93 protein-coding genes, 2 tRNA genes and 3 pseudogenes are annotated in these 103,018 nt (G+C 74.0%); 58 read left to right on the top strand and 40 right to left on the bottom strand.

Annotation, left to right across the window (positions count from 1 at the left end; translation table 11 throughout):
• On the top strand, positions 1 to 1,083 hold a 1,083-nt coding region (locus tag IF73_RS0115580; RefSeq protein ID WP_031008020.1), incomplete at its 5' end, for a glycoside hydrolase family 5 protein.
• Positions 1,084 to 1,128: 45 nt separating this feature from the next.
• Entirely contained in the window at positions 1,129 to 2,871 is a 1,743-nt protein-coding gene (locus IF73_RS0115575; RefSeq protein ID WP_031008018.1) for a glycoside hydrolase family 6 protein, read from the top strand.
• Positions 2,872 to 3,002: 131 nt separating this feature from the next.
• On the opposite strand, the gene IF73_RS0115570 is transcribed toward IF73_RS0115575, so the two are convergent.
• Positions 3,003 to 4,049 (bottom strand): LacI family DNA-binding transcriptional regulator, encoded by a 1,047-nt coding sequence (locus IF73_RS0115570; protein ID WP_051716816.1) that lies wholly within the window; start codon positions 4,047 to 4,049, stop codon positions 3,003 to 3,005.
• Between the two features lie 396 nt (positions 4,050 to 4,445).
• On the opposite strand from IF73_RS0115570, the gene IF73_RS0115565 reads away from it, so the two are divergent.
• The 4 genes from IF73_RS0115565 (at position 4,446) to IF73_RS0115550 (ending at position 9,354) form a co-directional block, all read left to right on the top strand.
• Complete coding sequence (locus tag IF73_RS0115565; RefSeq protein WP_031008014.1) at positions 4,446 to 5,783, top strand: ABC transporter substrate-binding protein; 1,338 nt, start codon at positions 4,446 to 4,448, stop codon at positions 5,781 to 5,783.
• 91 nt (positions 5,784 to 5,874) lie between these two features.
• Positions 5,875 to 6,885 carry a carbohydrate ABC transporter permease gene (locus tag IF73_RS0115560; RefSeq protein ID WP_031008012.1) on the top strand — a complete coding sequence of 337 codons (1,011 nt, stop codon included), beginning with the start codon at positions 5,875 to 5,877 and terminating at the stop codon, positions 6,883 to 6,885.
• Between the two features lie 2 nt (positions 6,886 to 6,887).
• Entirely contained in the window at positions 6,888 to 7,802 is a 915-nt protein-coding gene (locus IF73_RS0115555; protein ID WP_031008010.1) for a carbohydrate ABC transporter permease, read from the top strand.
• A 109-nt stretch (positions 7,803 to 7,911) separates the two neighbouring features.
• Complete coding sequence (locus tag IF73_RS0115550; protein WP_031008008.1) at positions 7,912 to 9,354, top strand: GH1 family beta-glucosidase; 1,443 nt, start codon at positions 7,912 to 7,914, stop codon at positions 9,352 to 9,354.
• 64 nt (positions 9,355 to 9,418) lie between these two features.
• Here IF73_RS0115550 and IF73_RS0115545 read toward each other — a convergent pair whose 3' ends face one another.
• Together IF73_RS0115545 and IF73_RS0115540 are read right to left on the bottom strand one after the other, a co-directional pair.
• The gene (locus IF73_RS0115545) at positions 9,419 to 9,889 is read right to left on the bottom strand and encodes a hypothetical protein (RefSeq protein ID WP_031008006.1); all 471 of its coding nucleotides are present in this window, start codon (positions 9,887 to 9,889) and stop codon (positions 9,419 to 9,421) included.
• A 150-nt stretch (positions 9,890 to 10,039) separates the two neighbouring features.
• A complete protein-coding gene (locus IF73_RS0115540; RefSeq protein WP_051716814.1) occupies positions 10,040 to 10,768 on the bottom strand; it encodes an IclR family transcriptional regulator in 729 nt (242 codons plus the stop codon).
• Between the two features lie 156 nt (positions 10,769 to 10,924).
• On the opposite strand from IF73_RS0115540, the gene IF73_RS0115535 reads away from it, so the two are divergent.
• Positions 10,925 to 11,827, top strand: a complete 903-nt coding sequence (locus tag IF73_RS0115535) for a glycerophosphodiester phosphodiesterase family protein (RefSeq protein ID WP_234338243.1) — start codon at positions 10,925 to 10,927, stop codon at positions 11,825 to 11,827.
• Positions 11,828 to 11,882: 55 nt separating this feature from the next.
• Here IF73_RS0115535 and IF73_RS0115530 read toward each other — a convergent pair whose 3' ends face one another.
• The 3 genes from IF73_RS0115530 to IF73_RS0115520 are packed head-to-tail and all read right to left on the bottom strand — an operon-like array spanning position 11,883 to position 15,489.
• Positions 11,883 to 12,761, bottom strand: a complete 879-nt coding sequence (locus tag IF73_RS0115530; protein WP_031008000.1) for a geranyl diphosphate 2-C-methyltransferase — start codon at positions 12,759 to 12,761, stop codon at positions 11,883 to 11,885.
• Positions 12,762 to 12,790: 29 nt separating this feature from the next.
• Positions 12,791 to 14,023, bottom strand: a complete 1,233-nt coding sequence (locus IF73_RS0115525) for a family 2 encapsulin nanocompartment cargo protein terpene cyclase (protein ID WP_031007998.1) — start codon at positions 14,021 to 14,023, stop codon at positions 12,791 to 12,793.
• Between the two features lie 56 nt (positions 14,024 to 14,079).
• Positions 14,080 to 15,489, bottom strand: coding sequence for a family 2B encapsulin nanocompartment shell protein (locus IF73_RS0115520; protein ID WP_031007995.1), 1,410 nt, complete (start codon positions 15,487 to 15,489; stop codon positions 14,080 to 14,082).
• 525 nt (positions 15,490 to 16,014) lie between these two features.
• Here IF73_RS0115520 and IF73_RS0115515 point away from each other — a divergent pair.
• The 4 genes from IF73_RS0115515 to IF73_RS0115500 all read left to right on the top strand — a co-directional run bounded on the left by IF73_RS0115515 (position 16,015) and on the right by IF73_RS0115500 (position 19,641).
• Positions 16,015 to 17,520, top strand: a complete 1,506-nt coding sequence (locus IF73_RS0115515; RefSeq protein WP_037879272.1) for a cytosine permease — start codon at positions 16,015 to 16,017, stop codon at positions 17,518 to 17,520.
• A 142-nt stretch (positions 17,521 to 17,662) separates the two neighbouring features.
• Positions 17,663 to 18,538 (top strand): acetylxylan esterase, encoded by an 876-nt coding sequence (locus IF73_RS0115510; RefSeq protein ID WP_031007990.1) that lies wholly within the window; start codon positions 17,663 to 17,665, stop codon positions 18,536 to 18,538.
• Positions 18,539 to 18,640: 102 nt separating this feature from the next.
• Positions 18,641 to 19,009 (top strand): BlaI/MecI/CopY family transcriptional regulator, encoded by a 369-nt coding sequence (locus IF73_RS0115505; RefSeq protein WP_031007988.1) that lies wholly within the window; start codon positions 18,641 to 18,643, stop codon positions 19,007 to 19,009.
• 116 nt (positions 19,010 to 19,125) lie between these two features.
• Positions 19,126 to 19,641, top strand: coding sequence for an NUDIX domain-containing protein (locus IF73_RS0115500; RefSeq protein WP_031007985.1), 516 nt, complete (start codon positions 19,126 to 19,128; stop codon positions 19,639 to 19,641).
• Positions 19,642 to 20,013: 372 nt separating this feature from the next.
• Here the strand turns inward: IF73_RS0115500 and IF73_RS0115495 are convergent, their stop codons facing one another.
• Together IF73_RS0115495 and IF73_RS0115490 are read right to left on the bottom strand one after the other, a co-directional pair.
• Positions 20,014 to 21,042, bottom strand: coding sequence for a hypothetical protein (locus IF73_RS0115495; protein ID WP_031007982.1), 1,029 nt, complete (start codon positions 21,040 to 21,042; stop codon positions 20,014 to 20,016).
• A gap of 80 nt (positions 21,043 to 21,122) precedes the next feature.
• Positions 21,123 to 23,363, bottom strand: a complete 2,241-nt coding sequence (locus tag IF73_RS0115490) for a glycoside hydrolase family 9 protein (protein ID WP_031007980.1) — start codon at positions 23,361 to 23,363, stop codon at positions 21,123 to 21,125.
• 470 nt (positions 23,364 to 23,833) lie between these two features.
• Here IF73_RS0115490 and IF73_RS0115485 point away from each other — a divergent pair, with 470 nt between their 5' ends.
• Complete coding sequence (locus IF73_RS0115485; protein ID WP_031007979.1) at positions 23,834 to 27,223, top strand: S8 family peptidase; 3,390 nt, start codon at positions 23,834 to 23,836, stop codon at positions 27,221 to 27,223.
• 59 nt (positions 27,224 to 27,282) lie between these two features.
• On the opposite strand, the gene IF73_RS0115480 is transcribed toward IF73_RS0115485, so the two are convergent.
• Complete coding sequence (locus IF73_RS0115480) at positions 27,283 to 27,963, bottom strand: DNA alkylation repair protein (RefSeq protein WP_031007977.1); 681 nt, start codon at positions 27,961 to 27,963, stop codon at positions 27,283 to 27,285.
• 135 nt (positions 27,964 to 28,098) lie between these two features.
• Between IF73_RS0115480 and IF73_RS40990 the strand changes: the two genes are divergently transcribed.
• From IF73_RS40990 to IF73_RS0115460, 3 genes are all read left to right on the top strand, one after another.
• Entirely contained in the window at positions 28,099 to 28,290 is a 192-nt protein-coding gene (locus tag IF73_RS40990) for a hypothetical protein (protein WP_158822010.1), read from the top strand.
• A gap of 112 nt (positions 28,291 to 28,402) precedes the next feature.
• Positions 28,403 to 28,825 (top strand): hypothetical protein, encoded by a 423-nt coding sequence (locus IF73_RS0115470; protein WP_031007976.1) that lies wholly within the window; start codon positions 28,403 to 28,405, stop codon positions 28,823 to 28,825.
• Positions 28,826 to 28,910: 85 nt separating this feature from the next.
• Positions 28,911 to 29,624: a DUF6766 family protein gene (locus tag IF73_RS0115460; RefSeq protein ID WP_031007975.1), complete on the top strand. Its 714-nt coding sequence runs from the start codon at positions 28,911 to 28,913 to the stop codon at positions 29,622 to 29,624.
• 16 nt (positions 29,625 to 29,640) lie between these two features.
• Here IF73_RS0115460 and IF73_RS0115455 read toward each other — a convergent pair whose 3' ends face one another.
• From IF73_RS0115455 to IF73_RS0115425, 7 genes are all read right to left on the bottom strand, one after another.
• Positions 29,641 to 30,483 carry a metallophosphoesterase family protein gene (locus IF73_RS0115455; RefSeq protein ID WP_051716813.1) on the bottom strand — a complete coding sequence of 281 codons (843 nt, stop codon included), beginning with the start codon at positions 30,481 to 30,483 and terminating at the stop codon, positions 29,641 to 29,643.
• Complete coding sequence (locus tag IF73_RS0115450) at positions 30,480 to 30,770, bottom strand: BON domain-containing protein (protein ID WP_031007972.1); 291 nt, start codon at positions 30,768 to 30,770, stop codon at positions 30,480 to 30,482. Before IF73_RS0115450 ends, IF73_RS0115455 begins: the two co-directional genes overlap by 4 nt.
• A complete protein-coding gene (locus tag IF73_RS37650; protein WP_420706557.1) occupies positions 30,763 to 31,416 on the bottom strand; it encodes a nucleotidyltransferase family protein in 654 nt (217 codons plus the stop codon). The genes IF73_RS0115450 and IF73_RS37650 overlap by 8 nt, the downstream gene beginning before the upstream one ends.
• Positions 31,417 to 31,421: 5 nt before the next feature.
• Positions 31,422 to 32,444, bottom strand: coding sequence for an iron-containing redox enzyme family protein (locus tag IF73_RS38645; RefSeq protein ID WP_031007968.1), 1,023 nt, complete (start codon positions 32,442 to 32,444; stop codon positions 31,422 to 31,424).
• A gap of 45 nt (positions 32,445 to 32,489) precedes the next feature.
• Entirely contained in the window at positions 32,490 to 32,777 is a 288-nt protein-coding gene (locus tag IF73_RS37645) for a CDGSH iron-sulfur domain-containing protein (RefSeq protein WP_037879269.1), read from the bottom strand.
• A gap of 120 nt (positions 32,778 to 32,897) precedes the next feature.
• Positions 32,898 to 33,590: an HAD family hydrolase gene (locus IF73_RS0115430; protein ID WP_051716810.1), complete on the bottom strand. Its 693-nt coding sequence runs from the start codon at positions 33,588 to 33,590 to the stop codon at positions 32,898 to 32,900.
• 25 nt (positions 33,591 to 33,615) lie between these two features.
• Positions 33,616 to 34,338, bottom strand: coding sequence for a HemK2/MTQ2 family protein methyltransferase (locus IF73_RS0115425; protein WP_051716808.1), 723 nt, complete (start codon positions 34,336 to 34,338; stop codon positions 33,616 to 33,618).
• 194 nt (positions 34,339 to 34,532) lie between these two features.
• Between IF73_RS0115425 and IF73_RS0115420 the strand changes: the two genes are divergently transcribed.
• Together IF73_RS0115420 and IF73_RS0115415 are read left to right on the top strand one after the other, a co-directional pair.
• Positions 34,533 to 35,117 carry an SRPBCC family protein gene (locus IF73_RS0115420; protein WP_063833427.1) on the top strand — a complete coding sequence of 195 codons (585 nt, stop codon included), beginning with the start codon at positions 34,533 to 34,535 and terminating at the stop codon, positions 35,115 to 35,117.
• A gap of 2 nt (positions 35,118 to 35,119) precedes the next feature.
• Complete coding sequence (locus IF73_RS0115415; protein WP_051716805.1) at positions 35,120 to 35,545, top strand: hypothetical protein; 426 nt, start codon at positions 35,120 to 35,122, stop codon at positions 35,543 to 35,545.
• Between the two features lie 37 nt (positions 35,546 to 35,582).
• Here IF73_RS0115415 and IF73_RS0115410 read toward each other — a convergent pair whose 3' ends face one another.
• The 3 genes from IF73_RS0115410 to IF73_RS0115400 all read right to left on the bottom strand — a co-directional run bounded on the left by IF73_RS0115410 (position 35,583) and on the right by IF73_RS0115400 (position 37,807).
• Positions 35,583 to 36,791: an MFS transporter gene (locus IF73_RS0115410; protein WP_037879268.1), complete on the bottom strand. Its 1,209-nt coding sequence runs from the start codon at positions 36,789 to 36,791 to the stop codon at positions 35,583 to 35,585.
• A gap of 85 nt (positions 36,792 to 36,876) precedes the next feature.
• Complete coding sequence (locus IF73_RS0115405; RefSeq protein ID WP_031007955.1) at positions 36,877 to 37,452, bottom strand: hypothetical protein; 576 nt, start codon at positions 37,450 to 37,452, stop codon at positions 36,877 to 36,879.
• 70 nt (positions 37,453 to 37,522) lie between these two features.
• Entirely contained in the window at positions 37,523 to 37,807 is a 285-nt protein-coding gene (locus IF73_RS0115400; RefSeq protein WP_031007946.1) for a hypothetical protein, read from the bottom strand.
• A gap of 148 nt (positions 37,808 to 37,955) precedes the next feature.
• Here IF73_RS0115400 and IF73_RS0115395 point away from each other — a divergent pair, with 148 nt between their 5' ends.
• Entirely contained in the window at positions 37,956 to 38,492 is a 537-nt protein-coding gene (locus IF73_RS0115395; RefSeq protein WP_031007944.1) for an isochorismatase family cysteine hydrolase, read from the top strand.
• Positions 38,493 to 38,523: 31 nt separating this feature from the next.
• Here the strand turns inward: IF73_RS0115395 and IF73_RS0115390 are convergent, their stop codons facing one another.
• On the bottom strand, positions 38,524 to 38,742 hold the full coding sequence (locus IF73_RS0115390) for a hypothetical protein (protein WP_031007942.1): 219 nt from the start codon (positions 38,740 to 38,742) through the stop codon (positions 38,524 to 38,526).
• Between the two features lie 162 nt (positions 38,743 to 38,904).
• Complete coding sequence (locus IF73_RS0115385; protein WP_078868069.1) at positions 38,905 to 40,179, bottom strand: MDR family MFS transporter; 1,275 nt, start codon at positions 40,177 to 40,179, stop codon at positions 38,905 to 38,907.
• Between the two features lie 566 nt (positions 40,180 to 40,745).
• Between IF73_RS0115385 and IF73_RS0115380 the strand changes: the two genes are divergently transcribed.
• The 13 genes from IF73_RS0115380 (at position 40,746) to ectB (ending at position 55,533) form a co-directional block, all read left to right on the top strand.
• Positions 40,746 to 41,222, top strand: a complete 477-nt coding sequence (locus IF73_RS0115380) for a hypothetical protein (RefSeq protein WP_031007938.1) — start codon at positions 40,746 to 40,748, stop codon at positions 41,220 to 41,222.
• 2 nt (positions 41,223 to 41,224) lie between these two features.
• Positions 41,225 to 41,704 carry a GNAT family N-acetyltransferase gene (locus tag IF73_RS0115375; RefSeq protein WP_234338242.1) on the top strand — a complete coding sequence of 160 codons (480 nt, stop codon included), beginning with the start codon at positions 41,225 to 41,227 and terminating at the stop codon, positions 41,702 to 41,704.
• Positions 41,701 to 43,353, top strand: a complete 1,653-nt coding sequence (locus IF73_RS0115370; protein WP_031007933.1) for an amino acid adenylation domain-containing protein — start codon at positions 41,701 to 41,703, stop codon at positions 43,351 to 43,353. Before IF73_RS0115375 ends, IF73_RS0115370 begins: the two co-directional genes overlap by 4 nt.
• Positions 43,346 to 44,269: an alpha/beta hydrolase fold domain-containing protein gene (locus IF73_RS0115365; RefSeq protein ID WP_031007931.1), complete on the top strand. Its 924-nt coding sequence runs from the start codon at positions 43,346 to 43,348 to the stop codon at positions 44,267 to 44,269. Before IF73_RS0115370 ends, IF73_RS0115365 begins: the two co-directional genes overlap by 8 nt.
• Positions 44,266 to 45,858, top strand: a complete 1,593-nt coding sequence (locus IF73_RS0115360) for an AMP-binding protein (RefSeq protein ID WP_051716804.1) — start codon at positions 44,266 to 44,268, stop codon at positions 45,856 to 45,858. The genes IF73_RS0115365 and IF73_RS0115360 overlap by 4 nt, the downstream gene beginning before the upstream one ends.
• Entirely contained in the window at positions 45,855 to 46,559 is a 705-nt protein-coding gene (locus tag IF73_RS41435; RefSeq protein ID WP_199806654.1) for a rhodanese-like domain-containing protein, read from the top strand. Before IF73_RS0115360 ends, IF73_RS41435 begins: the two co-directional genes overlap by 4 nt.
• 97 nt (positions 46,560 to 46,656) lie before the next feature.
• The gene (locus IF73_RS0115345) at positions 46,657 to 47,919 is read left to right on the top strand and encodes an NAD(P)/FAD-dependent oxidoreductase (protein WP_031007925.1); all 1,263 of its coding nucleotides are present in this window, start codon (positions 46,657 to 46,659) and stop codon (positions 47,917 to 47,919) included.
• A 91-nt stretch (positions 47,920 to 48,010) separates the two neighbouring features.
• Complete coding sequence (locus IF73_RS0115340) at positions 48,011 to 48,559, top strand: DUF3291 domain-containing protein (protein WP_031007922.1); 549 nt, start codon at positions 48,011 to 48,013, stop codon at positions 48,557 to 48,559.
• A gap of 42 nt (positions 48,560 to 48,601) precedes the next feature.
• Complete coding sequence (locus IF73_RS0115335; RefSeq protein ID WP_031007920.1) at positions 48,602 to 50,557, top strand: class I tRNA ligase family protein; 1,956 nt, start codon at positions 48,602 to 48,604, stop codon at positions 50,555 to 50,557.
• Positions 50,554 to 51,663 (top strand): NAD(P)/FAD-dependent oxidoreductase, encoded by a 1,110-nt coding sequence (locus tag IF73_RS0115330; protein WP_063833428.1) that lies wholly within the window; start codon positions 50,554 to 50,556, stop codon positions 51,661 to 51,663. Before IF73_RS0115335 ends, IF73_RS0115330 begins: the two co-directional genes overlap by 4 nt.
• A gap of 100 nt (positions 51,664 to 51,763) precedes the next feature.
• Positions 51,764 to 53,047 carry a lysine N(6)-hydroxylase/L-ornithine N(5)-oxygenase family protein gene (locus IF73_RS0115325; RefSeq protein ID WP_031007916.1) on the top strand — a complete coding sequence of 428 codons (1,284 nt, stop codon included), beginning with the start codon at positions 51,764 to 51,766 and terminating at the stop codon, positions 53,045 to 53,047.
• Positions 53,044 to 54,228 (top strand): amino acid:polyamine antiporter, encoded by a 1,185-nt coding sequence (locus tag IF73_RS0115320; protein WP_234338241.1) that lies wholly within the window; start codon positions 53,044 to 53,046, stop codon positions 54,226 to 54,228. Before IF73_RS0115325 ends, IF73_RS0115320 begins: the two co-directional genes overlap by 4 nt.
• 54 nt (positions 54,229 to 54,282) lie before the next feature.
• The gene (ectB, locus tag IF73_RS0115315) at positions 54,283 to 55,533 is read left to right on the top strand and encodes a diaminobutyrate--2-oxoglutarate transaminase (RefSeq protein ID WP_031007912.1); all 1,251 of its coding nucleotides are present in this window, start codon (positions 54,283 to 54,285) and stop codon (positions 55,531 to 55,533) included.
• Positions 55,534 to 55,725: 192 nt separating this feature from the next.
• Here ectB and IF73_RS0115310 read toward each other — a convergent pair.
• Positions 55,726 to 56,079, bottom strand: a pseudogene (locus IF73_RS0115310) (winged helix-turn-helix transcriptional regulator); the annotation flags it as partial.
• A 107-nt stretch (positions 56,080 to 56,186) separates the two neighbouring features.
• Between IF73_RS0115310 and IF73_RS0115305 the strand changes: the two are divergent.
• The 4 genes from IF73_RS0115305 (at position 56,187) to IF73_RS0115285 (ending at position 61,858) form a co-directional block, all read left to right on the top strand.
• A complete protein-coding gene (locus IF73_RS0115305; protein WP_031007908.1) occupies positions 56,187 to 57,398 on the top strand; it encodes a pyridoxal phosphate-dependent aminotransferase in 1,212 nt (403 codons plus the stop codon).
• A gap of 146 nt (positions 57,399 to 57,544) precedes the next feature.
• Complete coding sequence (locus IF73_RS0115300; protein ID WP_031007905.1) at positions 57,545 to 58,843, top strand: ATP-grasp domain-containing protein; 1,299 nt, start codon at positions 57,545 to 57,547, stop codon at positions 58,841 to 58,843.
• 786 nt (positions 58,844 to 59,629) lie between these two features.
• On the top strand, positions 59,630 to 60,475 hold the full coding sequence (locus tag IF73_RS0115290) for a hypothetical protein (protein WP_031007902.1): 846 nt from the start codon (positions 59,630 to 59,632) through the stop codon (positions 60,473 to 60,475).
• A 117-nt stretch (positions 60,476 to 60,592) separates the two neighbouring features.
• Entirely contained in the window at positions 60,593 to 61,858 is a 1,266-nt protein-coding gene (locus tag IF73_RS0115285; RefSeq protein ID WP_031007900.1) for an MFS transporter, read from the top strand.
• A gap of 23 nt (positions 61,859 to 61,881) precedes the next feature.
• On the opposite strand, the gene IF73_RS0115280 is transcribed toward IF73_RS0115285, so the two are convergent.
• Positions 61,882 to 62,853 (bottom strand): aldo/keto reductase, encoded by a 972-nt coding sequence (locus IF73_RS0115280; RefSeq protein ID WP_031007887.1) that lies wholly within the window; start codon positions 62,851 to 62,853, stop codon positions 61,882 to 61,884.
• Positions 62,854 to 62,979: 126 nt separating this feature from the next.
• Between IF73_RS0115280 and IF73_RS0115275 the strand changes: the two genes are divergently transcribed.
• Positions 62,980 to 63,360, top strand: a complete 381-nt coding sequence (locus IF73_RS0115275) for a MerR family transcriptional regulator (RefSeq protein WP_031007884.1) — start codon at positions 62,980 to 62,982, stop codon at positions 63,358 to 63,360.
• A gap of 173 nt (positions 63,361 to 63,533) precedes the next feature.
• Here the strand turns inward: IF73_RS0115275 and IF73_RS0115270 are convergent, their stop codons facing one another.
• From IF73_RS0115270 to IF73_RS0115245, 6 genes are read right to left on the bottom strand one after another with little or no spacing between them, the layout of a single operon-like run.
• Entirely contained in the window at positions 63,534 to 64,871 is a 1,338-nt protein-coding gene (locus IF73_RS0115270; protein WP_031007882.1) for an LLM class flavin-dependent oxidoreductase, read from the bottom strand.
• Positions 64,868 to 65,845 (bottom strand): ABC transporter permease, encoded by a 978-nt coding sequence (locus tag IF73_RS0115265; RefSeq protein WP_031007880.1) that lies wholly within the window; start codon positions 65,843 to 65,845, stop codon positions 64,868 to 64,870. The genes IF73_RS0115270 and IF73_RS0115265 overlap by 4 nt, the downstream gene beginning before the upstream one ends.
• Complete coding sequence (locus IF73_RS0115260) at positions 65,842 to 66,636, bottom strand: ABC transporter ATP-binding protein (protein WP_031007878.1); 795 nt, start codon at positions 66,634 to 66,636, stop codon at positions 65,842 to 65,844. Before IF73_RS0115260 ends, IF73_RS0115265 begins: the two co-directional genes overlap by 4 nt.
• Before the next feature lie 8 nt (positions 66,637 to 66,644).
• A complete protein-coding gene (locus IF73_RS0115255; RefSeq protein WP_031007876.1) occupies positions 66,645 to 67,685 on the bottom strand; it encodes an ABC transporter substrate-binding protein in 1,041 nt (346 codons plus the stop codon).
• 39 nt (positions 67,686 to 67,724) lie between these two features.
• Positions 67,725 to 68,297 carry an NADPH-dependent FMN reductase gene (gene ssuE / locus IF73_RS0115250; protein ID WP_037879263.1) on the bottom strand — a complete coding sequence of 191 codons (573 nt, stop codon included), beginning with the start codon at positions 68,295 to 68,297 and terminating at the stop codon, positions 67,725 to 67,727.
• A 36-nt stretch (positions 68,298 to 68,333) separates the two neighbouring features.
• Positions 68,334 to 69,326 (bottom strand): TauD/TfdA dioxygenase family protein, encoded by a 993-nt coding sequence (locus IF73_RS0115245; RefSeq protein WP_031007871.1) that lies wholly within the window; start codon positions 69,324 to 69,326, stop codon positions 68,334 to 68,336.
• Between the two features lie 959 nt (positions 69,327 to 70,285).
• Between IF73_RS0115245 and IF73_RS0115235 the strand changes: the two genes are divergently transcribed.
• The 6 genes from IF73_RS0115235 (at position 70,286) to IF73_RS0115210 (ending at position 77,111) form a co-directional block, all read left to right on the top strand.
• Positions 70,286 to 71,053 carry a GntR family transcriptional regulator gene (locus IF73_RS0115235; protein WP_031007869.1) on the top strand — a complete coding sequence of 256 codons (768 nt, stop codon included), beginning with the start codon at positions 70,286 to 70,288 and terminating at the stop codon, positions 71,051 to 71,053.
• A gap of 65 nt (positions 71,054 to 71,118) precedes the next feature.
• Positions 71,119 to 71,346, top strand: coding sequence for a 4Fe-4S dicluster domain-containing protein (locus IF73_RS0115230; RefSeq protein WP_031007867.1), 228 nt, complete (start codon positions 71,119 to 71,121; stop codon positions 71,344 to 71,346).
• 14 nt (positions 71,347 to 71,360) lie between these two features.
• A complete protein-coding gene (locus tag IF73_RS0115225; RefSeq protein WP_031007864.1) occupies positions 71,361 to 72,713 on the top strand; it encodes an ABC transporter substrate-binding protein in 1,353 nt (450 codons plus the stop codon).
• Entirely contained in the window at positions 72,710 to 73,612 is a 903-nt protein-coding gene (locus tag IF73_RS37640) for an ABC transporter permease (RefSeq protein ID WP_051716800.1), read from the top strand. The genes IF73_RS0115225 and IF73_RS37640 overlap by 4 nt, the downstream gene beginning before the upstream one ends.
• A complete protein-coding gene (locus IF73_RS0115215) occupies positions 73,609 to 74,364 on the top strand; it encodes an ABC transporter ATP-binding protein (protein WP_031007861.1) in 756 nt (251 codons plus the stop codon). The genes IF73_RS37640 and IF73_RS0115215 overlap by 4 nt, the downstream gene beginning before the upstream one ends.
• 35 nt (positions 74,365 to 74,399) lie before the next feature.
• Positions 74,400 to 77,111: a fumarate reductase/succinate dehydrogenase flavoprotein subunit gene (locus IF73_RS0115210; protein WP_031007860.1), complete on the top strand. Its 2,712-nt coding sequence runs from the start codon at positions 74,400 to 74,402 to the stop codon at positions 77,109 to 77,111.
• A 160-nt stretch (positions 77,112 to 77,271) separates the two neighbouring features.
• On the opposite strand, the gene IF73_RS0115200 is transcribed toward IF73_RS0115210, so the two are convergent.
• A tRNA-Pro gene (locus IF73_RS0115200) sits at positions 77,272 to 77,348 on the bottom strand.
• Between the two features lie 104 nt (positions 77,349 to 77,452).
• On the opposite strand from IF73_RS0115200, the gene IF73_RS0115195 reads away from it, so the two are divergent.
• Positions 77,453 to 78,004, top strand: coding sequence for a DUF309 domain-containing protein (locus IF73_RS0115195; protein ID WP_031007859.1), 552 nt, complete (start codon positions 77,453 to 77,455; stop codon positions 78,002 to 78,004).
• Here the strand turns inward: IF73_RS0115195 and IF73_RS0115190 are convergent.
• Positions 78,001 to 78,369 (bottom strand): DUF488 domain-containing protein, encoded by a 369-nt coding sequence (locus tag IF73_RS0115190; RefSeq protein ID WP_031007858.1) that lies wholly within the window; start codon positions 78,367 to 78,369, stop codon positions 78,001 to 78,003. The genes IF73_RS0115195 and IF73_RS0115190 overlap by 4 nt on opposite strands.
• 29 nt (positions 78,370 to 78,398) lie before the next feature.
• On the bottom strand, positions 78,399 to 79,001 hold the full coding sequence (locus tag IF73_RS0115185) for a TetR/AcrR family transcriptional regulator (RefSeq protein ID WP_031007857.1): 603 nt from the start codon (positions 78,999 to 79,001) through the stop codon (positions 78,399 to 78,401).
• A gap of 233 nt (positions 79,002 to 79,234) precedes the next feature.
• On the opposite strand from IF73_RS0115185, the gene IF73_RS0115180 reads away from it, so the two are divergent.
• The 7 genes from IF73_RS0115180 (at position 79,235) to IF73_RS0115150 (ending at position 89,763) form a co-directional block, all read left to right on the top strand.
• Complete coding sequence (locus IF73_RS0115180) at positions 79,235 to 80,110, top strand: phosphatase PAP2 family protein (protein WP_078868068.1); 876 nt, start codon at positions 79,235 to 79,237, stop codon at positions 80,108 to 80,110.
• A complete protein-coding gene (locus IF73_RS0115175; RefSeq protein WP_078868067.1) occupies positions 80,107 to 81,111 on the top strand; it encodes a DMT family transporter in 1,005 nt (334 codons plus the stop codon). Before IF73_RS0115180 ends, IF73_RS0115175 begins: the two co-directional genes overlap by 4 nt.
• An 87-nt stretch (positions 81,112 to 81,198) precedes the next feature.
• Positions 81,199 to 82,215 (top strand): SPFH domain-containing protein, encoded by a 1,017-nt coding sequence (locus tag IF73_RS0115170; RefSeq protein WP_031007851.1) that lies wholly within the window; start codon positions 81,199 to 81,201, stop codon positions 82,213 to 82,215.
• Positions 82,212 to 83,123 carry an inorganic polyphosphate kinase gene (locus IF73_RS0115165; protein ID WP_031007849.1) on the top strand — a complete coding sequence of 304 codons (912 nt, stop codon included), beginning with the start codon at positions 82,212 to 82,214 and terminating at the stop codon, positions 83,121 to 83,123. The genes IF73_RS0115170 and IF73_RS0115165 overlap by 4 nt, the downstream gene beginning before the upstream one ends.
• Before the next feature lie 237 nt (positions 83,124 to 83,360).
• Positions 83,361 to 84,227 carry a GNAT family N-acetyltransferase gene (locus IF73_RS0115160; RefSeq protein WP_031007847.1) on the top strand — a complete coding sequence of 289 codons (867 nt, stop codon included), beginning with the start codon at positions 83,361 to 83,363 and terminating at the stop codon, positions 84,225 to 84,227.
• A 628-nt stretch (positions 84,228 to 84,855) separates the two neighbouring features.
• A complete protein-coding gene (locus tag IF73_RS0115155) occupies positions 84,856 to 86,553 on the top strand; it encodes a S8 family peptidase (RefSeq protein WP_037879279.1) in 1,698 nt (565 codons plus the stop codon).
• A 222-nt stretch (positions 86,554 to 86,775) separates the two neighbouring features.
• Positions 86,776 to 89,763, top strand: coding sequence for a helix-turn-helix transcriptional regulator (locus IF73_RS0115150; protein ID WP_420706555.1), 2,988 nt, complete (start codon positions 86,776 to 86,778; stop codon positions 89,761 to 89,763).
• A gap of 24 nt (positions 89,764 to 89,787) precedes the next feature.
• On the opposite strand, the gene IF73_RS0115145 is transcribed toward IF73_RS0115150, so the two are convergent.
• On the bottom strand, positions 89,788 to 90,453 hold the full coding sequence (locus IF73_RS0115145; protein ID WP_031007841.1) for a maltokinase N-terminal cap-like domain-containing protein: 666 nt from the start codon (positions 90,451 to 90,453) through the stop codon (positions 89,788 to 89,790).
• A gap of 140 nt (positions 90,454 to 90,593) precedes the next feature.
• Between IF73_RS0115145 and IF73_RS0115140 the strand changes: the two genes are divergently transcribed.
• The 7 genes from IF73_RS0115140 to IF73_RS0115105 all read left to right on the top strand — a co-directional run bounded on the left by IF73_RS0115140 (position 90,594) and on the right by IF73_RS0115105 (position 98,469).
• Positions 90,594 to 91,913 carry a hypothetical protein gene (locus IF73_RS0115140; RefSeq protein WP_031007840.1) on the top strand — a complete coding sequence of 440 codons (1,320 nt, stop codon included), beginning with the start codon at positions 90,594 to 90,596 and terminating at the stop codon, positions 91,911 to 91,913.
• 51 nt (positions 91,914 to 91,964) lie between these two features.
• A complete protein-coding gene (locus tag IF73_RS0115135) occupies positions 91,965 to 92,447 on the top strand; it encodes a hypothetical protein (RefSeq protein ID WP_031007838.1) in 483 nt (160 codons plus the stop codon).
• Positions 92,448 to 92,868: 421 nt separating this feature from the next.
• Positions 92,869 to 93,483 carry a TetR/AcrR family transcriptional regulator gene (locus IF73_RS0115130; protein WP_031007834.1) on the top strand — a complete coding sequence of 205 codons (615 nt, stop codon included), beginning with the start codon at positions 92,869 to 92,871 and terminating at the stop codon, positions 93,481 to 93,483.
• A 55-nt stretch (positions 93,484 to 93,538) separates the two neighbouring features.
• Entirely contained in the window at positions 93,539 to 95,200 is a 1,662-nt protein-coding gene (locus IF73_RS0115125; protein WP_031007833.1) for an acyl-CoA dehydrogenase family protein, read from the top strand.
• Between the two features lie 269 nt (positions 95,201 to 95,469).
• Positions 95,470 to 96,132 (top strand): RNA polymerase sigma factor, encoded by a 663-nt coding sequence (locus IF73_RS37635; protein WP_078868066.1) that lies wholly within the window; start codon positions 95,470 to 95,472, stop codon positions 96,130 to 96,132.
• Positions 96,129 to 96,452 (top strand): hypothetical protein, encoded by a 324-nt coding sequence (locus IF73_RS0115110; protein WP_037879260.1) that lies wholly within the window; start codon positions 96,129 to 96,131, stop codon positions 96,450 to 96,452. The genes IF73_RS37635 and IF73_RS0115110 overlap by 4 nt, the downstream gene beginning before the upstream one ends.
• Before the next feature lie 382 nt (positions 96,453 to 96,834).
• Positions 96,835 to 98,469: an ABC-F family ATP-binding cassette domain-containing protein gene (locus IF73_RS0115105; RefSeq protein WP_031007830.1), complete on the top strand. Its 1,635-nt coding sequence runs from the start codon at positions 96,835 to 96,837 to the stop codon at positions 98,467 to 98,469.
• 60 nt (positions 98,470 to 98,529) lie between these two features.
• On the opposite strand, the pseudogene IF73_RS39515 reads toward IF73_RS0115105, so the two are convergent.
• Both IF73_RS39515 and IF73_RS0115100 read right to left on the bottom strand, forming a co-directional pair.
• A pseudogene (locus IF73_RS39515) lies at positions 98,530 to 98,772 on the bottom strand (PEP-utilizing enzyme); the annotation flags it as partial.
• 241 nt (positions 98,773 to 99,013) lie between these two features.
• A tRNA-Pro gene (locus IF73_RS0115100) sits at positions 99,014 to 99,087 on the bottom strand.
• A gap of 372 nt (positions 99,088 to 99,459) precedes the next feature.
• Here IF73_RS0115100 and IF73_RS0115095 point away from each other — a divergent pair.
• The gene (locus IF73_RS0115095) at positions 99,460 to 100,668 is read left to right on the top strand and encodes an acyl-CoA dehydrogenase family protein (protein ID WP_031007829.1); all 1,209 of its coding nucleotides are present in this window, start codon (positions 99,460 to 99,462) and stop codon (positions 100,666 to 100,668) included.
• Between the two features lie 73 nt (positions 100,669 to 100,741).
• On the opposite strand, the gene IF73_RS0115090 is transcribed toward IF73_RS0115095, so the two are convergent.
• The 5 genes and pseudogenes from IF73_RS0115090 to IF73_RS0115070 all read right to left on the bottom strand — a co-directional run.
• Complete coding sequence (locus IF73_RS0115090) at positions 100,742 to 101,308, bottom strand: GAF domain-containing protein (RefSeq protein ID WP_031007827.1); 567 nt, start codon at positions 101,306 to 101,308, stop codon at positions 100,742 to 100,744.
• Positions 101,305 to 101,928, bottom strand: a complete 624-nt coding sequence (locus tag IF73_RS0115085) for a GTP-binding protein (protein WP_031007825.1) — start codon at positions 101,926 to 101,928, stop codon at positions 101,305 to 101,307. The genes IF73_RS0115090 and IF73_RS0115085 overlap by 4 nt, the downstream gene beginning before the upstream one ends.
• On the bottom strand, positions 101,906 to 102,277 hold the full coding sequence (locus IF73_RS0115080) for a DUF742 domain-containing protein (RefSeq protein ID WP_107049256.1): 372 nt from the start codon (positions 102,275 to 102,277) through the stop codon (positions 101,906 to 101,908). Before IF73_RS0115080 ends, IF73_RS0115085 begins: the two co-directional genes overlap by 23 nt.
• Before the next feature lie 2 nt (positions 102,278 to 102,279).
• Positions 102,280 to 102,714 (bottom strand): roadblock/LC7 domain-containing protein, encoded by a 435-nt coding sequence (locus tag IF73_RS0115075; RefSeq protein ID WP_030497240.1) that lies wholly within the window; start codon positions 102,712 to 102,714, stop codon positions 102,280 to 102,282.
• A gap of 7 nt (positions 102,715 to 102,721) precedes the next feature.
• Positions 102,722 to 103,018: pseudogene (locus IF73_RS0115070) on the bottom strand (ATP-binding protein); the annotation flags it as partial.

Below are 103,018 nucleotides of genomic sequence, written 5' to 3'. Positions count from 1 at the left end.
CCCCCGACCACTCCCCCGACCACTCCCCCGACCACCCCGCCCACCTCCCCGCCGCCGACGCCCGTCTCCGGCGCGCCCGAACTCTCCGTCACCGGCAACAAGTTCACCGACCAGAACGGCGCGGTCCGCCGGCTGCTCGGCGTCAACCGCTCCGGCGGCGAGTTCATGTGCGTCCAGGGCTACGGCATCTGGGACGGCCCGGCCGACGACGCCTCCGTGAAGGCGATCGCCGACTGGAAGGCCAACACGGTCCGCATTCCCCTCAACGAGGAGTGCTGGCTCGGCCTGGACAACATCAAGCCCGAGTACCGGGGCGCCAACTACGTGAACGCCGTCAAGGACCTGGTGGCCAGGGTGCTGGCCCACGGCATGACGCCGGTGGTCGAACTGCACTGGAGCCACGGCCAGTACACCGGCAACTCCTCCGGCTGCGCCGACGTGCACGCCTCCTGCCAGAAGCCGATGCCGAACGCCCAGTACACCCCGGCGTTCTGGACCTCGGTGGCCGACACCTTCAAGAACGACAAGCGGGTCGTCTTCGACCTCTTCAACGAGCCCTACCCGGACCGGGCGACCTCCACCGCGACCCAGGCGTGGACCTGCTGGCGCGACGGCGGCTCCTGCCCCGGCATCGGGTACGAGGTCGCCGGCATGCAGGACCTGGTGGACGCGGTCCGCGCCACGGGGGCGAAGAACCTGATCCTCGTCCCGGGCCTCGCGTACTCCAACGACCTCAGCCAGTGGCTGACGTACCGCCCCACGGATCCGGCGGCGAATCTGGCCGCCGCCTGGCACGTCTACAACTTCAACACCTGCTCCACCGAGACGTGCTGGAACGACACCCTCGCCCCCGTCGCCGCGCAGGTCCCCCTGCTGGCGGGCGAGATCGGCGAGAACACCTGCGGACACGCGTTCATCGACCGCGTCATGAAGTGGTTCGACGACCGCGGGCTCTCGTACCTGGGCTGGACCTGGAACACCTGGAACTGCAGCTCCGGTCCCGCGCTGATCAGTTCGTACGACGGCACACCCACCGCGTTCGGCATCGGGCTGCGCGACCACCTGCGCGCGCTCAACCCGTGACCTCCCGTTGAAAACCGCCATCACCCGAAAGGAACCCCCACCCCCATGAGCCGCACCAGCCGTACCGCCCTCCTGGCGGCCCTCGGCCTCATCACCGCGACCGGAGCCACCGCCACGGTCTTCGGCGCCACCGCCGGCGCCGCCACCCCCGGCTGCAAGGTCGACTACACCATCACCAACCAGTGGAACACCGGCTTCGGCGCCAACGTCGCGGTCACCAACACCGGCGACCCGGTGACCTCCTGGACGCTGGAGTGGAGCTACGGCGGCAACCAGCAGGTCACCCAGGGCTGGAACGCCACCATCACCCAGTCCGGCGCGGCCGTCACCGCCAAGAGCCTGTCGTACAACGGCACGCTGGCGACCGGCGGTTCGACCTCCTTCGGCTTCAACGGCTCCTACAGCGGGACCAACGCCGTGCCGGCCACCTTCAAGCTGAACGGCGTCACCTGCAACACCACGACGCAGCCGACGGACCCGCCGACGACGCCGCCCACCACCCCGCCCACGACGCCGCCGACCACCCCGCCGGCCGGCTCGAAGGCGGACAACCCGTACGCCGGGGCCAAGGTGTACGTGAACCCCGACTGGCGCGCCAAGGCCGAGGCCGAGCCGGGCGGCAGCAGGATCTCCAACCAGCCCACCGGCGTCTGGCTGGACCGCATCGCCGCCATCAACGGCACGCCCGGCGCCCGGGGCCTGCGCGCCCACCTCGACGAGGCGCTGGTGCAGAAGGGCTCCGGCGAGCTGGTCGTCCAGCTGGTCATCTACAACCTGCCGGGCCGTGACTGTGCCGCGCTCGCCTCCAACGGCGAGCTGGGCCCGACGGAGATCGACAAGTACAAGACGCAGTACATCGACCCGATCGCGGCGATCCTCGCGGACCCGAAGTACGCGGGCCTGCGCATCGTCACGACGGTCGAGATCGACTCCCTCCCCAACCTCGTGACGAACGTGGCCGGCCGTCCGACCGAGACCGCCAACTGCAACGTCATGAAGGAGAACGGCAACTACATCAAGGGCGTCGGCTACGCGCTCAACAAGCTCGGCGCGATCCCGAACGTCTACAACTACGTCGACGCCGGACACCACGGCTGGCTCGGCTGGGACTCCAACTTCGGCCCCTCCGCGGAGCTGTTCAAGCAGGCCGCGACCGCCGAGGGCTCGACCGTCGCCAACGTCCACGGCTTCATCGTGAACACCGCCAACTACAGCGCGCTGAAGGAGGACCACTTCAAGATCACCGACAGCGTCAACGGCACCTCCGTGCGCACGTCGAAGTGGATCGACTGGAACCAGTACACCGACGAGCTGTCCTACGCCCAGGCGATGCGCGACAAGCTGGTCTCGCTCGGCTTCGACAGCAAGCTCGGCATGCTGATCGACACCTCCCGCAACGGCTGGGGCGGCACCGCCCGGCCCACCGGCCCGGGCGCCCTGACCAGCGTCGACACCTACGTCAACGGCGGCCGGTACGACCGCCGCATCCACCTCGGCAACTGGTGCAACCAGTCCGGGGCGGGTCTCGGCGAGCGTCCCCAGGCGGCCCCGGCCGCCGGCATCGACGCGTACGTCTGGATGAAGCCCCCGGGCGAGTCCGACGGCGCGTCGAAGGAGATCCCGAACACCGAGGGCAAGGGCTTCGACCGCATGTGCGACCCGACCTACACGGGCAACGCCCGTAACGGCAACAGCATGTCCGGCGCGCTCCCCGACGCGCCGCTGTCGGGCCAGTGGTTCTCGGCCCAGTTCCAGGAGCTCATGAAGAACGCGCACCCGGCGCTGTAACCCTTCCACCCCGCGCCCGGACCCGGCGGACCGGGCGCGGGACCCGGAGTCCACGGAGACGGCCGGACGAGACCCCCAGGGTCCCGTCCGGCCGTTCCGTCGTCGCCGGGGTCCAGCCGCCCGGCAGGGGCTCAGCAGGACCCCCGGACCACCAGCTCCGTCGGGAAGACGCGGCGCGGGTCCTCCGGGGTGCCCGCGACGGCGTGGAGGAGCATCCGGGCCATCGTGCGGCCCATGCGTTCCGTGGGCTGGCGGACGCTCGTCAGGGGCGGGTCCATCAGACGGGCCACCGGGGAGTCGTCGACGCCGACGAGGGCCACGTCCTCGGGGATGCGGCGGCCCGCCTCGCGCAGGGCGCCGCGGGCGCCGGCGGCCATCACGTCGGAGGCGACGAAGACCGCGTCCAGGTCGGGGCGGCGGGCGAGGAGTTCGCGCATGGCCGCGCGGCCGCCCGCCTCGGTGAAGTCGCCGGGCGCGACCAGGCCCTCGTCGGGGGCGTGGCCCGCCTCGGCGAGGCCGGCGCGGTAGCCGCCGAGACGGGCCCGGGCGACGTACATGTCCAGCGGGCCGGTGACGGTGGCGATGCGCTGCCTGCCGCGGCCCACCAGGTGGGCGACGGCGGCGCGGCCCGCGCCGATGTTGTCGGAGTCGACGTACGGGACGGGCTCGGCCTCCGAGCGGCGGCCGTTCATGACGACCGGGATGCCGAGCTCGCGGATGCGGTCGGGCAGCGGGTCGTCGCCGTGGACGGAGGCCAGGAGCACGCCGTCGACGCGCTGGGCGGCGAGGTACTGCTCGAAGCGCTGGCGCTCCTGCTCGCTGCGCACCAGGGTCAGCAGCAGCTGCTTGTCGGCCTCGGCCAGTTCGGCGCTGACGCCGCGGATGAGGTCGAGGAAGTAGGGCTCGGCGAAGAGCCGCGCCTCGGCCTCGGGGATGACGAGGGCGACGGCGTCCGTGCGGCTGCCGGCGAGCGCGCGGGCGGCCTGGTTGGGTACGTAGCCGAGTTCGGCGACGGCCCGCGCCACGGCCGCGCGGGTCTGCTCGCTCACCCGCGGGGAGCCGTTGATGACCCGCGAGACGGTGCCCCGGCCGACCCCGGCGCGGGCCGCGACCTGTTCCAGGGTGGGTCTGCTGTTCTGCCGTCCGTTCACCGTCGCCGTACTCCCCTCGTCGGACATCGCGCCGCTCACCAGGGCCTCGGCGGGGCGGACCCCTCCGGCGGGCGGAGCGGCCGTGCCGGTGGAAACGGGGCCCGTGGGGGCCGCACCGGGATGGGAGCGCTCCCACCCTAGAGCACGGCGCTCCCGCCGCGCCACGCGCGCGTTCAGGAGATGACGTGAAGACCCGCGTCCTGGCGGCGCGAAACCCGCCGAACACCTTCCGGTAACGAATCCGCGTTCATGTCTTGACACCCCCACCCCCCCGGCGGCAACCTTCCGGCAACGACGTGGGAGCGCTCCCATCAGGGGAGCCGGCACAGCCTGCATCAGGTCCCGTCAGGGCCCGCCGAGCCGCGAGCAGCCGACCGGACCTCTTGGCGCACAACGAGCACCACCTTGGACGAGGAGAGTGGAATGCGCACTTCCAGCAGCAGACGCGGACGCCGCACGGCCGCCGCGGCGGTCGCCGCAGTGGTGACCGGCACGGTCCTGCTCACCGGTTGCGGAAGCGACACGGACGACGAGGGCGGGAAGGACGGCGGCAAGATCACGCTGCGGGTCGGCACCTTCGGCTCGTTCGGCTACGACAACAAGACCGGCGCGAAGCTCTACGCCGAGTACGAGCGGCTCCACCCGAACATCAAGATCGAGGAGTCGAACGTCTCCGACGGTCAGAAGTACTGGGACACCCTGAAGCTGCGCCTCTCCCAGAACAGCGGCGTCGCCGACATCCAGGCGATCGAGGTCGGCTACATCGCCGAGGCCACCGGCGAGAGCATGGCCTCCAAGTGGGTCGACCTGGGCAAGGAGGGCGGCGCCGACACCTCCAAGTACCTCGACTGGAAGGTCAAGCAGGCCACCACCGGCGACGGCAAGGTCATCGCCCTCGGCACCGACATCGGTCCGATGGCCGTCTGCTACAACAAGGAGCTCTTCGGCAAGGCCAAGCTGCCCACCGACCGCGAAGAGGTCGGCAAGCTGTGGAGCGGCGACTGGTCGAAGTTCCTCACCGTCGGCGAGACGTACAAGAAGAACGCACCCGCCGGCACCGCCTTCCACGACTCCGCGAGCGGTCTCTTCAACGCGGTGCTCTCCAGCGACCCGGTCCAGTACGCCGACTCCAGCGGCAAGCTCGACTGGGAGAACAGCCCCGGCGTGAAGAAGGCGTGGGAGCTCGGCGTGAAGGCGGCCGAGGGCGGACTCACCGCCAAGCTGCGCCAGTTCGACGAGAAGGGCACCTGGAACGCGGCCTTCAAGAACTCCAAGTTCGCCACCGTCGCCTGCCCGTCCTGGATGACCGGCATCATCAAGGACCAGGCCGGCCCCGCCAACCAGGGCAAGTGGGACATCGCCGCGCCGCCGGTCGCAGGCAACTGGGGCGGCTCCTTCCTCGCCGTGCCCAAGGCGAGCAAGCACGCCAAGGAGGCCGCCGAGCTGGCCGCCTGGCTGACCGCCCCCGAGCAGCACGCCAAGGTCTTCGCGGTGAACGGCAACATCCCGTCCACCAAGGACACGCTCCTCTCGTCCACGGTGCAGAACGCCAAGCTGCCGTACTTCGGCGACACCCCGGTCGGCAAGATCTTCTCCTCGGCGGCGGCCGGCATCCAGCCCGCCGCGATCAGCCGCTGGGACGGCCAGGTGAAGACCTTCCTCACCGACAACGGCATCCTCGACATCGAGCAGCGGGGCACCGACCCGGCCAAGGCGTGGGACAACGTCAAGAAGCTGGTCGAGGACAAGATCGACCAGTAGCGGGGACCGTGTGCCGGCCCGCCGCCACCGACGGGCGGCGGGCCGGCACCGTCCGCACCACCGCACGCATCGACCTGGAAGGACGCCACCCGTGGCCACCTCCGTACGGGCGGAGCAGGGCGGCACCCCGCCGTCCGCCGCACCGCCCTCCCCGCCCGCCCCCCGCGGCCGGCGCCGCCGCTCCGGCCCCGGAGGCTGGCGCAGCACCCTCTACCGCTGGGACGTCAAGGCGATCCCGTACGTCTTCATCGCCCCCTTCTTCCTCACCTTCGCCGCCTTCGGCCTCTTCCCGCTGATCTACACCGGCTACCTCTCGCTCAACCGGGTCGAGCTCGGCGGCACCGCCGAGTGGAAGGGCCTGGAGAACTACACCGACCTCGCCACCAGCGAGTTCTTCTGGAACGCGCTGTTCAACACCTTCACCATCGGTGTCATCTCCACCGTCCCGCAGCTGCTGATGGCCCTCGGCCTCGCCCACCTGCTGAACTACAAGCTCCGCGGCCGCGGCTTCTTCCGGGTCGCCATCCTCGCCCCGTACGCCACCTCGATCGCGGCGGCGACGCTGGTCTTCGCCCAGCTGTTCAACACCGACTACGGGATGATCAACAGCATCCTCGACTGGGTCGGGATCGGGCCGATCGACTGGAACAACTCCAAGTGGCCGGCGCAGATCGCGATCTCCGTGATCGTCACCTGGCGCTGGACCGGCTACAACGCGCTGATCTACCTCGCCGCCATGCAGGCCGTGCCGCAGGACCTCTACGAGGCCGCCTCGCTCGACGGCGCCTCCCGCTGGCGCCAGTTCATCAGCGTCACCATCCCCTCCATCCGGCCGACGATCTTCTTCACGATCATCGTCTCCACCATCGGCGCCACCCAGCTCTTCGGCGAGCCGATGCTCTTCGGCGGCAGCGTCGGCATCAGCGGCGGCAGCGGCCACCAGTTCCAGACGCTGAGCCTCCTGATGTACGAAAAGGGATGGATCACCGGCGCGCTGGGCTCCGCCTCGGCGATCGCCTGGGTCATGCTGGCGCTCCTGCTGCTCATCGGAGGCATCCAGGCGCTCGTCTCCCGCCGCAACCGCAAGAAGCTGGGGGACTGACCATGGCCCGCACCCTCGACACCACCCCGACCGTCGAGCCGAAGACGCCCGGCGAGCGCCCGGCGCGCCGCCGCTTCCGCCAGACGGCGGGCCGGCAGCACCACGCGGGACCGCTCACCTACGTCCTGCTGGTCGTCGCCACGGTCGTCTCGCTGTTCCCGCTGTACTGGAACGTGGTCGCCGCCTCGCACACCGGCGAGCGGGTCGTCCAGGCGCCGGCGCCGCTGCTGCCCGGCTCCCGTCTCCTCGACAACCTCAGCTTCGCCTGGGACCAGGTCGACATGGGCGAGGCGCTGATCAACACCACCGTCGTGGCGAGCCTGGTGGCCGCGTCCACCGTCCTCTTCTCCACCCTCGCCGGCTTCGCCTTCGCCAAGCTGCCCTTCAAGGGCCGCGGCATGCTGCTCTCGCTGGTGGTCGCCACGATGACGATCCCGCCGCAGCTCAGCGTCATCCCGCTGTACCAGATCATCACCGACCTCGGCTGGTTCGACCAGCTCCAGTCCGTGGTGCTGCCCTCGCTCGTCGCGGCCTTCGGCGTCTTCTTCATGCGCCAGTTCCTGGTCGAGGCGCTGCCCGTCGAACTGGTCGAGGCGGCCCGGATGGACGGGGCGCACAGCCTCCGGATCATCTGGCACGTGGTCTTCCCGGTGGCCAGGCCGGCCATGGCCGTGCTCGGCATGCTCGTCTTCGTGCAGGCGTGGAACGACTTCTTCTGGCCGTTCATCGCGCTCACCCCGGACGGCAACCCGACCCTCCAGGTCGCGCTCGCCGGACTCGGCGCGGGCAACCACACCGTGGACCACGCGATCGTGCTGACCGGCGCGCTGATATCGACCGTGCCGCTGCTGCTGGTCTTCGCCTTCCTGGGCAAGCACATCGTGGGCGGCATCACCGCCGGCGCGGTCAAGAGCTGACCGGCCCGCCCCCTCCTCCGTACCGCAATCCCCTCGGCTCCGTTCGGGTCCGCCGCAGTCGCCGGACCCGAACGGACCGTCCCTCACCCCCCGTTGGGAGCGCTCTCCTATGACCGCGTCCGAAACCCGGCCGCTCACCGCCGTCCGCCAGTTCCCCTCCGACTTCCTCTGGGGCGCGGCCACCGCCGCCTACCAGATCGAGGGGGCGGCCCGCGAGGACGGTCGTACGCCCTCCATCTGGGACACCTTCTCGCACACCCCCGGCAAGGTCTTCGAGGGCCACACCGGCGACGTGGCCGTCGACCACTACCACCGGTTCCGCGACGACGTCGCCCTCATGGCCGAACTGGGCCTGAACGCCTACCGGTTCTCCGTCTCCTGGTCGCGGGTCCAGCCCACCGGCCGGGGCCCCGCCGTCCAGAAGGGCCTGGACTTCTACCGGGCGCTGGTGGACGAGCTGCTCGCCGCCGGCATCGAGCCCGCCCTCACCCTCTACCACTGGGACCTGCCGCAGGAGCTGGAGGACGCGGGCGGCTGGCCCGAGCGCGCCACGGCCGAGCGGTTCGCCGAGTACGCCGGGATCGTCGCGGACGCCGTCGGCGACCGGGTGAAGCGGTGGACGACCCTCAACGAGCCCTGGTGCACCGCCTTCCTCGGCTACGGCTCCGGCGTGCACGCCCCGGGCCGCACCGACCCGGTCGCCGCGCTGCGCGCCGCCCACCACCTCAACCTCGGCCACGGCCTCGCCGTCCAGGCGCTGCGCGCCTCGCTGCCGGCGGACCGTCAGATCGCGGTCTCGCTCAACCTGCACGAGGTGCGGGCGCGGAGCACCTCCACGGAGGACCTGGAGGCGGCCCGCCGGATCGACGCCGTCGGCAACCGGGTCTGGCTGGGCCCGATGCTGGAGGGCGCCTACCCGGAGGACCTGATCGCCGACACCCGGCACCTCACCGACTGGTCCTTCGTCCAGCCCGGCGACACGGCGACGGCGAACCAGCCGCTGGACTTCCTCGCCATCAACTACTACGCGCCCACCCTGGTGGCGCACGTCGCCGAGGGCGAGGAGAAGCCGCAGGACGACGGGCACGGCGACAGCGCCCACTCGCCGTGGCCGGGCGCCGACTCGGTCGCCTTCCACCGCGCGCCCGGCGAGCGGACGGCGATGGGCTGGCCGGTGGACCCGACCGGCCTGTACGACCTGCTGCGCCGGACCTCGGAGGCGTACCCGGACCTGCCGCTGGTGATCAGCGAGAACGGCGCCGCGTACGAGGACGTGGTCGGCGAGGACGGCGGGGTGCACGACCCCGAGCGCACCGCCTACGTGCACGCGCACCTGGCGGAGGTGCACCGGGCGATCGCCGACGGCATCGACGTGCGCGGCTACTACCTGTGGTCGCTGCTGGACAACTTCGAGTGGGCGTACGGCTACGCGAAGCGGTTCGGCATGGTCCACGTCGACTACGACACCCTGCGGCGCACCCCGAAGACCAGTGCCCGCTGGTACTCGGGCGTGGTCCGCTCGGGCGAGCTGCACGCGCCCGACGCGGTCTGAGCCGGACGCGAGGAAGGGCCGTGCCGGGTCACCGGCACGGCCCTCAGGCGTTCGTGAGGCTCCGTCAGATGTCGACGACCCGGTAGCCGATGACGTAGACGCCGCCGGAGCCCTCGACGGTCCGCCACTGGGTCTCGGCGCCGACCTCGCTGCCGGTGACGAGGGTGGAGCCGAGCTTGTCGTCGCCGCCGAAGGTGTCCTTGTCCCACAGGGTCAGGGTGCGGGCCTGCTCCTTGCCGAGGATCAGCGCGGCGTTGCCGTTGCCGTCCGCCATGGAGCGGACGTAGCCGGCGCCCATCGTCTGGTAGCTGATGCCGTTGCCCGGCCAGACCTTGACGGCGTTGCCGTTGGCGTCGGTGATCCTGAGGTACGCCTCGTCGTGGTCGCCCTCGCTGTGCTGCTGGCAGTGGAGCTCGTACAGCTCGATCCGCACGTAGTCGATCGGCTCGGCCTGGGCGGTGCCGGCGAAGGCGGCGATGCTGCCGAGCCCGAGGAGGGCGGTGGCGGCGGCGCGTGCGACGCGGTTCCTGCGCATGGTGTGTCTCCCCCGAAGGTGTGCGTTCTTCGTGTCTCTTCCGTGCCGTTCCCCCGGCACGCCCCTTACTGTGCCGCTCCTCCCCCGCCCGGATCTACGCGCGTTCCGCTCAACGGAACGGCCTCCGGGGAGGGTTGGCGGCGGACCGGTTCAGGGGGCGAGCGCGGCGGGCGGGACCGCGCGGCGCGGCACGCCGCGGGACAGGGCGCGGCCGAGGGCGGCCCCGGCGCCGGCGACGGCCTCGCCGAGGGCGTCGAGGCGTCGCCCGGCCGGCACCATCGCGGCGAGCGCGGCGACGGTCCGCCCGTCCCGGCCCCGGACGGGGAAGGCGGCGCAGCACACCCCGTCCATCACGTCCTCCCGGTCGAGGACCGGCCCGCCCCCGAGCGGTCCGCGCAGCGCGTGGCCGGCGGCGGTGTCGAGCCGGAACGCGGTGCCGTTCCGCACCGGCACCAGCGGCTCGACCTCGCCCGGGGCGGAGGCGACGACGAGGGCCTGGTCCTCGCGGAGCACGGCGAGGACGACGCTGGCGCCGGTCGTGGCGCGCAGCCGCTGTACCGGCAGCCGGGCGGCGAGCCGGAGCCCCGGGTGCGGCTCCCACGCCTGCCCGAGGCGGTAGAGCTGCGGTCCGACGCGGTAGCGGGAGCCGCGCCGTTCCACCGCGCCGACGGCGACGAGCTGGTCGAGCAGCCGGTGCGCGCTGCCCTTGGGCACCCCGCAGGCGAGGGCGAGCTCCGTGACGCCGGCCTCGTCGCCGCACCGGCGCAGCGCGTCGAGGAGGGCGAAGGCCCCTTCGAGCACCCCCCGGCCGCGCCCCGGCCGGTCGGCCGTCCCGTTCCGCTCCACGTCGACGGATCTCGGACGTGTCCCGTGGTCCATGGGTGGCGTTCCCCCTGTCTCTCGGCCCGGCCGGTGTCCCCCATGGCACGGCTCCGGGCGCCCACCCACGATGCCGCAGACCCGGACGAATCACCGAAGGGTTCCGCGCCGGTGCGTCGCGCCGCGACGGACGGGCCCGGGTTAGGATCACCGGCCGTGACTCCCGTACGCCTCCGCCGCCGCGCCGCGCTCGCCGCCGCCGCGCTCGCCGCGCTGCTCGTGGCCGCCCCCGCGCCCGCCGCGGCACCCCCCGGCGCGCCCGCCCCCGAGCCCGCCGCCGCGCCCGCACCCGTCGCGGCACCCACAGCGGCGCCCGCCGCCACCCTGACGGTGATCGCCCACCGGGGCGCGTCCTCGGCGGCGCCCGAGAACACGCTGGCCGCGGGCGAGGTGGCGCGCCGGGCGGGCGTGGAGTGGATCGAGAACGACGTCCGGCCGAGCCGGGACGGGGTGCCGTACGTGATCCACGACGCGACCGTGGACCGGACGACGGACGGGACGGGGTCGGTGCGCGCGCTGACCTCGGAGCGGCTCGACGCGCTGGACGCGGGTTCCTGGTTCGCCCCGTCGTTCGCGGGCGCCCGGGTGCCGACGCTCGCCGCGCAGCTGGCGGATCTGCGGGAGCGCGGCGGCCGGCTGCTGCTGGAGATCAAGGGGCCGCACTCGGAGGCGGAGGTGGCGCGGATCGTCCGGGACGTGCGCGGGCAGCGGATGGCGGACCGGGTGCTGGTGCAGAGCTTCGACGCGGTGTCGCTGCGGTACGTCGCGCAGCTGGCGCCGGAGCTGCCGCGGGCGCTGCTGCGCGACCGGCTCGACGCGGATCCGGTCGCGGTCGCCCGTGACCTGGGCCTGGCCTCGTACCACGTGTCGGACAAGGGGCTCGCCGCCCGGCCGGGCGCGGTGGCGGAGCTGCACGCGGCCGGGGTGGCGGTGAACGTGTGGACGGTGAACGCCCCGGCGCGGTGGCGGGCGCTGGCGGAGCTGGGCGTGGACGGGGTGATCACCGACCGGCCCGCGGAGCTGGCCGGCTGGAACGCGGCGCGGTCGGCGGACGGCTGAGGGCCGGGCCCGTCGTGGAGGACGGGCCCGGCCCGGTGACCGGCCGCGCAGGGGATCAGACGCGGTCGGCGGCGATCAGCACGTACTGGAAGGAGCCGTCCTTGTACGACTCGATGAACGCCTCCTCGATGCCGGTGACCAGCGACGAGGTGGCGCGCAGCTCCCAGTAGGGCAGCGTGTCGGGGGTCAGGTCGATCACGGCCTGCGGCACCAGGCGGTTGTCGGCCATCGCCTTCAGGTACTCGCGGCGCGAGTGGATGTTGCACTCGAAGTGGGCGTTGATCTGGGAGACCCACTTGGAGGGCTGGCCGTACTTGGGGTTCCAGCAGCCGGTGATGGTGACGTAGCGGCCGCCGACCCTGAGGAAGCGGGAGTGCTCGGCCATCAGGTCGTCGAGGTCGACGTACATGCTGGACTCGTTGTTCCAGGAGGCGGCGATGGAGCCCTTCTCGAACGGGGTGTCGAGCATGTTGCAGACCTGGGCGCGGACGTGGCCGTCGATGCCCAGCTCGCGGGCGCGCTTGTTGCCGAACTCGGCCTGGGTGGAGGAGAGGGTGACGCCCTCGACCCGGCAGCCGAAGCGCTGGTGGGCCATGACGCTCGATCCGCCGCGGCCGCAGCCGGCGTCGACGAGGGTGTCGGCGGCGGTGATCGGCCCGAGGTGGTCGAGGAGGACCTCGGTCTGGGCGGACTCCAGCCGGTGCAGCTCGTTGATCAGCTTCTTCTCGTACTCGCTGTCCTCGGGGGTGCCGAGGGAGGCGTGGTCGACGGCGCCGATGCCGTAGTGGTGGTGGTAGAGGCCGTCCACGTCACCGAGGCGCAGGTTCACGGGCCGGGCCTCGGCGTTCCAGTAGCGGGCGATGTCGCCCTGGTAGGGCGTCGCCGGGCCGGGGATGGTCGGGGAGGCGTCGGTGGTGGTGAGCTCGGTGGTCACAGGGAAATCCATTTCTCGCCGGTAGTCGATTACCAGAAGTCGGGCAGGCTGTAGCGGAACGTGTTGGTCTGGTGCCAGTAGTGGTTGCCGTCGACCCAGGTGGCGACGCCCTTGAGGAAGCGCAGCACGGTCGGGACGGCGAAGGTGGCGGCCACCTCGGCGGCGGCGGCCTCGAAGGCGTGCATGAGGTCGTTGTGGACCTCGATCGCCTTGAGGTACGCGTCGCGTTCGGAGAGCTTCTCGCGCTGGGCGAGCACCACCGGAAGGTTGAGGTGGACGCCGGGGCTGGAGAGTTCCTTGGTGTAGGAGTACAGGTCGTTGACGATCGTCGTCGCGTTGCCCGCGAGGGCGATGACCCGCTGCATCTCCGGCCTGGCGTGCAGGTCCGCCGGCAGCTCGTAGCCGCCGACGGTATCGGTGATGGTGGGGCAGGGGCGGAAGTTGTTGAACTGGCGCATCGCCAGGTACTCCCACACCTCGGGGATGTGGTCGGTCTCGGCCCAGGCGGCTTCGGCGAGGTAGCCCATGTGGAGGCGGGCCATGTCGTGCCGGAAGCGGTCGGCCTGGGAGGGCGAGGCGGCCGCGGTGAAGTACTCCATGGCGGAGCGGTAGGCGCGGCGGGGGGCGTCCGAGCCGAGCGACTCCGCCCACGCCGGGGCGTACTCCGGGGTGGTGTACACGGGGTCGAGCGCGGTGTGCGCCATCAGCAGGCGCCCGCCGAGGCCGATGGGCGAACCGCCGTGGTCCTCGCAGTAGCAGTCGTCGACGGCGTTCTCCGCGACCATGAGCCGGGTGGCGAGCATGAGGTGGTCGACGGTCGGGGCGTCGGGGTGGCAGGCCACCATGTAGCGCCCGACGGAGAAGCCGTCGAACTGGCCCTCCCACTCCTCCGGGTAGAGCTGGACCTCGTCGACGGCCCAGTCCTTGATCCGGCGGCTGACCTCGTCCACCCGGACCGGATCGGGGTCCGGGACGGGGTGGTGGTAGAGGCCGGGGATGGGCCGGCCCTCCGCCGCCGGGGCGGCGGGGGCGGCGGCCGGGTCCGGCGGCCCGTCCGGCACCGGGGGCGGTGCCGGACGGGCGAACGAGACGCTGGACGTGCCGAGTCCGCTGGGTCCGCCGGGGATCCAGCGGGGCGCGGCCTGCGGCGCGGGCGCCTCGGCGGCCGGGCCGGCGAGGGCCTGGGCGAGGACGTCGGCCCCGAGGCGGGCCGCCGCCGCGGGCAGGTGTGCCGGCAGGGGGGAGAGCCCGGGGTCGGGCATCCGTAGCTCCTTGCTGGGTGGGATGGTCCGTCCCGGATCCGGGACGGACGGGGCCGTCAGTCGCGGCGGCGGGCGATCTGCACGTTCTCCATCACGCCGAGGGCGTCGGGGACGAGGACGGCGGCGGAGTAGTAGGTGGTGACCAGGTACGACATGATCGCCTGCTCGCTGATGCCCATGAAGCGGACGGAGAGGCCGGGCTCGAACTCCTCCGGGATGCCGGTCTGGCGGAGGCCGATCACGCCCTGGTTCTCCTCGCCGGTACGCATGGCGATGATGGAGCTGGTCTGCTCCTTGCTGATCGGGATCTTGTTGCAGGGGAGGATCGGGACGCCGCGCCAGGCGGGGACGGACTGGCCGCCGAGGTCGACGTGGTCCGGGTAGAGGCCGCGGGCGTTGAACTCGCGTCCGATGGCGGCGATGGTGCGCGGGTGGGCGAGGAAGAGCTTGGTGCCCCGGCGGCGGCAGAGCAGCTCGTCCATGTCGTCCGGGGTGGGCGGGCCGGAGTGGGTCTGGATCCGCTGCTTGAAGTCGGCGTTGTGCAGGAGGCCGAACTCGCGGTTGTTGACGAGCTCGTGCTCCTGGCGCTCGCGCAGGGCCTCGATGGTCAGGCGGAGCTGCTCCTCCGTCTGGTTGTGCGGGCCGTTGTAGAGGTCGGCGACCCGGGTGTGGATCTTGAGGACGGTCTGCGCGACGGAGAGCTCGTACTCGCGGGGCTTGAGCTCGTAGTCCACGAAGGCGCCGGGGAGCACGGCCTCGCCGACGTGGCCGGCGGACATGGCGATCTCGGCCTCGCCGTGCTTGTTCTGCGCCTGCTCGGGGAGGGTGCTGAACTCCTCGATGTGGGCCTGGAGCGCCGGGGAGTTGGCCATCACCGCGGCGAAGTCCGCGCGGGAGAGGGTGAGCAGGGTGCCGGAGGTCTCGGCGGTGGCCGTGTAGTCCCAGGTGGCGTCGGCGTCGAGGAGCGCGTTCTCGCCGAAGCGGTCGCCGTCGCCGAGCACCGCGACGGCGATGTCGTCGCCGTAGGCGCCCTCGGAGGTCTGGGCGATGCGGCCGTGCGCGAGGAGGTGGATCTCGCCGGCGGGGTTGCCCCGGGTGACGATGACGTCGCCGGCGGAGAAGTCGCGCTGGGTGCAGCGGTCGGCGAGCGCGGTGAGCACGTCGATGTCGTCGAAGCCGCGGAGCAGGGCGAGTTCGCCGAGTTCGCGGGGGATGACGCGGACGGTGGCGCCGTCCTGGACGAACTCCACCCGGCCGTCGCCGACGGTGTAGCTGAGCCGGCGGTTGACCCGGTAGGCGCCGCCCTTGGTCTCCACCCAGGGGAGCATCCGCAGCAGCCAGCGGGAGGTGATCTCCTGCATCTGCGGGGCGGACTTGGTGGTGGAGGCGAGATTCCGCGCGGCATGGGTGCTGAGGGACTGCTGCGGGGGTGCCGCCTGGGCTTCCGGGCTGGTGTCGACGGTCATCGGACCGGGGTCTCCTTAGCGAGGGTGGTGACCGGGCACGGCGACACGCCGGACCCGTCGAGGAGGAATGGAGGGAGGGCGTCTGGCCATCCGTCCAGACCCGGGGAACAGTAACGGCCCGTCAGCACGGCGTGCGGGGTGAGACGAGGGGCATTACCTCGATGCAGTGATCTTGTTTCGGGGCTGGTTTACCGGCTTCCGCGTCGGCTTTCCGCCATGGTTCCGGCAGGCCGGGCGGTATGTGGGCCGGTCGGGGTCGCGGTCCGGGCCGGCACCCCGATCGGACGGCACGCATTCCGGCCACGCCGCCCCCAGGGCCCCGTGCTTGACAACCCGCCCCTCTCGTCACACAAGTCAACCGGAGGCGTCAACGCGGGCCCGGCCGAGTTCCCGGGGCTCCTCCGGGCGTGCCCGGTTCCCGTCGCGATCGTCGCCAACTTCCCTCTTGGACAGGGGAGTTCATGGGACGATGCCGACCTCAGGACGAGTCTGGTTCCCGGGAGTACGGGGGGTACGCATGGGGGCGTGGCGGGTTCGCGGGCCGGCGCGGGGCGGCGCGGGGCGGGCGTCATGGTGAGCGGGGCTCCGCACCCGTACGCGGAGGGGGCACCCGACCGGCGGTACGCCAACCCGGATCTGCTGCCCACCGACACCGGAGAGTTCCGCTGGCGCTGGTGGGACTTCGCGGCCATCTGGGTCTGCGTGTCCTGGAGCCTGGCCTATCTGATGCTCTCCGGGATGCCGGGGCAGGACCGGTTCACCTGGCCGCAGACGCTGCTGATCTGCGGGATCGCCCAGGTCGTCGTCCTGCTGCCGTCGTTCCTGGTGGAGCATGCCGGGGACCGGTACGGGGTGCCGTTCGCGGTCTTCGCGCGCAGCGCGTTCGGGGTGCGGGGGGCCGCGCTGCCGGCGCTGCTGCGGTTCGTCTCGGCCTGCGTCTTCTTCGGTTTCCAGGCCGACCTCGGCGTCCAGGGCATCCAGCTGCTGACCGGGGGCCTGGGCGACTCCGACAGCGGCGGCTTCTTCAGCCCCGCCTATCTGGTCTTCCTGGCCCTCCAGTTGTGGATCATCACGAAGGGTCCGAACGGGCTGCGCAGGTTCGCGGACCTCGCCGCGCCGGTGCTGATCGTGGGGCTGATCGTGGCCCTCCTCTGGGCGTCCGCGCACGGCGAGGGGCCGGTGCTGCCGGAGCCGGCGCGGCCGATCGGCTGGGGCGCGGACTTCTGGCTGGCGGCCGCCCCGGCTCTGGCCTCCGCGACGGCGCTGTTCGCCGCGGTCGGGCTGACCGTGCCCGACCTGGTGCACCTGGGCTCCTCCGGCCGGCGCGCGGAGGGCTCCGGGTCGCGCCTGGGGGTGGGGCTGCTGCTCCCCGTCCTGATGACGGGGATCCTGCTCTACACGATGGCGCTGATGTCGATGTCCGGGTACGGCAGGGACGGCTACTCCGGTTCGCTCACCCTGCACGCGCTGTCCGGCATGCCGGGCGGCAGCCTCGTCGCCGCGACGATGCTGATCGTCGCGACCCTGTGCGGCAACCTCGGCCTGAACCTGGTGTCGGCGGGGTACGACCTGTCGAGCACCGCCCCGTCCGTGCTCGGGTTCCGGGGCGCGGCGGTCCTCGCGGCCCTCGCGGGCACGGCGGTCGCGTGGTGGGCGCGGAGCAGCAGCGCGTACGAGGTGCTGTCCTGGGCGAGCCTGGCCGAGGGCTTCTTCGGCACCGTGTCCGGGATCCTCGTCGTGGAGTACTGGATCGTGCGCCGGACACGGCTGCGGCCGGCCGATCTCTACCGGGCCGGGGGGCCGTACTGGTACACGGGCGGCTGGAACTGGCGGGCCGTGGTCGCGTTCCTGGCGGGCGGGGTGCTGGCGGTGGGCGGTTCCTCGGAGGGCGCCGGCGCCGGGGCGGACGGTCCGCTGCTGCCGTTCCTGTCGCCGCTGGACGACTTCGGCTGGCTCGTCGGTCTGGTCGTCGCCGGCGGGCTGTACGCGCTGCTGACGCTGCGGGGGCGGCCCGCGCGGGCGGGCGACTGACCGGGCCCGTATGGGCGGTCGCACAGCCCGGGCGGCGCAGGACTGGGCCCGCGCCCACAGGCACCCGGGGCGGGGCGCTCCACGATGTCCCTGGCCACGGTCGCGAGGACGCGCGACCGTACGGAACCACGGAGGAGTCCCCATGCCAGGGAGAAGGAGGCGCCGCCTGTGGGGCGGTCTGCTGCTCGCCGTACTGCCGGTGCTCGGCACCACGCCCGCCGCCACGGCGGAGACCGCACCGGCGTCGGCCGGCCCGCCGTCGGTGGGCACCGCCTGGGACCGGCCGGGGCCGTACGAGGTGGAGGTGGACGTCGAGGTCGTGCACACCTTCTACCGCCCGAAGGACCCGGGGCGGTCGGGCGAACGGCACCCGGTGGTGATCTGGGGGAACGGCACGGGGGCCGTGCCCGGGATCTACGGGTCGCTGCTGCGGCACTGGGCGAGCCACGGCTTCATCGTCGCCGCCGCCAACACGCCCACCTCCGACTTCGCGCTGAGCATGCGGGCCGGGATCGACGTGCTGGAGCGGCGGAACGCCGACCCGGGCAGCGTGTACTCCGGCGCGGTCGACCTGGAGCACATCGGCTCGGCGGGGCACTCGCAGGGCGGGGCGGCGGCGGTGAACGCGGCGGTCGACGCGCGGGTGGACACGGCCGTGCCGATCCAGCCGGGGCCGCTGACCGACCCGGACCTCACGGACGTCCCCCTCTTCTACCTGGCCGGGCAGGACGACCTGACGGTCCGGCCGGCGCTGGTGAAGGCGCTGTACCGCGACTCGGACCACCTGCCGGCGGTGTACGGGGAGGTGCGCGGCGCCGGTCACCTGTCGTCGATCGGCGACGGCGGGGACTTCCGGGCCCCGACGACCGCGTGGCTGCGGTTCTGGCTGATGGGCGACGAGAACGCGCGCGCATTCTTCTTCGGCCCGGGCTGCGGATACTGCGCGGACGACGGCCTGTGGTCCGGGTGGGAGCGCAACGCGCGGGCGCTGACGATCCCGGGCCCCGGCGGCGTCTGAACCGCCCGTCCGCCGCGACCGGCCCGACTACCATGAGGCCGGTCGCGGCATCGGGACTCCGGGCCGCGTGCGGCACCGGGATCGGCGGGAGGACAGGCTCGGATGCGTCGGCTCGGGGAGCTGGAAGCGGAGATCATGGACCGCTTCTGGCGGTGGCGGCGCCCCGCCACCGTGCGCGAGATCGTCGACGACATCAACCGTCACCGCGACATCGCCTACACCACCGTCACCACGGTGACCGGCATCCTCTTCCACAAGGGTCATCTCACCCGCACCCGCGAGGGGCGCGTCTGGCTCTACCGTGCCGCCGCCACCCGCGAGGCGTACGCCGCCGCCCTCATGGCGGACGGCCTCGGCGCCAGCGAGGACCGGCCGGCCGCCCTCGCCCGGTTCGTGGAGATCCTCGACGCCGACGAACGCGACGCGCTGTGCACGGCGCTCCGCGAGGCCGGGCGGCCCGCCCGGGGGTGAACGCGGCCCCGCCCGCCGGGGTGGTGACGCGGCGCGTCCGAAACACCTGTGCACGCCGGGCGGGGTGGCTCGTTGGACCGGGCGAACCACTCGCTCCCCGTCTCCCGGAGGCCGACATGCACCCCCTGCCCGTGGACGAGTTCGTCGCGACGCTGCCGAAGGCGACCCTGTTCGGCGCCGTGTACTTCACCGACATGGACGAGCGGCCCGTGCAGCTCCACGCCGTCTACAGCGCCGAACACCCCTGGCAGCTGCCCGGCGGGACGGCCGAGGCGGGCGAGCGCCCGTGGCAGACCGCCGTACGGGAGACCGAGGAGGAGACCGGGCTCGTGGTGTCCGGACCGCCGCGGCTGCTCGCGGCCGTGTTCGGGCTGCCGGGGGCGGCGTGGCCGCTGGCGAGCGCCGGGTACGTCTTCGACGGCGGGCGGCTCACCGACCGGCAGATCGCGGAACTCGTCCTCGACCCGGCGGAGCACGACGAGGTCCGCGTCCTGCCGCTCCCGGACTGGCGGGCCCTGATGCCCCCGCGGGACTTCGCCCGGCTCACCGCCTTCGCGGAGGCCCGCAGGACCGGGACGGCCGCGTACGTCGGCACCTGGGACTGGGACGAGTCGCCGTCGGACACCCCCTGACCGTTCCCACGGGGCGCGCCGGAGGGTGCGGATCGCGGGGACGGCGAGGAGGGCGGCGCGGGCGCACGGCGACCCGGGCGGCGCCGGGGGGCCGCGTACGTCGTGGAAGACCGTCCCAGGACGGCTCCCGGTCGGTGCCGATGGCGGTCGGCGTCTCGCGCAGGCCGGCGAAGGGCGGGCCGGCGGGGGCGCGGACGGCGGAGGTCACCAGGTCGTGGAAGGGCGGGTTCTCGCCGCGCGGGGCCGGCCGCAGCGGAAGTCCCGCCAACCGCGTGATGTCCAGGGCCGGTTCGGCGGCCAGCGACTGGTCCCGGGGCAGGGCGGCGTACAGCGGGTCGGTCCACGGCGGACGCACCGGCGGCCTTCGGCGGACTAGCGCGCCGCGTCGCCGCCCGCCCGGACGTCGAGCGCCAGGGTGGTGCCGCCGCGGGTCAGGATGAGATAGCGGGGTTCGAAGCGCTGCGCGACGGCGAAGCACAGGCGGCCCGTGGTCTCCCCGCGGGCGAACGAGCCGTCGGACGCGCCGGGTTCGCCGCCGCACCGGGAGGCGCGGAGCAGCTGGGCCTCGCCCGGTCCCTCCCCGATCAGCTTCACCGGCACCCAGGGGATGTCGGCGGCGGTCGGGTTGCGTCCGGCGAAGGGGACGGCGACGATCCGGAGCCGGGTGGCGTCGCCGGTGGCCGGGACGACGTCCGCGGCGGGTCCCCGGGCGGTGACGAAGAGGTCGTCGAGCCTCGCCTCCCGGCCGGTGGGGACCACCCGCTTCGGGAAGACCTTCTCGTCGCGGTAGATGCCCATGCCGTCGGCGACGTTCCGGCTGTCCCCGTGGGTCTCGCGGTCGAGCAGGGCGTGGCCGGCCAGGACCAGGGCGGCGGCGGCGAGCGTCGCGGTGACGAGCCGCGGCGCGAAGGGCAGCACCGCCGACGCGGCCCGCAGGAGCGGGCGTGCCCGCCAGGCCACGACGGCGGCGAACAGGCCGGCGAGGACCACGGCGAGGACGGCCCACGGGTGGTGGTGGAGCTCCACCTCGCCGTCCCCGTGCCGTACGGAGAGGGGCCGGCCGGTGGCGCGGGAGAGCGTCACGATCACCGGCTCGCCGTAGGAGAGGTGGTCCACCCGCTCCTGGCCGCCGGCCAGGGCGACGACCCGGCCGTCCGTGGTCATGGCCTCCAGCCTGTAGTCGAACCGTTCGTGCCCGTCCGACAGGTCGCCCGGGTCGTCGTCCACCCGCATGATGACGGCGTGGTGACGCTCCACCGGCGCCACGGCCTCCACGGTCCACACACCCAGGAACGCGACCGCCGCACCGGCGAGGACCAGCAGGCCCACGCCCAGCCAGCCGAAGACGGTGGTCCGCTCGTTCCGCCGGGCCTGCTCGGCCCTCTCATCCTTCGGGGACATGCCCGTCACCCTAGGGGGGAGCGGTGAACTCCTCATGAGTACGGATACTCACCGCTCCCGGGTGGCGCGGGCCGCCGCCGTCAGCCCTGGTCGGCCGTGAAGGAGGCCATCCAGGTCAGGGCCGCGTTCCAGTTGACGGTCAGCTCGTTGGTGGACCAGGACTGGATGTCGTCGACGTAGCAGAACTGGCCCACGCAGCCCTTGAGTTTCGCCTGGGCGACGGGGTCCTGGATGCTGGAGTTGGGGCCGCCGGCGAGGGAACCGGCGGGCGGGCGCGGGAGGTTCGGGTCGAGCTGGTGGGCGTACCAGCGACTGTGCTGGTTCTGGGCGCTGACCTCGCCGTAGCCGGTGACGTAGGAGAGGTTCAGGGCGTTGCGGCCGAGGACGTAGTCCATGCTCTGGACGGCGCCGTCGCGGTACTTCGCGCTGCCGGTGAGGTCGTAGGCGGTGGCGAGGACGACGGCGTTGTTGAGGATCTGGTGGGTGGAGCCCCAGTCGTACCTCTGGCCCTCGGGGGCGTACGGCATGCCGTAGGGGTGCGCCTCGAGGGTGGCGAGGTAGTGGTCGGCTCCGGCCCGGACGGAGCGGCGGACCCGGTCGCGGCCGGGCAGGCGGCTGGGGACGGTGGCGAGGTCGAGGCGGGCGGGGACGGCGGTGCCGGCCCAGTCGAAGGCGACGGGTCCGAAGACGTCGGCGGTGTGGACCGGGGAGGCGAGGACGTGGTCCTGGAACCGCTTCTCGCCGGTGGTGAGATACAGCTCGGCGGCGGCCCAGTAGAACTCGTCGGTGACGGTCCGGTCGGGGTAGGCGCCGCCGCCGATGCCGTCGCTCTCGGAGGCGAGGACGTCGGGGTGGGCGAGGGCGGCGGCCCACGCCTTGCGGGCGGCGGCGAGGGCGGTGGCGGCGAACCGGGGGTCGTGCTCCTCGTAGAGGCGGGCGGCCTGGGCGGCGGTCGCGGCGAGGTTGAGGGTGGCGGCGGTGGTCGGCGGGTGCAGCTCCCGCTTCTGGGGGTCGTCGGCGGGCATCAGCGGCAGGCCGGTCCACTGCTCGTCGTGGACCTTGTGGTGGGCCATGCCGGCGAGCGGTTCGCCGTCCGGGACCTGCATCTTCAGCAGGAACTCCAGTTCCCAGCGGGCCTCGTCGAGGACGTCGGGGACGCCGTTGCCGCTCTCGGGGAGGGCGAGGGTGCCGTCGCCGAGGGCCTCGGGGCGGCCGGTGCGGGCGTGCAGGGAGCGCTCGTAGGTGGAGAGCAGCTGCCAGACGGAGATGCCGCCGTTGACGACGTACTTGCCGTGGTCGCCGGCGTCGTACCAGCCGCCGGTGACGTCGAGGGTGTAGTCGCAGACACCGGGCTGGCAGGGCACGTCGCCGTCGCCCTGGTTGGGTGCGGTGCCGACGTGGCCCGCGGCGCGGCCGTAGCCGGGCCTCAGGTCGTCGCGGACGGGGGTGCCGCTGCGCTGGGTGTAGTAGAACTTCGCGGCGTCCAGGCGGAGTCGGTCGTAGGCGTCGGCGCCGATGTCGAAGGGGTGGCTGGTCTCGCCGTCGGCGACGAGCGTGAACCCCCGTCCGGGCTTGCGGTGTTGTCCGAAGTCGATGGAGTGGACGCGCTGGCCGGAGGAGGGGTCCAGGCCGCGCGGGACGGTCCTGCCGCGGGCGACGACCCTGCCGCGCGCGTCCTTCAGCTGCCAGGGGAGCCGCTCGGTCGCCTCGGTGACCAGGGTGGCGTTCTTGGGTCCGCGGGGCAGGTAGGCGACCTGGTTGACGCGGACGCGGGGGCCGGTGTCGGGTTCGTACACCTCCGGCGGCACCCCTCCGAGCAGGGAGACGTCGTCGAGACAGAACCGCCAGGGTTCGGCGGAGCCGCCGAGCTGGAAGGCGACCTGCCCCTGGGTGGTGTCCACCGGGGAGGCGAAGGTGTACGTGTAGGTGTCGCCGGAGACGCTGAGCTGCGGGACGACCTCGTAGTAGGCGTCGTAGGGGGCGACCTGGAGGCCGACGACCGCGCGGACGGAGTGGCCGGCGGGGGTGCCGGTCGCGTGGAAGGAGACGCGGTACGACTCCCCCTTGGTGAGCGTCAGGTCGTTCTGGCCGACCCCCGCGTCCCAGCGGTTCACGGTGCCGCCGGGCACGTCGGCGCAGAGCGCGCCGCCGTCCGTCCCGGCGGTGACGCCGCTGGTCCACCAGGAGTCGGCGCCCGCGTCGAAGCCGCCGTTCCTGATCCGTTCGGTCTCGTCGGCCCCCGCCGGCGCGGCGGGCAGGGTGGTCAGGCCCGCCGCCAGCAGGGCCGTCAGGGACAGCAGGGCGGTTCTGCGTCGGTTCACGTCCGGGCTCCTCGATGGGGGTGACGGAGCAGTTCATGGGAGCGCTCCCAAGCGGGGGCGGTGGACATCCTGGCGGCCGGAACGCGGCAACGTCAACGGCCAGGACGGGACCAGCCTGCCGCGGCCCGGATACGGCCAATCGGAGACCGGCGCTCCGATCAGGGCGGCGCCGACGCCCGGAAAGCGGGCGGCACCTGGGGTTCGGGGGTGCCGCCGGGCACCGCGGTCGCACAGCCATCGCAGGGGTGTCACACGCTCGTCACACCCCCGTCGTCACCCCATCGCACGCGCGCCCTCCCGCGTGGCCGGAACACATACGCTCCAACCCGCCGCGCTCCCACCGCCGTTGATCACACCTCGCTGACCTCACATACTGCGCTGACCGGCCGCCGGGCGCCGCTCGCGCCACCGGCCGGAATTCGACCACTCCGCTCCACTCCGAAGCTCCTGGGGGAGACTTGCGCGCACCCGTGCGAAAAGCACGCGCCTTCACGATCGCGGTGGCCACGTCGGTGGCCCTCGCGGCGGGCATGACCGGCCCTGCCACGGCGATCACCACCACCCCGTACGACACCACCCGCACCTCCGGCCCCGACCGCACCGCCGCGCCCGCTCGGATCGGCGGCGACCAGCGCCTCCCGCTCGTCACCGGCGACCGCGTGGTGGTGGACGCCGAGGGCCGGATGGTGCGGTTCGAGGCCGCGCCGGGCCGCGAACGCGTACCCGTCGAGATACGGCGCACCGGCGACCGCACCCTGGTGGTGCCCGCCGACGCCCGGCGCCTGATCGCCGACGGCCGGCTCGACCAGCGGCTCTTCGACCTCTCCGTGCTCACCGACCCCCGGCTGCGGGCGAGCCACGGCTCCGGGCTCAAGCTGATCGTCCGGTACGAGGGCGGGGCGAGCGCCGCCCGGGCGCAGGTCCGCGCCGCCGGGGACACCGAGCTGCGGCGCACCTTCCCGACTCTCGGCGCCGACGCCCTGCGCGCCTCCCCGGACGACCTGGCCCGGGTGTGGGAGGCGCTGACCGACCGGCGGGCGGACGGCGCGCGGGCCGCCGCCGCCGGCATCGGCACCGTGTGGCTGGACGGGGTGCGGGGCGCGCGCCTCGACCGCGGCGTCCGGCAGATCGGCGCCGACCGGGCCTGGGAGTCCGGCTACGACGGCACCGGCGTGCGGATCGCCGTCCTCGACACCGGCGTCGACCGGACCCACGAGGACCTCGGGTCCCGGGTCGTCGGCGAGAAGAACTTCTCCGCCTCCCCCGACGCGGTGGACCGGGTCGGGCACGGCACCCATGTCGCCTCGATCGCCGCCGGCACCGGCGCCCGGTCGGCCGGCCGGTACCGGGGTGTGGCCCCGGGCGCCGAGGTGATCAGCGGCAAGGTGCTGGACGACGAGGGGTACGGCGACGACTCCGCCGTCCTCGCGGGCATGGAGTGGGCGGCCGCCGAGGGCGCGGACGTCGTCAACCTCAGCCTGGGCGGCCCCGACAGCCCGGGGGTCGACCCGCTGGAGGCGGCGATCGACCGGCTCTCCGCCGAGAAGGGCATCCTGTTCGCCGTCGCGGCCGGCAACGACGGCGAGTCCGGACCGTCGTCGGTGGGCTCGCCCGGCACCGCGGACGCGGCGCTGACCGTCGGCGCCGTCGACCACGAGGACCGGCTCGCCCCCTTCTCCGGCACGGGTCCGCGCGTCGGCGACGGGGCCGTGAAGCCGGACGTGACGGCCCCCGGTGTCGCCGTCACAGCGGCCGCGGCGGCCGGCAGCGCGCTCGACGTCCGGCCCGGCACGCCGCACCCCGCGCCCGGCTACCTCCAGCTCGACGGCACCTCGATGGCGACCCCGCACGTGGCGGGCGCGGCCGCACTGCTGAAGCAGCGGCACCCCGACTGGACGGGCGCCGAGCTCAAGGCCGCGCTGGCCGGGTCCGCGCGGGGCGGCGCCGGCCTCACCGCCTTCCAGCAGGGCACGGGCCGGATCCAGGTCGACCGGGCGCTCACCGGGACCGTCGTCTCCGAGCCGGTGTCGCTGAACTTCGGCACGGCCCGGTGGCCGCACGCCGACGACCGGCCGGTGACCCGGCAGGTCGTCTACCGCAACCTCGGGACGGCCGACGTCACCCTCGACCTGTCGGTGTCCGGCCTCGACCCGGCGGGCAAGGCCGCCCCCGACGGCTTCTTCGCCCTCGGCGCGCCCCGGGTGACCGTGCCGGCGGGCGGGACGGCGTCGGTCGACCTCGTCGCCGACACCCGTCTCGGCGAGGCCGACGGCACCTACTCGGGGTACGTCACCGCCACCGGGGCGGGGCAGTTTGTCCGTACGGCCGCGGTGGCCGTGCGGGAGGCGGAGTCGTACGACCTCACCGTCCGCACGCTCGGCCGCGACGGCGCCGACGCCCGGGACTTCGCCAACACCCTGACCGGGACCGACGGTCCGGCCGCCGGTTTCCAGGCCCGGATCGACAGCGAGCCGGGCAGCCACACGCTGCGCGTGCCCAAGGGGACGTACACCTTCGACACCGCCGTCTACGAGGACCCCTCGGACTACGCCAAGGGCACCGACTGGATCGCCCAGCCGAAGCTGGAGGTCTCCGGCGACACCGCGGTCACGGTCGACGCGCGCACGACCGAGCCGGTGGAGCTGACCGTGCCGGGCATCGACCGGGCGGACTACGCGGGCGCGTACTACGAGCGGAACACCGGGATCGGCCGGGTCGGCAGCGGCTGGGTCCTGCGCGGCCTCACCGGCTTCCGCACCGCCCACCGGGGCCCCGCCGTCACCGACGGCACACTGCTGCAGACCTGGGACGCGCACTTCCTCAAGGGCCCGGACAGCCAGTACGCGGTGGCCTACGGCGGGAAGACCGACACCCTCGCCACCGGCTACACCCGGCACGCCGAGGCGGACGAGTTCGCCACGCTGAAGGTCGGCCTCGGGGCCTCGGCGCCCGGCAAGTCCGCGCTCGCCTCCCCGTACGCGCACCTGCCCGGAGCGCCGGAGGGCAACGGCTTCTCCGCGCCGCAGCCGGCCCCGGGCACCCGCACCTTCCACGTCTCGACCGCCGACGGCGTCCGGTGGCTGACCCGCTTCAACCAGCTGGGCGCGCCCGACGAGTGGGGCTACCCGGCCTTCGAGGGCGCCCACGGGATGACCGCGCCGCGGCGGTACGAGGCCGGGCGGACGTACCGGGAGCGGTTCAACACCGGCGTGTTCGGCCCGCTCCTCGGCGAGGGCATGGGCGTCTTCCGCACGGCTCCCGATCCGGCGACGGGCGAACAGCACCTGGTCGGGGCCGTCCCGCTGCTGGCCGACGGCCGGGGCCACGTGGGCTCGACGCCGTACTCCTCCGCCACGACGACGCTCTACCGCGACGGGGTCCGGGTCGCGGCGAACGACGATCCGCTGAGCGGCGCGGAACCGTTCGCGGTCGACGGCGCCGAGGCCGAGTACCGGCTGGTCACGTCGGCGCGGCGGGCGGCGTCGGTCGCCGGGGCGTCCACCCGGGTCGACACCTCGTTCACGTTCCGGTCGAAGGAGGTCGCGGCCACCACGGCGCTGCCGGTGTCCACGGTCCGCTTCGCGGCCCCGGTCGACCTCTCCTCGCGGGCTCCGGCGGGGGCCTGGGCGAGGGTCCCGGTGACCGTGCAGGGCGCGGCGGCCGGGAAGAACCTCTCGTCCCTCACCGTGAAGGTCAGTTACGACGGGGGGACGAGCTGGAAGGCGGTGCGGGTCGTCGACGGCCGGATCGCCGTGCGGAACCCGGCGAAGGACGCCGGGATCTCGCTCGCCGCCGAGATCACCGACCGGCAGGGCAACGGGTCGACGGTGTCGATCCACAACGCCTGGTTCGGCAAGTAGCACACCTGACCCGGCGTCACCACCGGTGGTGGTGACGCCGGTTCGGGTCCGGCGTGCGGCTAGGCTTCGCGCCGCCGGACCATCTCGGCGATCCAGACCGGGGCGTACGGGGAGGTGCAGCCCGGGGAGGTGGGGTAGTCCTTCAGCACCTCCAGGCGTTCGCCGACGGCGAGGGCCCGGGCGCGGTGGGCGGGGTGTTCGATGCCGATCTGGGCGAGGCAGTGGTTCATCGCCCACTGGAGCCGGTCGGGGGCGTCCTTCATCTCCGCCTCGACGGTGTCGAGGAGGCCGTCGAGATCGAGGCCGTCGGGGCGCTTCGCGACCCGGTCGGTGGTGAGGGCCCAGCCGGCGCTCGCGACGACGGGGTCCGGGTCCGTGAGCCAGGCGCGGCGCAGCTCCTCGGCGTGCGGGCTCTTCTTGACCACGTAGCCGACGAGCCAGTCGTGCACCTTGGGGGCGCGGGCCTCGCGGAGCATGGCGTCGAGTGCGGCGCGGTCGAAGGACCGGGGGCGGCAGATCAGCACGGCGAGGAGCCGGGCGGCGGTGTCGCCGGTCGCCCAGAGCTCCCGGGCCAGCTCGTGCCGGGTTCCGAGCCGCTTCGCGACCGCGCGCAGCCGGGAGAGGTTCACCCCGTGGTCGTCGCCGTGCCGTTCGTTCACCGCGCGCACCCGCGGGTCCTCCAGCGCCGCCAGCTCGGCCAGCACCTCGTCCCGGGTCTCCCCGGTCGCCGTCCCGGTCATCCGGACCTCCCGTCGTTCGTGCGTACGGACGCCAGCCTACGGCCCGCGGTCCGGGGCCCCGGGGACGGCTGACGGGCGGCGCACCGGGTAGACGCGGTGCAGAAACGACCACCACGACCGAAGGCGGCGAGGACGATGCGAGGACGTCTGCGGAGCGGGGCGGCCGCCGAGGTGACGCGGCCCGGGCTCACGGACGAGGAGTTCAGGACCCTGATGCGCGAGGCCAGATCGCTGGCGCGGCGCCACGTCCTGGGCCGGCCGCCGCCCGACGAGAACGATTTCGCGCTCCGTGCCCAGCACGCGGAGTTCGGCGCGGCGGCCCACTGAACCGGTCGCGCCCCGCGCGGTGCGCGATCGGGTGAAGCCGGTGCGGCGTGCGGCCCCGCGTCTCGGGACCGCACGTCCGGCGCGGGCAGGGTGAGGCCATGAGGGTGGCCGCATGAGGTGGACGACGAGGACGGGGCCGCGCGCGTCCGGCGTGCTGCTGGCCGTGCTGCTGCTGGGCGGCTGCGGGGCGTCCGCGGCGCGCGAGGACGGCGCCACCGAGGCCGGGCGGCGGTTCGCCGCCGCGCTGGCGGCCGGGGACTACCGGGCCGGGTGCGCCCTGCTCGCCCCCGAGACCCGCGAGCAGGTCGAGGAGGACGGGCGGACGCCGTGTGCGCTCGGGCTGCGCGAGGCGGGGCTGCCGCCGGCCGGGCTCGCGCGCGGCGTCGACGTCTACGGACGCGAGGCGCTGCTGCGGATGACGGCCGACACGCTGTTCCTGTCCCAGTTCGACGCGGGCTGGCTGGTGACGGCCGCCGGGTGCGAGGAACAGGCCACGGAGGACGAACCGTACCGCTGCGCGGTGAAGGGAGGCTGACGGGCATGAGGGTCGTGTTCCTCGGCTGTGTCGTGACGGTCCTGGGCGGTCTCGCCTACTTCACGCTGATCGGGGCGATGCACCGGTGACGCCCGGGAGCGAGGGCGGCGGGGACCGCGCCGCGTCCCTCGGCTTCTGGCGGTCCAACAGCCTCACCCTCGTCTTCGGCGCGGCCTTCTTCGTCGTCCTCGCCGCCCAGGCGGTCGCCGGGCGCGCCGAGTTCAACGAGCAGCTGGCCGTGGCGGGGCTCCAGCAGATCGGCTTCGGCGCGTATCTGGCCTCCTCGGACTTCGCCGTGGACGTCACCGAGAACTGGCAGTCCGAGTTCCTCCAGTTCTTCCTGTACGTGTACGGGACCGTGTACCTCCTCCAGCGCGGCTCCCCGGAGTCGAAGCCCCCCGACCGGGTGGGCACGGAGAGCGAGCGGGACCAGCGGATGGGCCCGCACGCGCGGTCCGACTCGCCGCGCTGGGCGGGGACGGGCGACTGGCGGCAGCACCTGTACGCGCGCTCCCTGGGCCTGGTCATGGGCGGGTTCTTCCTGCTGTCCTGGTTCGCCCAGTCGGTGGCCGGCGTCGCCGCGTACAACGCCGTACGGCTGCGGCAGCTCCAGGCCCCGATCGACTGGGGCGCGTACCTCGTCTCGGCCGACTTCTGGAGCCGCTCGCTGCAGAACTGGCAGTCGGAGCTCCTCGCCGTCGCGGCGATGGCCGTGCTCTCCGTCTACCTGCGCCAGCGCGGTTCCCCGGAGTCCAAGCCGGTCGGCTCCGCGCACACGTCGACCGGCGTCGAGGGCTGACTCCGGGCCGGACCCGTCAGCGGTTGTCGTACCGGGCCGGGAGGGGCCTGGCGGCGGCCCGGGCCGCGGACGTCGTGGACGCGTCCTGCCCACGGCCGTCGAGGGGGAGGCGGTAGAGGGCGAAGGCGTGGTCGATCACGGGCTGCGCGACGTTCCGGACGCGGATTCCGCCGGCCGTCATGCCGTGCTCGGTGCCGAGGTGGGCGTGGCCGTGGACGGCGAGGTCGGCGCCCTGCGCGTCGATGGCCTCGGCGAGCAGGTAGCTGCCGAGGAAGGGGTAGATCTCGGGCGGCTCGCCGGCGAGGGTGTCGGGGACCGGCGAGAAGTGCGTGAGCGCGATGCGGACGGCGCAGCCGTGCTCGTTCAGTTCGGCGAGGGCGCGGGCCAGCCGTTCGGCGCTGCGCCGGGTCGTCCGGACGAACGCCTTCATCTCGGGCTCGCCGAACTCGCCCGCGCTGCGCCCGACGAACCCGCCGCAGAAGCCCTTCACGCCGGCGACGCCGACCTTGTGGCCGGCCACGGGCAGGACGGTGCTGTCGCCCTCCAGGACGTGGACGCCGACGTCGCGGAGCGCCCGGGTGACCCCGTCCGCCTGGTCCGCGTGGTGGTCGTGGTTGCCGAGGACGGCGACGACGGGGATGCCGAGGGAGGCGACCTCGCCGGCCACCACCTCGGCCTCGGCCACGTAGCCGTGCCGGGTCAGGTCGCCGGCGAGCAGCAGCAGGTCGGCGCAGTCGGGGAGGGCGTCGAAGGCGGGGCGGAGCAGGCCCGCGCAGTCCTCGCCGAGGTGGATGTCGCCCACGGCGGCCACGCGGACGGCGGAGGGCCGGTCGGTCGGGTCCGGTTCGAGGAGGGTCATGGCAGTTCCTCCCCGTGGTCCGGGGCGGCGTGGCCGGCGACGGCGAGCTCCGCCCGGACGGGGACGCCGCCGAGCGTGTCGCGGGCGAGGTCCAGGATCTCCTCCCGCCGGACGGGGTCGGTCACGGTCCCGGTGAGCAGGACGGCGCCGCCGCGCCACTCCACCCGGACGCCGAGCTCGGCCTGGCCGTCCGTGGCGAGCCGCTGTTGCAGCAGGGCGAGGCGGTACTCGTCGACGACCGGTTCCGGCGGCGGGGCGGGCGCGCGGTGCTCCGGTCGGTCAGTCACGGCGGTCCGCCTCCTCTCGCGTGGGTTCGGTCCGCGGCAGGACGCCGAGGAGGCCGAGGAGGTAGAGGAAGGCCACCGCCATGGGGTGCTCGCGGGTCTCCTCGCGGACCCGGTCCCAGTCGACGCGTTCGCGCAGTCCGCGGGCGACCGGCAGCAGCGCCCCGTAGTCGCAGTGGTGTTCGGAGAGCGCCGCGAGACGGCAGATCATCAGGTCGGTGGGGTCGATCACCGGCAGGTGGACGGAGTCGACGGGGAGGGTCCAGGCCCGGTCGAGGAGTTCCCTGGTGACGGCCCGGCCGGCGAGGGAGAAGATCAGGTCGATCTGCTCGCCGCCGCTGCGGGCCTTGACCAGCCAGTCCTCCGGCGGGTCGACGATCCGGATGCCGCGCTGGCGCAGCAGCTTGACGACGGTCTCGGAGTCCTCCGCGCGCAGCGCGAAGTCGGCGTCGTGCTGGAGCCGGACCGGGATGCCGTACGCGTAGGCGGCGACGCTGCCGACGAGGGCGAAGGGGCAGCCGGAGCCCTTGAGGACGGCGCCGACCTCCTTGGTGACCTCCAGGATGGCCTGGGTGTGGTCGGGCGGCAGCGCGTCCGCGACCCGGCCGCCGCCCCCGGAGTCGTCTCCGGTGCGGGTGGCGTGTGCCATGAGGTTCATGTCTCCTCCTCGATGGGGGCCCGCAGGGCGCTGGCGCCGGACCGCCAGGCGTCCGTGACGGCCCGGCCGAGGGCGTCCTCCACGAAGACGGTGGCCCGCGCGCCGAAGGCGACGTCGGCGGCGAGGCCGGGTTCCTCGTCGAGCAGGCCGCCGACGACCTCGCGCCGGACCAGCTGCTCGTGGACGGCGTCGGCCTCCACGTGCTCGTCGTAGAAGCGGGCCGCGTCCTCGCCGGCCCCGCACCGCCGCAGGGCGGCGGCGAGCCAGGACGCGGCGGGCGGGGAGGTGATCTCCAGGACGGCGAAGTGACCGATGAGGGCGCCCCGGTGGGCCCGGTGGAGCCCGAACAGCGACATCACGTTGCCGGCGGCGAGGGCGGGCGCCCCGACGGACGGCAGGTAGTGGCCGTAGTCCGGGACGAGGTCCAGGGCGCGCATCAGGTCGGCGTACAGCCGTGCGTGCACGCGCTCCTCCCGGCCGCAGCCGAACTCGTCGTACAGGATGGACGCCATGCCCGCCTTGGCTCGTCCCCGCAGCCGGGGCAGCACCCAGGCGTGCGGGTCGGACTCCCGCAGCTGGTGCACGGAGCGCAGCACCGCGTACTCCCGCAGCAGCTCGTACGTGCCGTGGCGCAGCAGATGGCGGGAGGCGCCCCGGCCGTCGGGCGGTTCGGTCAGCAGGCCGTCGAAGACCTCGGCGGGCGTCACGGTGCCGGGGCACGCCTCCCGCAGCGCCGACTCGAAGCGGCCTTCCAGGAGGGCGCGCAGGCGCAGCAGCCCGAGGTCCCACTCTGCGGCGTCGGGCACGTCCGCGAAGCCGCGGTAGTGGAGCTCGTAGCCCAGGTGGAGCGCCAGCTGGACGTCGTCGCCGAAGGGGTCGGCGGCCAGGACGGCGGCGGGGCCGGGCAGCGCACCGGACCGGCCGCCGAGGCGGGCGATCACGGCGGCGGAGAGCTCCCCTCGGGCCGGGGGCAGGGCGGGTGCCCTGGCGCCGGCGGCGGTCGGGGCGGTGATCGTCATGGCACGGTCTCCTCGGGTGGGGGCGGGCGGCGGGGTCGCGGGGCGTCAGGAGGGCGACGCGGGGCCGTCGGCCCGCCGGGGCCGGGCCCGGCGGCGGTGGCTGGTGTCGCAGAACGGGTCGCGCAGGCTGCGCCGGCACCGGCAGAGCGCGACGACGGGCCGCTCGCTGCGGCGCACGGTCCCGTCGGGCATCACGATCTCCACGGGCCCGTCGATCAGCAGCGGGCCCTCCCCGAGGGGGGTGACCCGGACGGCGTGGGAGCGGGGCCGCGAGGGGACGGGGTCCCGGTCCTCCGGGGCGGGGACTGCGGACTGCTCGTGCACGGTTTCCACGGCGAACCTCCGGGGTCGAGGCCGGGGGACGGGGCCGGTACGGCTCCGGTCCCCCGGGACGGACCCTTGGCGCCTGCCCCTTCTCCGCCCCGGCATGCCAGGACGGCGGGGACGGCCGGGTCAGCGCGGGGGCCGGGCCAGCGGGCCGGCGTCGAGGTGGCGGAGGAGGGAGAGGGCGTCGTCGTGGACGACGACGGCGCCGGCGTCCTCCAGCTCCCGGCGGGTCGTGCCGCCGGTGAGGAGTCCGATGCAGGGCACGCCGGCGCGTCCGGCGGCCTCGACGTCCCAGACCGTGTCGCCGACGAGGACGGCGTCCTCGGGTTCGGCGCCCATCTTGTCCAGGGCGGCCCGCACCAGGTCGGGGGCGGGTTTGGTGGCGGTGACGTCGGCGCTGGAGGTGGCCGTGTCGATGACGTCGTCGGCGCCGAGGCGGGCGCGGACGGCGGCCACCTCGTCCTCGGAGGCGGAGCTGGCGAGCACGATCCGCCAGCCGCGGGCGGCGGTGGCGCGGAGCAGTTCCGCGGCGCCGTCGAGCGGGGCGAGGGAGTCGAACCAGGTGGCGTAGAGGGTGCCGTGGGCGTCGGCGACGGCGCCGTCCTCGTCGTGCCGGCGGTCGGCGCCGAGCACGGCGTCGAGGAGCCGGTCCGCGCCCATGCCCACGGCCCGGTGGATCCGGGCCATCGGCACCGTGTGGCCGTGCTGCCGCAGGGCCATCCACCAGGTCAGGGTGTGCAGGTAGGTGGTGTCGACGAGGGTGCCGTCGACGTCGAACAGGGCGACGCCGCGGGCCTGGGGTGCGGAGTGCGGGGTCATCGCGTCTCCCGGGGGCGGAGGGGGGTCACCGGGCCGGGCCGTCGTCGGCCGCCGGCACTGCGCGCCTGCCCGGGGCGGGGCGCGCCATGCGGGGGCCGGCCGTGCGGACGGCCCGGATCACCACGAGCTGCTCGGTGCGGGTACCCGGCGGGACGATGCCGCGCGCCTCGAACCAGCCGGCCCGGGCCGTCATGACCGGCCCGAACGGCTGATCCCGGCACGCGACGACCCGGGGCCGCAGCCCCGCGGCGTCCAGCGCGTCGAGGGTGGCGGAGACGCCGCTGAGCGAGGACTGGACGAGCAGCAGGACGCCGTCCGGGGCGAGGAGGGCGGGCGCGGCGCGGCAGATCCGGTCGAGGACGAGCCGCCCGTCGTGGCCGGCGTCCCAGGCGCGCGCGGGCCCCGAGGCGGGCGCGTCCGGGGAGGGGGCCGGGACGTAGGGCGGGTTGGCGGTCACCAGGTCGAACCGCTCCCCCGCGACGGGTGCGGCGAGGTCGCCGCGCAGGACGCGGACCCGGCAGCGGCGCAGGCGGGCGTTGCGGCGGGCGGCGGTGACGGCGGCGGGGGCGATGTCGGCGGCGGTCGCCCGGGCCCCCCGGCGGGCCGCAGCGATGGCGAGGAGGCCGGTGCCGGTGCACAGGTCGAGGGTGCGGTCGCCGCGCGCCAGGCGTTCGCGGCCGAGGGTCTCCAGGAGCAGGGCGGTGTCGCCCTGGGGCGCGTACACGCCGGGCGTTCTGATCATCCTCATGGGCTTCGTCCGGTCGTCGTCGGGGGCTTCGTCCGGTCGTCGTCGCGGCGGCGTGACGGCCTGACGACGTGGTGAGAACGCGGCTACCCGCTCCCCGGCCGGGCACGCGCGCGTGGCGGGCGGCGGTTACGGCCCTCGGAGGCGGGTAGCCGCGCGCCGACGGGTACTGCGCCGACACGACACGACACAGGGAGATGACCGAGATGGTGCACGACACGATCGAGGTGGAGGCCCCGCTGCGCGAGGTCTACGACCAGTGGACGCAGTTCGAGGAGTTCCCCCGCTTCATGGACGGTGTCGAGGAGGTGCAGCAGCTCGACGACCGCCTCTGCCACTGGCGGACCAAGATCGCGGGCGCGACCCGCGAGTTCGACACGGAGATCGTCGACCAGCTGCCCGACGAGCGCATCGCGTGGCGGACGGTCGGCGGCGACGTGAAGCAGAAGGGGGTCGTCACCTTCGAGAAGGTGGACGACGCGCACACGCGCGTGCATCTCAGCATGGAGGTGGAGGCCGCCGGCATGGCCGACCGGGCGGCGAAGGCGATGGGGGTGGTGGAGAGCCGGATCGAGGGCGACCTGCACCGGTTCAAGCACTTCATCGAGGAACGCGACCAGGCGACCGGCGGCTGGCGGGGACGGCTCCGTCCCGGTGACAGCGCGGGCGGGACCACCCCGTCCGATCCGGCGACCCCGACCGACGACGTACCCCCGTACGGCATGCCGCCGTCCGAGGAGATGCCCCGGCACGACCGTCCCCCGTACGCCGGGCCCGCGTAGCCATGTCCGGCCCGCGCTCCGCGCTCCTCCTCCTGGACGTGTCGCTGCACACGGAGGAGCAGGGCCGCCTCGCGGTGGCCCTGGGCGGCGCGGTGGACGCCGCGCCGCTGGTCCTCGGGGAGGGCACGGTGGTGAGCGTGGGGCTGACCTTCCGGCTGGGCGGCGAGGTGGACGGGCTGACCTTCGAGGAGGAGCGCGCCCGGGACGGCCGGGTCCTGGCCACCACCCGGACGCTGCTCGGCGACTTCCGGGGCGGCGGCCCGTACGAGGTGTGGCTGCCGCCGCAGCGGATGCCGGTCGGCCGGGCGCACTGCGGCGTCTACCGGATGACCGGCCGGCTGATCGACGGGACGGGGCGCGAGCTGGCCCGTGAGGACCACGACCTGCGCCTGGTCCACCTGAGCGGCGCGCCCACGGCACCCGCCTGAGCGGCGGCCGGTGCGTGCGGGGCGCCCCGCACGCGGCTCAGGGGGTGGGGCCCGTGCCGGCGGCCGCCCGGGCGCGGCGCAGCAGGTACGCGCCGGCGGAGGCGACCAGGACGAGCATGCACGCGATGAAGACCAGGCCGGCGCCCTCCAGGCCGAGCGGGTCGGCGAGCAGGCCGACGCCGATCACCGGGATCGAGATGCCGGTGTACGCGACCACGAACAGGGACGAGATGACGGCGGCCCGCCGGTCGGGCGGGGACGCGGCGGCGACGGCGGAGAGCGCCGCCCGGAACGTGAGGCCCTGTCCGGTGCCGCCGACGAGGGCGGCGAGCACGACGAAGACCAGGTGGTCGGTGGCGAGGGCGACGGCGAGCAGCACGAGGCCGGCGAAGAGGACGGCGCAGCCCAGCGGCAGCGAGCGGGTGGCACCGACGCGGCCGGCGGCGACCTGTCCCGCGGTGGAGGCGAAGAAGGCGAGGGCGACGACGAGGCCGCTGACGGCGTGGTTGTCGACGTGCAGGTAGCGGGCGAGGAAGGCGGGGCTGACGGAGGTGAAGACGCCGAAGAGCGCGAAGCCCGCGAAGGAGGCGACGGCGGCCGGCACGAAGACCGCCCGCACGCGCGCGGGGAGGGCGGGTCTCTGCGGCCGTACGGCGCTGAGGGGCCGGCGTTCCGCCACCGTCTCGGGCAGCCACTGGAGGACCAGGGCCGAGACGCCGACGAGGGCGAGGTGGACGGCGAAGGGCAGCAGCAGCGGCTCGGGGGCGTACTCGGCGAGGAGCCCGGCGAGGAGGGGGCCGCAGCCGAGGCCGCCCATGTTGGCGGCGGTGGCGACGAGGGTGGCGCGGGCGGCGCCGCCGGGCGGGGCGAGCTCCATGACGTACGCGGTGGCGGCGCCGGTGAAGAGGCCCGCCGAGAGGCCGGACAGCAGCCGGCCCGCGTACAGCCAGCCCAGCGCGTCGGCGCACAGGAAGCAGACGGCGCTGGCCGCCGCGAAGGCGAGTCCCCAGCGGAGGGTGGGGCGCCTGCCGATCGTGTCGGAGGCGTTGCCGGCGAGGAGCAGCACGCCGATGACCCCGAAGGCGTACACGGCGTAGACCACCGTGACGGTGAGTTCGGAGAAGCCGAACTCCTGCTGGTAGAGGGGGTAGAGCGGGGTCGGGAGCGTGGTGCCGGCCATGCACACCGCGAACACCGCCCCGGCGAGCAGACAGGGCAGCCATCCGCGTCGGTCATCACCGGCCATACCGGCGACCGTAACCCGCCCGGCCCGGTGGGGCCGGGCAGCACGCCGGACCCCCGCGCACGGGGGTGGCCGCGGCCGTCGTGCGTCAGTGGCCGCCCAGGCCCGGCAGGCAGGTGCCGTCCATGGTGCGGCCGGAGACCTCGGCGGTGACGGTGCCGGAGTCGGAGATCCCGCCCTGGACACAGACCTTCCCGGTGCCGCCGGCGACGGCCAGGTTCCGGATCGTGGGCCCGCGCTGGGCGCCGGCGCGGTACTCGATGTCGTTCGGCTCCAGGCCGAGGGCGGCGGCGACGGCGGCCCTCACCTCGGTCTCCCCGGGATCTCCGGTCGCCAGCTCCCGCAGGACGGCGCCGAGCCTCTCCGCCTTGCCCCGCGCACCGGCCCGTTCGGCCTCGGTGAGTTCCATCTCCTGGCGGTAGGCGTGGTTCTCCCGGTACTTGCTCGCGGGGTCCTGCGGGACGCACGACGTGCCCGGCGGGAGCTGCGGCTCCGACGGGCTCGGGCAGAACCGCATGCCCTCCCCGGACGGGGACGCTGCGGACGGGCCCGCCGCGGACGGGGCGGCTCCGGCGCGCGGGTCGGCGGAGGGTTCGGCGCAGCCGGTGACGAGCGCGGCGAGGAGGACGGCGCCGGCGGCGGCGCGGGGCAGGTGTCGACGCATGCCGCCATCCTGGCCGCCGCGGCCGGCGGGGCCGTCGGCCGCCCCCCGGACGTGACCCTTCCGTGTCCGGTCAGGAGGCGCCCGGCGCCCAGAAGTTGTGGGTCTCCGCCACCCGGGGCGGGGGCTGGTCCGGCCAGCCGAGGTCGGCGGCGATGGGCATGACCTTGTCGCCGAACGCCTTCATCTGCGCCTCGCTCGCCCAGACGTCGAAGATCTCCAGGCCGCTGTCGGTCCCCACGCAGGTGTGGGAGAGACAGCCGTCGAAGATCCCCGGGACCGTCTGGAGCTTCGCGTTGAGCGTGTCGTACTGGTCCGTGGTGACTCCGTCGAGGACGGCGTGGACGAGGATCGCCATGATCCCTCCTCCTCATGGGGCGACGGTCCGCCCCCCTCTCCCCCAGCACACCACGCCGGGCCGGGGACGGCACCCGCTCCGGGTGCGCGCCGGGGGACGTACCGGTATGCCGGAGGTAGCGGTACGCGGAGGAGGAGGGTGGCCCGCCATGGCACGCTCGGCGCTCGTCGTGATCGACATGCTGAACACGTACGCGCACGAGGACGCGGATCGGCTGGTGCCGTCCGTGGCGACGGCGCTGCCCGCGATCGTGGACCTGCTGCGGCGGGCCCGGGCGGCGGGGACGCCGGTCGTGTACGCCAACGACAACTTCGGCGAGTGGCGCTCCCACCACGGGGAGATCCTGGACCTGGCGCTCGCCGGGCGTCATCCGGAGCTGGTCGAGCCGCTGCGGCCGGACGAGGAGGCGCTCTTCGTGGTCAAGGCGCGGCACTCGGTGTTCTACGAGACGCCGCTGGCGTACCTGCTGCGCTCGCTGGACGTGACCGAGCTGGTCCTGACCGGTCAGGTCACCGAGCAGTGCGTGCTCTACTCGGCCCTGGACGCGCACATCCGGCATCTGGACGTGACGGTGCCCCGGGACGCGGTCGCCCACATCCACGAGGACCTGGCGCGGGCGGCGCTGCGGATGATCGAGCGCAACATGGGCGGCCGGATCGTCGACGCCGCCGACGTCACGTTCTGACCGGCCGCGCCCCCTGGGCGGCCGGTCGGTCTCAGATGCCGAAGCCCAGGAGGGCCACCTCCAGCGGGAGCGCGGGGCGCTCGGGGAGGGCGGGCGGTTCCTCGCCGCGGCCGGTGCGGGTGGGGCGGACCGGGCGCAGGGCGGCGAGGCCGTCGGCGGCCCAGCCGGCGTCGGTGGCGGGGAGGGAGAGCGTCATCCTCCGGCCGTCGGGCAGGGTCGTCTCCAGGGTGGCCGGGTCGTTCGTCCGCATGGCACCTCGCTCGGGTCGCACGCCGCTTCTGGAGGGGAGGACGACCGGGCGGGTGGAGGAGTTCCTTCCGGGTCCTCCGGGTCTGCCGGGTCCTCCGGGTCCGCCAGGTCTGACGGGTTTACGGGATTACGGGTTTACGGGTCTACAGCCGGGTTCGCCGGTTCAGCCGGCTTCGGGGGTGGGGGCCGTCTTGGCGGGTTCCGGCTGTTCCTCGCGTTCCCGGGCGGCGACGCGGCGGGTGAGGCGGGTGCCGATGCCGAGCTGGGCGGCCGCGGCGGCGAGGGCGACGACGAGGCAGCCGAGCCAGAGGGGGGCGGCGCCCCAGGTGTGGATGACCCAGCCGCCGACGAGCGGGGCGACGACGGCGGAGCCGGTCCAGGCGACCTGGTAGAGGCCCTGGTAGCGGCCGCGCAGGTGGTCCGGGGAGATGCGGGCCACCAGCGCGAAGCTGGTGGGGGTGTTGCCGATCTCACCGAGGGTCCACACGACGATGGAGGCGCCGTAGATCCAGGCGGAGTGGCCGAGGAGGAGGACCGAGTAGCCGACGCCGATCAGCGCGGAGGAGCCGGCGAGCACCCAGGACTCGGGGAAGCGCTTGTAGAGCCGGGTGAGCGGGAGTTGGACGGCGACGATCACGATGCCGTTGAGCGCGGCGACCTGTCCGAAGGTGCTCGGCGAGAACCCGTCCTGGCCCATCGCGATGGGCAGTCCGCTCTCGGACTGGAGCAGGATGGTGAGGACGAGGAACTGGGCGCCGACGAAGGCGACGAAGCTCCGGTCGCGCAGGACGGCCCCGAACCCCTCGGCCTCCTCGGCCTCGGTGGGCGCGGCGGCCGGGGCACGGCCGGGGACGCGGGTCGCGATCAGTACGGCGCCGATGAGGGTGGTGGCGCCGTTGAGCCAGAACAGCGCGGTGTATCCGACCAGGGAGACGAGGCCGACGGAGAGCATCGCGATGGAGTAACCGACGTTGATGGCCCAGAAGTTGAGCGAGTAGGCGCGGACCTGGTCCTTGCCGGGGATGACGTCGGCGATGAGCGCGTTGTGGGCGGGCCGGGTGGCGTTGTTGACCACGCCGACGACGAAGGCGCCGACGAGGAGGGCCCACGGGGAGCGGGCGTAGGCGAGGGCGATCATGCTCACGGCGGTGGCGCCCAGGGCGCCGACGAGCGTGGGCTTGTGTCCGAACCGGTCGCCGAGAGCGCCGCCGAACGGTCCCGCGAGGAGGGAGCCGACGCCGATGCCGGCGACGACGGTGCCGGCGAAGGCCGCGCTGCGGTCCAGCTCCTCGGTGATGTAGAAGGCGAGCAGCGGCATCACGAACCCGCAGGCGCGGTTGACGAGTTGGGCGGCCCAGAGCCACCAGAAGCCGGACGGCAGCCCGCCGAAGGTCGCCGCGAGGGAGGTGCGCGCCCTCGTGAGTGGCCGGAATGCCATGCGTGTCCCTTCGTGGTGACGCCGTCGGACGGGGCGGACGGTACGGGACCGGGGTTCCGTCGGTCCGAACACCGAATGAATACCGGCCGGGGCGGTTCCGCGAAAGGCGGGATCGCGCCACGCGCCGCTCGGACGCCCGCGGAACCGCCGCGTGAACCGCCCGTGAAGGGGGGTCGCCGGGGCGTTGGGGATCCTTTCGGCGGAAGAGTGCCGGTGTTCTCCCCTTGCCGCTACCTTGTCCTGCGGGCAGACCGCACGGGCGGCCGCAAGCCTTTGAGAATCGACGGCGTGTCGCGCAAACGACGAGGTCAGGGGGGTCTTTCGCTGCGCCGTCTCCGTCTCTATGATCTCAGTCGCGCACCGGTCGCATGCGTGGATGTACCGCGATTTCTCAGGATCAGTCAGACCGTTCGAACCGCAGGCCGGCCCGGTTCCGGCACCGGCGGTGCGCAGGACAGTTCTGCGCGTTGTTCCATGCACTTCCGTACCGCTGATCCATGACAGCTGGGAGGCGAAGGGCACGTGATCGACATGGAGCGGGACCCGCGGACGGGGAACGCCGCCGGATGAACCCTCTGACCTACACACCGCGCCTGGTGCGGGCGCTCCCGCCGGTGCACGTGAACGGGCGGACGCTGAAGGCGTACGCGATGTTCGCGGATCCGGAGCGGGCCGGCGAGCTGCCGAAGCCGGAGTGGCTGGAGCGGCACGCGGCCACGGTGCTGAGCGAGCCGCCGGGCGAGGGCGACCATCCGGCCGGCTTCCTGATCCTGCACCACGGAGCCGAAGGAACGTATCTGCTGGTGAGCCAGTGGTACGACGCCGACATGCTGAAGCACTGGGTGCGCGGCTCGGTCCCGGGGACCGACGGGGACGTGGTCTTCGCGCCGCTCGCCCAGCGGGACCTGATCGCCTGCGTCTGGGAGCTGGAGGTCGTGAAGTTCGAGCGCGACGCCTGGGTGAACACGGTGCTCGCGCGCGGCAGCGTCGACCGGGCGGCCGTCGACGCGTATCTGGACACGACGTTCTCGGGATGGGTGTGAGGGTGGCAGTGCGGCACGACATCGAAATCCGGCCGATCGAGCCGGACCAGCTGGACGCCCTGCTCGCGCTGTGCGTCGAGCACGCCGAGTACGAGAAGGCGGACTTCGCCGACGACGGGCAGGTGGAGCGCTGGCGTGCGGCGTTCTTCGGCGAGCGGCCCGTGGTGTACGGGTGGCTCGCGCTGGACGGCGGGAAGCCGTGCGGCTTCATGACCGTGACCGTCGACTTCTCCACCTGGAGCGCCGCCCGGTTCGCCCACATGGACTGCCTGTACCTCCAGGAGGCGTACCGGGGGCTGGGGCTCGGGCGGGTGTTCATGGAGCGGCTGCGGGAGTTCGCGCGGGCCGAGGGGTGCGGCTGGGCGGAGTGGCAGACGCCGCGGGACAACGAGCCGGGCATCGGCTTCTACACGCGGATGGGCGCCCGCTCCAAGGAGAAGGTCCGTTTCAGCTACGACGTCGGGATGCGTGACGGCTCGTGACGAAGACGCCCGCACCGAAGGCCCCGCCGGTCCCGCTGCCGCCGTGGTCGATCGACCCGGCCGACCAGGCCGGTCCTGCGCCCGCGCTCGGCGACCTGGTCCGCGCGGCGGCGCTCAACTGGCCGGACCGCGCGGCCCTGCACGACGGCCTGCTCGGCCTCACCTTCGCCGCGCTGGAGGAGCGGGCCGCCACGCTCGCGGCCTGGCTGGCCGGGCACGGCGTGGGCCCGGACGACCGGGTGGCGATCCTCGCCGAGAAGAGCGCGCTGATGCCGGTGCTCGCCATCGCGGTGTGGAAGTGCGGCGCCGTGTACGTGCCGCTCGACGGTACGGCCCCGGAGCCGCGGCTGCGCGGACTGCTGGACCGGCTCGACGCGCGGATCGTGCTGGCGCTCGACGACCGGGAACCGGTCGTCGAGGGGGTCCGCTGGGCGGGCCGGGCGGAGCTGGACGGGGTCCTCGCGGGCCCGGCGCGGGAGTGGCCGACCGTGCCGCACCGGCCCGGCTCCCTCGCGTACATCATCTTCACCTCGGGCTCCACGGGTGAGCCCAAGGGCGTGGAGATCACGGTCGACAGCCTGGTCGCGTACTTCGGGAACCACAACGAGGTGCTGCGGTTCACCCCCGCGTCACGGGTGTTCAGCCTCTCGCCGTTCCACTTCGACGTGTCGATCGAGGACACGCTGCTGCCGCTGTCGCTCGGCGCGTACGTCCACCAGTTCCGCGGGATGCACGCCGGGGCGGTGATGCGGGCGGTCATCACGCGCGAGCGGATCACCCATCTCATCGCGGTCTCCACGCTGTTGACGCTGATCACCGACGGCGGGCGGCACGTCACCCGGGAGAACTTCCCGTGCCTGGAGATGGTGATGACGGGCGCGGAGGTCTGCGACCCGGGGGTCATCAACGTGTGGAAGGACGGCCTGCCCGAGGTCCGGGTGATCAACGTCTACGGGCCGACGGAGACGACCATCGTCTGTGTCGCCCACGAGATCGTGCGGGTGGACCCCGAGCGGGTCGACTCCTATCCGATCGGCCGGCCGCTGCGCGGGGTGGCGGCGCGGCTCGTGGACGACGGGGTGCCGGTCCACGAGCCGGGCCGCGTCGGGGAGTTGTGGATCGGCGGCGAGCAGGTGATGCGCGGCTACCACGGCCGGCCGGAGGAGACCGCCCGGCGCGTGGTGGAGGTGGACGGCGTCCGCTACTACCGCACCGGCGACCTCTGCGCGTACGACGGGAACGGCGACCTCGTCTTCCGGGGCCGGAACGACGACGAGGTGAAGCTCGCCGGCCGGCGGATCCATCTGGGCGAGATCCGGCAGACCGTGCTGAGCTGCCCCGGCGTCGAGCGGGCGGCCGTCGCACTGGTCCCCCGGCGGGGCCATGACGTGATCGCCCTGGTGGTGATGGCGCCGGACCGGGCGGCGGTGGCGGCCGCGGAGAAGCGGCTCGCCGAGCTGCTGCCCGCGTACATGCTGCCGACCGTGGTCGCCTGGTCGCCCGAGCTCAGCGTCTCCTCGACGGGCAAGACGGACGAGAAGCTGCTCATGGGACGGCTCGCCGAGGCGGTCCGGGAGGCGAGCGCGACCCGCTTCGCGTTCACCCCGGCCGGGGACGTCGAGCCCGTCGACGGGGACGGCCATGCCTGACCCGGAGACGGCGCTCCACCCCGAGTTCGGCCGGCTGGCCGCCGCCCGCCGGATCATGGCGGTACGGGCGTCGACCGGGTCGCTCGCGCAGGACCGAGCCAACGCCGAGCGCTGGATCGCCCGCTTCGGCGGCGCCGTCGACCCGGCGGACGGTGCCGCGGTCGCGCGGGGGGCGCACTCGGTCACCGTCCGGCCCCCGCGCGAGGACCCGGACAGCCCCTGGGTCGTCTACATCCACGGCGGCGGGATGGTCTACTACTCGACCGAGGTCTTCCAGCCCTTCTTACGCACGCTGGCGGGCACCCTCCGGGCGCCCGTGGAGGCGTTCGACTACCCGAAGGCGCCGGAGCACACCGTCGAGGAGTCGGTGGAGCTGCTGGCCGACCACATCGCCTCGCGCTGCGGTGAGTTGACGGACCGTCCGGTGGTGCTGGCGGGCGACAGCGTCGGGGGGCTGCTCGCGCTCTATCTGGGTCTGCGGGTCCTGCCGGGGGTGTTCGAGCGGATCGTGCTCCTCTACCCGGTCCTCGACCTGCGGACCGAGCGGGCGTCCTACCGGGCCTTCGGTGAGGGCCACTTCCTCGACCGGGACGCCATGCGGACCTTCACCTCGCTCCTCGAACCCTTCTTCTCGGCCCGGGACTTCGATCCGATGCGGCTGCCGGAGAGCGAGCTGGCGCGGCTGCCGGGCTGCTCGATCGTGACCGCCGGCTGTGACGTCCTCCGGGACGAGGGGCTCGCCTGGGCGGAGCGGACGGCCGCGCGCTCGCCCGGCCTGCGGCACCTGCACTTCCCCGACCTCCCGCACGACTTCTGTCTGTACGCCGGCCGGCTGGCCTCGGCGGGGAGCGCGGTCGCCGAGATCGCCAGGACCGCCTTTCCGCTTCATCCTCTCGACGAACGGGGTCGCTCGTGACCGCACACCACGCCGCCGCGGGTCCGCTGCCCGCCCTCGGCGACCTGCTGGCCGGCCCGGCGCGTCGGTGGCCGGACCGCGTGGCGATCGACGACGGGCGCGTACGGCACACCTTCGCCGAGCTCGAACAGGGCGCCCTGAAGATCGCGGCCTGGCTGGAGGGACAGGGGGTGGGCCCGGGCGACCGGGTCGTGGTCCTCACCGAGACCCGACCTGTCATGCCCATGATCATCCTGGGCATCTGGAAGCGCGGCGCCGTCCACGTCCCCGTCGACGGAACGGAACCCGACCCCCGCCTCCACGCGCTGCTCGACCGGATCCGGCCCGCCGCCGTGATCACCCCGCCCGGGCGGCCCCCGGTGCTCCCCGGCGTCCCGATGCTCGACGGGGAGGCGCTGGTCCCGGTCCTCTTCGGGCCCGCCGTCCCACACACCACCGTGGCCCACGGGCCGGAGGACATCGCGTACGTCGTCTTCGCCTCCGGCGCCACCGGAGAGCCGCAGGGCGCCGAGATCACCGCCGCCGGCCTGCTCGCCCACTTCACCGGCCACAACGAGGTGCTGGGCCTCACGCCCGACTCCCGCGTGCTGAGCCTCTCCCCGTTCCACTTCGACGTGTCCCTGCTCGACACCCTGCTCCCCCTGTCCGTGGGAGCCTTCGTCCACCAGTTCCGCGGCCTCCCGGCCGGCGCCGTCCTCCGCGCCACGCTCGCGCGGCAGCACATCACCCACCTCGTCGCCGTCACCATGCTGCTCGGACTGATCACCGACGACGGGCGGCACATCAACCGGGACGTACTCCCCTCCCTCGACGTGGTGATGACGGGGGCTCAGGTCTGCCCGCCGCACCTGCTGCGCTCCTGGGCCCGCGGGCTCCCCGGGATCCGTCTCGTGCAGGCGTTCGGCCCGCCGGAGGCCACGATCTTCGGCCTCACCCACACCGTCCGCGCCGAGGACGTCGAGAGCGGCGCCCCCTGCCCGGTCGGCCGGCCCCTGCGGGGCACCCTCGCCAAGCTCGTACGGGACGGGGCCGAGGTGCGCGGGCCCGGCGCGGAGGGCGAGCTCTGGATCGGCGGCCCCCAGGTCATGCGCGGCTACTTCGACCAGCCCGAGGAGACCGCCCGGCTGGTCGTCGAGGCCGACGGGACGCGCTGGTTCCGCACCGGGGACGTCTGCGCGTACGACGACGGCGGCGCCCTCGTGCTGCGCCGCCACGCCGACGACCGGATCACCTGGCTGGCGGGGCGCCGCACCCACCTGTACGAGATCGAGCGGGCCGCCCTGAGCTGTCCCGCGGTCGAGCGGGTCACCGCCGCCGTCGTCCGGCGCGGCCCCCGCGACGTCGTCGCCCTCGCCGTCGCCGCGAAGGACGCGGAGACGCTCCACGACGTCGCCCACCAGCTGCGGGGCCTCCTGCCCGAGCCGCTGCGCCCGGCGGTGCTCGTCCGGACCGTGCCGGGACACGAGCCCGACGCGCCGCTGCTGGCCCAGCGGCTCACGGCGGTGGACCCGACGTCCTCCCCGTACCTCGACATGTCGGCCGATGGCGCCGTCGAGCCCTTCGACGACGCCGACAAGGAGGAGATATGACCACAGCGGTGAACGACCCGGTCAAGGAGAAGGTCGCCGCCTACCTGGAGACGGCGCTCGGCAAGCCGGTGGACCTCGCCCCGCTCCCGGACACCACCCCGCTCAACACCCTGGGCCTGGACTCCCTGCTCACCATCAGCGTCCTCGTCACCCTCCTGGAGGACGCCGGCGTCGACCTCGGCGAGCACGCGGACTCCCTCGTCACGCCCAGCACCCTCGGCGACCTGTACGCCCTCGCCGGCCGCTTCCTGGGCGAGCCGGAGGAGCGGCCCGCCGCCGACACCGCCACCGCCGAACCCCGGGAGCATAACGACCAACTCGCCTACTACCAGGCCAAGCTCGCGTACGAGATCGACTCCGCGGACCTCCGCGACGCCCTCGCGGCCGGGCAGGACCTCGTCGTCGTCGACGGGCGGAGCAGCGAGTCGTACGCGGCGGAGCACATCCCCGGCGCGGTCAGCATCCCGCACCGCTCGATCTCCCAGGACGCGCTGGCCGGGCTCTCCCGGGCGCCGCTGTACGTGACGTACTGCGACGGGATCGGCTGCAACGCCTCCACCAAGACGGCGATCAAGCTGGCGACGGCGGGCTTCCGGGTGAAGGAGCTGATCGGCGGCCTCGACTGGTGGAAGCGGGACGGCCACCCGACGGAGGGCCACGCCGCCCCGGAGCACAGCCACCACGCCGGCTGCGGGTGCTGACCGCCGGCGGCCCGCGGCCGGCCGGCACGACCGTCCGAACCGTCCGACCCTCCCTCCGACCGTCCGTCCGTCCCTTCCAGAACCGGGGAGCCGCCCTGTGAGCACCGAGGAGCACGACGACAGGCCGCTGGACGTGGCGGTGGTGGGCGGCAGCCTCGCCGGCTGCGCCGCCGCCGTCCACTTCGCCACGATGGGGTACCGGGTGGCGGTCTTCGAGAAGCGGGCGACGCCCGAGGAGCACCACAAGCAGCTCTGCACCCACTTCGTGCAGCCGCACACGGTGCCGCTGCTCAACGCCCTCGGGCTCGCCCATCTCCGGGAGCCGTCCTGGTCGGTGGCGACCAAGGCCGTGTTCGTGACGCCCGGGGGCGTGGTCGACACGCCGGGCCCCGGATACGATCCCGCGCGGCCGGACTCGTACGCGCTCAACCTGGAGCGGCGGGTCCTGGACCCGGCGATCCGGGAGTCGGCGCGGCGGCACGGCGTGCGGTTCGTGGCGGCCACCGGGGTGGAGGGCGTCGAGGAGGGCGGCGACGGCCTGACCGTCGTGCACACGCGGGGCGAGGCCGGCGAGCGGCGGTACCGGGCGCGGCTCGTGGTGGCGGCGGACGGGCGGCGCTCGCGGCTGGCCGGGCTGCTGGGCAACGAGGCCGAGAGCCGGCCCAACGAACGCGCCGCGCTCTTCGGCTACTTCAGGGGGATCGAGGCGCCGCCGGACAACCGGTCGGTCTTCGTGATGAACGAGCGTGACCTGGCCTGCAGTTACCCGCTCGTCGACGGCCGGACGGAGCTTGTGCTCTTCGCGGAGAAGGCGCGGGTCGAGGGGTGGCGGCGCGGCTCCGAAGGCCGGATGCAGGAGTTCCTGAAGTACTTCGACGGGCTGGCGGAGGCGCCGTCGGTGGCCGACGCGGTGCCGGAAGGACCGCTGCTCGGCTACAGCGACTATCCGAGCCTCATCCGGCGGCCGGTGGCCGGTTCGGTGCCGTTCGTCGGCGACGCGGCCCTGTCGCTGGACGCGATGAGCGGCGTCGGCGTCGGTTTCGCCCTCCTCACCGCGCAGTCGCTGGCCCGCTCGTTCACCGGCCGGAGTCTGGACGCGGACGGGGTCCGCGACGGACTCGACGCCTACCGGCGGGAGTTCGAGAAGACCCTGCTGCCGCACGCCGAGGGGATCTGCGGGGACTCCCTCGTCGGCAAGGACGAGGCCACCCGCAAGCGGATGTTCGAGACCATCTGCGGAGACCCGGAACTCGCCGAGAAGTACCTGGCCCTGACCGGGCGCATGATCATGCCGGCCGAGTTCCAGCGGGCCTTCATGCGCGGCCTGATGGCCCGCGGCGCGGCCGCGGCACGGAGGTAGCCCCGCCGACCCCCGTCCCTCACCCCCCACCACCGGACATCCACCAGCGGAAGTCCGGCACCGGACATCCCCCAGGGAAGGACACCGACCGATGCCGCGTGTCGCGTTCACCACGTTCGCGATCCTGAAGAAGCCGTACGGGAATCCCGAGGTCCAGGAGTTCGACGACCTGACGCCGCCGACCTTCGAGGAGGCGGAGCGCAGCCCCGGATTCATCGCCCGGGCCAAGGAGGACCCCGGGCAGAGCCATCTCACCAACTTCCAGCGGGACTGGGGTGCGTGGGGGAAGTTCGAGGTGCCCCGCTTCTACACCGGCGGCCGCACCGACGACACCGACAGCCGGGCCTCCACCCTCTCCCTCTGGGCCGACCTGGACTCCGTCCTCGCCTTCGCCTACGGCGGGCTGCACCGCTCCACGCTGGCCCGGCGTCACGAGTGGTTCCTGAAGCCCGAGTGGCCCTCGTACGCGGCCTGGTGGGTCCCCGACGACACCGTCCCCACCTGGGCGGACGCCTGCGCCCGGCTGGAGCACCTGCACGACCACGGGCCCTCGCCGTTCGCGTTCTCCTTCCGCGCGCCGTTCGACGCCGACGGCGCCCCGGCGCGGCTGCGCGGCGCCGCCGAGCGACGCGGCTCCTGACGCCGCCCCGCCCGTCCCTTCCCACTCCACCAGGGGGTCCCCTTGATCACGCGCGCCTTCGACCGGTCGGCGATGAGCTGGTCGTACGAGATGAACCTGCAACCCATGCTGTCCGCGACCGACATCGAGGGGCTGCCGTTCGGCTCCGTCTTCGGCAGCGTCCCCGCGCACACCGTCTCGAAGCGCCACGCCCACCAGGACGGCGAGATGTTCATCGTCCTGTCCGGCAGGGCGGTCGTCGTGCTCGGCGACGAGGAGCGTGAGCTGGGGCCGGGGAGCGTCTGCTACCTGTCGCCGTTCGGCTTCCACGAGATCCGCAACGACCACGACGAGCCGTTCGACCTCGTGTCGGTGTACTGGGAGCACATCCCGAGCGCCGTCGCCGTCCTGGACAAGGCTCCCCCGCGGGACCGGCTCGCCGACCGGACCCTGGTGTTCTGCCCGCCGCCCACCCCCAACGGCGGCCTCCACCTGGGCCACCTCGCCGGCCCGTACGTCCGCGCCGACCTGCTGGTGCGCGCGCTGCGCAGCACCGGCCGGGACGCCCGGTACGTCACCGGCACCGACGACCACCAGTCGTACGTGGCCGCCGCCGCCCGCCTGGACGGGACGACCCCGGCGGCCGTGGCCACCGCCGCGGGCGACGCCATCGTGGCGACCCTGCGCGCGGCCGGCGTCGGCGTCGACCGGCTCACCCGGCCCGCCGGGGACCCCGGCCACGCCGACCGGATCCGGGCGCTCCTCGACCGGGTCGCCGCGTCGCCCGCGGTACGGGAGGAGGAGCGGGCGACCGCGTACTGCCCGAGCTGCGACCTCTCGCTGCACCAGGCGTTCGCCCGCGGGGCCTGCGCCCACTGCGCCGCCGCCAGCGACGGGGAGATCTGCGAGGCGTGCGGGCGGCCCAACGAGGCCCGGGAGCTGACCGGCGTCCGGTGCCGGATCTGCGGCACGGCGGCCGTCACCCGCCCGGAGCGGGCGCTCTGGCTCGATCTGAACGCCTACGCGGACGAGCTGCGGGAGTACCTGCGGGTCACGGCCACCGCCCCCGACCTGCGGATCCTGGTCGAGCGGCTGCTCGACGAGGGGCTGCCGCCGTACCGGCTCGCGCGGACCACCGACTGGGGCGTCGACCTCGGCGAGGGCCGGGCGCTCGACGCCTGGGCGGACCTCGCCCTCACCTTCCTCGACGCGGCGAAGGCCGAGGCCGAGGAGGGCGGGCCGGCCCGGATCACGCTCTTCCTCGGCTACGACAACAGCTTCTACTACGCGGTGCTGCTGCCGGTGCTCGCCTTCGCGGCCGGGCTCGGCGAGCACCTCCCGGCCGCGTTCGTCACCAACCAGTTCCTGCACCTGGGCGACGAGAAGTTCTCCACCAGCCGGGGCCACGCCGTGTGGGCCGACGACGCCCTCGCCGCGTCGGGGGCGGACGCGGTACGGCTCGCGCTGCTCCGGGACGCGCCGGAGGGCCGGGTCACCCGGATCACCGAGGAGCGCGCCGGCCGGCTGACCGAGGACCCGCTGTACCTCGCGGCGCACGCCTGGCTCGACGGCTTCGCGGAGCTGGGCGGGAAGGGCGACGGCGTGGTGCCGGGGACGGGCGCCTGGACGGACGCGCACCGCGAGTTCTACCGGTACCTGAACCTGGCGACCCGTCAACTCGACGGCCTGGTCCTGCCCGAGGCGTTCAGTGCGCGCGGCTACGTCGAGCTGCTGGAGTCCTTCGTGAAGCGGTGCGCCGAGTTCCGGGCGACGGAGCGGGTGGCCCGCCAGGTCCCGTCGCTCGCGGAGGAGGCCCGGACCAGCCTGGCGCTCGAGTACCTGGCGGCCAAGGCGTTCGCCGCGCTGGCCTGGCCGGTCACGCCGGGGCTCGCCGAGCGGGTCTGGGCGTGGCTGGGCCTGCCGGGCGAGCCGGTCCGGGAGGCCGACTGGTCGTTCCTGCCGTCCGGCACCCGGTGCACGGCGCCCGCGCCCGCGCCGGCCGCGAGCGGGCGATCGTGACCGACGCCGACCCGACCGGTCCCCCAGTCGGGGAGCTGCCCGCCGTGGCGGACGTCGTGGTGGTGGGCGCCGGGATCACCGGCGCCGCCGTCGCGCACCACCTGGCCCGCCGGGGCGCGGCCGTCGTCGTCCTGGAGCAGGCCCCCCGCCCGGGCGCCGCCGGGGCGACCGGCTCCTCCGGCGGCATGGTCCGCGCCTACGACCCCGATCCGGCGTCGGCCCCGCTGGCCGTGGCCGGTCTCGCCGCCTACCGGGACCCGGGTCTCTGGGCGTCGGGCCGGGCCCCGCTGCGTGCGGTCGGCGCGGTGACCGTCGCCGATCCCGGCCGGGAGGCCGTCCTGCGGGCGGCGGCGGACCGGATCAACGCGGTCCTCGGCACGTCGGCGCACGTGGTGGCGGGCCCCGCGGAGGCGGCGGGCGTCGGGCTGGCCGGCGGGATCGCGCTGGTCGAGCCCGAGGCCGGCTGGGTCGCCCCGGCGGAGGTCACGGCGGACTGGCTGGAGCAGGCGCGCGCGGACGGCGCCGTCGTCCGCTGCGGGGTGCCCGTGCGGGCGGTGGAGGCGCGCGGCGGACGCCCGGCGGTGGTCACCGGCGCGGGCACGGTGCTGGCCGGGGCCGTGGTGTCGGCGGTCGGGCCGTGGGCGGCCGACCCGGTGCCCGGGCTGCGGCCGGTGGTCCCGGTCCGCTCGCGGTCGATCCAGGTCGGCGTGGTCGGGCGCGGCCCTGCCGTGCCGGACCACGCGACCTTCGTCGACCTGCGGACCGGTCTGTACGCCAAGCCGGTCGGCGCGGACCGCACGCTGATCGGCATGCCGCACCTGGTCTGGGACGCGCCGGTCGGCGCGCCGCCGGACCCCGGGCACGCGCGGGCGACCGTCGCCGCGCTCACCGCCCACTTCCCGTGGCTCGTGTCGGCGCCGTACCTCGACACCGTCCGCGCGGCCGACGCCTACGGCGCGCCGGACCGCGACGGTCCGGCGTCCGGGCTGCTCACGGGGACCGGCGTGCCGCACGTCTGGGCGGTGCGGGGCTGGAACGGCGGCGGCGTCAAGACGGCGCCGGAGGCCGGCCGCCGCATCGCCGACGCGGTCCTGACCCACACCTGACCGCCTCAGACCCGGCGCCCCACCCGGCGTCCGGACCGGCGCCCGCCGACGGCGCGCTCCGGGGCCGCACGACTCTCATCCATCTCGTCAAGGGGGAACAGTGATCCGCTGCCACGACGTGCTCGGCATCGGCTTCGGACCGGCCAACCTGGCCCTGGCCATCGCCCTGGAAGAAGAGGGGCACGATCTGGACATCCGCTTCCTGGAGGCCCGCCCGGGGCCCTCGTGGCAGAGCGCGATGATGCTCGACGGCTCGGACATCCAGAACCACCCGGTACGCGACCTGGTGTCGCTGCGCAATCCGCGCAGCCGCTACAGCTTCATCAACTACCTCTTCGAGAACGGGCGGTTGCTCGACCACCTCAACCTCCCGATGGAGTTCCCGCTGCGCAAGGAGTACGCGCAGTACGTGACCTGGGCGGCGGGTCACTTCGACCGGCTCGTCGACTACGGCACGCACGTCACCGGCGTCACGCTCGGCCGGGACGCCGAGGGCCGGCCCCGCTACACGGTCACCACCTCCGCCGGGGAGACCCTCCAGGCGCGGGTCCTGGTCGTCGGCACCGGGCGGGCCCCGTTCGTCCCGGAGCCCTTCGACGCGGTCGACTCGCCGCGCGTCTTCCATCTGACGCGGTACCTGCCGGCCCTGCGGGAGCTGGAGGAGGCGGGGGTGGTGCCGCGCCGGGTGACGGTGGTGGGCGGCAGCCAGAGCGCGGTGGAGCTGACCCTGGACCTGGCCCGGCGCTATCCGCGGGCGGAAGTGACGACGCTCGTACGGTCGCTGACGCTCCGTGAGAAGGACACCAGTCCGTTCAGCGAGGAGGGGTACTTCCCCGGCTTCACCGACTACTACTACGGGGCCTCGCGGGAGCGGAAGGACGCCATCGACCGGTTCATGCGGCTGACGAACTACTCGTCCGCCGACGGGGACGTGCTGCGCGAGCTCTACCGGCTGATCTACGAGCAGCGGCTCGACGGCGAGCAGCGGGTGTTCGTCAGCGGAAGCCGGCAGGTGCGGTCCCTGGAGGTGGGCGAGGACGGCGTACGGATGCGCGTGGACGAGCTGAACACCGGGGAGTCCGAGGTGCACGAGGCCGACTTCGTCGTCCTGGCCACCGGCTTCCGCGACCTCGGCCCGGCCGCCCACCAGGAGCGCGTCCCGGCGCTGATGCGCGGGGTGGCGGAGGAGTTCGCGTTCGACGCGCACGGCTATCTGGCCGTGGGACCCGACTACGAGGTGCGGCCGGTGGCGGCAGGGACGCCGCCGCTCTTCCTCAACGGCCTGTGCGAGTCCAGCCACGGCATCGGCGACGCCGGGTCGTTCAGCCTGCTGTCGCTGCGGGCCAAGGTCATCGCGGAGAGCCTCCGGAAGCGCCTCCCGTGACGGAGCCTCCGGACGCTTCGGGAGCGGTGACGGGCGAGGGGGTGCCGACCGGCGGCCGGACGGCGGCGGCACGGCCCGAGCGGGCGATCGCCGGCCGGGTCGCCGGCGGGGTCCTCGGTGCCGGGCTGCTGGTGATGCCGCCGGTCGTGACGGCCCTGGCGGGCGGGGCCGGTCTCCTCGTCTGGGCGGCGCACGTCCTGCTGGGCGGCTCGGTCGCCCTGGTGCTGGCCGAGCTGGTCCGCGCCCGGCTCGGCCCGGTCTCCCTCGCCGGGGCGGCCGGGGCGCTGCTCGGCACCTGGGCGGAGCGGACGGTCGACGGCGTCTTCGCCGTCGCGTTCACCGCCGGGCAGGCCGCGATCGCCTGGTTCGCCGCGACCGCGCTGCTGACCGCCGCCGACGGCGCGCCGCCGGCGGCGGGGGCGGACGGGCTGCCGCTCGCCCTCGGCGTGCTCCTCGTGGGCGTGGCGGGGGCGCTCGCCCCGCTGACGCCCCCGGCGGCGCTGCTGCGGTGGCGGCCGTGGGCCGCCGGGATCCTGGCGCTGGTGTGCGCCGTCTGGTTCTGGCCGGCCGATCCGGGCCCGGGGACGACGCTGGCGCCGTCGGGCTTCTCGGAGCCGGGCGCCCTGTGGCTGGCGCTCGCGGCGCTGTTCTTCGCCGGTGTCGGCTGGGAGGCCGTCACCGGGGCCGTCCCCGCGATCGGGGCCGGGCGGCGGCGCACCGCCGCCGGGGTGGTCCTGGGGGCGGCGTGCGTGGCGGTCGCCTGTCTGGGCCTGGCGGCGGTCCAGGAGCGGGGCGCCGGTGCGCCGGTCGCGGCGCCGCTGCGGTGGGTGCTCGCCGTGGCGACGGCCGCCGTCCTGACGTCGTACGTCCTCACCAACGTCCGCACGGCGGCCCGGATCGCGGCGCGGCTGCGCCCCGGCGGGGCCGCCGCCCGGCCCTCCCCGTGGCTGGTCCTGGCCGTCGGCGCGGCGTGCTGCGCCTTCGCCTGGGCGGGGGCGCGGGACGGCGGCGTACCCCTGCTGCTGCTCGGTCCCGCCGCGGCGGCGCTGGTCGGGTACGCGCTGGGCGCCGCCGCGGCCGTACGTCACGGCGGGCCGCCGCTGCGGGCCGCCGGGGCGCTGCTGCTGGCCGTGCTCACGGGCCTGGCGGTGCTCGCCGTTCCGTTCCTGTCCGGCGCCTGAGCGGGCCGGGCGTTCCACCCGTACCTTTTCCACCCCTCTCCGAGGAGACCCCTCATGAACGCCTCCCGCCTCGAATCCGAGGTCCGCAGCTACAGCCGGAACTGGCCCGTGGTCTTCGACCAGGCCCGCGGCAGTCGGCTCACCGACCGTGACGGCCGCGTCTATCTGGACTTCTTCGCGGGCGCGAGCGCCCTCAACTACGGCCACAACCATCCTGTGTTGAAGCGTGCGCTGCTCGACTACCTGGAGCGGGACGGGGTCACGCACAGCCTGGACATGATGACGGTGGCGAAGGAGGACTTCCTCCGCGAGTTCGGGGCGCGGGTGCTGGGCCCCCGGCGGCTCGACTACCGGGTCCAGTTCCCCGGCCCGACCGGCACCAACAGCGTGGAGGCCGCGCTGAAACTGGCCCGGAAGGTGACGGGGCGTCACACCGTGGTCGCCTTCACCGGCGCCTTCCACGGCATGTCGCTGGGCTCCCTGGCGGTCACCGGGAACGCCTCCAAGCGCGGCGGCGCCGGGGTGCCGCTCGGGCACACCTGGCGCCTTCCGTACGACGGCTTCGCCGGGGGCGAGGTGTCCGGCCTGAAGCTGCTCGACAGCATGCTCGCCGACCGCAGCAGCGGCCTGGAGACGCCGGCCGCCGTCATCGTGGAGACGGTGCAGGGCGAGGGCGGCGTGAACCCGGCCGGGCACACGTGGCTGGCGGACCTGGCGGAGCTGTGCGACCGGCGGGGCATCCTGCTGGTCGTGGACGACATCCAGATGGGCTGCGGGCGGACCGGGCCGTTCTTCAGCTTCGAGGCCGCCGGGATCACGCCGGACATCGTCTGCCTGTCCAAGTCGCTGAGCGGGTACGGGCTGCCGATGGCGCTGACGCTCTTCCGCACCGAGCTGGACGTCTGGCAGCCGGGCGAGCACAACGGCACCTTCCGCGGCAACAACCCGGCCTTCGTGACGGCGGCTGCGGCGCTGCGGGAGTTCTGGGCGGACGGCGTCCTGGAGAAGCAGACCGAGGTGCGGGGCGCGCTCTTCGAGGAGCGGCTCGGCGAGCTCGCGGGGCGGTACGCGGCGCAGGTGTCGGCCCGGCGCGGGCGGGGCCTGGCGTGGGGCCTGGCCTTCCGGGAGGCGGAGGTCGCCCGGCGGGTCGCCGACGGGGCGTTCGCCCGGGGGCTGCTGGTGGAGACCTCCGGTTCCGACGACGAGGTGGTGAAGCTGCTGCCGCCGCTCACCGCCACCGACGAGGAGCTGGCCGAGGGGCTGGACGTCCTGCGGGAGTCGGTGGCCGCGGCCTTGGGCGGCTGAGCGTCACGGGCGGTGCCGTCGCAGGCGGCGCCGTCACGGGCGGTGCCGTCACGGGGGGGGGTGCCGTCACAACCGGTGCCGTCGCAGGCGCGCCGATGACCGGCTCCGCCCCCGTCACGGTGTCGCGGACGCGACCGCCTCCCCCTCCGGTGCCGGGCCGGGCGCGGCCTCGCCCGCCGGGCCGCGTTCGGTGAACCAGTGGGTGCGGACGGCGTCCGTGGGTCGCTGGTCGCCGAGCGCGTCCAGGCCCCAGAGTGCCAGGGCCTGGACGACCGGGCGCAGTTCGGCCCCGCGCGGGGTGAGCTGATAGACGGTCGCGTTGGCCGGCCGCTCCAGGCGGCGGCGCTCGACCAGCCCCTCGCCCTCCAGCTGCTTGAGCCGGCTGGCGAGGATGTCGGTGGAGACGCCGGGGAGGTCGGCGTGGAGGTCGGTGTACCGCCGCGGGCCGTGCAGGAGCTCCCGGACGATCAGCAGGCTCCAGCGCTCCCCCACCGCGTCCAGGGCTCGGGCGACGGCGCAGTACTGGTCGTAGCTTCGGCGTGGCATGGTGGCCAGCATAACCAAAAGGTTGGACTTTCCAAGTGGGTACTTGGTAGAACGAAGCAGCCACAGCGGCGCGGATGACGGTGACAGTGACGGTCGGGAGGCCGCAGATGACGTTTCGACAGTCCAGCAAGTTGAAGGACGTGTGCTACGAGATCCGTGGCCCGGTCGTCGACCAGGCCAACGCCCTGGAGGAGGCGGGTCACAGCGTCCTGCGGCTGAACACCGGCAATCCCGCGCCGTTCGGCTTCGAGGTGCCGGAGGAGATCCTCCAGGACATCATCCGCAACCTGCCCAACGCGCACGGCTACAGCGACTCCCGGGGCATCCTGCCGGCCCGGCGCGCGGTCATGCAGTACTACCAGCAGCGCGGCGTCACGGGTGTCACCGTCGACGACGTCTACCTGGGCAACGGCGCCTCCGAGCTGATCCAGATGGCCGTGCAGGCGCTGGTCGACGACGGCGACGAGGTCCTGGTGCCGATGCCCGACTACCCGCTGTGGACGGCGGTGGTGCGGTTCGCCGGCGGCCGGCCCGTGCACTACCTGTGCGACGAGGAGGCGGACTGGTTCCCCGACCTCGACGACATCGCCTCGAAGATCACCGACCGCACCAAGGCCATCGTCGTCATCAACCCCAACAACCCCACGGGCGCGGTCTATTCGAAGGAGCTCCTGGAGGGCATCCTCGAACTCGCCCGCCGCCACGGCCTGATGGTGCTGGCCGACGAGATCTACGACAAGATCCTCTACGACGACGCCGAGCACCACTGCCTGGCCGCGATGAGCGACGACGTGCTGACGCTCACCTTCAACGGCCTCTCCAAGTCCTACCGGGTGGCCGGCTTCCGCAGCGGCTGGCTGGTCGTCTCCGGCCCCAAGGGGCGGGCCACGGACTACCTGGAGGGCCTGACCATGCTGGCCGGCATGCGCCTGTGCCCCAACGTGCCGGCGCAGTACGCCGTCCAGGCCGCGCTCGGCGGCCGCCAGTCGATCCACGACCTGACGCTGCCGACGGGCAGGCTCACCGAGCAGCGCGACGTCGCCTGGCGGGCGCTGAACGAGATCCCGGGCGTGAGCTGCGTCAAGCCCAAGGGCGCCCTGTACGCCTTCGCCAAGCTGGACCCGGCGGTGCACAAGATCGTCGACGACGAGCGGCTCGTCCTCGACCTGCTGCTGCGCGAGAAGATCCACATCGTCCAGGGCACCGGCTTCAACTGGCCCCGGCCGGACCACTTCCGCTTCGTCACGCTGCCGCGCGCCGACGACCTGGAGACCGCGATCAACCGCATCGGCCGCTTCCTCTCCACCTATCGCCAGTAGCGCCCCGAGCCGGGGCGCCGGATGCAGATTTCCGGCCAATCCGGCGTGCGGGCACCTGAATTGACGTATCGACAGACCGGACGCGAAGCGGCCGGGCAAGCTGGATCTTCCACGACCGCGCATCCGCATCCACCGGAGGAGCTCCGTTGAACCGTCAGAGCCAACGCCCGCCCGCCGTGATCGTCATGAGCGACCTGGCGGCCCTCGCCCGCCAGCACCGCCTGATCACCGACATCGCGGAGCGCGGGCTGGCGCCGCTGGTCGTCGTCGGCCCCACCACCGACCTGGCGAAGCTGACCGGACACATCGAGGACCCGGCGCACCCGCTGTCGCGGATCCGGGCCGTCCGCCAGTTCCCGGACGCCGTGATCGCCGGGGTCCTGGCGTCCGTGCAGGACTGGATCGCCGACTACGACATCCGCGGCGTGATCTGCAGCGGCGAGGTCTTCGTCGACCCGTGCGGCGTGCTCTCCGACGCGCTCGGCCTGCCCGGTCCCGGCGCCTGGGCGGCCCGCGTCTGCCGCGACAAGGTCATGCAGCGCGTCGTCCTCCGCGACCACGGCCCCTCCTGGCGGGCCTTCGCCCCCCACCAGCGGGACTCCGCGGCCGCCGACGCGTACCCCGCCGTCGTCAAGCCGGCCGGCCGGATGTTCAGCTCGGGCGTCGTCCGGGTCGAGAACGACGAGGAGCTGCGGGCCGCGCTCACCGCCTACGAGCCGGACGAGACGATCCTGGTGGAGGAGCTGGTCACCGGCCCCGAGTTCTCCGTCGAGGCCCTCGTCCACCGCGGCGAACTCCTGTGGAGCGGCGTCACCGCCAAGCTCACCAACGAGGACGACAGCCCCTACTTCACCGAGATCGGCCACACCAGCCCCGCCGACCTGCCGCTCGCCCACTCGGACGCGCTCGTCGCCGCCAACGCCGCCATCCTCAAGGCGCTGCGCTTCGACAGCGGCATCACCCACGCCGAGTTCCGGCTCCGGGACGGCCAGCCGGTCCTCATGGAGATCGCCGCCCGGCTCCCCGGCGACGCCATCACCATGATGTGGCACCTCGCCACCGGCCGCCCCATCGAGCCGGCCATCGTCGACCTCGCCCTCGGCGTGCGCCCCGACTACCCGGCCCCCACCCGCCGGGCCGTCCAGCGCTTCGTCGAGCACACCCCCGGCCGGCTCACCGACGTCCGCTACGAGGGCGAGCCGGTCTCCTGGATCGCCGACGACGCCGTCTGGCCCCTCGTCGAGGCCACCACCCCCGACGCGCCCGCCCGCTGCGCCTCGGTCATGGTGGGCCTCCCCCGCGGCTCCCGCCTCGGCGCGCTCCACGACTCGTCCGGCCGCTCGGCCTACGTCGTCGCGGACCTGCCGTGGGACGCCGACCCGGTCACGGAGGTCCGCGCCTACACGGACCGCGTCGAGCTCACCATCGAGGCCGACCCGGCCTGACCGCCCTGGCTCGGCCCGCCCCACGCCCCGCTCGGGGTGGGGCGGGCCGGGCCGCCGGAGCCACCGGACAGCCGGAGCCGCCGCCCACGGCCGCGCGGCAGGGCCCCGGGGCCCGTTCGTCGAGGCCCTGGACGGCCGCCGGCCCGTCGCCCCCGGTCCGGCCGGAGGTCCGGCCGGAGGTCCGGCGCCCTCTGCCCCGAGCTCGTCCCCCCGCTGCCGTCGCTCGACCGGTCGGCGGGCCGACGACATGCCCCGACGGCCCGCCGGCACGGCGGACGACGACGAACCCCTCCCCGAGGCGGGCCGAGGGCAGGTGGACGGACGCCCTCGCGCCCGACTCGGACGGCTACCTCCGGATCAGGCCGGACGCCTTCCACGAGAGCTTCGCCCAGGACCTGCCGGCCGACGAGGCCCTCGTCTTGGCGGTCACACAGAAGGCACCCGTCTGGCATCAGCTCTGCGAGCGCCGGACAACCGAGACCGAGCGCATGAACCCCCGCAGGCTCGTCGAACCCGACGCGAGCCACGCCTCGGCGGCGTCCCGGCCGCAGGCGACCGCCGACCTGGCCGAGGACGCGGTGCGCGAGTCGGCGCGCTGCCTCCCCGCGCCCACATCGACACCCACCACCCGCCCGCCCACCCACCCCTCGCGGACGCCTCGGGGCGGCGGGCGGCTGAGGAGATCCGCCTCCTCAAGATCCCCCGGAATACCCCCAGGGGGTATATGGTTGTGATCGTCGTCCTGACCGGACGGCGGCAGGATCCGCATCACCCAGGGGAGACGTCATGAACAACCACGCAGGCCACGACCAGACCGGCCACGCGACCCACGCAGGTCACGGCGGGGCCCAGCCCGGCGGGCTGTCGGTGTCCGCAGACGGCTACACCCTCGTCCTCGGCTCCCCGATCCTCACCGCCGGTGTGCAGCCGGTCACCTTCCAGGTGATCGGCCCCGACGGACAGCCGGTGACCGAGTACGTCGCCGAGCACGAGAAGGAGCTGCACTTCATCGCCGTCCGGCGGGACACGGCCGGGTTCCAGCACGTGCACCCGGTCCGGGACGCGCACGGCACCTGGAGCACCGAGCTCACCCTGGAGCCCGGGGACTGGCGGTTCTTCACCGACATCCACCCGGTCGGCCACGACGGGACCCTGACGCTGGGCATCGACGCCGCGGTCGCCGGGCCCTACGCCCCGCAGCCGCTTCCCGAGCCCACCGGGACCGCGCGGATCGGCGCGTACACCGTGGCGCTCAAGGGCGAGCTCGTCCCCGGCGAGGCGAGCGAACTGACCCTCACCGTCAGCCGGGACGACCGGCCCGTCACCGACCTGGAGCCCTACCTGGCCGCGTACGGACACCTCGTCGCCCTGCGCGTCGGCGACCTGGGCTACCTCCACGTCCACCCGGAGGGCGAGCCCGGCGACGGCGTCACCGCGCCCGGTCCCGACATCTCGTTCATGGCGGTCGCGCCGACGGCCGGCACCTACCGCCTGTTCCTGGACTTCCAGCACGACGGAGTCGTCCGCACGGCCGAGTTCACGGTCCGCACCACCGCGCCCGCACCCGCACACACCGACCACCACGCGCACCACGGCCACCACAGCCACCACGCCCACCACAGCCACCACTGACACGAACGGAAGAGATCCCTTGCCCTGTCCGCACCCCCTCCCCGCCTGTAGGCGCGGGGCACGGCCACCGCCGCCGCGAGGCCGTGCCCCGCCGCATGGACACGGAAGGAACCCGCCATGCGACTCTTCGCCCTCCGCGACTACCGCCGACTCTTCGGCGCCCAGGTCATCGCCCTCTTCGGGACCGGTCTGACGACCGTGGCCCTCGGGCTCCTCGCCTACGACCTCGCCGGTCCGCGCGCCGGCGTGGTGCTCAGCACCGCCCTGACCGTCAAGATGGTCATGTACGTGATCATCGCGCCGCTGGCCGCCGCGTACGTCGACCGGCTCCCCAGAAGAACGTTCCTCTTCCTCCTCGACGTCGTCCGCGGCCTGGTGGTCCTGGCCCTGCCGCTGGTCACCGAGGTCTGGCACGTCTACCTGCTGATCGGCCTGCTCCAGGCGTCCTCGGCGGCGTTCACCCCGACGTTCCAGGCCGTCATCCCCGACATCGTCACCGACGAGTCCGCCTACACCCGCGCCCTCTCCGCCTCGCAGGTCGCCTCGACCATGGAGAGCCTGCTCAGCCCGGTCCTCGCGGCCGTCGCCCTGACGTTCCTGAGCTTCGACCGGCTGTTCCTCGGGACCTCCGCCGGGTTCCTCGTCTCCGCCGTGCTCGTCCTGTCGACCCGTATCCCCGACGCCCGTCCCAGTGGCCACACCAGGGCGTGGGACAAGGCGGCGGACGGCGTCAGGACGTTCCTCAGGACGCCCCGGCTGCGCGGCGTGACGGCGCTCAACCTCGTGGTGGCGTCGGCGGGTTCGATCGTCGTCGTCAACACCGTGAACCACGTCCGTGACGGCCTCGGCGGTTCACAGGCCGACGTCGCCTGGATGCTCGCCGCGTCCGGCACGGGCACCCTTCTGGCCGCGCTGGTCCTGCCCCGCGTGCTCGACCGGGTCGCCGCCCGCCCGGTCATGCTGACCGGCGCCGGAGTCCTGGTCGCCGGCACGACCGCCGCGGTGTCGCTCTCCGCGACGGGTCTCCTCACCCGGACCGCCACGGCGACCGTCTGGACCGCGATCGGCGTCGGGATGGCCCTGGTCATCACGCCGACCGGCACCGTCATCCGTGCCTCCGTCGGCCGGAACGCGATCCCCGCGGCGTTCGCGGCGCAGTTCTCCCTGTCGCACCTGGCCTGGCTGATCACCTACCCGCTGGCGGGATGGCTCGGCACGACCGCCGGCTTCACCGTGACCTGGACGGTCCTCGCGGCCCTCGCCACGACGGGAGCGGCCGGCGCCCTCCTCCTCTGGCCGCGCCACGAACCCCGCCCCACCGCCCCCGTCCCCGCCCGCCACACACCCGCCCCGGCCCGCTCCAGCCTGACGAAGGCGGCGTGAGTCCCACGCGCCACGGTCCGGGCTCACGCCTGGTCCAGACGGGCGCGCTGCGCGGCGGTGAGGTCGAGGTCCACGGCGTCGAGCGCCTCGTCGAGCTGGGCGAGGGAGGAGGCGCCGACGACGGGCAGGATCGGCAGGTCGCCGCCGAGCAGCCAGGCGAGAACGACCTGGTTGGCGGTGGCGCCGGTCTCGGCCGCCACCTCGCGCAGCGCGTCGAGCTGAGCGGCGGCGCCGGGGTGGTCGAAACCGGCCGGGAGGGGCTTGGCGGGGTTGGTGTAGGCACCTCCGAGGAGCGGCGTGTAGGCGAGGAGCGTCATGCCGGGCTCGTTGCGGACGTAGTCGAGGAGTTCCGGTGTGGCGTGTTCACAGGAGCCGAACGTCGCGCCGGGACGGGGCCTCAGGTAGGTGTACTGCTGCTGTACGCAGGTGTATCCGGCCACCTGCCGCTCGCGGGCCAGCGCGCGGGCCCGGTCGACGCGCCAGGTGAGCTGGTTGCTGACGCCGAGGACGTCGACCGTGCCGTCCTCGACCAGCGCGCCGAACGCCCCCACCGTTTCGGCCAGCGGCGGCCTGCGGTCCTCCATGTGCGCGTACAGCACGTCGAGGCGGTCGGTGCCGAGCCGCTTCAGCGAGCCCTCGACACCGGCCCGGACGGCCTCGCCGGACAGGCCCTCCGCGGTGCCCGGCCACTCGCCGGGGCCGGTCGGTCGGGCGCCGACCTTGCTGGCCAGCACGACCTCCTCCCGGTTTCCGCGGGCGGCGAGCCATCGGCCGATGACCGTCTCGGATTCGTCGCCGGTCGCGCCGTCGAGCCAGAACGCGTAGCAGTCGGCGGTGTCCAGGAACGTACCGCCACGCTCGGTGAACCGGTCCAGCAGGGCGAACGCCCGCTCTTCGTCGACGCGGGTGCCGAACGGCAGCGTGCCCAGGCACAGGACGCTCGCCGTGGGACCGGGAGTGCCGTCGGCACGCGTGCCAAGAGGACGGAAACGCATGGGAGTCGCTCCGGGGGTGAGGGGATACGGACAGGAACGAGGGCCGCGGCAGCGGAGCGCCGCGGAAGGAACCGTGTCATCTGGAGCGCGCTCCAGGTCAACCACGGCCGGTGAGATGATCGGCCCATGAGCACACCCGCGACGGAGTTCCTGACCCCCGCCGAGACGGTGGAGCGCTCCGGCTTCAGCCTGGACACCCTGCGCTACTACGAGCGCATCGGCCTGCTGGGAACCGTCCACCGCTCAGCCACCGGCCACCGCCGGTACACGGCCCACGACCTGGAGTGGCTGTACGTCCTGCGCTGCCTGCGCGACACCGGCATGCCGATCGCCGGCATGCGCCGCTTCGCCGAACTCGTCCGCGCGGGCGACGGAACGTTCGCCGAGCGCCTGGCCCTGCTGGAGCGTCACCACGGGGCCGCGGAGGAGCAGATCACGAAGCTGCGCGCGCAGCAGGACTACCTCCACACGAAGATCGCCTTCTACCGCCGCGCGCTCGCCGACTAGCGATATCCGAAGCGCGGGCGCGCGGGCGTGCTCACCCCCGCCGACCGGCCCCCGGCCCGTCCCCGAGAACGATCGTGGGGCCGTTCCGGACCACTCCGGAACGGCCCCACGATCGACGACTCAGTTCGAGGCGGGCCCACCGCCGACGACGAGGACGTCGGTGAGGTGATCGCTCACGCCGGCTCCCTCGTGTAGCGGTTGGCGGGGCGCGGCAGACCGTAGTTCTCGCGCAGGGTGCGGCCGGTGTACTCGGTACGGAAGAGGCCGCGCCGCTGGAGGATCGGCACGACCTGGTCGACGAAGTCGGTCAGGCCCGCGGGCAGGACGGGCGCCATGATGTTGAACCCGTCGGCGGCACCTCGGGTGAACCACTCCTCCAGCTGGTCGGCGATCTGCTCGGGGGTGCCCGCGAAGACCCGGTGGCCGCGGCCGGCGCCGAGCCGGGCGATCAGCTCGCGCAGCGTGAGCCCGTCGCGGCGGGCCAGTTCGGCGACGAGGGCGAAACGGCTCTTGTTCCCGTTGATGTCCCGCTCGTCGGGGAGTTCGGGCAGCGGGCCGTCGAGGGGCAGGCCGGTGAGGTCCACGCCCAGCATGCCGGAGAGCTGGGCCAGGCCGTACTCCGGGATCTGGAGGTCGGTGAGCTGCTGCTCCAGGGCCTTGGCCTCGGCCTCGGTGGAACCGATGACGGGGGCGATGCCGGGCAGGACGAGCAGGTCCTCCTCGGCGCGGCCGTACTTCGCCAGGCGGGACTTGAGGTCCTTGTAGAAGGTCTGGCCTTCGGCGAGGGTCTGCTGGGCGGTGAAGACGGCCTCGGCGTACTGGGCGGCGAACTCCTTCCCGGATTCGGAGGATCCCGCCTGCACGAGCAGCGGGTACCCCTGCGGGGAGCGGGGCACGTTCAGCGGGCCGGCCACGCCGAAGTGCTCGCCGCGGTGGGCGGCGGGGTGCAGCTTGTCGGTGTCGGCGTAGATGCCGCGCTCCTTGTCGAGGACGATCGCGTCGTCCTCCCAGCTGTCCCAGAGCTTGGTGGCGACGTCGAGGAACTCGCGGGCGCGCTCGTAGCGGCGGGCGTGCTCCAGGTGCTCGTCGCGGTTGAAGTTGCGGGCCTCGTCGACGCTGCCGGAGGTGACGATGTTCCAGCCGGCGCGGCCGCCGCTGATGTGGTCGAGGGAGGCGAACTTGCGGGCGAGGTTGTAGGGCTCGTTGAAGGTGGTGGAGACGGTGGCGATCAGCCCGATGTGCTCGGTGACCGCGGCGATCGCGGAGAGCAGGGTGAGCGGCTCGAACCCGCCGACGGCGTTGTAGCGGGCCTTCCCCCAGAGCGCGACCCCGTCGGCGAAGAAGATCGAGTCGAGCCGTCCGCGCTCGGCCGTGCGGGCCAGCTCCTGGAAGTACCGCAGATCGGTGACGCGCTCGGGGCGGCTGTCCGGGTGGCGCCAGGCGGCGTCGTGGTGTCCGGCGTTCATGAGGAAGGCGTTGAGGTGGAGGGTCCGGGGCGTCTGGTCGGTCATGTGGGGTTTCCCTGGGAAGAGGCGGGGACGCGCCAGAGGCTCAGGCGGCGTTCGACGGTGACGAGGAGCTGGTTGAAGGCGACGCCGATCGCGGAGATCGTGATGATGCCCGCGTACATCTGCGGGATCGCGAAGTTGAACTGCGAGGCGTTGATCAGATAGCCGAGTCCTGCCTTCGCGCCGATCATCTCGGCGGCCACGAGGACGAGGATGGAGACGGCGCCGGCGAGCCGGATGCCGGTGAAGACCGCCGGTACGGAGGCCGGGAGGATCACCTTCTGGAACAGGCGGGGCGTGGACAGGTCCATCGACCGGGCGAGCCGGATCAGGGTGGGGTCGGCGTTCCGGACGGCGCTGATGGTGTTGAGCAGGACGGGCCAGAGGCAGGCGTAGACGACGATCGACACCTTCGAGGTCTCGCCGATGCCGAGGAGCAGCACGAAGACCGGGAGCAGCGCGAGGGCCGCGGTGTTGCGGAAGACCTCCAGCAGCGGCCCGAGGAAGTCGGCGAGGGGCCGGTACCAGCCGATGAGCAGGCCGAGCGGGACGGCGACGGCCACCGCGATACCGAAGCCGCCGAGGGAGCGGATCAGGCTGGCCTGGGTGTGGTCGGCGAGCTGGCCGTCGCCGGCCAGTCCCCACCAGGCGACGGCCACCTCGCTGAGGGGAGGCAGGAAGGTGGCGTCGACCAGGCCGGCGCGCGGGGCGATCTCCCAGAGGGCGACCAGGGCCAGGATCGCGGTGGTCCGGACGGCGACGGCCTTCAGACCGCGTACGACGGCCCGTGCGCCGGACCTCGTACGGGTGGAGGCGGGGGCGGATGCCGCGGCGGGCGCTGCGGCGGCCGCCGGGACGGGGGACTTGAGGACCGGGGCTCCGGCCCGGGCGGTCCCCTCGGCCGGGGCGCTCTCGGCCGGGGCCGGGGCCGTGAGGCCCGCGGCCGCCCGGGCGGTGGTGTCGGTTCCGGTGGTCATACGGCTGCCGCCTCCTTCTCCAGTTGCTGGGCGCGGGCCACCTCGTCGTGGAGGAGGTTCCAGATCTCGTGCCGGTAGCGGGCGAACTCGGGGCTGGACCGCAGGGCCTCCCCCAGCAGTCCGTCGCGGTCGCCGAAGGAGACCGGCACGACCTCCTTGACCCGGCCGGGCCGGGAGGTCATGACGGCCACCCGCTGCCCGAGGTAGACGGCCTCCTCGATGCCGTGCGTGATGAAGACGACGGTCTTGCCGGTGCTCTGCCAGATGCGGCGCAGTTCGTCCTGGAGGGACTCGCGGGTCTGCGCGTCGAGCGCGGCGAACGGCTCGTCCATCAGCAGCACGTCCGGGTCGTACGCCAGCGAGCGGGCGATGGCGACGCGCTGGCGCATGCCGCCGGAGAGCTGGTGCGGGTGCCGGTCCTCGAAGCCGGTCAGCCCGACCAGGTCCAGGAACTCCTTCGCCCGGGCGGCACGTTGGCGACGCGGCACACCGGTGGCCTCCAGGCCGAACTCGACGTTGCCCTGGGCGGTGCGCCACGGCAGCAGCGCGTACTGCTGGAAGACGATGCCCCGGTCCAGGCCCGGCCCGGAGACCTCCTTGCCGTCGAGCAGGATCCGCCCGGCCGTCGGGGCCGACAGTCCGCCGAGGAGGTCGAGGAGCGTGGACTTGCCGCAGCCGCTGGGGCCGACGACCACGAGGAACTCCCCGCTGCGGATCTCCAGGTCGATGCCGTCGAGGGCGGTGAACTCCCCGAAGGTCTTGCGCACTCCGTCGAACACGATCTTCGCCATGCCGGGTCTCAGCCCTTTCCGTAGCCGTTGAACTCGTTGGTGTAGAGGTCGGACGGCTTGAACCGGCCCTTCGTGATCTCGCCGCGCTCGCCGAGCCAGTCGAGCCAGAGCTGGAACTCCTTGTCGGGTATCCGGCCGCCCGTCTCGGCGATCCCGAAGGAGCGCCAGTACTGCAGGGCGGTGGTGTCCTCGTTCCGGCCGCGCTTCCTGACGATCTCGGTCATCCGGGCGACGACCTCCTCGCGCGGGGTGCCGCGGGACCACTCGATGGCCTTGGCCACGCCCGTCACGAAGGTCCGTACGGTGTCCGGATTCTGCTCGATGAAGCGCTCGGTCATGATGTAGGTGCCCGCGCTGAACGGGCCGAGCAGCTCCACATCGGTGAACAGCGGGCGGATGCCGCCGGAGGCGACGGCCTTGTCACGCAGGATGCCGGTGAGCACCCCGACCTCGATCTGCTGTGCGCGCAGGGCCTGTTCGGTGTTGACGGGCGGCACCACCAGAGGCTCGACCCTGGCCGCGTCCGCCTTGGAGAGGCCGTTGCGGGCGAGGTAGGTGTCGAGCAGCGCCTGGTAGTGGGCGCCGAGGGTGTTCATGCCGACCTTCTTGCCGATCAGGTCGCGGGCGGAGCGGATCGGGCTGTCCTCGAGGACGAAGTAGCCGGCGTAGGAGTACCGGTCCGAGCCGTAGGAGGAGATGACGGCCTTGATCGGCGCCTTGCGTGCGGCGAGCTTGATGACCGCGCCGTTGAAGGCGCTGCCGAAGTGGGTCTGGCCGGTGGCGGCGGTCTGGATGTCCTGCGGGCCACTGGTGGTGTTGCCGATCCATTCGAGCTCGACGTCCTCCAGGTAGCCGAGGTCCGCTGCGAGTTCGGGGAGCGTGACCACGCCGACCGAGCCCTGGTACTTCAGGGTCTTGACCTGCGAGCCGGAGCCGGATCCGCCGCCGGTGGCGGTCGCCGTGCCGCAGCTCACCGCGGCCGCCGAGATGCCGAGCAGGGTCAGGAACTGGCGTCGGGAGGTGGAGGTCGAAGCGAGGGATGCAGGCATGACAGGTCCTTGTGGGTACGGGTCGCGGGGCGGGCTGTACTACGGGGCGGCGGTGAGCGCGGGGCCGCCGCGCGCCGTGGCGTCCGCGGCGCGCAGGGCGTCCGCGAACTCGTCGACGGCCTGGAAGAGGTCCAGCTCCAGTTCGGGCCGCAGCCGGCCCGGGCCGGAGCCGTGCTCCACGGCGGAGTCCAGGACGAACCGGCCGGCGGTGACGTGCCGGGCGCCGAGCGCGGCGAGGACGGGGCGCAGGGCGTAGTCGATGGTCAGGACGTGGGCGAGACTGCCCCCGGTGACGAGCGGCAGCACCGTCTTGCCGGCGAGGCCGTCCTGCGGGAGCAGATCGAGGAACGCCTTCAGCAGTCCGGTGTACGCGGCCTTGTAGACCGGGGTCGCGATGACGATGCCGTCGGCCTCGGCGACGGCGTCCAGGGCCCGGCGGATCTCCGGCTCACCGCGGCGGGCGGAGAGCAGGTCGGCGGCGGGGAGCTCGCGGACGGCGAGGTGCGCGGTCTCGAAACCGGAGTGGGCCAGGCGGCGCAGCACATGGTCGGCGACGACGGCGGTCCGGGAGTGGGCGGAGGGACTGCCGGTGAGGGCGAGCAGCTGGGGCACGGGGGGCTCCTTGGTCCTCGTACGGGCGACGGACGGTCAGGCGGCGGTGCCCGAGGCCACGGCCGAGGCTCCGGACGCGATGCCGAAGGCCGGGGCCGGGACGCTCGAAGGGCTGATCAGGCGGGAGGGCTCGCCGTCGGGGCCGACCGGAACGTCGCCGTCGACGGTGACCCGGCGCAGGGTGCGCTCGTGGTCGTCGGAGTCGTCCACGCCGTAGTGCTGGGTGGCCCGGTTGTCCCAGATCGCCACGTCGCCTGCCTGCCACCGCCAGCGGACGGTGTTCTCGGGGCTCTCGATGTGGGCCTGGAAGAGGTCCTGCAGAGCGCGGGAGTCGCGGCCCGTGAGGCCCTGGATGCGCTGGACGAAGTTGCCGAGCAGCAGGGTGCGTTCACCGGTCTCGGGGTGGACGCGGACCACCGGGTGCTCGGTGAGGAACTTCGTGGAGGTGAAGACCTCGCGGTACTGGGCCAGGGCCTCGGGCAGGGCGTCGGGCCTGAGGGCGGCGTAGTCGTACTCGTTGGAGTGGAGCGCGCGCAGGCCGTCGGCGAGGGCGCGCAGCGGTTCCGGGAGGTGCGCGTAGGCGGTGGCGGTGTTGGCCCACAGGGTGTTGCCGCCGTACGGGGGGATGGTCACGGCCCGCAGGATGGAGAAGGCGGGGTAGGCGGGGACGAAGGTGACGTCGGTGTGCCACTGGTTGGCGCGGGCGCCGTGGTGGGAGTCGATGCCGAGGGCGTAACGGCCGTCCGCGGACGGGACGGTGGGGTGCGCGACCGGGGCACCGAGCAGCCGGGCGAAGGCTTCGTGGCCGGCTTCGTCGAGGTGGTCCTGACCGCGGAAGAAGACGACCTTGTGGGCGAGGAGCGCGGCGCGGATCTCGGCGACGGTGGCGGCGGGCAGGTCTCCGGCGAGCCGAACACCGCCGATCTCGGCTCCGATGCGGCCGCCGATCTTCGCGACGGTGACGGAGGTGGTCGCGGTCGTGGCGGTGGCAGTGGCGGTGGCGGTGGCGTTGGCATGGGCAGTCGCCATGAGAACTCCTTGTTCAGGGCGGACGAGTCGTTTCCGCAGCGGAGGAAGGGGAGGTACGGGCAGCCCGGCGGGCTGGAGGCATCGCGGTACGAGGCGATGCGGTGACGGGGAGACACGCGGACCGGGCCTCGGAACCGGGGGCCGAGGAGGCAGCGGTGGGCGAGAGCACGGGGCAGAGGGGCCGCCGAGGCGGGGCACCGCCGGGCCGTGGCGCCCTGGAGCAGCCGGGCTCAGGCGCGGTGCGGGGCCGGACAGCGGCCCGGACACCCGCCCGGCGCGGTGCACGGGCCGGGGATGTCGAGCCGCGGAACGAGGAGCGCGTTCGCGGTCATGGCTCGGACCATGGCAGCGCCCCCTCCCCCGGTCAACCCCCGCCCCCGACCCCCCGAGGAACGGTGTCAGGGACCCCCGGCTGCCTCTGCGTACCCCCTCCGAACTGGGCGTTCCCCGCCTTCGACGCGAGTGCGCCCCGCCGCCGAGGCGGCCGAAAACGGTGGCCGGATTTCATGGCCCCGCAATGCGGCCGCCACGCCGACCCGGGGGCACGGCATGCCCGGGGGTGACGGCCGGGCGGCGGCCGACGCCTCCACCGTGCGGTGGCCGGTGCCACCGTGCGGGCCCGTCGCGCGCGGCGGCATGGCGCCTGTGCGTGGACGGGGCCCGACCGCCGTCTCCCGGCAGACCACGTGAATCTTCGGCGGCGGACCGCCGCGCGCACGGGGCGGCACCGCCGGCGGGGTGGGACGGCCGCGGATTCTGCTGAACCTGCACACCGGCGCCGTCGGGGATCGGCATGCCGTTCGCATCGTGGTCACCGCTGGGTCCACGTGATGGTCGCCCGGTGGCGGATCTCGCCGACCGTCCCATGAAACCGCAGGTCAGAGCGGTACACACGGTCCATCAGGTGGCGCAATACTGCGGCAACACCATCCGCACGGCGGGCCCAGTACGTTCCTTCCATGCCAGCCGAACCCGCCCCCGCCGCCCGACCGGTCGCCGCCGCGCGCCGCCGCCGGCTGCGTGCGGACCAGGCCCGGCAGCTCGCCGACCTGCTGCGCCACCAGATCCTGGCAGGCGGCTTTCCCGGCGGTCTCCTGCCCCTCGAGGACGCCATCGCGGCCGACTACCGGGCCAGCCGCAACACCGTCCGGCAGGCACTGGACCTGCTGCGCGGCGAACAGCTCATCGACCGGCAGCCGGGCGTCGGCACCGTCGTGGTGTGCGAGAAGTACCCGCACGGCCTGGACCGCCTCCAGGGACTGGCCGAGACCCTGCACGAGCACGGCAGGGTCACCAACGAGGTCCGCACCGTAGGGCCGGTGACGGCCCCCGGACCGGTGGCCCACCGGCTGGGCCTGCCCGAACACACCGAGGTGCTCTGTATCGAGCGGCTGCGCCGCCTGGGCGGACTGCCGCTGTCCCTCGACCTGTCCTACCTGCCCATGGACGTGGGCAGCGCACTGCTCGCCTGCGACCTGGAGAACACGGACCTGTTCCGGCTCCTGGAGTCACTGACCGGCGGACCGCTGGGCCACGCCGAGATCACCCTGGAGGCCGTCAACGCCGACGCGCACTCCGCCGCGGTGCTCGAGGCCCCACGCGGGGCCGCCGTACTGATGCTGGAACGGCTGACCCATCTGTCCGACGGGCGGCCGGTGGACCTGGAGTTCATCCGGTTCCGCGGCGACCGCATCACCATGAGCGGTGTGCTGCGCCGCTCCCTCTGAGCACCTGAGCACCTCCCTCCTTCCGTTCCTCCGTCCCCCGCCTCTTCGGGCCCCTGGAGCCAGTCATGCCTCTTGTTCCTCAGCGCGCCGACGTGCCCGTGACCGTCGACGAATCCAAGTGCATCGACGGCTGCACGCTCTGTGTCGACATGTGTCCGCTCGACTCGCTCGCGATCCGCGAGGACAACGGCAAGGCGTACATGCACGTGGACGAGTGCTGGTACTGCGGCCCGTGCGCGGCCCGCTGCCCCACCGGTGCGGTCACCGTCAACATGCCCTACCTGCTCCGGTGAAAGGCCGAACTCCCATGAACAGCGCGAGACTCCGTGTTCACCCCCTCCTCTCGCTCACCGTGCTGCTCCCGCTGACCGCTGCCTGCGGCGCCTCGGACGGCGCCGACGGCGAGGCCGCCTCGAAGACGGTCACGGTGACGGTCGGCTACCAGTCGAAGACCATCAACACCGTGACCGCCGGCACCTTGCTGCGTTCCCTCGGCTACTTCGAGGAGGAGCTCAAGGCCCGGGGGAAGAAGGACGGCACCACCTACAAGGTCGAGTGGCAGGACTACGCGACCGGTGCCCCGATCACCGCCCAGATGACCGCCGGGAAGATCGACATCGGTTCGATGGGCGACTTCCCCCTGCTGATCAACGCGGCCCGCGGCAAGGAACTCAAGCAGCCGACCCGGCTGGTCGCGGTCACCGGCTACAACCTGCGTGGCGGGCTGAACACCGTGGTCACCGCTCCCGGCTCGCCCCTCCGGTCGCTGGCCGACCTGCGCGGCAAGCGGGTGTCCACCAGCGTGGGCTCGGCCGCCGACGGCACCCTGGTCCGGGCCCTCCAGCGCGCGGGAATCGACGCCGACAAGGACATCCAGAAGCTCAACCAGCAGCCCAGCGTGGGCGCGTCGGCCCTGGCCGCGGGCAGCGCCGACGCGCTCTCCCAGTTCGTCGCCTGGCCCGGCCAGCTGGCCTTCGAGGGGCGCGCCACGGCCCTCTACGACGGGGCGGAACTGAACCTGCCGACCTTCCACGGGGTCACGGTCCGGGAGAGGTTCGCCAAGGAACGGGCCGGGGTCCTCGACGACTTCCTCAAGGCGCAGCGGCGGGCCACCGACTACCTGCGCGAGCAGCCGGTCGCGGCCGCCGAGTCGGTGGCCGAGGAGACCGGACTGCCGGCCGAGGTGGTCTACCTCTACAACGGCGCGAACGGCATCGCCACCTTCGACCCGGCGCTCCGTCCGGAACTGATCGCCGCCCTGAAGGAGGACGTGCCGGTGCTCACGTCGGCCGGACTGGTGGGCGACGTCGACGTGGACGCCTTCGTCGACCCGGCACCTCTGAAGCGGGCCGTGCAGGCCCCGGCCTACCCGCCGGCGGGCGCGGCCAAGCCCGAGCTGTGGCTGAAGGGCCGGCCCACCACCCGCACCTTCGACAGCCCCAAGGAGCTGCTGAAGGCCGCCAAGGGCGCCGACGTACGCGCCGCGTACGTGCCGGACGCGCTGACCGGCACCCTCTGGTTCGCCGACAAGGCGGTGTGGGTGGCGGACGGCGCCGAACTGAGCGCCTACGTCACGCCGGCCAGTGCGCAGCGGTACGTCGACGCCCATCCCGGGGCACGGATCATCCGCTACGCGGATGCCGTGGGTCTGGCCTCGTGACCGCGGGCCGCCGGCTGCTGCGGGCCGCCTCGCTGGTCGCGGCCCTCGGGCTGTGGCAGCTGCTGACCGCCCTGGACGTCAACCTGTGGCTGCGGTTCGAGCAGTTCCCGACGGTGGGCGAGGTGGCCTCCGCCTTCAGCGACCGCATCGGCACCGGCCCGTACTGGCAGGACCTGGGCCACAGCCTGCGCCGGATCGTGGTGGGCTTCCTGCTCGCCGCGGTGCTGGGCGTGGTGGCCGGTACGGCGATCGCCCGGTCCCGGTGGGCCGCCGACCTGCTGGGCCCGTTGCTGGAGGTGGTGCGGCCGGTGCCGGCCATCGCCCTGGTACCCGTCGCCATCCTGCTCCTGCCCACCAACGAGCAGGGCATCGTGTTCATCACCTTCACCGCCGCCTTCTTCCCGGTGGTGGTGTCGACCCGGCACGCGGTCCGGGCGCTCACCCCCATCTGGGAGGAGGCCGTGCTCACCATGGGAGGCGGCCGGCTGCGGGTGCTCTTCTCCGTGGTGCTGCCCGGCGCCCTGCCGGGCATCTTCGGCGGCCTCTCGGTGGGCATCGGCGTCTCGTGGATCTGCGTGATCTCCGCCGAAATGATCTCCGGCGAGTACGGAGTGGGCTACCGGACCTGGCAGGACTACACGATCGTCGACTACCCGGGGGTCTTCGTCGGCATGGCCACCATCGGAGCCCTGGGATGGCTCACCTCGACCGCGGTGGAACTGCTGGGCCGCCGCGCCACCGCCTGGCTGCCCCGCCCGGCCGGGCGGGGGGCCGTCGGAGGAAGGCGTCCGGTGGCGTTCCGCAGCAGCGCTCGCGCCTCTGCTCACACCGGCGCCGAACCCGCCGCCACGGGCTCCGTGCCCCTCCCCACCGTCCCCCCGAAGGAGCCGGTCCCATGAGCACCGCGACCCTGCCCGCCGCTCCCCCGACGACCGGGGCCGCACTCGCCCTGCGGGACGTACGGCTCGGCCACACGGACGGCGCCGCCCTGCCGGGCACCGTCACCCTGCACATCGCACCGGGGGAACTGCTGGCCGTCGTCGGTCCGTCCGGCTGCGGGAAGTCGACCCTGCTGCGCACCCTCGCCGGGTTGCTGTCCCCACGGGACGGGCAGGTCACACAAGACGGTGAAACGATCGTCCGGCCCGACGCCGACCGGGCGCTGGTCTTCCAGGACGACGCCCTGCTGCCCTGGCGCACCGTCCGCGCCAACGTGGAACTGCCCCTGGCGATCCGCCGGGTCCGCCGAGCCGAGCGGCGGCGGTCCGCGGCCGACTGGCTGGACCGCGTCGGTCTGGCCGACCACGCCCACAAGCTGCCGCACCAGCTGTCCGGCGGCCAGCGCCAGCGCGTCCAGCTGGCCCGGGCCCTGGCCGGCCGGCCCCGCGTCGTCCTGATGGACGAGCCCTTCGGCGCGCTCGACGCGCACACCCGCGCCGAGATGCAGGACCTGCTGGTGGACATCCTGGCCGGCACGGGCGCGACCGTCGTCTTCGTCACCCACGACGTGGACGAGGCCCTCCACCTCGGCGACCGGGTCGTGCTGCTGGGCACCGTCGAGGTGCTGGACGTACCGCATCCGCGCAGGCGCGACGCGCGGCACGACGCCGAGACCGCCGAACTGCGCCGCCACATTCTCGAATCCCTCTGAAAGGCACCCCCGTGGACACCCTGGTGGACGCCCCCCTGGCCATCCCCGCCCTCGCCGACGCGACCGAACTCTCCTGCGACGTCCTCGTCATCGGCGGCGGAACCGCCGGCACCATGGCCGCGCTGACCGCGGCAGAGCGCGGTGCGCGCGTGCTGCTGCTGGAGAAGGCCCACGTACGGCACTCCGGCGCGCTGGCCATGGGCATGGACGGGGTCAACAACGCGGTCGTTCCGGGCCGCGCCGAGCCCGACGACTACGTCGCCGAGATCACCCGCGCCAACGACGGCATCGTGGACCAGTCCACGGTCCGGCAGACCGCGACCCGGGGCTTCGCGATGGTCCAGCGGCTGGAGTCGTACGGGGTGAAGTTCGAGAAGGACGAGCACGGCGAGTACGCGGTCCGCCAGGTCCACCGGTCGGGCTCGTACGTGCTGCCGATGCCGGAGGGGAAGGACGTCAAGAAGGTCCTCTACCGGCAGCTGCGACGACGCGAGATGCGCGAGCGGATCCGCATCGAGAACCGGGTCATGCCGGTCCGGGTGCTCACCCACCCGGACGACGGCCGGGCCATCGGCGCGGCCGGCTTCCACACCCGCACCGGCGAGTTCGTCACCGTCCGGGCGGGCGCGGTGATTCTGGCCACCGGGCCGTGCGGCCGGCTCGGACTGCCCGCCTCCGGCTACCTGTACGGGACGTACGAGAACCCCACCAACGCGGGCGACGGATACGCCATGGCCTACCACGCCGGAGCCGCGCTCACCGGCATCGAGTGCTTCCAGATCAACCCGCTGATCAAGGACTACAACGGGCCCGCCTGCGCGTACGTCGCCAACCCGTTCGGCGGGTACCAGGTGAACCGGCACGGCGAGCGGTTCGTGGAGTCGGACTACTGGTCGGGGCAGATGATGGCCGAGTTCGCCGCCGAGCTCGCCTCCGACCGCGCCCCGGTCTACCTCAAGCTCAGTCATCTGCCGGAGGAGACCATCGCCTCCGTCGAATCGATCCTGCACACGACGGAGCGGCCCACCCGCGGCACCTTCCACGAGGGCCGGGGCCACGACTACCGCACCCACGACATCGAGATGCACATCTCGGAGATCGGGCTGTGCGGCGGGCACTCCGCCTCCGGCGTGCGGGTGGACGCGCACGCCCGCACCACGGTGCCCCGCCTGTACGCGGCCGGTGACCTGGCCTGCGTGCCGCACAACTACATGATCGGCGCGTTCGTCTTCGGCGACCTGGCCGGCGAGGACGCCGCGCGGTACCGAACGTACGAGGGGGAGCTGCCCCGGACCCAGCTGGCCGCCGCCCACGAGCTCGTCTACCGGCCGCTGCGCCATCCCGACGGGCCGCCGCAGCCGCAGGTGGAGTACAAGCTGCGCCGGTTCGTCAACGACTACGTGGCGCCGCCGAAGACGGGTGCGAAGCTGTCCCTGGCGGTGGAGGCGTTCACCCGGATGTCCGAGGAGATCGCCGGGATGGGGGCGCGCACGGCACACGAACTGATGCGGTGCGCCGAGGTGAGCTTCATCCGGGACTGCGCGGAGATGGCCGCCCGGTCCTCGCTGGCCCGCACCGAGTCCCGTTGGGGCCTCTACCACGAGCGGCTGGATCACACCGCGCGCGACGACGCCCGCTGGCTGTACCACCTCGACCTGCGCAAGTCGCCCACCGGCGCGATGGAGTTCACCGCGCGCCCCGTCGAGCCGTACGCGGTCCCGGTGCCGGAGTTCACCCCGGAAGCGGGGCCGGAGCGCAGACTGGGCGAGGTCACGCTGGTGCCGGTGGCCACGGCCGGCCCGCGGGACGCCGCGCCTGCCGCCCGCCCGGCGGCGCCCGCGACGCCGGCCGCGGCTCCGGAGGTGTCCGCGCCCAGCCCTGCCCTGCTCCGTCTCCTCTCCCTCGCCGAGGAGTCCCCCGACCTGGACGCGCTCCGTCCCTACCTGGCGGACGCGGACCCCGTGGTGCGGGCAGCGGCCGTCGCCGCCCTCGGCGAGACGCTTCCGGCCGACGCCGGGCCCGCGCTCGCCGCGTGCCTGCGGGACACCGCACCCCGGGTCCGGGCCGCCGCCGCGGCCACGCTGCGCGAGCTCGTCGAGGTACTGCCCGCCGAACCGGAGCTGGGGGACGGACTGCGGGCGGCCCTGGGCGTCGACGACTCAGGCGTGCGCGCCGCCGCTCTCGACGTGCTGCGGACGCTGCGGCTGGGCGACGCCGGGGTGTATGCGGCCGCGCTCTCCGACGTCGACGTGGACGTCCGCGCCACCGCCGTCCGCGCCCTGGTCTCGGTCGACGCGGTGCCGGAACTGGCGGTGGCCGCCACCGACCCGGCCCGTGAGGTCCGGGTCGCGGTGGCCCGCGGACTCGCGGCCGTGCACGCTCCGGCGCCGGACCCCCTCGCCCCCCTGCTGGACGACCCCGACCCCCTGGTCCGGGCCGCCGCCCTGGGCGCCCTGGCCGCGACCGGATGCCCGCCCGCGTACGCCGCGCGGGCCGCAGCGGCGCTCGCCGACCCCGCATGGCAGGTCCGGGCCGGCGCCGCGACCGCCCTGCGGTCGGCCCTGTCCGCCGAGGCGGTCCCCGCCCTCGCCAAGGCCTCGGCCGATCCGAACGCGGACGTCCGCAAGGCCGCGGTCCTCTCCCTCCTCGCCCACCGCGCCGTCCCCGAAGCCCGCACCGCCCTCGCCGCGGCCACCACCGACCCCGACGCCGACATCCGCGCCTACGCGTCCCGGGCGGCCTCCTGACCGTCACGGGAACGCGGGCGCGCCGTCGCGCCCTTGCGGACCGCCCAGGCGACCGACCGCCGGCCGGCGACCACGCCCCAGCTCGTCCCGATCCTTCCCCGGACACACGGAAGGCCGCCCTCTCACGGATGAGAGAACGGCCTCCGACCTGCTAAAAGCATGGTCGGGACGACAGGATTTGAACCTGCGACCCCTTGACCCCCAGTCAAGTGCGCTACCAAGCTGCGCCACGTCCCGGTGCCCGTTCGCCGCGGGGATTCCCGCGTCGGCGTGCAGGAGAACATTACCTCACTCCGCGGGGCGAGATCACACGCAGGTGGGCGGAAGCGGAGAATGGCGGGATGAGCGGGGAAGCGGGACGGGCGGGACGGGCGGGACGGGCGGGACGGGACCGGGACGCGGAGGGGCGGGCGCGGAGCGCGCGGCCTCGGGACGGGCTCGGGCGGCCGTTGCCGTACGGGGTCGCGGGGGTGGAGCGGCAGCCCGAGGGGGTGGTGCGGGGGCCGGCGGAGACCGTGCGGGAGGCGCAGCGGCTGCTGGACGCGGGGATGCCGTTCCATGCGCACGAGGTGTTCGAGGACGCGTGGAAGTCGGGGCCGGAGGGTGAGCGGGAGCTGTGGCAGGGGCTCGCGCAGCTGGCCGTGGGGCTGACGCACGCCGCCCGGGGGAACGCGACGGGCGGGGCGCGGCTGCTGCGGCGGGGGGCCGGGCGGATCGCCGGGTATGTGGACGACGCCGGCGGGGGCGGCGAGGTGCACGGGGTGGACGTCGCCGGGCTCGTGGCGTGGGCCGGGGAGCTGGCCGGGCGGGTGGAGCGGGCGGGCGGCGGCGCCGGTCTGGACGCCGCCGGCGAGGCGCCGCGGCTGAGCGGCGGTTCCGAGCCGGCTCCCTAGCCGGCCAGTTCGGCCTCCAGGACCGTGGTGTGGCTGGTCTCCGGGTGTGTGGCGGCCGTCAGGAGGGTGATCGTCCGGGTCCGCGCGAGGGTGCGGAGGCGGTCCAGGGAGGCGGCGGCCTCGGGGGCCGCTAGTTCGGCCTCGTAGCGGCGGCGGAACTCGTCGTAGTCGCCTTCGCCGGGGCCGTGGTACCAGCGCCGGAGTTCCGTGGAGGGGGTGAGGTCCTTCGGCCATTCGTCGATGCGGGCGTCGGCCTTGGCGAGGCCGCGCGGCCAGAGGCGGTCGACGAGGACCCTGACCCCGTCGTCGGGGGACGGGGCGTCGTAGACGCGGCGGACGCGGACGTCGGGGGTGGTGGCGGGCATGGTCCCAGGGTGCGGGAGACCGGCGTCCGTCACCCGTCGACGCGCAGGACGGGCAGCAGGACGGCGTCGACGAACGCGCGGGCGGCGGACTCGTCGGGGAAGCGGTCCTCCAGCAGCCGCTCGATGCGGAGCAGACCCATGAAGCCGGGAGCCACGAAGGCGATGGCCGGGTTGTCGGCGGCGACCTCGCCGCGCTCGACGGCGCGCTGCACGACGGCGTCGATGGCGGCGACCTCGGGGGCGATGACGGTCTCGCGCAGGGCGCTGCGCAGTTCGGGGTACTGGAGGTACGCCTGGGCGACGGCCTCCATCAGCTCGGTGTCGCGCTCGTGGCGGGCGGAGGCGATGCGGGCCGCCTCGTGGAGGTCGCCGGCGAGGCTGCCGGTGTCGATGCCGGTGAAGAGCGCGCAGCGGCGGGCGGCGAGGGCGGCGGTGACGAGCTGCGGTTTGGTGCCCCACTGCCGGTAGAGGGTGGCCTTGCCGCACTTGGTGCGGGCCGCGACCCCCTCCATGGTCACCGCGTCGTAGCCGCCTTCCCGCAGGAGGCGGAGCACGGCCTCGTACAGCTCCGCCTCGCGCTCCGGCGTGATCTTGCTGCGGCGGGCGGCGGCTGTGGCGGCCTGCGTGGACATCGGTCGTCCCTCCCGGGTCCCTGAGGGGCTCTGCGCGCATGGGGCGAGAGCGCCCGTTCTCAGCCTTTCTCTGCACTGACGAGAGTAGGGGGCCTTTCCCTGCACATACGAGAGTAAGGGGCGCACAATCGAGACGCAAACGTATCGAGACGCTTGCGTCTCGATGAATTCGGATCTAGAGTTCCTCCGTTTGCTGACTATTTGACCGATTGTCGGAGGGGAAGTGCCGCGCCATGGCTACCCGGATACGCGGGGGACTCGGGCTCCGTCCCGGCTCCCGGGAGGAGGGCGGACGGCCGCCGCTCCTGCGCGAGCTGCTGCTCGTCACCGGGCTCTTCCTCGCCTACAAGGCGGGCCGGCTCGCCGCGAACGGGCATGAGGCCCGCGCCTTCCACAACGCCGACCGCGTGTGGGACGCCGAGCGGGCCCTCCACCTCCCCGGCGAGGGCGCGGTCCAGCACCTCCTGCTGCACGGCGAGCCGCTGATCCGGGTCGCGAACACCTACTACGCGGCCGTGCACTTCCCGGCCACGATCGCCTTCCTCTGCTGGCTGTACTGGCGCCGGCCCGCGCACTACCTGTGGGCGCGGCGGGTCCTGGCGCTCGTCACCGGCGCCGCCCTGGCGCTGCACGTCCTGCTGCCGCTCGCCCCGCCGCGAATGCTCGCCGCCGCCGGCCTGGTGGACACCGCGCGGGTCTACGGCCCGTCCGTGTACGGCGCCGCTCCCGAGGCGGACTCGATGGCGAACCAGTTCGCCGCGATGCCGTCGCTGCACTTCGGCTGGGCGCTGATGGTCGCGGTCGGTCTGATCGCCGCGACCCGCACCCCGCTGCGCTGGTGGTGGCTGCTGCACCCGGCGCTGACGCTGCTCGTGATCGTCGGGACGGCCAACCACTACTGGCTGGACGCCGCCGTCGCCGCGGCGCTGCTGGGGCTCGCACTGCTCGCCGTACCGAAGCCGGCCCGACCGGCCCGACCGGCACCGCCCGCCGAGGCGCCGCCCGCCGAAGTGCCGTCCACCGACGCCCCCGCCGAGCCCGCCGAGCCCGTCACCGTTCCGCGCGCGCGGTCCGCCGCCGGGGTCGTACCGACCGGGGTGCCGCGATGAGCACCGCCGCCGGCACCGTGCTCGCGGTGCTCCTCTCCCTCGTCTCGGCCGCCGGGTACGCGCTCGCCGCCGTCGCCCAGGCCCGGCTCGCCGCCGCCCCCTCCGCGCCCTCGGGGCGCGGGGCGCTGCGGGCGCTGCTGGCGCGCGGTCAGTGGTGGTGGGCCGTGGGGCTCAACGCCGCCGGCGCCCTCGCCCACGTGGCCGCCCTCCACTACGGCCCCCTGACGCTGGTGCAGCCGCTCGGCGCGCTGACCCTCGTGGCGGCGCTGCCGCTGGGCGCGTACACCGCCCGGCGGCGGGTGACCCGCACCGAGTGGCGGGGCGCGCTGTGGACGCTGGCGGGTCTGGTGGGACTGGTCGCGGTCACCGGGCCGGCCGAGCCCGGCGAGGCGCTGAGCCTGCGCGAGTCCCTGGTGGTCGCGGCGGCGACGGCGCTGCTGATCGCGGCGCTCGCGGGGGCCGGGCGGCGGGGAGCGGGCGTACGGGCGGGCGGGCTCGGGCACGCCACGGCCTCCGGGGTGGCGTCCGGCGTCGCGTCGGCGCTCACCCAGACCCTCACCGCCGCGCTGGCGGTGGGCCTGCCCGGCGGGCAGCCGTCCTGGTGGCAGACCGCCCTGCTCGCCGTGCTGATCTCGGCCTTCGCCATGGGCGGGCTGCTGCTCTCGCAGACCGCCTACCGGGGCGGGCTCGCCGCCCCGCTGGCGGTGGTGAACCTGTCGAACCCGGCGGCCGCGGCGGTGATCGGCGTGGCGCTGCTCGGCGAGACGTTCCGCGCGGGCGCCTGGGGCTGGCTGGTCGCCGCCACGGCGGCGCTGGTCGCGGCGCGGGGCGTCGTCCTGCTGACCACGGGCGGCCCGGGGGCGCCGACGGGCGTCGCGGAGGCCGCGCGGCCCGTCCAGGTGCCCGCTCCGTCCGGTCCGGCCGAGCCGGCGGTGGCGGGGCTCGCCGAGTCGCTGGGCGGGGCGCTCGGGCCCGTACCGGAGGCGGAGCCCGCCCGCTGAACCGATCCGCGAGAACCCCCTTTGCGTCACCTTGACGAGAACCGGAGTCCGGTTCTATCGTCGCCATGACGACAAGGGGGTTCTCTCATGGCCGACATCACCCGGCGGGCCGGCTGGCGCCATCTCCGCTCCGCGCCCACCGCCCACATCCGCCACCAGAAGCGCGGCCGGCTCGCCCACGACGGCGCCGGGCTCAGCTTCTGGTTCCGGCCGCTCAGCGCGGCGCTCTCCGAGGTGCCGGTCGACGACCGGGAGCTCGCGATGGCCTTCCACGCCCGCACCGCGGACTTCCAGGACGTGAGCGTGCAGTCCACCGTCACGTACCGGATCGGGGACCCCGCGACCGCCGCCGCCCGGCTCGACTTCTCCATCGACCCCGACACCGGCGCCTGGCGCGGGACCCCGCTGGAGCAGATCGCGACCCTGCTCACCGAGACCGCCCAGCAGCACGCGCTCGACGTGCTCGCCCGGACCTCGCTCGCGCAGGCGCTGGTGGACGGCGTGGCGGCGGTCCGGGACCGGATCACGGACGGGCTCGCCGCCGAGCCGCGGCTGCCGGCGACGGGCATCGAGGTGGTCGCCGTCCGCGTGGTCGCGATCCGCCCCGAGCCCGAGGTCGAGCGGGCCCTGCGGACCCCCGCCCGCGAGCAGATCCAGCAGGAGGCCGACCGGGCCACCTACGAGCGGCGCGCGGTCGCCGTCGAGCGCGAGCGGACGATCGCGGAGAACGAGCTGGCCAGCAAGATCGAGCTGGCCCGACAGGAGGAGCGGCTGGTCGAGCAGCGCGGCACCAACGCGCGCCGGGAGGCGGAGGAGTCCGCCGCCGCCGACGCGGTACGCGCGGAGGCCGAGGCCGTGCGGAAGGTGCGGCTCGCCCGGGCCGAGGCGGAGGCGGCGCGCGAGGTCGGCGAGGCCCGGGCCGCCGCGCAGACGGCCTGGCTCCAGGCGCACGCCGCCGCCGAACCGGCCGTCCTGCACGCCCTCGCCCTCACCCGGGCCGCCGAGCAGCTGCCCAGGATCCAGCACCTCACCCTCACCCCCGACGTCCTCACCGGCCTCCTCGCGAAGCTGGGCGACGGCGGCAGCGGCGGGGCGGGCGCGTGAGCCTCGCCCCGCGGGCGGTCCTCGTGCACCGCAGGACGGAGTACGAGGAGCTGCTCGCCCGGCACGGGACGCACGGCCAGGCCGCGTTCTTCCTGGCGGCGCGCGGCCGCTCCGCCGACGAGGTGCGGGAGCGGCACGAGCGCACCCGGCGGGCGCTCGCGGACGTGGCCGGGGCGGTGCCGCTGACCTGGCGCCAGACCCGGGTGGAACGCGCCGACCTGGACCGGTTCCTGTTCGGCCCCGAGGACGTGGTGGTGGTCGTCGGTCAGGACGGGCTGGTCGCCAACACCGCCAAGTACCTGGCCGGCCAGCCCGTCGTCGGCATCGACGCCGACCCGGGGCGCAACGCGGGCGTGCTGGTCCGGCACCGGCCCTCGGACGCGCGGCGGCTGCTGCCGTACGCGGCGGGGCCGGGCGTCGCGACCGACGAGCTCACCATGGTCGCGGCGGCCACCGACGACGGGCAGCGGCTGCTCGCGCTCAACGAGATCTACGTGGGGCCGCCGGGCCACCAGACCGCCCGCTACACCCTCGGCACGGACACCGGCGACGCCCCGGACGGCGCCGGGCCCGAAGCGCAGGCGTCCTCCGGGGTGCTGGCCGGCACCGGCACAGGGGCCACCGGCTGGCTCCGGTCGCTCTGGCAGCAGCGCTCCAGCGCGCTCGCCCTGCCGGGTCCCGCGGAGCCGCGCCTCGCCTGGTTCGTCCGCGAGGCGTGGCCGTCACCGACCACCGGGACGAGCCGGGTCGAGGGCGTCCTCGGTCCCGCGCAGGGCCTCCGCCTCACCGTCGAGTCCGACCGTCTGGTGGCCTTCGGCGACGGCGTCGAGACCGACGCCCTCGATCTGACCTGGGGCCAGACCGTCCGCCTCGCCGTCGCGGACACCCGCCTCCGGCTGGTGGGCTGAGGCCGCGCGCGGACGATCCGGGGGCGGCCGGAATCGTTCGGCGGGCGCCGGAGGGCGGGCTGAAAAGCGCTACGGTGGGGCGCTTTGACCGATTTGACGTGCGGTGGCGGACCTGTCGTGTGCGGTGGCGGACCTGCCGTACGGCCCGTCGGCGCGTACGGACACCGCCTGCCGGTCCGGACGGGCCCGGGTGCCGCGACGGCCGCCACCCCACCCCGCCTCCCCGAAGGGACGTCCGTGACCACGCTCTCCCCCGCTTCGCTCGTCGTCGCCCGCGCCACCCGTGCCGAGTGGGAACTCGTCCGGGCCTGGGCCGCCGAGGAGGGATGGAACCCCGGACGGGCCGACGGCGACGCCTTCTTCGCGCAGGATCCGGACGGATTCTTCCTCGGGCGGATCGACGGCGAGCCGGCCTCCGCCGTCTCCGTGGTCACCTACGGCGACGCCTACGCCTTCCTCGGCTTCTACCTCGTCCGGCCCGAACTGCGCGGACAGGGCCTCGGGCTGGCCACCTGGCGCGCCGGGCTCGCGCACGCGGGCGCGCGCACGGTGGGGCTCGACGGGGTGCCGGCCCAGCAGGACAACTACCGGCGCTCCGGATTCGTCCTGTCCCATCGCACGGCCCGCTATGTCGGAGAAGTTCCGTCCCCCGAGCGGCCGGTGACCGGAGTCGTACCGGCCGAAACGGTCGATCCGGGACAACTCGCCGCGTACGACTCCGCCTGCCACCACGCCGAACGGCCCCGCTTCCTCTCCGCCTGGCTGTCGACCCCGGGGCACCGCGCCCTGGCCCGGGTGGTCGACGGCCGGCTGACCGGGTACGGCGTCGTCCGGCCCTCGCAGGACGAGGCGCGCGTCGGGCCGCTGTTCGCGGACGGCCCGGCGGACGCGGCGGCGCTGCTCGACGCGCTCGCCGAGGCGGCCCGGGAGTTCGGCGCGCGGTCGATCGCCGTCGACATGCCCGAGACCAACCCGGCGGCGGCCCGGCTCGCGGAGGAGCGCGGACTCACGCCGACCTTCGAGACGGCCCGGATGTACACCGGCCCGGTGCGACCGGTCGCGGCGGACCGCGTCTTCGGCGTCACGACCCTCGAACTCGGCTGAGGGCCGCCTCTTCCGGACACCCCGCGACCCCGGACCCTTTCCGACCCGCTCCAAACCCCGGGCGCCCCTCGGGCGTCCGCAGGTGCGCCGGCGTGCCCGTGAGCGGGTCGGATCCGGCCACTTCCGCCTCCCGGAACGGTCGCGCGCGCCTTCCCGCGTACCCCGCGCGCACTTCGCCGGGCCCCCCGTCCCCGGCCTGCGGGGGGACCCCCTCCCCACCCCCGCGGGGTGACAAGGGTTTTCCCCGTATCGCGTTCACCTCCCCGTTCCCTACTGTCCTCCGCACCGGCGGATAACATCCCCCACATCGCACCTGACAGGTGCATGCGGGGAGATCACCGCCGGGGACGGCCTTGACCCGGGCCGTCGGCGCCGGTGGCGGCGCACGGGCCCCCCAGCCCAGGGACCACGGACGCGACCCCACTTCGCCCCGCGACTCCCGCGCCGCCGCCACTGCTCCGCACCTACGTCGTACTTGAAAGGGCCAGCCACTTTGAACGGTTCCAGGCGGAGAGTCATATCCGTGGTCGCCACCGCCGCGATCATCGGTGCCGCAGCCACCACCACCGGGGCGTTCGCCGCCGCCCCGGCCGCACCCACCCCGAAGCCGGCCCCGGCTTCGCAGGCGATGCGGGCGCTCCCCAGCGCCCCGGTCGAGAAGGTCATCGTCACCTACAAGAGCCAGGCCGCCGAGGCCGGTTCCAACGCGGCCGCGAAGACCGACGCCGCCGAGAAGGCCGCCAAGACGGGCGAGGAGCTCGCCTTCGAGCGCCGTCTCGCCGGCGGCGCCGCCCTGGTCGACCTGGGTGACTCGGCGACCTCGCAGGACGTGAACGAGGTCATGGCCGCCTTCCGCGCCGACCCGTCCGTCGCCACCGTCGAGCCGGACATCCGCGCCTACGCGATGGCCGTCACGCCGAACGACACCGACTACGCCAAGCAGTGGGACCTCTTCGAGGCCACCGGCGGCATGAACGTTCCCTCTGCCTGGGACAAGACGACCGGCTCCGGCGTCACCGTCGCCGTCATCGACACCGGCTACGCGGCCCACACGGACCTCGCGTCCAACGTGGTCTCCGGCTACGACTTCATCTCCACCTCCGCCGACGCCCGCGACGGCAACGGCCGCGACGCGGACGCCAAGGACGAGGGCGACTGGAACGCCACCGACGGCGAGTGCGGCACCGGCTCCAAGGCGTCGAGCTCCTCCTGGCACGGCACCCACGTGGCCGGCACCATCGGCGCCGTCACGAACAACACCAAGGGCATCGCGGGCATCGCGTACAACGCGAAGATCCAGCCCGTGCGGGTGCTCGGCAAGTGCGGCGGCTCGTCCTCCGACATCGCCGACGCCATCACCTGGGCCTCCGGCGGCACCGTCCCGGGCGTCCCGGCCAACCCGACGCCGGCCAAGGTCATCAACCTGAGCCTCGGCGGCGCCAGCTCCTCCTGCCCGAGCGTCTACCAGACCGCGATCAACGGCGCCGTCTCGCGCGGTACCACCGTCGTCGTCGCCGCGGGCAACAGCAACGCCAACACCTCCGGCTTCACGCCGGCGAACTGCTCGAACGTCATCACCGTGGCGTCGACCAACCGCGCCGGCTCCCGGTCGTACTACTCCAACTACGGCACCCTCGTGGACGTGTCCGCCCCCGGCGGCGAGACCCGCAACGCCACGGACACGCCCGGCACCGTCACCACCCCCGAGAACGCGATCTACTCCACGCTGAACTCGGGCACGACGACCCAGTCGACGGAGAACTACAAGCCCTACCAGGGCACCTCCATGGCCGCGCCGCACATCGCCGGCCTCGCCGCCCTCCTGAAGTCGGCCAAGAGCACCCTCACCCCGGCCGAGATCGAGTCGGCGATCAAGACCAACGCCCGCCCGCTGCCCGGCACCTGCTCCGGCGGCTGCGGCACCGGCATCGCCGACGCGGCCAAGACCGTGGACGCGGTCACCGGCGGCACCACCCAGCCCGGCACCGTCTTCACCAACGCCGACAACGTGACGATCTCCGACAACACCACCGTGTCGTCCTCGATCGCCGTCACCGGCCGCACCGGCAACGCCCCCGCCGCCCTCAAGGTCGGCGTGGACATCAAGCACACCTGGCGCGGGGACCTGGTCATCGACCTGATCGCCCCCGACGGCACGGTGCGCAACCTGAAGACGTCCTCCTCCTCGGACAGCGCCGACAACGTCCTCACGACGTACACGGTCGACGCCTCCAGCGAGGTCGCCAACGGCACCTGGAAGCTCCAGGTCCGCGATGTGGCCTCGGGTGACACCGGCTACATCGACTCCTGGTCGCTCACCTTCTGATCCACCGCTCCACCGAGCCAACACCACCCCCCACACCAGCATCACCGCTGGTCAGCGCCGCCCTCGTGGTCTACACCACGGGGGCGTCGCCGGGTTCGGAAGCCGGACTCGCGCGGCACCCGGTGTCCGTATGCCGGACAAGGGACCTGGACGGGGCCGGTGGGCTCCGTATCCTCTGCGCAGGGCTCATGGGCGGGGCCCACGGGCGGAGGTGACGACCAGGTGACGACGGTTCCGCACGGCTCCCTGCCCGCACGCTCCCCCGGCTCGGCCGGGGCGGCGGCCCCGGTGGGCCGCGAGGAGCTGCTCGGCCGCCTCGAATCGGTCCTGCACGCCCGCGGCCGCGCCCTGCTCACGGGACCCGCCGGCGTCGGCAAGACCGAGGTCGCGCTGGCCGCCGCCGCCCGGGCCGAGGCCCGGGGCGAGACCGTGCTGTGGCTCGCCGCGCTCCCCGCCGACCGGGCGATACCCGGCGCCGCCGCGGCCGCGCTGGTGGCCTCGGTGGCCGCCACCGTCGCCTGGCCCGGCCCGCGCGCCGAACACGCCCCCGCCGGGGAGGAACACCCGCCCGGCCCCGCCGGCACCGTCCTCGGCGCCCCGGGCGCCCTGCCCGCCGGGGTCTCCGCCTCCGGCGTCTTCGACGACCTGCCCGGACCGCAGCGCACCGCCGTCGCCATGCTCTGCCGCGAGGCGCCCCTCCAGGAGGGCGGCTGGGACCCGATCGCCCTGCGCCTGGGCATCGCCCGCATCCTGCGCGCGCTGACCTCCCGGGGACCGGTGCTGCTCGTCGTCGACGGCGCCGAGTTCCTCGACTCCGACAGCACCGACCTGCTCCGCTTCGCGCTCCACCTCGCCCCGCCGTCGCTGCGCGTGATCGCGGTCGAGACCCCGGAGCCGTACGGGGACACCCCCCGCGCCGACGGACGGGAGCCCGGCACCGGCGCCGCCGGCCGGCAGCACGCCGGGCACTCCGCGCACCTGTGGGTGCCGTCCGAGGCCGATCTGCTGCTCGTCCCGCCGCTCCACGCCGACGAGATCGCCGAACTCCTCATCCACCACCGGCTGCCGTCCCGGATGGCCGGCCGTATCCACCGCGCCAGCGGCGGCAACCCGCGGCTCGCGCTCGCCGTCGGCCGCTCCCTCGCCGACGCCCGCACCCCCGTGCACCACGCCGAGGCGCTGACCCTCACCGGCCGGGCCCGGGACCTCGCCCGCCAGCTCCTGGGCGCCGCTCCCCCGCCGGTCCGGGCCACCCTGCTGCTCGCCGCGCTGGCGCTGCGCCCCTCGGCGACGCTGGTCCGGCGGGCCGGACGGCCCGACGCGGAGGCCGACCTCGCCGCGGCCGAACGCGCCGGGCTGGTCTCGCTCGCCGAGGACGGCTCGCTCGTCTTCACCGCCGGACTGCTGCCGTCCACCCTGGTGCACGACGCCAGCTGGACCGAGCGCAGCGCCGGCCACGCGGCGCTCGCGGAGGTCGTCGACGACCCCGTCGAGGCGGTGCGCCACCGGGCGCTCGCCACCGACCGGCCGGACGAGGAGCTGGCCGCCGAGGTCGCGGCCGCGGCGGAGGCCGCCCGGCGGCGCGGCAACAACGCACTCGCCGCCGAACTGGCCCTGCTGGCCGCCGAGTCGACGCCCGGCCGGGACGGCGCGCGGCGGATCGCCCGGCTGGTGGACGCCGCCGAGGAGGCGGCCCGGGCCGCCCGAGCCGACCTGGCGATGCGGGCCGCGACGGACCTGCTCGCCCGGGACGCGTCCCCCGCCGACCGGGTACGGGCCCGCCTCGCGGTCCTGGACACCGCGGGCCAGGGCCTGACCGACCTCGACGACATGTACGTGCACGCCATGGAGGACTCGGAGGGCGAGACCGCGCTCCGGGCCGCCGTACAGCTGCGGCTGGCCGTCAAGTACGTGCTGGCGGACGGCGATCCGGAGCGGTCCCGGACGGCGGCGATGGAGTCGGCGGCGCTGGCCTCGTCCGTGGGCGACCCCCGCACCGCCGCGCAGGCGCTGACCGTGCAGGCCCGGATGGAGCGGGCCCTGGGATCGGCCGACGCCGAACCGGTGCTCGCCCGCGCGCGGGAGCTGGAGCTCGCCGAACGGCCGCTCGGCATCCGCAACGCCGCCCAGATCCTGACGATCCGTCACGCCCTCTTCGACGACCGGCTGACGGACGCGCGGGACGAGCTGAACGCGCTGCTGCCGCTGGTGCAGCGGCGCGGTTCGGTCGAGGACGCCATCGAGCTGTTCCGTACGCTCGCCGAGATCGAGTCGCGGATCGGCGCGTGCGCGGCGGCGCTGGCGCACGCGGGCCAGTCGCTGGCGCTCACCCTGGAGGCGGGCCTGTCGCCCGGCCCCGCCTGGTACGCGCTGGCGCTCGCCGAGACCGCGGGCGGCAGCCTGAGCCGGGCCGCGAGCTACGCGCGGCGGAGCGTCCAGGCGTCGGAGGAGGAGGGCGACCGGGTCTTCCTCTCGCGCAGCCAGTACGCGCTGGGCCGCGTCCAGCTGGTCAACGGCGACGTGGCGGCGGCCCTGGAGACGCTGCGCCGGGTGCAGGCCGACGAGCGGGCGCAGTCGACGGTGGACCCGTCGATGCTGCGCTGGCACGAGGAGCTGGCGGAGGCGCTGCTGGCGCACGACGCGGTCGAGGAGGCCCTGGTGCTGCTCGCGGAGGTGCGGCCGGTGGCCGAACGGCTGGGCCGTACCACGGTGTTGCTGGGCTGCGACCGGGCGCAGGCGCTGTGCCTCGCGGCGGAGGGGCGGACGGACGAGGCGGCGGAGCTGCTGACCCGGACGGCCTGCCGGTTCGCGGAGGCGGGGCTGCCGCTGGAGCAGGGCCGGGCGCTGATGGCGCTGGCCCGGGTGGAGCGGAAGCGGCGGCGGCGGTCGGCGGCGCAGGCGGCGCTGCACGGAGCGGCCACGGTCTTCGAGCGGGCGGGGGCGGCGCCGTGGCTGGCACTGGCCACCGAGGCGCCGGCGGGCGAGCTTCCCGGGGCCGCGCCGGGCGGCGACGAGGGGCCGACGGCGCTGGCGTCGCTGACGGAGGCGGAGCTGCGGCTGGCCCGCCTCGTGGGCCAGGGCGCCTCGAACCAGGAGGCGGCGGCGAAGCTGTTCCTGAGCGTGAAGACGGTGGAGGCGCGGCTGACCCGCATCTACCAGAAGCTGGACGTGCGCTCCCGTGCCCAGCTGGCGACGGCGCTCCGCCCCTGAGGACGGAGCGCACGCGCCGGGCCGTCAGCCCTGGCGGACGGTCACATAGGTGCCGCGCGCGGGGGTTCCGGGCGATCCGGCCGGGGTCCACTCGGCGGTGACCCGGCCGAGTCCGGTCCGGTCGTCCGCCGTCGGCCGCAGGACGCGGTGGAACCGCAGGGTGACGGGCGCGTCGTCGCCGGGCGTGCGGAGCCGTACGTCGGTGTGGTCGGCGCCGTCGACGGACCCGGCCGGTTCGACGGCCGCCGCGGTCCCGGCGGCGGCGTCGAGCACGGCGGCGACGGTCGGGTCGGCGGCGTCGCTGATCGACTGGTGCTGCGGCACGGCCCGCCCGGCGAGGAGGGCGTACAGCTCGGCGACGAGGACCGGGTCGTGGGCGCCGTCGTAGATCCAGCGGGTGCCGAGCACCCCGTGCTCGGAGGTGCCGATGAGGGCGTGCTCGGCGCCGTCGAGGGGTGTGCCCCGGTACGTCATCGGCACGAGGTAGGTGACGGCGCCGGGGCCCTCGCCGTCGGTGACGGCCATGAACTCGATGCCCACCTCGCCCTCGGGGTCGTCGAGCCGGAACCCGCCGGCCCTCACCGGCCGCGGCGCCTCCGGGCCGGCGGCGTACCAGGCGCGGGTGGGCAGCCAGTCCGCGAGGAGTTCCAGTTTGGTCGGCCGCATCGTGGTGTGGTGGACGGTGGCCATGGGCGGATCGCTTCCTCTCCTCGGGACCGGGGCCGCCAACGTAACAGAACGGTAACCGGACCCCGTTGTTCCGTTGCGGCGACCCCGTGTGATGATCCCGGGGACGTGGATCCGGACGCGATCCACGGGGGAGAATGAACATGGGATTCACGGACGCCAACGGCGTCGACCTGTCGGGTGTCACCGGCAGGCTCATCCAGACGGTCGACCTGGTGCAGGGGCCCGCCCCGCAGGCGATAGCCACCGACACGGTCAACGGGCACGTCTTCGTGCTCCAGCTGGAGTCCTCGGCGACCGCGCCGGGCGACTCCGGCAACATGTACCTGAACCGGATCAACCGCACGACGGGCGCGGTCACCGGTTCCATGCGGCTGAAGGGCTTCGGCCACGGCCTGTCGATGGGCTGCCAGCCGGTCGGCGCCGACAGCTACCTGTGGACCGAGTGCGGCCCGCTGCACATCACGAGCACCGGTGTCGCGTTCGGCAAGTCCGTCACGCGCTTCAAGTTCACCGACGGCGGGGTGCTGGACGCCACCACGATCCCGCAGGCGCAGAAGTTCACCGCGCCGGGTTCGACGGCCGGCACCGGACCGTCGTTCGACCCCACCACCGGCCTGCTGACCGTCATGTACCACAAGGACGGCAAGCGGCACTTCACCCGGTACGACGCGAACCTCGCCGCCGCCGGGACCTGGACGCCGGTCGGCACGACCTTCGTCATGCCGGCCGGCGAGGACGTCACGCCGTCCGTGCCGTCGCCGTACCCGCTGGAGAAGACCCTGACCTCCCAGGGCTACCAGACGCTGGGCGGCGTGCTGTACGCGTACCACTGGGCGCCGTACGACACGAAGAACTACCCGGACACGCCGAGCGGCTTCCCCGGCGTCACCTTCATGACCTCGTACGACTGGGAGAGCGGGCAGCGGCTCGACCGTCAGGTCGTCACCGCGGCGGACGGCCTGGAGCGGCGGGAGCCGGAGGGCGTCGCCGTCGAGATCGACCCGGCCACGCAGGAGACCCGGCTGCTCTTCGGGTTCAGCAACACCGTGCCCGGCACGACCGGTTCGCGTGACGTGACCGTCTGCTGGTACCCGACGAAGCCCGCCGTCGACGGCGTCAAGGTGCTCTCGGACTGGGTGGACCTCACGCTCGCCTCCGGCGTCACCGCCGGCACCGAGCGCCCGCGCGGCCGGCTCGTCGCCCTCGCCGGCACCACCTACCTCCAGCTGCGCGGCACGCTGACCTGCTCGCTCACCGCGGACAGCAAGATCGCGACGCTGCCGCACCGCATCCGTCCGACCCGGCTGGCCCGGCAGAACGTGCCGAGGAACAACAACACCGGGCGGTGCGTCTGCCGCGTCGAGGCCAACATCCGCGGCGAGCTGTGGGCGTACGGCGCCTACACCGACAACGCGATCACGTGGATCGACCTGGACGGCGTCTCGGTCGCCTGGCGCTGACCGCCCGTCCTCCCCCACCTCACCCCACACCTCACTCCGGAGAGTCCTCTCATGACCCAGCAGTCGTCCGCGCCGTCGGCCAGCCGCCGTTCCCTGCTCGCCGCCGCGCTCGCCGCCCCCGTCGCCGCCGTCGGCGTCCCGCTCGCCACGGCCACCCCGGCCGCCGCCGTGGACCCGGTCGACGGGTGCCAGACCGTCGTCGACTGGACCGCGATCACCCCCGCGGCCGGGGTCACCCCCGGCGCCGACACCCCGCTCCAGGCGCGGGTGATCCGCCTCGCCGGCACCGAGTTCCTCCAGTTCCGCGGCACCGTCACCTGCAACTTCACCGCGGACGGCACCCTCGGCACCCTGCCGGCCACGATCGTCCCGCCGAAGCTGACCCGCGGCGTCGTCGCCCGCAACAACAGCCTGGGCATCAACGCGGTCCGCGTGGAGGCCAACACGGCCGGCGTGATCAAGGTCTACGGCCCGCAGGCGTCCAACCCGGTCACCTGGATCCAGGTCGACAACTTCTCCTCGGTGCTGCGCTGACCGACGCCCGGGAGGACCGCCGACGCGGGACCGTCCGGGCGGACGGCGAGCCCGCAGGCGGTCCTCCCGGGCACAGAGCGGAAGCGGGGGACGAAGCGGGGCGGGATCCACGCCTCGTACCGGCGCATGCTCCGGCCGGGAACCAGCCGTGCAGCAGGGGGCTTTGCCGCTGCCGGGCAGCTCCGAGGGCGCCAGGTTCCGCGCCCGCCCGTACCGCTCGACGAGGACCGCCGGAGCGCGTCGAACGCCGCCTCGCCGGCCGGCGGGGTCAGGCAGAGGTGCCCGTCGGCGTGGCCGGGCTCCCGGCAGCGGAGCTCGCCGGTGTCGGCCCAGGCCCAGACACCACCGACAACCGGGCTCGTGATGCGCCCGGCCGGCGCCGACCATGGCGGGAAACTCTGAATGGTGGTTCACTTCTTTCGTGGCCTACCGCAAGACCCCCGCCGAACTCCGCCGTCTCGAAGCCGCCCGGGAGCACCTGGTGGCCTGTGCCACCTCGGTCGTCGCCGAGGTGGGCTGGTCCCAGGCGTCCGTGACCGCGGTCGCCGACGCGGCCGGGATCGCGGCCGGCTCCGTCTACCAGCACTTCCCGTCCAAGGCGGCGCTGGCCGTCGAGGTCTTCCGGCGCGCCGCCGGGCGCGAGGTGGAGGTGCTCGGCGAGGTGCTCGCCGCCCCCGGCGACCCGGTCGAGCGGCTGAGCCGCGGCATCCAGGTCTTCGCACGCCGGGCCCTGGAGAACCGCGGACTCGCCTACGCCCTGCTCGCCGCCCCGGCCGAGCCCGCCGTCGGCGCCGAACGGCTCGACTTCCGGCGCCGCTACCGCGCGCTCTTCGCCGCGGTGGTCCGCGACGGCATCGCCGACGGGGTGCTGCCCGAGCAGGACGGCGAGATCACCGCCGCCGCGCTCACCGGCGCGATCGGCGAGGTCCTGGTCGACCCGCTCGGCACCCCCGGAACGACCACCACCGAGGCCCTCCTCACCGAGCTCACCGCCATGGCCCTGCGCTGCGCGGGCGTCCCCGCCGCGGCCCCGTAGCCCGCCGCCGTCCGCCGTACCGATCCGTTCCGATCCGTCCCTGGGAGCAGCCACCGTGACCACCGCCGCCGCCACGCCCCGCAGCAATCCCACCGCCGTGACCCACGCCGTCACCAACCAGACCCCGCCGCTGACCGGCCACGACGCCGCCGACGACCCGGTGCTGCTCGAAGGCGTCGAGCGGGAGGGCGCCGGCTGGCACTTGGCGGACCTGCATCGCCTCGGGCGGGTCGTGGCCGGCGAGGAGGCCCAGCACTGGGCGGACCAGGCCAACCGCCACGAGCCCGAACTGCGCACCCACGACCGGTACGGCAACCGGATCGACGAGGTCGAGTTCCACCCCGCCTACCACCGGCTGATGGACCTGTCGGTGAGCGAGGGCATCGCGGGCGCGGCCTGGGCCGACGAGCGGCCCGGCGCCCACGTGGCCCGCGCCGGCAGCTTCATGCTCGCCACCATGCTGGAGCCGGGGCACCTGTGCCCGGTCTCGATGACGTACGCGGTGGTCCCGGCGCTGCGCCACTCCCCCGACCTCGCCAAGACGTACGTACCGCTGCTCACCAGCCGCTCGTACGACCCCGGGCTGCGCACCCCGACGGGCAAGCGCGGGCTGCTCGCGGGGATGGGCATGACGGAGAAGCAGGGCGGCAGCGACGTCCGTGCCAATACCACCACCGCCACCGAACTCCCGGACGGCACCTGGCGGTTGCGCGGCCACAAGTGGTTCACCAGCGCGCCGATGAACGACCTCTTCCTCGTCCTCGCGCAGGCACCCGGCGGCCTGTCCTGCTTCCTCGTGCCGCGCGTCCTGCCCGACGGCGGCCGCAACACCTTCCGCATCCAGCGGCTCAAGGACAAGCTCGGCAACCGCTCCAACGCCAGCAGCGAGCCCGAGTTCGACGACACGGTCGCCTGGCTGGTGGGCGCCGAAGGCAAGGGCGTGCGGACCATCATCGACATGGTGACGATGACCCGCCTGGACTGTGTGCTCGGCTCCGCCGCCGGCATCCGCGGCGCGCTCGCCCAGGCCGCCCACCACGCCCGCCACCGCTCGGTGTTCGGCGCCACGCTGATCGACCAGCCGCTGATGCGGAACGTCCTCGCCGACCTGGCCCTGGAGTCGGAGGCCGCCACCACCCTCGGCCTGCGGCTGGCCGGCGCCGCCGACCGCGCCCGGCTCGGCGACGAGCGCGAGCGCGCCTTCCTGCGGCTGGCCACCGCCGTCGGCAAGTACTGGGTCTGCAAGCGGCAGCCCGCCGCGGTCGCGGAGGCCCTGGAGTGCCTGGGCGGCAACGGCTACGACGAGGCGTCGGGCATGCCCCGGCTCTACCGCGAGGCCCCGCTCAACAGCATCTGGGAGGGCTCCGGCAACGTCAGCGCCCTCGACCTGCTGCGCGCCCTGGCCCGCGAGCCGGAGGCCCTGGAGGCGTTCCGTACGGAGATCGAGGCGGCGTCCGGCGCCGACCGGCGGCTCGACGCGGCCTGGACCGCCCTCCAGGGCGAGCTGCGGCTCACCGAGGACGCGCCGCTGCGCGCCCGCCGGGTCGCCGAGCGGGCCGCACTCGTCCTCCAGGGCTCGCTCCTGGTCCGGCACGCGCCCACGGCGGTGGCCGACGCGTTCTGCGCCTCCCGCCTCTCCGGCGACCAGGGCCTCGCCTTCGGCACCCTGCCCCCGTCGACGGACTTCGCGGGCCTGCTGACGCGCCTGCCGGTCTGACGGGATCGGCGGGCCCGGCGAAGGGGTTCACCCCCCTCGCGGAGACTTTCCGCGAGGGGGGTGAATCCTTTTCGGTGTCCGCCGTCTCCTATCCCCGTCCGGCCGCACGGGCCGGCCAACGGAAGGAGACACCATGCTCGTCACCGCCCTCGTCGTCGTCGGAGCCGTCCTCGTCGGAGCGTGCAGCTGGCACCTGCTGCGCCGGTACCGGAGCCGGGCCTGACCGGGACCCGCCCGGAGTCCGCGGAACCACCACGAGGATGAGAACCATGAACCGACCCTTCTCCTGGCCCGACGAGCGGCTGGTCAAGGCGGCGCAGGACGGCGACGTCGCCTCGCTGACCACCGTCGTCATGGAATCCCAGCCGCACGTGCGGAAGTTCGCCCTGTCCCTGTGCGCCTCGCCGCAGGACGCGGAGGACGCGGCTCAGGAGGCGCTGATCATCCTGTACCGGAAGATCGGCACCCTGCGGGCGACGGGGGCGCTCGCCTCGTGGATGTTCCGCATCGTGCGCAACGAGTGCCTCCGGCAGGTCCGCCAGCTCGTCCGGCGGGGCGAGGAGCCGGAGGCCGGGCCCGGGGCGGCCGCGGAGCCGTCCGCCGAGGAGGCGGTGCTGCATCGCCTGGAGGCACGGCGGATCGCCGCCGCCGTCGGCGCCCTCCCCCGCGACCAGCGGCAGGTCCTGATCATGCGGGACGTCCAGGGCCTGCCGGGCCGGACCGTCGCCCACGCGCTCGGCCTGAGCAACGCGGCGATGAAGTCCCGCCTGCACCGGGCGCGCGCCGCCCTGCGGCTCGCCCTGGCGACGCCCGAGCCGGCGCCCGAGCCGGCGCCCGGCACCGTACCCGGTCTCAGCCTCGACCCCGACCTCGTTACCGACCCCGCTCCCGCGCCCGATCGTCGTCCCGACGAAGGAGACCCGCGACCGTGAACACCACACCGACCCTCGACCGCCCCGTGCAGCCCGCCCAGGTGCCGGACTACGCCAGCAAGTCCGTCCCGCGCCATCTGGCGCGCGGTGCCGTCGGCTTCGGGCTGATCGCCGGCTCGATCGCCCTGATCCCGGTGACCGGACCCGTCAGCCTACTGGCCGCCCCGCTCGCCCTGATCGCCTTCCGCGGCTGCCCCACCTGCTGGGCCGTCGGCCTCGCGCAGACCATCTCCCGCGGCCGGCTGGAACGCCGGTGCGTGGACGGCGTCTGCACCCTCACCAAGGCGCACCCGCACCCGGCCGACACACCCCGGGACTGACCTGGCCCCGCCCCAGACCCTGTCCCTGGCCTGCCCCGGGGCTGCCCCTGGCCCACCCCGGGGCTGCCCCGGTTCCGCCCCGGGCCCCCCCGCCCCGCCCGTGCCGGACGCGAGCCCGTCCTCGTCCGGCACGGGCGGTCTATTCCCTGCGGCCCGCCGGGACCGGCTGTTACGCTGGCCAGGACCTTGACCCCTGACGAGGAGCGGCAGACATGGCGGGTGACGACGACATCTCCGGGTGAGATCCGGAGCTGACGGCCACCGGACGCGCCGAGGAGCGCACCACCGGAGTGGCCCGTCCCGTCGTACCCCTTTGCCCTTCGTCTGCCCGGGGCGGAGCCCTGTCCGCTCCCCTCCCTCCGAGGTCCTCTCCATGTCTTCCCTGTCCCACGCCACCGTCGTCTGCTCGGACCTGTCCTTCTCCTGGCCCGACGACACCCCCGTCTTCCACGAGCTGTCCTTCAGCCTGACCGGCGGCCGTACGGGCCTGGTCGCGCCCAACGGCGCCGGGAAGAGCACCCTGCTCAAGCTGATCGCCGGCGAGCTGCGGCCCACCGGCGGCTCGGTCACCGTCGGCGGCACCCTCGGCTACCTGCCGCAGAGCCTCCCCCTGACCGGGGACCTCACCGTCGCCGACGTGCTCGGCGTCGCCGCCGTGATCCGCGCGCTGGACGCCGTCGAGTCCGGCGACGTGAGCGAGGAGCACTTCGCCACCATCGGCGACGACTGGGACATCGAGGAGCGCACCCGTGCCCAGCTCGACCGGCTCGGACTCGGCGGGCTCGCCCTCGACCGCACCCTCGGCACCCTCAGCGGCGGCCAGGTCGTCTCCCTCGGCCTCGCCGCCCAGCTGCTCAGGCGGCCCGAGGTGCTGCTGCTCGACGAGCCGACCAACAACCTCGACGGCGACGCCCGGCACACGCTCTACGACGCGCTGTCCGACTTCGACGGCCTCCTCCTGGTCGTCGCCCACGACCGGGCGCTGCTCGACCGGATGGACGGGATCGCCGAGCTCGGCGCCTCCCGACTGCGCTTCCACGGCGGGAACTTCACCGCGTACGAGGAGGCGGTACGGGCCGAGCAGGAGGTCGCCGAGAAGAACGTGCGCAACGCGGAACAGGACCTCAAGCGCGAGAAGCGGGAGCTCCAGCAGGCCCGCGAGCGCGCCGACCGGCGGGCGAGCAACGCGGCCCGCAACCTCAAGAGCGCCGGCCTGCCGCGCATCTTCGCCGGGAACATGAAGCGGGGCGCCCAGGAGTCCGCGGGCCGGGCCGGGCAGACCCACGCCTCCCGCGTCGGCGAGGCCCAGGCGCGGCTCGACGAGGCCGGGCGCGCCCTCCGCGACGAGCAGCGGCTCGTCCTCGACCTGCCCGACACCCAGGTCCCCGCCGGGCGCGACCTCTTCCTCGGCGAGGGGATGCGGGTCCGGTACGACGGCCGGGACGTCTTCGCCGGGGGCGGGGTCGACCTGTCCGTGCGGGGCCCGGAGCGGATCGCGCTGACCGGTCCCAACGGCTCGGGCAAGACCACCCTGATGCGCCTGATCACGGGCGAACTCGCCCCGGACGGCGGGCGGATCAAGCGCGGCGACGGCCGCGTCGCCTCGCTGTCCCAGCGCCTCGACCTGCTGGACCTGGACCGCACGGTGGCGGAGAACTTCGCCGCGTTCGCGCCCGAACGGTCCGACGCGGAGCGGATGAACCTGCTGGCGCGCTTCCTCTTCCGGGGCGCCCGCGCCCATCTGCCCGTCGGCGTCCTCTCCGGCGGGGAACGCCTGCGGGCCACCCTCGCCTGCGTCCTGTGCGCCGAACCGGCCCCGCAGCTGCTGCTGCTCGACGAGCCGACCAACAACCTCGACCTCGTCAGCGTGGGCCAGCTGGAGAGCGCGCTCGACTCCTACCGGGGCGCGTTCCTCGTGGTCAGCCACGACGAACGCTTCCTCGCCGGCATCGGCGTGAACCGCTGGCTCCGCCTGGAGAACGGCACCCTCCGCACCACGGGAGCCCCCGAGGCGTGACCCCGCCGGGCCTTCGGGCGGGCCCCGCCCGCCCGAAGGCCCCGCCGGGCGTCGGCCGTCGACGCGGATGCGCCGGCCGGTGCGGATCCTCGTGGTCGCGTTGCCGCAGCCGACGACCGCCGGAATGCCCAGCCCGCGGGCGGCGATGGAGGCGTGGGAGGGGTCGGCGCCGACGTCGGTGACGATCGCGGAGATCCGGGTGACCCGCGGCGTCCCGCCGATGTCGGTCGGTCTGCGGGTCGAACGCGCCGCGGATCGGCGTCGGATACGTCGGCAGCACCCGGCAGAGGTCGTACGCGGCACGTCGCGCGGGCACGGCGGCGAGCGGCTTCTCGTCCCCGTCGAGGACGGTCAGGAGAGGGAATCCGACGCGGGCACCGGCAGCCCGCCGCGCGCCAGTTCGCCCGGTAGCCCGGTAGCCCGCCGGGGGATCATGAACATGGCGATCAGCCTGGCGCCGACGGCGCCCGACCGGGCCCCGGAAACGATCGAGGGGCCGTCTCAGATCTCTCTGAGACGGCCCCTCGAACACGACTCTCGCGAGTCGGGACGACAGGATTTGAACCTGCGACCCCTTGACCCCCAGTCAAGTGCGCTACCAAGCTGCGCCACGTCCCGGTGCCCGTCTGACCTGGGGTTTCCCCCGGCCCTGCGTGCAAGAGAACAATACCGCACTTCCCGGCGTGGTCACGAACCGCTTTGCGGGCGTCACGCCGGGCGGTGGCCGGAACATGATCTTTGCCGGTGGCATGTGGCAGAAAGACACCTCTTGACGCACGCGCCCCAGCGGACTCGGTGGCTCCAGATCGGACCAAACACAGTCCGAAGTGATCGTCAACAGCACCGGTTTCGGACAAATACTGGGGCGATATTGATCCATCCCGGAAAGATCAACACCATGAAGTGTCGGCCTGTTCGGGACGGGACCACTGCCGATGCTCCACCTGCTCGGACCATGCCGAGCAGGCGATTCGCAGGGAGGGACTCGTAATGGACAGCTACTTCAGCAGCCGACTCCATCATCGGCTGAGGGAGACGGTGCGAGACTTCGCCGAACGCGAGGTGAGACCGCGCATAGCCGAGATGGAGGAGTCCAGGACGGTACACCACGAGCTGTCCCGGCTCATCGCGGCGCAGGGCTGGCTGGGGGCGACGATCAGTCCGGAGTACGGCGGCATGGGCGCCGGACACCTGGCGAAGACGATCATCATCGAGGAGCTCTCCCGGGTCAGCGGCGCGATGGGGGCCATGGTCCAGGCGTCGCAGCTCGGCACCGCGAAGATCGTCCACTTCGGCTCCGACGCCCAGCGCAAGACCTGGCTGCCGAAGGTCGCCTCGGGCGAGTGCCTGCCGACGATCGCCGTGACCGAGCCGGAGTCCGGCGGGCACGTGCTGGGCATGGAGGCGAGCGCGGTCCGGGACGGCGACGACTACGTCCTGAACGGCAGCAAGGTCTACGTCGGCAACAGCCACGTCGGCGACCTGCACGGCGTCGTGGTCAGGACCGGCCCCGGCTCCAAGGGGCTCACCGCCTTCCTCGTCGAGGCCGACCGGCCGGGCTTCCGGCTCGGGCCGCAGCAGCAGGCCATGGGGCTGCACGGCTTCAGCTTCGGCGAGCTGATCTTCGAGGACTGCCGGGTGCCGGCCGCCAACCGGCTGGGCGACGAGGGCGACGGCCTGGCCGTGGCGTACTCCTCCAGCGTGCTCTACGGGCGGGCCAACCTCACCGCCGTCTCGCTCGGCATCCACCAGGCCATCCTGGAGGAGACCACCCGCTTCGCCACCGAGCGGATCCGCTACGGCAAGCCGCTCTCCGAGCTGCCCACGGTGAAGCTCAAGCTGGGCCAGATGCAGTCCCGGCTGATGACCTCCCGGCTCGCCGCGTACCACGCGGTGCACCTGCTCGACCAGGGCCTCTCCTGCGACACCGAGCTGATGAACGCCAAGCTGGTCAACGTCGAGTCGGCCATCGACTCGGGCCGCAACGCGATGGAGATCCACGCCGCCGCCGGTCTCTTCACCGACCGGTCCATCGAGCGCTACCTCCGCGACGCGCACCACATCTTCGCGCCGGCCGGCACCTCCGACATCCAGCTGCTGCGGCTGGGCGAGGTCGCCCTCGGCCAGGGCAAGGGCAGCTGGTCGGAGCGGCTCTCCGACCTGGTCCGCACCCCGCAGCCGGAGCCGGCCTCCGTGTGACGCGACGGCTGAGGGCCCGTACGGCAGGTGCCGTACGGGCCCTCAGCCCTGCCCCGAAACCGGGCAGAAAGGGTCAGAACGCCCCGTCCTCGCGACGGTGGATCTGCTCGACGAGCTCCGCCGCCATCGCCTTGATGGTCTCCAGACCGGACCGGCCCCACGGCCGGACGTCGGTGTCGACCACGCAGATGGTGCCGAGGGCGACGCCGGTGCGGTCGATCAGCGGCGCGCCCATGTAGGAGCGGATGCCGATCTCGTCGACGACCGGGTTGCCGGCGAAGCGCGGGTAGTCGCAGACGTCCTCCAGGACGAGCGCCTTGCGGCGGACGACGACGTGCGGGCAGTAGCCGTGGTCGCGCGCCATGAACCGGCCGACGCCGCCCGCGCCGGCGGCGCCGAGGTCGCTGCCCGAGTGGGAGCCGCCCGGCGTGTGCAGGCCGGCGAAGAACTGCCGGTTCTCGTCGATGAAGTTGACCATCGAGAACGGGGCGCCGGTCACGTCGGCGAGCCGGTGGGCGAACTCGTCGAAGGCCGGGTCGGGGCGGTCTCCGAGGCCGAGTTCACGCAGCCTGCGCACCCGGTCCGGGGCGTCCTTGTCGATGGGGGTCAGGAGGAGGTGACCCGTCGGGTCGTAGGTCATGGGGTGACTCCGAAGCTCGGCTCGCTGGCCGGGGTCGAGTTGAGGAGGTGCTGGACGAGGGTCAGGAGGGTGGTGATGGCGGAGCTGGAGATCCGGGCGTCGCAGAGCACGATCGGCACCTCGGGGTGGAGGTCGAGCGCCTGCCGGATCTCCTCCGGCTCGTAGCGGAAGGCCCCGTCGAACTCGTTGACGGCGACCACGAAGGCGATGCCCCGCCGCTCGAAGAAGTCGATGGCGGAGAAGCACTCCTGGAGGCGGCGGGTGTCGGCGAGGACGACCGCGCCGAGCGCCCCCTCGGACAGCTCGTCCCACATGAACCAGAACCGCTCCTGGCCGGGGGTGCCGAAGAGGTAGAGCACGTTCCGGTCGTCGAGGGTGATCCGGCCGAAGTCCATGGCCACGGTGGTCGTGGTCTTGCTCTCCACGCCCTCCAGGCTGTCGGTGGCGGCGCTGACGGAGGTCAGCAGCTCCTCCGTGCTGAGCGGTTCGATCTCGCTGACCGCGCCGACGAAGGTGGTCTTGCCCACCCCGAAGCCGCCCGCCACCAGGATCTTCAGCGCGGTGGGGAAGGGGTCGGCCGCGAAACCGTCATGGCGTTCAGAGCCGCTGTCGTAGGCCATCGAGCACTGCCTCCAGCAAGGAACGGTCGGATGGGTTGGCGTGGAAGCGCGGGGCCCGCGCGGTGAGGGCCCCGCAGTCCACGAGGTCGGAGAGGAGGACCTTGGTGACGACGGCCGGGAGTCTTAAGTGCGCCGCGATCTCGGCCACCGAGGTGGGCCCGTCGCACAGCCGGAGGGCCAGGCCGTGCTCGGGGCCCATGTGGGGCTGGAGGCCGGATCCGGTCGCCATCACCAGGGAGAGCAGGTCGAGCGAGGCGGTGGGCCGGGTCCGGCCGCCGCTGACGGTGTACGGACGGATCAGCCGGCCGGCCGCGTCGTCGAGCCAGGGCCCTTCCTGCGGAGGAGACACGTTCACTGACCGGCGCCACCCGCCGCTGCGGCCGCCTGGCGGGCGGGCGTCACCAGGTACGGGCGGACGCTCTTGACCAGCATCGCCATCTCGTAGCCGAGGACGGCGGCGTCGGCCTCCCGGCCGGCGAGGACGGCCAGACAGGTGCCGGAGCCGGCGGTGGAGACGAAGAGCAGGGTGGAGTCGAGCTCCACGACGACCTGGCGGACCTCTCCGCCGTCGCCGAACCGGACGCCGGCGCTGCGGCCGAGCGAGTAGAGCCCGGAGGCGAGGGCCGCCATGTGGTCGGCCGCGTCGGGGTCGAGCCCGTGCACGGACTTCACGAGGCCGTCGGAGGAGAGCAGCACCGCGCTGCGGGTGTACGGGACCCGCTGGACCAGACCGCTCAGCAGCCAGTCGAGATCCGAGGAATGGCCGCTCGGCACATTGCCCGTCATCGTGTATCTACTCCTTGTGCGCGTCGCCGTGACGCAGCGACTCCTGGGGGGTGGGCTGGGATTCGGCCAGGCCGATCCCACGCTGGAAGGCGGCCATCAGGCCGGGGTCGTGCAGGGCGTGGTCCTCGGAGGGCCGGGCCTGCGGCTCGTCGCGCAGCTGCGGGACGAGGTGCTCCTGGGCGCGCCGCTTGGGCAGGTCGGGCCGGCCGGGTGCCTCCGCGCGGGGTGCGGGCGGCGCCGGCGGCACTGCGGTGCCGAAACCGGCCGGAGGGGCGGGGCGCTCGGGGGCGGCGGGCGCGGGGGG

The organism is Streptomyces sp. NRRL F-5727 (assembly GCF_000719555.1).
Classification (GTDB): Bacteria; Actinomycetota; Actinomycetes; order Streptomycetales; family Streptomycetaceae; genus Streptomyces.
The sequence above is the reverse complement of the archived record's forward strand: the minus strand, read 5'-3'. Positions and strand labels throughout refer to the sequence as shown.

Coding starts and splice junctions, on each gene's coding strand:
- IF73_RS0115575 (WP_031008018.1), top strand. CDS start 1,129: ATGAGCCGCACCAGCCGTACCGCCCTCCTGGCGGCCCTCGGCCTCATC.
- IF73_RS0115570 (WP_051716816.1), bottom strand. CDS start 4,049: ATGTCCGACGAGGGGAGTACGGCGACGGTGAACGGACGGCAGAACAGC.
- IF73_RS0115565 (WP_031008014.1), top strand. CDS start 4,446: ATGCGCACTTCCAGCAGCAGACGCGGACGCCGCACGGCCGCCGCGGCG.
- IF73_RS0115555 (WP_031008010.1), top strand. CDS start 6,888: ATGGCCCGCACCCTCGACACCACCCCGACCGTCGAGCCGAAGACGCCC.
- IF73_RS0115550 (WP_031008008.1), top strand. CDS start 7,912: ATGACCGCGTCCGAAACCCGGCCGCTCACCGCCGTCCGCCAGTTCCCC.
- IF73_RS0115545 (WP_031008006.1), bottom strand. CDS start 9,889: ATGCGCAGGAACCGCGTCGCACGCGCCGCCGCCACCGCCCTCCTCGGG.
- IF73_RS0115540 (WP_051716814.1), bottom strand. CDS start 10,768: ATGGACCACGGGACACGTCCGAGATCCGTCGACGTGGAGCGGAACGGG.
- IF73_RS0115525 (WP_031007998.1), bottom strand. CDS start 14,023: ATGCCCGACCCCGGGCTCTCCCCCCTGCCGGCACACCTGCCCGCGGCG.
- IF73_RS0115520 (WP_031007995.1), bottom strand. CDS start 15,489: ATGACCGTCGACACCAGCCCGGAAGCCCAGGCGGCACCCCCGCAGCAG.
- IF73_RS0115510 (WP_031007990.1), top strand. CDS start 17,663: ATGCCAGGGAGAAGGAGGCGCCGCCTGTGGGGCGGTCTGCTGCTCGCC.
- IF73_RS0115505 (WP_031007988.1), top strand. CDS start 18,641: ATGCGTCGGCTCGGGGAGCTGGAAGCGGAGATCATGGACCGCTTCTGG.
- IF73_RS0115500 (WP_031007985.1), top strand. CDS start 19,126: ATGCACCCCCTGCCCGTGGACGAGTTCGTCGCGACGCTGCCGAAGGCG.
- IF73_RS0115495 (WP_031007982.1), bottom strand. CDS start 21,042: ATGTCCCCGAAGGATGAGAGGGCCGAGCAGGCCCGGCGGAACGAGCGG.
- IF73_RS0115480 (WP_031007977.1), bottom strand. CDS start 27,963: ATGACCGGGACGGCGACCGGGGAGACCCGGGACGAGGTGCTGGCCGAG.
- IF73_RS40990 (WP_158822010.1), top strand. CDS start 28,099: ATGCGAGGACGTCTGCGGAGCGGGGCGGCCGCCGAGGTGACGCGGCCC.
- IF73_RS0115470 (WP_031007976.1), top strand. CDS start 28,403: ATGAGGTGGACGACGAGGACGGGGCCGCGCGCGTCCGGCGTGCTGCTG.
- IF73_RS0115455 (WP_051716813.1), bottom strand. CDS start 30,483: ATGACCCTCCTCGAACCGGACCCGACCGACCGGCCCTCCGCCGTCCGC.
- IF73_RS37650 (WP_420706557.1), bottom strand. CDS start 31,416: ATGGCACACGCCACCCGCACCGGAGACGACTCCGGGGGCGGCGGCCGG.
- IF73_RS38645 (WP_031007968.1), bottom strand. CDS start 32,444: ATGACGATCACCGCCCCGACCGCCGCCGGCGCCAGGGCACCCGCCCTG.
- IF73_RS0115430 (WP_051716810.1), bottom strand. CDS start 33,590: ATGACCCCGCACTCCGCACCCCAGGCCCGCGGCGTCGCCCTGTTCGAC.
- IF73_RS0115425 (WP_051716808.1), bottom strand. CDS start 34,338: ATGAGGATGATCAGAACGCCCGGCGTGTACGCGCCCCAGGGCGACACC.
- IF73_RS0115420 (WP_063833427.1), top strand. CDS start 34,533: ATGACCGAGATGGTGCACGACACGATCGAGGTGGAGGCCCCGCTGCGC.
- IF73_RS0115415 (WP_051716805.1), top strand. CDS start 35,120: ATGTCCGGCCCGCGCTCCGCGCTCCTCCTCCTGGACGTGTCGCTGCAC.
- IF73_RS0115410 (WP_037879268.1), bottom strand. CDS start 36,791: ATGGCCGGTGATGACCGACGCGGATGGCTGCCCTGTCTGCTCGCCGGG.
- IF73_RS0115405 (WP_031007955.1), bottom strand. CDS start 37,452: ATGCGTCGACACCTGCCCCGCGCCGCCGCCGGCGCCGTCCTCCTCGCC.
- IF73_RS0115400 (WP_031007946.1), bottom strand. CDS start 37,807: ATGGCGATCCTCGTCCACGCCGTCCTCGACGGAGTCACCACGGACCAG.
- IF73_RS0115395 (WP_031007944.1), top strand. CDS start 37,956: ATGGCACGCTCGGCGCTCGTCGTGATCGACATGCTGAACACGTACGCG.
- IF73_RS0115390 (WP_031007942.1), bottom strand. CDS start 38,742: ATGCGGACGAACGACCCGGCCACCCTGGAGACGACCCTGCCCGACGGC.
- IF73_RS0115385 (WP_078868069.1), bottom strand. CDS start 40,179: ATGGCATTCCGGCCACTCACGAGGGCGCGCACCTCCCTCGCGGCGACC.
- IF73_RS0115380 (WP_031007938.1), top strand. CDS start 40,746: ATGAACCCTCTGACCTACACACCGCGCCTGGTGCGGGCGCTCCCGCCG.
- IF73_RS0115365 (WP_031007931.1), top strand. CDS start 43,346: ATGCCTGACCCGGAGACGGCGCTCCACCCCGAGTTCGGCCGGCTGGCC.
- IF73_RS41435 (WP_199806654.1), top strand. CDS start 45,855: ATGACCACAGCGGTGAACGACCCGGTCAAGGAGAAGGTCGCCGCCTAC.
- IF73_RS0115340 (WP_031007922.1), top strand. CDS start 48,011: ATGCCGCGTGTCGCGTTCACCACGTTCGCGATCCTGAAGAAGCCGTAC.
- ectB (WP_031007912.1), top strand. CDS start 54,283: ATGAACGCCTCCCGCCTCGAATCCGAGGTCCGCAGCTACAGCCGGAAC.
- IF73_RS0115305 (WP_031007908.1), top strand. CDS start 56,187: ATGACGTTTCGACAGTCCAGCAAGTTGAAGGACGTGTGCTACGAGATC.
- IF73_RS0115290 (WP_031007902.1), top strand. CDS start 59,630: ATGAACAACCACGCAGGCCACGACCAGACCGGCCACGCGACCCACGCA.
- IF73_RS0115285 (WP_031007900.1), top strand. CDS start 60,593: ATGCGACTCTTCGCCCTCCGCGACTACCGCCGACTCTTCGGCGCCCAG.
- IF73_RS0115280 (WP_031007887.1), bottom strand. CDS start 62,853: ATGCGTTTCCGTCCTCTTGGCACGCGTGCCGACGGCACTCCCGGTCCC.
- IF73_RS0115275 (WP_031007884.1), top strand. CDS start 62,980: ATGAGCACACCCGCGACGGAGTTCCTGACCCCCGCCGAGACGGTGGAG.
- IF73_RS0115270 (WP_031007882.1), bottom strand. CDS start 64,871: ATGACCGACCAGACGCCCCGGACCCTCCACCTCAACGCCTTCCTCATG.
- IF73_RS0115265 (WP_031007880.1), bottom strand. CDS start 65,845: ATGACCACCGGAACCGACACCACCGCCCGGGCGGCCGCGGGCCTCACG.
- IF73_RS0115260 (WP_031007878.1), bottom strand. CDS start 66,636: ATGGCGAAGATCGTGTTCGACGGAGTGCGCAAGACCTTCGGGGAGTTC.
- IF73_RS0115255 (WP_031007876.1), bottom strand. CDS start 67,685: ATGCCTGCATCCCTCGCTTCGACCTCCACCTCCCGACGCCAGTTCCTG.
- IF73_RS0115245 (WP_031007871.1), bottom strand. CDS start 69,326: ATGGCGACTGCCCATGCCAACGCCACCGCCACCGCCACTGCCACCGCC.
- IF73_RS0115235 (WP_031007869.1), top strand. CDS start 70,286: ATGCCAGCCGAACCCGCCCCCGCCGCCCGACCGGTCGCCGCCGCGCGC.
- IF73_RS0115230 (WP_031007867.1), top strand. CDS start 71,119: ATGCCTCTTGTTCCTCAGCGCGCCGACGTGCCCGTGACCGTCGACGAA.
- IF73_RS0115225 (WP_031007864.1), top strand. CDS start 71,361: ATGAACAGCGCGAGACTCCGTGTTCACCCCCTCCTCTCGCTCACCGTG.
- IF73_RS0115215 (WP_031007861.1), top strand. CDS start 73,609: ATGAGCACCGCGACCCTGCCCGCCGCTCCCCCGACGACCGGGGCCGCA.
- IF73_RS0115195 (WP_031007859.1), top strand. CDS start 77,453: ATGAGCGGGGAAGCGGGACGGGCGGGACGGGCGGGACGGGCGGGACGG.
- IF73_RS0115190 (WP_031007858.1), bottom strand. CDS start 78,369: ATGCCCGCCACCACCCCCGACGTCCGCGTCCGCCGCGTCTACGACGCC.
- IF73_RS0115185 (WP_031007857.1), bottom strand. CDS start 79,001: ATGTCCACGCAGGCCGCCACAGCCGCCGCCCGCCGCAGCAAGATCACG.
- IF73_RS0115180 (WP_078868068.1), top strand. CDS start 79,235: ATGGCTACCCGGATACGCGGGGGACTCGGGCTCCGTCCCGGCTCCCGG.
- IF73_RS0115175 (WP_078868067.1), top strand. CDS start 80,107: ATGAGCACCGCCGCCGGCACCGTGCTCGCGGTGCTCCTCTCCCTCGTC.
- IF73_RS0115170 (WP_031007851.1), top strand. CDS start 81,199: ATGGCCGACATCACCCGGCGGGCCGGCTGGCGCCATCTCCGCTCCGCG.
- IF73_RS0115155 (WP_037879279.1), top strand. CDS start 84,856: ATGCGGGCGCTCCCCAGCGCCCCGGTCGAGAAGGTCATCGTCACCTAC.
- IF73_RS0115145 (WP_031007841.1), bottom strand. CDS start 90,453: ATGGCCACCGTCCACCACACCACGATGCGGCCGACCAAACTGGAACTC.
- IF73_RS0115140 (WP_031007840.1), top strand. CDS start 90,594: ATGGGATTCACGGACGCCAACGGCGTCGACCTGTCGGGTGTCACCGGC.
- IF73_RS0115135 (WP_031007838.1), top strand. CDS start 91,965: ATGACCCAGCAGTCGTCCGCGCCGTCGGCCAGCCGCCGTTCCCTGCTC.
- IF73_RS37635 (WP_078868066.1), top strand. CDS start 95,470: ATGAACCGACCCTTCTCCTGGCCCGACGAGCGGCTGGTCAAGGCGGCG.
- IF73_RS0115095 (WP_031007829.1), top strand. CDS start 99,460: ATGGACAGCTACTTCAGCAGCCGACTCCATCATCGGCTGAGGGAGACG.
- IF73_RS0115090 (WP_031007827.1), bottom strand. CDS start 101,308: ATGACCTACGACCCGACGGGTCACCTCCTCCTGACCCCCATCGACAAG.
- IF73_RS0115085 (WP_031007825.1), bottom strand. CDS start 101,928: ATGGCCTACGACAGCGGCTCTGAACGCCATGACGGTTTCGCGGCCGAC.
- IF73_RS0115075 (WP_030497240.1), bottom strand. CDS start 102,714: ATGACGGGCAATGTGCCGAGCGGCCATTCCTCGGATCTCGACTGGCTG.